We start from the raw sequence: 115343 nt of genomic DNA on the forward strand, positions 1-115343 counted from the left end.
GGGGTCAGGACCCGGGCGGGGAGGGCGGCCAGGGTGCGGCCGTGGAGGGGGCCGTGGGTGGCGAAGAAGCCCTGGGCGATCACCCACACGTCGGGGCCGTCGAAGTTGGCGCTGCGGGTGATGAAGCCGGCGGGGCCCCTTCCGGCGGGGGCGGCCGGGGTCGCCGCCCGGGGCGCCGGGGCCGGGGGTGGCGGGGAAGGCCGGATGCTGGGGGCGTGTTGGGACGGGGTGGCGGCCCAGGGTAGGGCGCAGGCCGGGATGCCCGGACGGGCCCGGGTTGCCGTGGTGGTGTCGCCCCCCGGATCCCGGTCCCCGGTGCCCGGGTGGGCCGCCGGGGTAGCGCCTCCGAGGGCGGCCGTCGTCGCCGGTTGGGCGGGCCGGGTGCGGGGCGGGTCGGGATGTGGCGGGACCAGAACCGACACCAGGGCCGTCGCCGCGGGCCGGGCGGCGGCCAGGAGGACCAGAAGCCCCAGGACCAGGGCCGCCAGCCGCCGGTTCGTCCAGGGGCGCCGGGCCTCGTCGACGAAAGCGGTGGCCACCAGGGCGTTGAGCAGAAAGCCCCGCTGGTAGAGGAGCAGCAGCAGCCCGGCCGCCAGCAGGGACCCGGCCGCCAGGGTGATGGGGGCGCCGGCCCGCCGGTCGCCGGGGGTCGGGGCGGTGGCCCGGGCCAGGGGCAGGCTGGCGGCCAGGGGGATCACCGCCAGGGGGAAGAGGATCTTCCCGAAGGGGACGGCGGCGGTGACGGTGGTACCGCCCCGGTGACCGGGAAGCCAACGCCCGCCGGAGAGGACGTGCATCGCCACCACGGCCCCCACCCCGACGGCCAGGGACAGCAGCCAGGCGATCTCCAGGTGGCGCCTGGCCCGGCTCCCGTCCTGCAGCCCGTCCTGGTTTCGGTCCGGGGTCTCCCCTTCCCAGGGGCGGAACCGCCCCCGGACGCCGGGCGCCCCCCGGCTCCCGGCACGGGACCACACCACCCCGTACACCGCCACCAGGGCGGCGGCGAAGGCCAGCTGCAGGGCCAGGCCCCGGTTGTAGGCCGCCCAGCCGGCCGGTTCCACCGGCGTGGGCGGCAGGAAGGAGACGGCGGCGCCTTCGGGAACCAGGGCGGCAGGCAAGCCGTAGAGCAGGTAGCCGCCCGTGAGGGCGTTCAGCAGGGGGCGCAGGCCGTAGGCCAGGGCGTGCAGGCCGAGGAAGACGTGAAACCCGCTGAGGCGCGGGCGCCGGGTGCGCCAGAGGGCCACGGCTACCAGGAGCAGGTGGGCCAGGGCCAGCAGCAGGGTCGTCACGGCCCCCGAAACCGCCCCCTCGGACAGTTGGACCAGGTGGGCCGGCTGTGGCGGCTCGGACAGCAACGCCAGTTGCGGGAGGGGCAGCGACTGCAACGGCTGCGACGGGTACAACGGCTGCCACGGCGCCGGGTGCGACGGGTGCAACGGCTGCAACGGCTGCGACGGCGACGGGTGCGGCCCGAGGGACATGGCATTCCTCCTTCCCCACCCGCGGGCGGGGGTTTCCCTTCCGGCGGGATGGACGCGGTTCCTTGCGGTTCCTCCTGTTCCAGTCATCGGTGGAACCGGAAAACGGATGAGGCTGCTCTATGGTGGCAATTGTTTCCGGTGCACCGGCGACGGGCGCGGGCGACGGGGAACGGCCGCGGCCGGTGGGGGCGCCATGGTGCCCGTCGTGCCGGGGGGCCGGGCCGGCCTGCCGGGCGACGGCCTGCCGGGCCACCGGCCCCGCAACCACTTCCCTCGCCGTGCGTATTACCGGATGAACCGGCTGTCGGCCGTAGACCGCAACCGGACGAACCGGCCGCAGGCCGCAGGAATGAACCGGTGGCGCCGGGGGACACCGGGGGGCTTGGTCGTGGCGGGGTTCGAACCGCAGCCTTACGGCGGGACCTGGGGGACAACCGAACCGTTCCATGGGCCCGGCCACGTGGCTGCGGGGGGATCCGCCCGGTCGCCGCGACTGACCCGCGACGGCGGGGAGGCGGCATCGGCCCGGTCGCCCCAGCCGGGCCACGACGGGGGTAACGCGGAATCGGCGCATTGGCCCCGAACGGGGCCCGCCAGCGGCGAGGCGGAATCCGCCCAATCGCCCCGGGCGCCCGACGACGGCGCCGACGCCGCCTGCATCCGGGCCGTTCGCGCCGGCGACCGGGAGGCCTTCGCGCCCCTGGTCGAGCGGTACCAGCGGCGGGTCTACAACCTCTGCCTCCGCTACACGGGTCACCCGGAGGACGCCGCCGACCTTACCCAGGAGGTCTTCCTGCGGGCGTTCCGCGGCCTGGGCCGGTTCGACCTCGAGCGGTCCTTCGCCACCTGGCTGATGCAGATCGCCGTCAACGCCTGCCGGGATGCATCCCGGCGCCGGGCGGTCCGGTCCCGGGAAGGGCTTCCTGCCAGCGGTGCGGGGGCCAGCTTGGGGCGCAGGGGCGAGGCCGGCACCGGGATGGCGAAAGGGGCCGGCACCGGGATGGCGGATGGGCCGGGCGGGACGCCGGGCGCCCGGGCGGGCGGAAGGCCGCAGGTCGGCTCGCCGGGTCCTCAGGGCCCCGGATGGGCCGGGACGGGACCGCTGGCTGGCGAGCCCGTGGCCTCCGGCCGGGACGACCCGGCCCAGGTGGTCGAGCGGCGCGAGGCGGTGCGACGGCTGGAGGCGGCGCTGCGGCAGCTGCCGCCCGGCGACCGGCTGCTGGTCCTTCTGGTCCACCACCAGGGGTACAGCCTGAAGGAGGCGGCGGCCATCATGGGTCGGACGACCGTGGCGGTGAAGGCCCGGCTCTTCCGAGCCCGCCGCAGGTTGCGGGAGTGGCTGCAAGGGCACGGACAAGAGCAGGGGCACGGCCAGGCGCAGGGGTACGGGCACGGGCAGGACCCCGCCGGTGTTCCCTCAAGGAGGCGATCCCCATGACCCGGCGTGCCGGAGAGCCCCGCCGCCCGGGGAGAGTCGACCACCCCGGGGCTCCTCCCCGCCCCGGTCCGGCCCGCGGGCCCGGCGTGCCCCGCCTTCCCCTCGAGTGGGCGGATCCGCCGGGCGACCTGAAGGACCGCATCATGGCGGCGGTGCGGGCCGAACCCGCGCCCTCCCCCGCCTTCGGTCCCGGCGGCGAAGCCGGCGGGGCGGCCGGCCCGGGCCACGTGCCCGGCGGGCCGGTGGCGGTGATCCCCTTGCGGCGGGCCCTGGCGGCCGTCGCGGGGGCCGAAGCCCTGGCCGTGGCGTTTTTGGTGGCGCTGGCCGCCGGGGGCGGCCTTGGGGATCTGGTTCAGGGCCTTGGCCGCACGGCCCGGTGGCTCGTGGAGGTGGGCGGGTTCGTCCGGGTCGGGTTGGAGGCGGCCCACGTCACCCTGACCCAGGCCTGGTGGCTGGGAGCGCTGCTCGGGGCGCCGCTGGCCGCGGCGGCGGTCGTCCTGGGCCGGTGGTGGATGAAGGGTCCCGGCGGCGAGGAGGGGGTCCCGTGCTGAGGACCGTTGGGGGCGTGGCGACCGGCGGCTTGGGGCCCAAGGCCGGGGGGACGGGAACCGGCGGGCGCTGGTGGAGCACTGGAGGTGCGGTGATGGCCGGGTTCCAGCGGGGAGTTGGAGGCACGGTGATGGCGAGGTTCCGGCGGGCCATTGGGGGTGCGGCGATGACCGGACGCCGGTGGCGGGTTGGGGATCCGGGCATGGGCGGGGTTGTGCCGGTGATGGCGCGGCTGGCGGCGGCCATGGTGCTAGTGGCGGCCCTCATGGGGGCGGCCGTCCCACCGCGGGCTGAAGCGGCCGGCCCCGGGGCGGCGGACGACACCCTGGTGATGAACGAACCGCTGACGGTTCCGGCCGGCCAGGTCTACCAGGGCGACGTGATCTCCATCGACGGCCCCGTCCGGGTCCTCGGCCGGGTAAGGGGCGACGTGTTCGCCATCGGCGGGGATGTGGAAGTGGACGGCACCGTCGACGGCGACGTGGTCGCCTTCGGGGGCCCCATCCGCCTGGGGCCGCAGGCCGTGGTCCGGGGCGACGTCGTCGCCCTGGGGGGCGCCGTCCACCGGGAACCGGGGGCCCAGGTGCTGGGCGAGGTCGTGACCGACGACATGGTCCTCAAAGGGGTCTTGCGCAGCCTGGACGGGTGGCGGTGGCTGGCGCCCGCGCCCCGGCCCCTCTCCTGGTTCTCGTCGGGGATGTACCTGCTCTACCTGGCCGGGCTGTTCGCCCTGGCCGTCATGGTGCAGGCCCTCTTCCCCCGCCCCGTGGCCCGGTGGAGCGCGGTCATCGAGAACGATCCGCTGCGCACGGGTCTCTACGGGCTGGCCGCCATGGTGCTGTTCTACCCCGCGGTGGTGCTGGTCGGGATCACCGTGATCGGCATCCCCGTGGCCCTGGCCCTGGGGGTGGCCTACGCCCTGGCGCGCCTGGGCGGGTACGTGGCCGTGGCCTCCCTGGTGGGACGGAAGGTGGTGCCGGGGCGGGATCCCCTTCTGATGCTGGCCGTGGGGGTGGCGCTGCTCGGCCTCCTGCGCTACGTGCCGGTGGTGGGCTGGGCGTCGGGCCTCGTGGTGGCGGCGCTGGCCGTGGGGGCGGTGATCCAGACCCGCTTCGGCACCGTGGACGGGCCCGCGGCGGGTCGGGGGCCGGTTCCTCCCGGGCGGCCGCCGGCGGGGGCGGGTACGCCAGGGGGAACCGGCGCGAGCGGGGACGAACCGGCGACTTCGCCCGTGGGGACAGGGACGCCTCACTAGCCGGTTCGTTCGGCCATTGCCGAAAGGCAAATTTTGGTGTAGCATCCTTACCACCGGGCGGTCCTGAGGCACGCGTTGCCGAGGAGGAGCGATGGCCTTGACGCGCACCGTGGAGGTCCCCGTCAATCCTGCGACATTGCGGTGGGCAATACGGCGGGCGCAGGTGGGACCAGAGGCCTTGGCCCGGGCCACCGGGGTTACGCCGGAGCGGGCGGCGGCTTGGCTGGAAGGGCGAGCCCGCCCTACCTACAACCAGACCCGGCTGATCGCCCGACGGTTGCACGTCTCCCTAGGCCAGCTCCTCCTCCCCCCTCCTGATCGGCTCACCCTACCCGTGGCCGACTTTCGCCGGCGACGGGAGATGGACGAACCCAGTCCGGCGCTGCTCGAGATTCTGTATGACGCCTTACGGAAACAGGACTGGTGGCGACAGCTGCACCGGGGAAGGCGACTCGACTTCATTGGGCGGTTCAACTGGCGACGGGTGCAGCCTGTTGAGGTCGCCGAGGCCATCCGCACCGTCATCCCGGTTCGACACGAGCAACAGCAAGCAGAGGATTGGCAGGACTTCCTCAATCGCCTGAGCGCGGCTGCAGAACGGGCCGGCATTCTGGTGCTGCGTCGCGGTATCGTGGGATACAATACCCATCGCCCATTGGATCCTGAGGATTTCGCCGGTTTTGCCCTGGCCGATCCGGCGGCGCCGCTGCTCTTCATCAACATGCGGGATTACGTACCGCGCCGCAACTTCACTTTCGCCCACGAACTGGTCCATCTTTGGTTAGGCCACAGCGTGATCGACGACAACCTAGAGCATGAGACGTCCCTTGAGATTGAGAGGTTCTGCGACCGTGCTGCCGCGGAGTTGCTCATTCCTGCCGATGTCTTCCTGAAAATGTGGCCAAACCTGCCCGGGGACCCGTACGATGTCGCCCAGCGGTGTGCCCGGCACTTCTGGGTCAGCCCATGGGTCGTGGCCCGGCGCGCCCTGGAGCTTGAACTGATCTCCCCGGCTGTGTACCGGAGCATCGTGGAACGTCATTCCAGCCTCGTTCCACCCCGGCCTGCCGACCGGACCGGGGGCGACTTCTACCGCAATATTGAAATCTATAACAGCCCCGCGTTTACCCGCGCCGTCATCGATGCGACGATGAGCGGAGATTTGGGGTACGGTGAAGCCGCATCCCTGTTAGGGCTAAAGATCTCTACATTCGTCGCGTATTTGGAGCGAAAGTTATGACCCCCTGTTTGGTCGATGCCAATGTTCTTATTACACCTTTTTCCACGCCCTCACTGTATACCCTTCGACTGGCGTGGGGTTGCTCTTCCATCGAACAGGCGGCCGAAAGGATGAAGAGTTGGTTTACAGGAGCCTTTATGGGTGGACATCTAATAACGTGTTCGGAAGTTGTCGATGAGGTGCTCCAAAGAAACGACCGGGCAAGCCAGTATCTTCGGGAGTGGATCAAGCAAGAAATCATTTCGATGGTCGGTCCCAAGCAAGAAACGTTCGTTCACCTTGCCGAGATTGAAACTTTCGTAAGGAGACATTACAAAGATCGATGGATTGACGAGTTCACCAAGGGGAATGACGCATTATTCATAGCCCTTGGGAGGACATATGATATCCCCCTGGTCACTTTTGAAGGGTTTACTCTACCGCAATATCATAAACACGTTGGGAAGATTGACGGCAAGGCACGAATTCCGTTTATCGCTTGGGTTTTTGGTGTGCAATGCGTTCCCTTCTATCAGCTTCACATGGAGATCTCGCGTTTTCACCTGTAACGGTTCTCTCCATTACGATCCCGAAACCGCTCACCAAACGGTGCCCCGGGGTCCCCCGGCTCCCGGCGACCGGCCTGCGCAGGCCGCCCGGTAGACGGCCAGGGTCGCGGCCACCATCCGGTCCACGGTGTAGTGGGCCTCGTACCGGGCCCGGGCGGCGGCCCCCATCCGCCGCCGCAGGGCCGGGTCGGCCAGCAGCGTGGCCAGGTAGCGGGCGACGGCCGCCGGGTCTCCAGGAGGGACAAGAAAGCCCGTGACGCCATGACGCACCGCTTCCGGCACGCCGCCCACCGCCGTCGCCACCACGGGCACGCCAGCCGCCATCGCCTCGAGAACGGCCAGGGGCAGCCCCTCCCGCCTGGTGCAGAGGACGGCCACGGCCGCGTCCTGGAACGCCCCGGCCCCGTGGGGGCAGGCGCCGCGGAAGCGGACCCGGTGGTCAATCCCCAGCCGGCGGGCCAGCGCCACGGCCTCCGGCAGGGCCGGCCCGTCGCCGGCCAGTTCCACCACCCAGTCGTGGTTGGGGTGGCCCCGGGGGCCGGGGCCGTCCACCAGGTGGCCGTGGCCGTCCAGGAGGGCGACGGCCCGCAGCAAGGTGGCGTGATCCTTCGGCGGCTCGAAGCGGGCGACCATGACGATCCGCAGGGTCGAGGAGCGTGGGCTTCCACCGCCGGGGCCCGGCCTCGTCTGGCGGGGATCTGCGACGCCGTTGGGGATCACCACGGCCCGCCGCGGGTCGAACAGGCCGTGGCGGAGGCCTTCCCCGTAGTCGTGGGCCGAGACGGTGATCACCGCCGCCGCCAGGGGCGAAAGGAGGCGCTCGCCCCACCGGGCTAGATGCTCCAGCCACCGGCCCGCGGGCTTGGGCTTGCGCCCCCCACCCCGGCCCTCACCGGCTCCGTCTCCCGCGCCCGGTCCCCCCTCCCGCCGGGCTCCACCCCCGGGCAGCGGTCCGGGCTGGCGGCACCCGGTGCTTGCCCGGGGCGGTCCGGCGGGTGGCAGGGGGTCCACCGCTCCGGCGGTCCAGGTCCAGCCGTGGACGGTGATGACGCAGGGGATGCCGAGGGAAGCGGCAGCCAGGCGGGCCAGCCACGTGGCCTTGGTGGAATGGGCGGCGACCAGGGCGGGATCCAGCCGCCGCAGGAGGGCACGCAAAGCGAGGAGGGCTCGCAAATCGGCCAGCGGCCGGATCGGACGAACCAGCCAGGGGAGGCACCGGTACGGGATGCCTTCCCCGGCCAGGGCGCCGGTGAAGGGCCCGGGCGGGCCCGTGATCACCACCACAGGGATCCCCCGGGCCCGGAGCCCGCGGGCCAGCTGGAACACATGAACCTGGGCCCCGCCGATGCGGTCGGCCCGGGTGACGACCAGGGCCACGCCCTGCCGGCGCAGGCGCCGCTCGGCCGGGTCCACCGGCGCGATGGCTTCCCGAGCCGGGGGCCATGGGGCCGCGGCGGTTGAAGGAGGCGGGGGACCGGGCCGGCCCCAACGGCCGCAGGGTGGAGGGACGGGACGTGCGGGGTCGTTGCCGGAGCGGACCATGGCGGGTTCCTCCCCCGCCCGCGATCCCCAGGGAAAGACCCGGGGCGGGCCACTTTTTGGAAGGCCCGCCCCGGATCGACCGGCCTGATCCCGTTGCTGGCGGGAGACGGGCCGTCTCCCGCCCCCATGCCCCCTGCCGGGTCCTCCGCCCCGCCTTCGGACCACGGCGCCCGGATGCCCTTGCCCCCTTGGGATCGGCCGGCTACGAAGAGAACTTCGCCATCGGGGAGAACCTTCCTTTCCCTGGTATCGAAAAAAGTGGCAGGTTTTTATAGATCAAGAGCGTGGGCCATATGCCGCCCCTCGTCACGGCCCCGCCGCCACCAGGGCGTCGTGGGCCCGCAGTGCCACCGCCGCCGCCTCGGCCCGGGTGATGGACCGCTGGGGGTAGAAGTAGATCACGGTCGCCCCGGAGCCGGCCACCTTCACCGGCACCCCCTTCATGACGCCGGCCTCGAAGACGGCCCCGGCCTCCGCCGCCCCAAAGCCCGTCACGTCGGCGAAGGGATTCGGGGCGCCCGCCGCAAGGCCCAGGGCGCGGAACACCATGAGGGCCGCTTCGATCCGCTTGATGGGCTGGTCGGGGCGGAAGGTGCCGTCGGCGTACCCGCGGATGAACCCGGCCACCGCCGCCTTGCGCACGTAGGGCCCCAGGTTGCCGTCGTCCTCGTTGACGTCGGGGAAGTCGGGCGGCGGGCTGCCGTCCGGCGGCCGGTCCGGCAGGGGCCGGCCCGTGGCCCGTTCCACCGCCCCGACCAGAAGCTTGGCGAACTGGTGCCGGGTGACCGGTTCGTTTGGGGCGAACCGCTCGGCGCTGTAGCCGTGGGTCAGGCCCAGCCGCGCCGACCGCAGGATCTCGCCGTAGAGGGCCATGCTGGCCGTCACGTCGGCGAAGGGGGGCGGTGCCACGGCTTCGGTCCAGACGGCGCCCCGGGCCGAGACGATGCCGCCCGTCGTGACCCACACCTCAAGGCCCGGCACCTTCTGCACCGTCGCCAGCACCTGCTGGGCGAGCTGGGCCGGCGTCAGCCACGGGTAGCGGCTGGCGACCAGGGCCGCCGTGGCGGTGACGAAGGGGGTGGCCATGGAGGTGCCGCTGAGCCAGCCGTAGCTTCCCTGCCCCAGGCCGGGCTCCAGGGGCGCCGGCCCGGGCTCGAGGCCGGGGGCGGCCGGGTCGTCCCGTTGGGGAACCGTGTTCAGGATGAACCAGCCCGGCGCCGCCAGGTCGACGGCCCCGGGACCGTAGTTGGAAAAGGCCGGCACGGCTCCCCGGTTGTCCGCCGCGGCGACGGCGATCAGGTTAGGGGCCTCGCAGGAGGCGGGATAGAAGGGCTGGACGTTCAGGTCCTGGGCCTCGTTGCCGGCGGCGGCGACGAAGAGCATGGGGGATTCGGCGATCAGGGCGCACAGTGCCGGGTCCGTGGGGCCGGGGGCTCCCCAGGACATGTTGACGATGCGGGCCCCCATGCGCCGGGCGTAGCGGATGGCCTCCATCACCAGGGCGGTGTCGCTCTGGCCCTGGCCGTCGAAGACCTTGAGGACCATGAGCCGGGCGCCGGGGGCCAGGCCAGCCACGCCCTCGCCGTTGCCGGGGCGGGCGGCCAGGATGCCGGCCACGTGGGTGCCGTGTTCCTCCCCGTCGGCGGGGTCGAAGAGGGTCCCGTCGCGGTGGACGAAATCGTAGCCGTGGACGTCGTCCTCGTAACCGTTGCCGTCGTCGTCGACGCCCGGGCGACCGGCGCCCTCGGCCGGGTTGACCCAGAAAGCACCCTGCAGGTCGGGATGATCCAGCTGAACCCCGGTGTCGATCAGGGCGATGCGGACGCCCTCGCCCCGGCTCAACACCCAGGCGGCTTCGGCCCCCACGTCGAGGCCCGGGGTGCCCGGCTGGCCGGCGATGACCTGGCCGTCGTTGCGCAGCCCCCACAGGAGGGGGAAGCCGGGATCGTTGCTGGCGAGGGCCGGGGTGGCCAGGCCCATGACATTCAGCACTACCAAGGCGAAGGCCAGCAGAGCTGCGGCGACACGCAGGAGGACGTAATGACCCACCTCTTGAGGACCGGGGGACGCGAGGGGTCCGCCCACCTGCTCGGATCCAGGGCTCCCGCGGCCGATTCGGACCCCGACGCCCTCGTCCGGTTCCGGCCCGCGCCGACCTATGGCCATCCATCGGTCCCCCTTGCTGATATCACTCGAATAAGGCCCCGATGCCGGAAACGTCGAGGCGTTCCGGGCGGACGGGTGGCCGCCACCATCCTGTTATTCGACAGGGACGGACAAAAACCTTAGCCCGAGGTGCCGCCGGCGGGACTTCCCGTCCTCGGGGCTGGGGCACCAGCCCGGTCAACGGCCGTCCCCCAAGAGCCCCGGGGAAACCCCGCTCCGTAAGTTCCTTCCATGTTTTGTGGGCCAAGGTGTCATACTATAATACCGAATCACGATGTGCGGCCATCCGTTTAGAAGAGCCAGGCAACGCCACGTTCAGGTGTACCGGTCGATCGGGTATCAGTGAGGTGTCAGCTGGTGGGCCGTTGGGACGAGTTGCTTTCTCTACTGCGATCTTCGATCCCCGCCGTTGGCGTCGTGGCTTATGGCTCTAACGCCTGGAATGGCTCTGGACAGGATTACGACCTTCTCGCCGTGGTTGAGGATCCGGAACTCCTGAAACAGCGGAAAACCGTTGAAGCCTATCTGCGGGGGCAAACAGGGTTACCCGTCGATCTGAACATTGCAACGGTCGGCGGGCTGCGTTACCGGGCTCTCTTAGACCCATATGTATGGCACGCCGTCACGACCGGCCGCCACATCGGATATGTCCCTCGCCCACCCAGGGTGATATCCAAGCGTGGCGCCGAATTAGCCCTCCTCCGTATCGAAATGTTGCTGGAAGAAGCCGATGCGTTGGAGTTAGAAGGAATAGAGCGGACAGAGTGGCTCGTCCCAGTGGCGAAAAGCGTAGCAGCCTTGGAACAAGCGATGGCGGGCCGGGCCGACCTGAAAGCATATTCCCGGCGGGTCCACGAACTGGCTGATGAAGCGGCTTTACGGCAAGCGGTGGCTTCACTCAAGAAATACTGTCGACGTATTGCTACCGAACGTGCGATAAAATACATCGACAAGGCCTATGCTGATCCCTCAAAAGTGGGTTTACCTGCGAATAAAGATACGACGATCCGCATGGCGATCGACAGCATTGCTCGTGCCTTGCGGGAACTCCAAGAGCGGTAGACTGTAAAGCACCGTACCCACAGCCGCCCACGGGCCGAGCCGGCGACGCGCTGGCGCCATCACCGACCCCTTTCTCTCTCGGGATTGCCGGTGCGCGGGTGGCCACCCTCGCCTCGCCCGCCCTCGGGCCGCCGGGCCGCCACCGCCGCCCGCCCTGCCCACCGGCCCAGGGGCCGCAGCATCCGCCCGGCCCGGCCGATCGCCCGGGCCACCAGGTCTTGCACCAGGGCCCATTCCTCCACGCCCATGGCCCGCAGGGCAGCGGCATACACCGCGGCGCCGATGGCCGTCAGGGCGGCGACCTCCACGGCCAGGGGCACGAACCCCACGGGCTCGCCGGTCAGGGCCGCCCGCGCCAGGTCGCCGAAGAGCAGCCGCCGGGCCAGTTCCACCGCTCCGGCCATGACCGCCGTGGCCGCCAGGGCCTGCAGGGCCCCCTTGCCGACGGCCCGGTAGCTGATCTGCCCTGCCCGGCGCCGGATCCGCACCATGAGCACCAGGGCCCCCCACCACATGGCCACCGAGGCCGCCAGGGCGATGCCGCCCTGGGCCAAAAACCGCACCAGGACCAGGTTCACCGCGATGTTGAGGCCCATGGCCACCGCGGCGGTGGAAGCCGGCGTCCAGGTGTCGCCCATGCTGTACATGGCCCGGCTCAGCAGCTCGCGCCAGGCGTAGCCCGTCAGGCCCAGCATGTAGAACAGCAGGGCGAAGGCCGTCATCTGGGTGTCGTGGAAGTCGAAGGCCCCCCGCTCGAAGACCAGCCGGGTGACCTCGACCCGCAGCAGGATGAGCCCGGCGCTGACGGGCGCCAGCACGAAGGTCAGCACCCGCAGGCCGCGGTTGAGGGCGGCGCCGAAGCCCTGCCGCTCGCCCCGGGCGATGCGGGTGGCCAGTTCGGGGTAGACCACGTTGATGATGGGGAAGGTGATGAGCCCCAGCGGCAGGCCCTGCAGCCGCTGGGCGAAGGTCAGGGCGGCGGCGCTGCCCGCCGGCAGGCCCGAGGCCAGGGCCTTGTCGACGATCTGGCTGAGCTGCACCGCCCCCGTGCCGAGCAGCACCGGCCCCGTGCGCTTCAGCACCAGGCGCAGGTCGGGGTGGCGCCAGTCCAGCACCGGGCGGTAGGTGAGCCCGAGGTGCCGCAAGCCCGGCCAGAGGACCAGCACCTGGGAGGCCATGGCCGCCAGGGAGGCCCAGGCCACCGCCTCGATGCCGTACCACCGGCCGAAGAAGTACGTCCCCGCCATCATGATGAAGTTCAGGGGGATCCCCACCGCGGCGGGGGCGGTGAAGCTGCGGGCGCTGTTGTGCACCGCCTGGAGCCAGCCGATGATCCCCATGAAGAGGATCCCGGGCAGGAGGATCAGCGCCAGCTCCCGGGCCAGCGCAAAGGTCTCGCCGCCGAACCCCGGCGCGAAGAGGCGCAGGACCACGTCGACGCCGGCCATCATCGCCGCCAGCACGACCAGCAGCAGGAGCAGCAAGGCGTGAAAGAGGGTCCACGCGACCCGCTCGAGGTCCTCCATCTGCCCCCGGGCCCGGTACTGGGCCAGGAGGGGCAGGATCACCGTGGTGATCGCCGAGCCGAAGGCGGCGAAGACCACGTAGGGGATGGACAGGGTGATGGTATAGGCGTCCGTCACCGGGCTGGCCCCGAACACCGCCGCCAGCACCATCTCCCGGAAGAACCCGAGGATCCGGCTGAGGACGCCGATGACGAAGATGATGGCGACGGATTTGGCTAGCCGCGACGACGACAAGGCCTCGCCCCCTAACACCTCCTTTTATACACCGAGCGCCGTCCGGTTGGTGGCCGCCCTCGCGCCATGCGGCACCCGCGCTTCCACCGTCGCGACCGGTTCCGTCACCGGATCCGTCACCGGTTCCGCGCTCGCCCCCGGGTTGCCCGATGTCCCTGCCGCGGCCGGGCCGGCCCCCTGCCGCGCCGCGGCCGTTCCTCCCCCCACCACCCGCAGGTTCGACCGGGGCTCGGCCAGGCGCCGCTGCCGGTCCCCCACCCGCAGCCAGACGTTCTCGTGGGCGAACCCGGCCCGGATCGTGCCGCCCTCCCCCACCGCCAGCACCGTGGCGGGCTGGGCCAGCGACCCGGCCTCCAGGACGTGGACGGCGCGACCGGCCTCCACGCTCCCGCCGACCACGGCGCCCTGGACCGTCGCCCGCTCCCCCGCCCACAGCCGGGCGTGGTAGGTGCCGCCGGGCCCCACCCGCACGGCGCCCGTGGCCTCGACGACGGCGTTGTGCACCGAGCCCACCGTCGCCGTCGCCGGCGCCGGCACCTCAAACCACTGGAGGAACGCGGCCGCCTCCCCCAGCGCCGCGATCAGCCCCGGCAGGTCGAACCGGTCGCCGACGGTGCCCGCCAGTTCGGCCACGGGCCGGCGCAAGGCTTCGACCGGTGGATCCAGCGGTCCCCGGTGGGCCGCCAGCAGCCGGTGCAGGTCCCGCGCCCGCTCCCGGACGTCGCGGAACTTCATGTCGACCAGCAGCCGGACCAGCCGGCCCGGCCCGAAGCGGGCGATGTCCCGGTTCTGGAAGGAGGCCGCCCCCTCCACCAGCCGCATGGCCGCCTCGATCCGCCGGCAGCCCTCCCGCAGGGGCTCGATGCCGCTCCGCAGCCGGGTGTAGAGCAAGGCCCGGGCTCCGGCCACCACCCGCGCCTGGACCACCGCCCCCTGGACCGTCACGTCCCCGGCTGCCTCCAGCACGCCGTGGTCCACCTCGCCGGCCACGTGGATCCGCCCGCCGGCGGCCACCACCCCGCCCTCCCGCACGCTGCCCGTGACGACCACGTCGCCGTCGAAGACGACGGGGCCCGTCGCCGCCGTGACGTCGCCGTCGCAGACCCGCAGGGGGACCACGTCGACGTACCAGGCCAGGCGCCCCACCCGCTGCACCACCGGCCGCCCCTGGCGCAAGGCGCGCAGTTCCCGCCGCCCGCCCGGCCCCCGCACCAGGGCGACACCGGCCCCACAGCGCACCTGGGCAGCCCGCCCCTCCCGCGCCGGAAGAACCCGGCCGTCTACGCCCCACCCCGGCTGCCCGGCCTGGGGCGGGACGATCCAGCCCACCAGGCTGCCTTCGGGGATGGAGATGGGCCAGGGCCCGCCGGGCCCGGCGGCCGGTGCGGAACGGGATAGCAGCCGGTCCGGGTCGGGATCCGGGTCCGAACCGGAGTCCCAAGAAGCGGTGTCGGCCCGGAGGGCGATGACCAGTTTTCCATCCTCGCCGTCCCGGGGCGCCCGGCCCCGGGCGATCGTCACGGGCCGGGGGGCTCCCTCGGCCGCCACCCGGGCCACGGCCCCGGTATCGATACCCCGGACGACGCCCGCCGCCGCCAGGGCCGACCGGATCGCCTCTGCCGTCAGGTCGGGTGGAGGCCCCTCCACGATGGTCGTTTCGAGATGGAGGACCCGGCCCGGCCCCGCCTCCTTCAGCACCCGGCGGCGCACCGGGGGGACCCGGACCTCGGCCTCAAGCCCGTCGGGGGTGATCCGAACGGCGACGGGGGATTTACAGCCGGGGCCCGATGGCGGGCGGACGGCCGCCGCCGGGTCCTGCCCTGGGGTGGGGATGCTCGAGGGGGCCGCGGCCGCTGGGGCATCAGGGCGAGGGCGTGGACGAGGATCAGGGTCGGGGCCAGGGCCAGGGTGAGGGCCAGAACCAGAGCCGGCGCCGGATCCAGGGCCCGGATCGAAGGCGGGGTCGGGGACGGGGCTCGGCTCAGGGCCCACCGGCGGGCCACCCGGCCGCGGCGAACCGCCCTGCGCCGGCAGGCCATCGGGCAGGGGCTCCACCCGGACCTCCACCCGGTCCGCCGCAGTAACCGCCACCGGCTCCGCCACCGCGGTGCCGTTGACCCGCAGGACGACGCCGGGCCCGGGCACCAGGATGGCCGGTTCGTCCGGAGAGCCGGGCAGGATCTGGACCTGGCCCTGGTGGACCCGGGCCAGGGTCGGCCGGAGACCGGTGGCGTCGCGGCCCGCTGCCGGGTCATGGCCGGAGGTTCCGGCGGGCTCCGCCAGGGGCCGGATGGCCAGGGTCACCCGCATCACGGGGAGCCGGATCCACCACCACGCCAGCCGCCGCCCGGGACGGATCACCTCCACCCGCCGGGGGACGAGGGCTTCGGGCGGGTGGCCCGCGCCCTCGATGGCCCGGGCGAAGGCCTCGACGGCGTTGCGGGCCGGGACCGTGAGGACCAGTTCCTCCGGATGGGAGCCGCCTTCCCCAGCCCCGGTGCGAGAACCGGTGCGTCCTGCGCCGGCGGCGGACCCGGCCTCGCCGGCCGCACCGGCAGGACGGCCGGCGAGGGGGCTGGGCTCATCCCCGGGGGCCGGACCGGGCCGGGCCGCCCGTTGACCGCCGCCTTCGCCTTGACCGTCCCCCTTCCCCCAGGGGCCCTTCACCGCACGACTCGACCCGACCGGCACGGGGTCTCCCTCCTCCCCGCCTGGACCTCCTGCGCAGCCCGGTGCGGAACCGGCGCAGAACCGTTGCCGAACCGGCCCGGAACTGGTACGGAACCGGCGCCAAGCCGGTGCGGAACCGGCGCAGAACCGGTGGCGAACCGGCGCGGAACCGGCCACGCCCTGCCGCAGGGGGCGCCTAGGCCTCCTCGGCCTCCTCGGGCACGATCTCGAAGAGGCCGCGGCCGAAGACGTCGACGGCCCCCACGATCTCCAGCACCTCGAACACGGCCGGCCGCACCCGCACCGCCGTAACCTCGATGCCCCGGGCGGCGTAGGACCGGAGGGCGTCGACCAGCACGCCGATGCCCGTGGAGTCGATGAACTGGCACCGGCTGAGATCCAGGATCACCGGGCCGCCGCTGTAGCGCCCGAGGGCGGCGGCGATCCGCTCGGCCCGCTCGAAGTCCAGGTCCCCGTTGAGCAGCAGGCAGTGGCCGGGACCGGCGGGCAGCTGCACCACGTCTTCCGCCACGTTCAACCCTCCCTCGGCTGGGGTGGGGGCTCGCCGGACCCACCCCGGTCGAAGACCAGCTCGACCCGGGTGCCCCGGGCCGACGAGGCCACCCGGCAGCGGCTGGCCATGGTCACCATGAGCCAGTAACCGTGACCGCGCCCCAGGTTCGCCTGGTTGCGGGGGCTCAGCAGCGACTGGGCCAGCTTGTCGAAGGCGATGCCCGGGCCCTTGTCGGTGATCACCGCCCGGACCCCCTCGCCGTCGAGCCACACCACCAGCTGGCCGCCGCCGGCATAGCGGACGGCGTTGATCATCGCCTCGGCCGTTGCGAGGACGACCCGCTGGATCAGGGCGGGCCCCAGGCCCCAGCGCACCAGCGCCTGCTGCAGCCGGCGGCGGGCGGTGGACACGCCCGACGGCCGGCGGAAGGTGGCGCGGTAGGCGGGTCCGGGCCGCCGGGGCCCGCGGGCCTCCCCGGCGGTCAGCGGCAGGTCGTCGATCTCGAGACGCCCCTGGCTGAGGAGGGAGAGGATCCGGCGCTGGGCCGGGGTGAGGGGCCGGCCGGCCGGTCCCCAGAGCAAGCCCAGACGGTGGCGGCTGCCGAGGACGATGAACTGCATGCCCTCCGCCTCGCCCGGGTCCCGGTGGGCAGGGCCGTCGTGGCCGTGCCCGTGCGGGCGAGCATGGTGGTGCTCTTCCCGGAGCCCTTCCACGCCGGGGGGCACCGGCGGCGCGGCGCCCCGGACCCCGAGGCCGCCGTCCCAACCCGCGACCGGCCAAGGGTAGGTTCTTCCCGGGCCCTGGTCACGGGAGGCAGCCACCGCCGCCGCCGTCGCCGCGGGTGGAACCGGCGGAACCGGCCAAGCCGCGGCCGCCCCCCGCGACCCGGGAGCCCCGCCGGCCTGAACCGGTGGAACCGGCCGCGCCGCCGAATCCGACGGGGCCGGTGCGGCCGCCGCCGGCACCACCCACGACCCCGCCGCCGGGGCCCCAGCCGGGGGCGGACCCGGGGGCCCTCCGCGGGGCGGCCCGGTCTCGCGCACCCGGTCAGCTAGGGGCAAGGGGGCGGGCGCGGTGGTATGGGCCGGCGCCGGGACCGGGGCAAGCGGCGATGCGCCGGAGGCGGGCGGCGCCGGGGTTGAGGCCAGCGGTGACGCGGCGGAGACGGGCCACCCCGGGGCTGAGGCCAGCGGTGACGAGGCCGGGGCAGGCGGCGCCGGGGCGGAGGCAGGCGGCGCCGCAGGGGCCGCTTCCCCGGCCGAAGCCGGTTCCTCCCGGAACGAGAACCAGTAGAGCCGGTCGCCGTCAAGCCAGCAACACGCCGTCAGGACAGCGTCGATCTGCGCGGGCAGCGCTGTGCGCGACACCGATCATCACCACCGTGACGTCGTCTTGCAGGGTGCAGGATTGGGCGTAGCTGCGAATCCTGCGCAAGAACTCCTGCAACCGGCCGGCTTGCGGCTCAAAGCCTTGCCGGTTCAAGGCCGCGGCCACGTCGTGGGCCCGGCCGCTGCCGCGGCGTCCCAGCAGCAGGTCCCCCAGGCCGTCGGAGTAGAAGAGGGCCACCTCCCCCGGCCGCAAGACCTCGCGGGCCTCGAGGATCGTCCCCGCCCCGGGCTGCAGGCCGAGGGCGGTGCCGCCGCCCCGGCTCAGGGGCGTCCAGGCCCCGCCGCGCCAGAGGAGGGGGCCGTCGTGCCCGGCCAGCCAGACCTGCAACAGCCCGCTGTCCGGGTCGAACAGGCCAAGGACCAGGGTGGCCAGGGCCCGGGCCCGCCGCAGGTCCGGGGCCAGCCGCAGGTCGAGCCGGCGGATCGCCTCGGGACCGGGGGTCGCGCACGACCAGATCTCGCGGATCCGGGAGAGGAACATGGACGCCAGCATCGCCGCGGCCAGCCCCTTGCCCATGACGTCGCCCAGGGCCACGCCCCAGGCCCCGCCCGGCAAGCGAAGGTAGTCGTAGAGATCGCCCCCGACGAACTTGGCCGGCAGGCTCACCCCGCCGGCCTGGACGTCCCCATGCCGCAGCACGGGGGCGGGGAGGAACGCCTCCTGCAGGCGCCGGGCCAGTTCCAGGTCGCGGGTCAGGGCGTCCAGGCGCTGGCTGAGGTCGTCGCGCAGGGCGGCGTTCTCCAGGGCGAGCCCGAACTGGCGGCTGATGAAGGTCACCAGCTCCAGGTCGGCCTCGGCGTACTCGGGTCCGGCCAGGCGCCCGGCCGCCAGGACGGCCGAGCAGCGGTCCTCCCCGAAGAAGACGGGGACCAGCAGGAGGGAGGCCAGGCCCAGCCGGCCGAGTTCCTCCCGGTCCCGGGGCCGGCGCAGGGAGAGCCGGCCGGGCCGGCCCGTGGCGGCCACCCGCCGCACCGCCCGGGTCCGCCAGAGGATCCGGCCGTCGAGGCCGTCGGCCCAGATCCCGCGGCTCCGCTCCGTGAACAGCAGGGCCACCCCGTCGGACCGGCTCAGCTGCTGGGTCAGGGCCAGCAAGCGGGCGATCAGCTCCGGGGTCGGCAAGGGGCCCCCCAGGGCCACGGCCGCCTGGTGGAAGGCCGTCAGCTTGGCCACGGCCTCTTCCTGCTCCTTCCGCTCCTGCTCGCGGACGGCGGCCTGGTGGAGCTGGACGGCCAGGGTGGCGATGGCCCGCGCTAGGGCGGCCTGGGGCGGCCACACGCACACCCAGGCGGCGGGATGAGGCGGCTCGGTGCATCCGGAGGTTTGCCCCGCGAGGGTGAGCGGGGCGAAGGGGGCGGGCAGGGCCGGGCCATCGCCGGCGATGGCGGCGCCACGGCTGGTGGCGCCGGGAGCAGTGGTGCTGGGGCCGCCGGCACCGAAGGTGGCGGCTCTAGAGGCGCCGGTGCCGGGGCTGCTGACGCCGGGGGCAGCAGGCCCCATGGTCGCGGCTCCGGGGGTGGCGGACCCGGGGGCCGTGGCTTCGGGTACGCCGCCATGGCCGCCCGTGGTCCCGTTGGCCGGGCCCTTCCGGCGGTAACCGCTAGGGTCGGTGCCACCAGATTCCGCCGTGCCACCCGGGTCCGCCGCGTCCCCACCGGCAGCGTCGCGGGTCCGGACCGGCCCCGGCGGTCCCGGCGGACCGCCCAGCCGCGCCCATCCCCACCGCCCCGCGACCCCGCCCGGGATAACCGCCGGGTGGGGTTCCACCATCCCCCCGCCACCGGGGACGAACCGGCCGCCCGGCCCGCGACCCGACCCCTCTGCGAGCTGGCGAACCTCGTCGACCCGCCCTCCGGCGTGGTAACCCCGCAGGGCCAGCTGGTCCAGCATCTCCCCGCCTCCCGCCCGGGTGAGGATGAGCCCGTCCTCCGCCACCAGCAGGGCGACCACCTGCTTCTCCTGGGGCAGGTCGAGCCGGCGACAAGCCTGGGTGAAGGCGGTGATCCAGGGCCGGCAGGCCCGGGCGTGGGCGATCAGGCGCTGGGTCTGCCGCTTGACGGCGTCGCAGCCGCCATAACGGGCGAAGGTCTGGGCCGCAGCGGCGATGTCCTCGGCGCTGAGGTCGCCGACGGCGGCGTCCAGGGAGCGGGCCGCCAGGGCCACCGCCTGCTGGCGGTCGCCTTTCTGGAAGGCCCAGTCGGCACAAAGCCGCCAGTACAGGCTGGCGTGCTCGGGCAGGATGGACCCCTTGAGGCGGGCGATGCCCCTGGCGGCCCGCTCCGTTTGGCCCAGGGCCAGTTGGGCGGCGATGAGCTGGAGGCTGGCGAACTGGCGGTGGGAACGGCCGGCCTGGCGGGCCTGCCAGACGGCCCGGGTGGCCCATTTGAGGGACCTGCCGGGGCGGCCCAACTCGAGATAAAGGGCCGCCAGGTTGCCCGCCACCTCCACGCGGAGCTCCGAGACGAACCGGCGGTGGCGCATCAGCCGCCAGGCGCGGAAAAAGGCATGGGCGGCGGCGCGATGGTCCCCTAGCGCCGACTGGAGGGCACCAAGGCTGTTCAGAACCATCGCGTGTTGCTCTTGAGAAAGGTCGCTCGCGAGGAGACGACGGAGCACGAGGACCGCGCTCTCGAAATCCCCAATCAGCTGGTAAGCCAGGGCTAGGTTAAAGGCAATCCCAGCCTGGGCGTCGGAGCCAAGACGGTGCTGATCCGCTATGTCCCTGGCTTTCTGGAAGCACTGCAGGGCGGTCACACCATCCCGGTCGGCGAGCGCCCTCAAACCGCGCTCCACAAGACGCCGCATCGAGGCGGTGTGTAAGGCAGCGTCGGCGTTCACCCGATCGGCCGTCCGGTTTCCTGCATGGTGCTCCACGTGGCCAACCTCCACATGGGCCGGTTCTCGTTGTGTGCGGCCCGCGTTGGCGCAGGGACGGTGTGGGCAACCGGGCTCGGGTTCCCGGTTGCCCACCTTCCCTGCTACTGCTGGGTTGTCACCGGCGGTAACACCCCAGCGGGCACGCTGTCCGGTGGTCTCCCGGTTGGGCCAGAGCCGCTTTTGTCAATCGGCCTGAATGTCGTATGAACCGGTGACGGACGAGGGCTCCCACGGGCTCACCATCATCTTCGCCTCGCTCGTCCCGCCCGTCCCCACCAGGAGGAACGCCGCCAGGCCGAGCCCGGCCAGCCACTTCACCAGCCGCTTCACCGCACTCCCCCCTTTCGCTCCCGCCGCCGTCCCGACCCAGCCCCGGACCACAGAGCTCCCCTGTTCAGGGCTCCTGCCCGGCGGCCGCATCGCGGGCGGTCTCCATCATCGCCACGAACACCTCGGCCAGGTAGGGGTCGAACTGGCGCCCGGCGTTCCGCTCGATCTCGGCCAGGGCCATGTCGACGGTGATCACCTGCCGGTGGTAGGGGCGTCCGCCCACCATGGCGTCGAAGGCGTCGGCCACCGCCAGGATGCGGGCGGCCGGCGGGATCGCAGGGCCTGCCAGGCCGTCGGGATAGCCGCCACCGTCCCAGCGCTCGTGGTGGGAGCGGACCCAGGCCGCCACCGTGGGGAGCCCGGCCACCCGGCGGGTCAGCTGCTCGCTGACCAGGGGGTGACGCCGGATCAACTCCCACTCCTCGGCGTTGAGCTTGCCGGGCTTGTGGAGGATCCGAGGATCCACCGCGAGCTTGCCGGTGTCGTGGAGGATCCCGGCCAGGTTGAGCAGGCGCAGGGCTTCCCCTTGCCAGCCCACCCGCCGGGCCAGGCGGCAAGCCAGGGCGGCCACCCGCCGGCTGTGCCGGTGGGTCAGGGGATCGTACAGGGCCAGGATGTTCAGGAGGTGGCGGATGGCGGTGGGACCGGCCCGCCGCAGGAAGCTGGTGCCGCCTGAGGCGGGCGCTGCCGTGGCGGCCGGTTCCACCCCCAGGTCGAAGGAGGCAGCCAGCCCCCCGAGGGCCTGGGCCGCCCCGGGCGGGGACGCGAACTCGCCCCGGACCGCCGCCTCGCGGACGGCCGCCACGTCGCCCTGAACCGCCGCGTCGCGGACCGCCGCCACCTCGTCCCGGGCCGTCGCCTCGCGGTCCGCCACCTCGCCCCGGACCGCCACATCAGCCAGCGGCGCCGGCTCGTAGGCGACCAGGGCTTCGGCCGCGAACAACCCCTCGGTGGATACCGCCTCGCCCTCGCCCAGGGCAGCGTCGCGCACGCTGGGGGCCTGGCCCGGCACCGCCGTCCCGCCCCGGGCCGGGGTCTGGGGGACTGCGGGCCCCTCCCCCGACGGGGCTCTCCCCGCCGGGGCCGAGCCTGGTTCCTCCCCGTGAGGGGTGGGATGCCCCAGGAGACCCGGCTCGTGCGGGTGTCGGCTGTCTCCGGGACCGCCTGCTGCGCGTGCCACCTCGTCCCCTCCCATCCCGGCGGGGCGCGGGTTGTGGGCGTTGCTGGCCCCGCCTGCCGGCTGCAGACCCATCATTTGACACACACATTAAGGACTGAACCTGGGAACATCAATGGAGATTGCCTAGGACCAGGGGCCCATTTCCCTGGGACGGGCCGCGTCAGGAGTCCTATTGTCGAAGGTTGTCGTCCGCCGTTTCGCCGGTCCGGGCGGTGGGATCCAGGCTCGGCCGCAGGAGGACGATCTCCACCCGCCGGTTCTTGGCCCGGTTCGCCTCGCTGGTGTTGGGGTAGCGAGGCCGCCACTCCCCGTAGCCGGCCGCCGCCAGGCGCCGCGGATCGAGGCCCGCCTGCTCGGCCAGGTACCGCACCACGGTGGTCGCCCGGGCGGTGGACAGCTCCCAGTTGGAGGGGTAGCGCCCGCTGCGGATGGGCAGGTTGTCGGTGTGGCCCTCCACCAGGATCGTGCCGGGAACCCGCGCCAGGATCGGCGCCAGCCGGCGCAGAAGGTTCCGGCCCTCCGGCCGCAGCTCCGCTCGGCCCAGGTCGAAGAAGACCTGGTCGTCGAAGATGATGGCCACGCCCCGCTCCGTTAGCCGGGCCGAAGCCCGCCCGCCGAGGCCCGCTTCCCGCAGGGCGGCGTTGACCCGCTCCACCAGGCCCTCCAGTTGTTCCCGTTCCTCCGGCGACATGGGCGGCAGGCGGGTGCCCGTGGGAAGCTCGGGCTCCGGGGCCCCCGGCGGGGGCGCCGGTTCGTCCGGTCCGGTGGAACCGGTGGAACCGGGGCCGGCCTGGGGGGGCGTCACAGGGGGCTCGGAGACGGGCGGGAAGGGCTGGCCGGTGTCCTGGTTCAGGCCGTCCAGCACCTTGCGGGCATCGGGGGAGACGCCCTCGGTGTCGATGACGGTCTCCCCGGCCGTGGCGAAGGCGGCCCGCAGGGACGCGGCCAGGGCCTGGTAGCGGGCGGCGTTGACCTCCGACATGGCGTACATGACGACGAAGAAGGCGAGCAGCAGGGTGATGAGGTCGGCGTAGGTCAAAAGCCAGCGCATGGAACCGGCCCCGTCGTGGCCCCCGCCGCCGTGGCCCCCGTGGCCGCCTTGGGAGTCGCCCGAACGGCGGGCCCGGACGGCGCCCCGCCGGGAGCCCCGGCCATCCCGGCCGTCCCGCTCCCGGCCGGCCGCCAGGCCGGTTCCACCGCCCGATCCGGCGCCGGAGCCGAAGCCGCCGCCCCCGAAGGGGCCGGACGCCCCACCGAAGGCAGCCCCCTCGCCGAAGGCGCCTCCCGCTCCCCCGCCGGATCCACCGAAGCCGCCGGGCCCCGGACCCGGTCCGGCCCCGGCCCGGCCGGACCACCCGCCGCCCCCGCTGCGCATCCCGGCCGTCCGCCGTCCGGTCGTGGCCATCAGTCACCCACCCCGGCCATCCGGGCCCCCGCCTGCCCGCGGGCCCCGCCGGCCCCGGCCCCTTCGCCGGCCGCCGCCCCTGCGCCGGAACCGGCGGCCTTGCCCCCCTTGGCCGCCCCGGCCGCCAGGAAGGCCTCCAGCTTTTCCCGGACGATCATCGGGTTGTCGCCGTTCTGGATGGCCAGGATCCCCTCGACGACCATCCGCCGGAGCTCGGTCTCGGCCTGGACGTTAGCCTTGATCTTGTTGGCCAGGGGGAGCCAGAGCAGGTTGGCGCTGGCGATGCCGTAGAAGGTCGCCATGAAGGCGACGGCGATGGCGGGGCCCAGGGAGGCGGTGTCCTGCAGGTTCCCGAGGACGTGGATCAGCCCCAGGACGGTGCCGATGATCCCCATGGTGGGGGCGTAGCCGCCGGCCGTCTCCAGGACGCCGGCGGCCACCAGGTGGTGCCGCTGCTCGGCCTGGATGGCGTTTTCCATCACCTCGGCGACCATCTCGGGGTCGGCGCCGTCGATGACGAACTGCAGCCCCTTGGCGAAGAAGGGGTCGTCCAGGTTCTTCCGCTCGTCTTCCAGCGACAGCAGGCCCTCCCGGCGCGCCTGCTGGGCCAGGGCGACCAGCTTCTCGATCAGGGCGCCGGGCTGGTGGCGGGGCGCCCGCAGGGCGTAGGCGATGGCGCCCGGCACCAGCAGGGTGTTCTGCAGGCCGGAGCTGGCCAGCGTGGCCCCCAGCGTGCCGCCGAAGACCAGCAGGCTGGCCGAGGGGTTGAGGAGCTGCTCCAGGTGGCCGCCCTCCATCACGTTGGCGATCAGGACGGCCGCGATGCCGACGACGAAACCGATGATGCTTCCCAGGTCCACAGGCCACTCCCCCGTTCGTCCGATCCTTCCGGGTTATCGGTAGGGGACGCCGGGTGTTGACCGCCGGGGGACGGCGGGAGTTGATCGTCCGTGGGGCACTGGAGGTTGGTCGCCCAGGGGGGCCGCCGGAGGGCGTCGAATTGGGCTATCGTAGAAGCCGTGGAAAGCCGTGGGGGCCCTTCCGCCAGGGCCCGCGGCCGCGGGGAGGGGACACGTTGGCCCGGCAGGAACGGAATCCGCGGGGGACAGGCCCTGCCGGTCGGGGGGCAACCCGGCCGCCCCAGGGGCGCGGCGAGCCGGTCGCGCCCCGGGGCGCTGCGCTGCAGACGGGTCCTGCGCCGCCGAACGCCCCGATGCCGCAGTACGGCGGCGGGGTGGCGAACGGCCCTGCGGCGCCCAAGGGCATGCCCCGCGCCCCCCGCCCGCCGCGAAACGGCCGCACCCTGGCCGCCCAGGGGGTGGCCACGGCCACCCTGCTGATCGCCCTTCTCACCGCCGGCAGCCGGGTCCTGGGCTTTTTGCGGGAGGCGATCTTCGCCTCGGTCTTCGGCGCCAGCCCCGAGCTGGACGCCTTCCTGGTCGCCCACGGGGTGCCGAACCTGATCCTGGGGCTCGTCTCCACCGCCATCGCCACCGCCGCCACGCCGGTGCTGGCGGGGTATGTGGCGGCCGGGCGCCGGGACCAGGCGGTGCGGACCTTCAACAGCCTGGCCCTCGGGGTGCTGGCCTTCGTCGTGCCGGGCCTGGCCCTGCTGGGCGTGGTGGCGGAGCCCCTGGTGCGGCTCATGGCGCCCGGGTTCGACCCCGGGCAGGTCCGCCTGGCCGCCGGGCTGACCCGGGTCCTCCTCATCGCTTCCTTATTTGTAACGCTGATGAACCTGCTGACGGGGCTGCTCCACGCCCACCGGCGCTTCACCGGGCCGGCCTTCACCGGCATCCCCTTCAACCTGGCGATGATCGCCGCCGCCCTGTTCTTCGGCAGCCTCTACGGGCCCTGGGCCCTGGCGGTGGGCTTCACGGTGGGGTCCCTGCTGCGGGTGCTGGTGCAGTTGCCGGAGGCCCGGGGCATCGGCTACCGCCCCGCCTGGGTGGTGGACCCGGCCGACCCCGGGCTGCGGGCCATCGTGGCCCTGCTCCCGCCCCTCTTCCTCAGCGCCGCCGTCAGCGAGGCCAACGTCTTCGTCGACCGGATGGTGGGGTCGACCCTGGGCGAGGGCATCATCTCGGCCTTGAACTACGCCTTCCGGGTCGTCACCCTGCCCCATGGCCTGCTGGCCATGGCCCTGGTCCAGGCCCTCTACCCCTCCCTGGCGGCGGTGGCGGGCGCGGCCGACGGCGCCGCCTTCCGCCGCCTCCTGCAGCGGGGTCTGGGCCTCCTGATGGCCGTGCTGGCGCCCATGACGGCGGCGCTGGTCGCCCTGCGCGACCCCATCGTGGCCTTCGTCTACGGCCGGGGCAGCTTCGATGCCCGGGACGCCGCCTTGACGGCGCTGGCCCTGGCGGCCTACGGCCTGGGCCTCGTCCCCATGGCCCTGCGGGACCTGGCCGGCCGCGCCCTCTACGCCCAGCGGGACAGCCGCACCCCCGCCCTGGCGGCGGTGGTGGCCATGGGCGTCAACGTGGTGGGCGACGTGGTGCTGGGCCGGTGGCTGGGGATCACGGGCCTGGCCCTGGCGACCAGCCTGTCGTTCACCGTGGGCCTGGTCCTGCTCTTGGGCCGGCTCCACCGGGGCCGCCGGGCGGTCGACCTGGCTGATCTGCTGGTGCGGGCCGGCCGGGTGGCGGCCGCGGCCGCGGTGGCCGGCCTGGTGATGGCCACAACCTACCGCGCCCTCCTCGACCGGTGGCAGATCCGGGCGGCGGCCCTGGGCGCGGGAACGGCGGGAGCCGTGGTGGAACTCGGCCTGGTGGGCCTGCCGGGCCTGGCGGGCTGCGCCGTCTACCTGCTGCTCCTGGTCCTGCTGCGGGCCCCCGAGGCCGGCGACCTCCTGGAGGTGGGGCTCGGGATGGCGGGCCGGCTGCGCCGGTTCGTCACGGGCCGCCGTCCCGCCCCCGAGGCGGCCGGAAGCCGCTAGCGGGGGCGGTGGCCAGGGCCCTCCCGGCGGGGCCATCCGACCCTCAGACGTAGTGGCACGCGGCCCAGTGGCCCGGGGCGTGCTCCACCCAGGCCGGTTCCTCCCGGCGGCAGCGGTCGGTGGCCAGGGGGCAGCGGGTGTGGAACCGGCACCCCCGGGGCGGGTTGACGGGGCTCGGCAGCTCGCCCCGCAGCTCGATGCGCTCCCGCGCCGGCGCCAGGGGGTGGGGCCGGGGGATGGCGGCCAGGAGGGCCCGGGTGTAGGGATGCAGGGGCCGGCGGAAGAGCTCGTCCGCGGGGGCCAGTTCCACCAGCTTGCCCAGGTACATCACCCCCACCCGGTCGCTGATGTGCCGCACCACGCCCAGGTCATGGGAGATGAACAGGTACGTCAGGCCCAGCCGCTGCTGCAGGTCGAGGAGCAGGTTCAGGATCTGCGCCCGCACCGACACGTCCAGGGCCGAGACGGCCTCGTCGCAGACCAGGAACTCGGGTCCCGAGGCCAGGGCGCGGGCGATGCCGATGCGCTGGCGCTGGCCCCCCGAGAAGTGGTGGGGATAGCGGGTCGCGTGCTGGGGGCTCAGGCCCACCTGCTCCAGGAGCTCGGCCACCCGGCGGCGCCGCTCGGCCCGGTCGCCCAGCCCGTGGATCAGCAGGGGCTCGCCGATCAGCTCGCCCACCGTGAGCCGCGGGTTCAGGGAGGCGAAGGGATCCTGGAAGACGATCTGCATCCGCCGCCGCAGGCGCCGCAGGGCCGGCCCGGTGAGGCGGGCCAGGTCCTGGCCGTCGAACCAGACCCGGCCGGCGGTGGGCTCTTGCAGCCGCAGCACGAGCCGCCCCGTGGTCGACTTGCCGCACCCGGACTCCCCGACCAGGCTGAAGACCTCGCCCCGGTGGATCGCAAAGCTCACGCCATCCACGGCGTGGACCTTGAGCCGCCGCCCGGGCAGCCCGCCGCCCAGGGGGAACTCCTTGCGCAGGCCTTCCACCCGTACCAGGGGCTCCGGCGCCTCCCGGGGCTCCCGGTGCCCCCCGGGGTCCTGGAGTTCCCTCTGCTGCAGCGCGTCGTGTCCCATCGGCTTCATCCGGCCGCCACCTCCGTGCCGCGTTCGACCCCTTGCAGGTGCAGCTCCTCCGCCCGGTGGCACGCCACCCCGCCGGCAAGGGGCGGCACCTCCCGGTGGCAGGCGCCGACCGCGTAGGGACAGCGCGGGGCGAAGGCGCAGCCCGGCGGCAGCTGGGCCGGATGGGGCACGGCGCCCGGCATCGCCCGCAAGGGCGCCTTGGGCGCGGCGGCCAGGGGCAGGGATTGCAACAGCCCCTCCGTGTAGGGATGCCGGGGCCGGTCGAACAGCTCCGGCGCCGTCGCCTTCTCCACGATCCGGCCGGCGTACATCACCGCCACCCGGTGGCACATCTCGGCCACGACCCCCAGGTCATGGGTGATCAGCAGGATGGCGGTGCCCGTCTCCTCCTGCAGGGTCTTCATCAGGTCGAGGATCTGGGCCTGAACCGTCACGTCCAGGGCCGTGGTGGGCTCGTCGGCGATCAGCACCCGCGGCCGGCAGGCCATGGCCATGGCGATCATCACCCGCTGGCGCATGCCGCCTGAAAGCTGGTGGGGGTACTGGCGGACCCGGCGCTCCGGCTCGGGGATGCCGACCCGCTCCAGCAGCTCCACCGCCCGGCGGCGGGCCTGCCGCGCCGGCGTGCCGTGCAGGATCAGGGCCTCGGCGATCTGGGCCCCCACGGTCATCACCGGGTTGAGGGACGTCATCGGCTCCTGGAAGATCATCGCCAGGTCACGGCCCCGCACCGCCCGCCACTGGGCCTCGCTCTGCTCCAGCAGGTTCGTCCCGTTGAACAGGACCTGGCCCCGCACCCGGGCGCCGGGTGGAAGCAGGCCCATCAAAGCCAGGGCGGTGACGCTCTTGCCGCTGCCCGACTCGCCGACCAGGCCCAGGATCTCGCCGGCGTACAGGTTGAAGTCGATGCCGCCGACGGCCCGGGCGGGACCGGCCGGCGTGGGGAAGGTCACCTCCAGACCGCGGACTTCGAGAACCACCATGGGGTCGTCCACCTCCCGGGCCCGGCGTCCCGGCCGCTCGCGGCCGCTCAGGCGTCCCGCGGATCCAGCACGTCCCGCAGCCCGTTGCCCAGCACGTTGAAGCAGAGCACGGTCAGGAGGATCGCGGCGCCGGGGTATACGGCCAGCATGGGCTGGGTCCACATGTAGGTCTGGGCGTTCTTGAGCATGTTGCCCCACGAGGCGTCGGGCGGCTGGATGCCCAGGCCCAGGTAGCTCAGGCCGCTTTCGGCCAGCACGGCCCAGCCCACGGTCAAGGAGAGCAGGGCCAGGAGCGAGGGGATCACCTGGGGGAACAGGTGGCGCCAGATGATGCGGGCGGGCGAGGCGCCCAGGGCCACCTCGGCCTCGATGAACTCCCGCTCGCGCCACTTGAGGAACTCGGCATACACCAGCCGCGCCACGGGCATCCAGTAGTTCAGCCCGATGACGGCCACCACCACGGCCGGCGAGTCGCCCAGCACCGCCAGCTCGGCCACGATCAAGAAGTAGGACGGGATGGCCATCACGGCGTCGACGAAACGCATCAGGACCGTCTCGACCCACCCGCGGTAGAACCCGGCCAGGGCCCCGACCAGCGTCCCCAAGCCCAGGGCGATGGCGGCGGCCAGGCCCGCCACCGTCAAGGTGATGCGCCCGCCGGCCAGCATGCGGGCCAGCATGTCGCGCCCCAGCTCGTCGGTGCCGAGCCAGTGGCCCGGGCCCGGCGGGGCCAGGCTGGCCAGGGGATTGGTGGCGTCGGGGTCGAGCCGCAGCAGGGCCGGCCCAAGCCACACCACGGCGTACAGGGCCAGCAGCACGGCGCCCGCCAGCAGCAGGGCCGGCCGGCGGCGGGCCCGCGCCCAGAAGCCTTCGGCGTCGGGCTGCAACGCCTCGGCCTGGGCCGGCGGGGTGCCGGCGCCGGGAGGGGTGCCCGGTGGATGCCCGCCACCGGGTCCGGGGACCGCCTCAGGTCCTCGGAGCGCACCGGGTCCGGCGACCGCACCGGGTCCGGGGACGGCGTCCGGTCCGGGGACGGCCCTGGCTTCCGGATTGGAGATCATCACGTCCTTCCCCCTTTCCCGGCGGCTTCACCCGGCGGCATGGCGGATCCGCGGGTCGACCAGGGAGTAGGCCAGGTCGACGACCAGGTTCGTCAGGACCACCACGACGCCCGCCACCACCGTCACCGCCATGATCACCGGGTAGTCCCGGCCCATGGCCGCCTCGACGGCCAGCCGGCCCATGCCAGGCCAGGCGAAGACGCTCTCGGCGATCACCGAGCCGCCTAAGAGGGCCGGGATCAGAAGGCCCAGCATGGTCAGCACGGGGATCAGGGCGTTGCGCAGGGCGTGGGCCAGGATGATGCGCGCCGGCCCGGCCCCCTTGGCCCGCGCCGTGCGGATGAAGTCCTGGTGCAACACCTCCAGCAGGGACGACCGCACGAAGCGCAGGATGTTGGGCAGGATCACCAGCATCAGCACGAAGGCCGGCATGACCAGGTGCCGGAGGCGATCCGCCAGGGAGAACTCGGCCCCCACGGTGGCCATGCCCCCGCTGGGCAGCAGGTTCCACCGCACCGAAAGGGCCATGATCAAGAGGATGCCGAACCAGAAGTCGGGCACCGACACCCCGAAGGTCGAGATCAAGGTCGCCAGGTGGTCGATCCACGACCCCCGCCGGAGGGCGGCGGCCATGCCCAGCGCCAGCCCCACCACCAGGGACAGGGCCAGGGTGGCGGCGGCCAGGACCGCCGTGTTGCCCAGCCGCTCCAGCACCAGGGGCATCACCGGCTCGCGGCTGTTCATCGACTGGCCGAAGTCGCCCTGCAGGGCGTCCCCCAGCCAGCGGGCGTAGCGCACGGGCAGCGGCTGGTCGAGCCCCAGCTGGCGGATCAGCGCCTCCCGCTGCTCGGCCGTGGTCTCCATGCGCATCACGGCGCCGGGGCCGCCCGGGGCCACGTTGACCAGCAGGAAGGTCACCACGGTGATGACCCAGAGGACCACCAGGCCCTGGAGCAACCGCCGCCCGGCAAAGCGAATGGCCGTCATGGCTTCCGTTGCACCTCCCCCGCCTAGGACCGGGTGGAACCGGCCGGGCCGCTGCCGCTGCGGGCCCGGGGCCCGGCCCGGCCACCTGCCCCCTCGGCCCTGGGACCGGCCGGGCTGCCCGCCACGACGGGCCCGGGGCCCGGCCGGTTCGCCCGCCGCCGGCCGGTTCGTCCGCCCATGGCGCCGGCCGGTTCATCCGGGCCGCGGCTCCCCGGGGCCGGGCCCCAGGGCCCGGTCGCGTCAGCGGGTCTTGTACCACTCGTCCACGTAGAGCCCCTTGACCGCGTAGCTGCCCGGCGGCACGTGGAGCGCCTTGTTGTAGACCACGATGCTCTCGGGCCACCACAGGTAGAGGTAGGGCAGCTCCTCCGCCATCAGCGCCTGGGCCTCGGCGTAGATCGCCTTGCGCTCCTCCTCGCTGGTCGCGGCGCGCCCGCGGCGGAGCAGGTCGTCCAGGGCGGGGTTGCGGTAGTTGGGGATGTTGTTGCCGCGGCCCGCCGCCTCCGAGGCGTAGTAGGGGTAGACGTCGGGGTCCGCCGGCGTCGACCACCAGGCCAGGGTCGCCTCGTAGTCCCGGTTGACGATGGCCTTCTCGATGTAGCTGTTCCAGTCGAGGACGTCCACGTCCACCTGGATGCCCAGGTCCTTCCACCACTGCTGGACCAGCAAGGTGGCGGGCACCAGCTGGCGCATCTGGGCCGCGGTCATCGTGATGTGGAAAGGCTTGCCGTCCTTCTGCAGGATGCCGTCGGGCCCCGGTGTCCAGCCGGCCTCGGCCAGCAAGGCCTTCGCCTTCTCAGGATCATAGGGGTAGCGGGCCACGTCGCCGTTGTAGTACTCGGCCTGCAGGGGCGGGATCGGCCCGGTGGCCACCTGCCCGTAACCCTTGAGCAGGTTCTGGATCATGGCCTCCTTGTCGATGGCGTAGGACAGGGCCTGGCGCACCCGCTTGTCCTGGAAGCGGGGGTCGTCCTGGTTGAGGGCGACGAAGTAGTAGACGTTGGTCAGCACCCGCTCCAGCTCCAGGTTGGGGTTGTTCTGGAGCTTGTCCAGCAACGTCGGGTCGTCGATGGACAGCATGTCCACCTCGCCGGCCAGCAGCTGGGCGATCTGGGCGTTGACGTCGGGGACGATGCGGATCACCACGTCCTTGACCTTGGGCTTCTCGCCCCAGTAGTTGGGGTTGGGCACCAGGCGCACGTGGGAGCCCGAGACGTACTCGGCCACCATGAAGGGCCCCGTGCCGATGGGGTTCTTCTTGTTGAAGTCGTTCAAGCTCCAGGGGTCCTTGACGCCCTCGAAGACGTGCTTGGGCAGGATCCCGGAGTAGTACGTCAGGTACGACGGCAGCGAGGCGAAGGGTTCCTTGAGGTGGAACTCGACGGTGTGGGGGTCGACGGCGACCACCTTCTCCACCGCCTTGTACTCGCTGCTGTGGTTGGCGCCGAGATCGGGGTTCAGCGCGATCTCGTTGAAGGTGAAGGCCACGTCGTCGGCGGTGAACGGCTGGCCGTCGGACCACTTGACCCCTTCCCGCAGCTTGAAGGTCCAGACGAGACCGTCGTCGGAGACGCTCCACTCGGTGGCCAGGTGGGGCACCGGCTTCATGTGCTCGTCCCACCGGGTCAGGCCGGGGAAGATCATCTCGTTGATGACGTTGGACTCCGCATAGGCGTTGGGATGCCACGGGTTGAAGGTCGGGTCGGCCGGCGTCACCAGGGTGACGGTGGCGTTGGGGTTGAACGCGGCCTGGCCGCCCGTGGTGCCGCCCGCCCCGCCGCTGCCGCCGGTTCCACCGCCGCTGTCGACGCCGGTTCCGCCCCCCGGGCCGCCGCACGCGGCCAGAAGGGCTGCTGCCGCCACCAGAAGGCCCGCGGCCCAGCGCCGCCAGGCCTTCCCTGGTCCTGCCGAAGGCGACGTCTGTCTTGTTGAATGCGATGCCCGGGGGCCGCCCTTGGGCTGCCCCCCATGCTGCACGTCCCATGCCCCCTGCACGGTCCCATGCCCCTTTCCAATGGCTCGTTCAGGCTTGTTCAGCCCTAAACCACCGGCTTGGCTCAGCCGGAACCCGCCGCGGCCCCCACCGCCCCGGCGTACCCCAGCTGGCGGGAGATGTCCCGGGCCGCCAGCCGCACCAGTTCGCCCAGGTGCTCGAGCCGCTCGCGGGGTATCCGGAGGGAAGGTCCCCCCGCGCTGACCCCCGCCACCACCCGGCCCCGGGCGTCGAAGATCGGTGCGCCGACCCCTCGCGCCCCGGTCTCGATGTCCTCGTCGCTGATCGCGTAGCCCCGCCGCCGGATCTCCGCCAGCTCCGCCCGCAGCTGCTGCGGGTCGACCACCGTCCGCTCGGTGTAGCGGGGCAGGAAGGGCAGCATGTCCAGGACCCGGTTCTGCTCGGCCTCCGGCATGAAGGCCAGCATCGCCTTGGGAACGGCCCCCGCGTGGAGCGGGCTACGGGCGCCCAAGGGCGTGGCCAGGCGCAGGCCCGCGGGCCCGTCCCGCCGGTCGATCACCACGGCCATGCCGTCGACCAGGGCGATCAGGTGGACCGTCTCCCCCGTCTCCGCCGCCAGCCGGTCCAGGATGGGCTGGGCGACCCGGATCAGGGAGCGTTCCTCCGCCGCCAGGACGGCCAGGCTGAGCAGCATCGGCGTCAGGACGTACCGGCCGTGGTCCCCAAGGCGGACGAGCCCGTAGGCCTCCAGGGTCTTGAGGCAGCGGAAGCACTGGTTCTTCCCCAGACCGGTGATCCGGGCCACGTCGGCCAGGCTGTGCTCGTGGGGCGGCTCGCGGAAGGCGAAGAGGACGTCCAGCGCCTTGACGACCGCGTGGATCACGTAGCCCTCCCGCGCCCCGCCCTTCCCCTGGCGGGCGCTCCCGGACCGTGCCGGGCCCGTCCCGGCCCGGCCGGCCCGGTGGCCGGGCGCCAGGCCCCCCGCGCCCCCTGGGTTCTGGCCCGCGTTTTCAAGGTCCCCGCCGGCCACCTTGCCCCGGCCGGCGGTCCCGGGGTGCCCGTCGTCCGGCGGGCCGTTCCTCCCCGTCACGGTCCTCCCCCCTTTCCACCGGCCCCCGGCGCCGGGCGGAAGGATGGAACGCCGGGCGCTGCCGAACGCCGGGGGCTGGGATATTTGACTAGATAAACCATAGCGGCGTGTTCAACCGCCGGATTAGTCCCTACCGATTCGCCCCGGGGGCGCCGGTTCCTGCTGCGTCCCCGGAGGATTTCGAAAAATTTTTGCCTGCAATCGACGGCGGGCAGGAGGAGCAGCCTGCGCGATGCCGAATCCACGGCACATCGCTAGGTCAAATTGGTTGATCTAGTAAAACCATCGTGGAGGTGAGACCATGCCCGAAGGTCCCCTGCGTGCCCGGATCAACGGGGTCGAACTGGTCTACGAGGTCTTCGGCGAGGGCGTGCCCCTGCTGACCCTGCACGGCGGCCCGGGCCTGGGCAGCCGCGCCGGCGATCGGGAGACCTTCCTCCCCTTCACCGAACTGGGGATGAAGCTGGTCTGCTTCGATCAGCGGGGCTCCGGCGAGTCGGAGGGGGCGCCCCCCTACAGCCACGAGCAATGGGTCGCCGACATCGAGGGGCTCCGGCAGCATCTGGGCCTCGGCAAGATGGTCCTGGCCGGCGGGTCCTACGGAGGGCACCTGGCGCTGGAGTACGCCCTGCGGTACCCGGAGAACCTGTACGCCCTGATCCTGCGGGACACGGCGGCCAGCAACCGCTACCAGGAGAAGGCGATCCAGACGGCCCTGGCCCGCAACCTGCCGGGGGTCGACCGGGAGATGCTCGCCCGCCTCTTCGCCGGCCAGGTCCGGGACGACGAGGACTTCCGCGCCTGCTACGCGGCGATCCTGCCCCTTTACGACTACGACCACGACCCGGAGCGGGCCCGGGCCAAGCTGGAGCGGATCCGCTTCCGGCACGAGACCCACAACTGGGCCTTCTCCCGCAACCAGCCCCAGTTCGACCTGACGAACCGGCTCCCCGAGATCCAGGTGCCGACCCTGGTGATCTGCGGCCGGCACGACTGGATCACCCCCCTGGAGGCTTCGGAGGAGATCGCCCGGCTGATCCCCAAGGCCCGCCTGGTGGTCTTCGAGCGCAGCGGCCATTCCCCCCAGGTGGAGGAACCGGAGACCTTCCGCCAGGTGGTGCGCGAGTTTCTCCTGGAGTTCGTGATGCGACGCAAATAGGGAACCCGCAAAAGGCAAGCGAGAAAGGAAGCGGTCTTGTGAGCAACCCCACTCCCCAAGGTCCCCTGGCGAAGAAGAAGCGCTACGACGGTTACCGCTCCTTCCAGTTCCTCGAGCCGGGCGTGGATTACCGGCCCTTCGTCCTGGCCAAGGAGATCGACCGGGTCTCGCCCTACGTGGTCGAGGTCTCGGACACCCAGGAGCAGCGGGTCCAGCGGCTGCTGGCTGAGAACGTGGTGATCTCCCTCCACGAGCACCTGATGGTGATCCCCGACGATGTCTCCCAGGTGTTCGACTACATCCGCGAGGGCCGGATCTTCACCGGGTACGAAGGCCTGGCGGCGTCGGGGCTCGATGCCGTGTGCGAGAACTTCCTCAACGGCGCCGCCACCATCACCTCCAAGATGGGCTGGAAGTGGACCGACATCATCCACGACATCGGCATGCGCTTTGCCGACCTGGCCCACCAGGACTTCGTGATCCGGGCCGAGCGGGTCGACGACATCCTGCGCGCCCACGCCGAGGGCCGGGTGGCCTTGATCCCCAGCCTGGAGGCGGCCACGCCCATCGAGAACGAGCTGGACCGGCTGGACGTGCTGTACGGGCTGGGCATCCGCATGATGGGCATCGCCTACAGCGAAGGGAACGCCCTGGGGTGCGGCCTGCGGGAGCCGCGGGACGGCGGGCTGACGGTCTTCGGCCGGCAGGCTGTCGAGCGGATGAACAAGCTGGGCATCGCCATCGACGTCTCCCACTCGGGCGACCAGACGGCCCTGGATACGATCCAGCACAGCAAGAAGCCGGTGTTCATCACCCACGCCGGCGCCCGGGCCCTCTGGCCCAGCCGGCGGCTCAAGCCCGACGAGGTGATCAAGGCCTGCGCCGAGCGGGGCGGGGTCATCGGCATCGAGGCGGCTCCCCACACCACCTTGACCCGCAACCACCCCGAGCACAGCATCGAGTCGGTGATGGAGCACTTCGAGTACTGCGTGGAGCTGGTGGGCATCGACCACGTGACCTTCGGGCCCGACCTGCTCTTCGGCGATCACGTGGCGCTGCACAAGGCCTTCGCCGCCCACCTGTCCATCGGCGCCAGCAAGGCGGCGGGCGAGGACCATCCCCATGTGCCCTACGTGCGGGGTCTTGAGAACATCGCCGAGGCGTGGCCCAACATCGTACGCTGGCTCGTCAAGCACAACTACTCCGACGACGAGATCAAAAAGGTGATCGGCGGCAACACCCTGCGGGTCCTGCGCGAGGTGTGGCACGGGTAGAACGTACAAGCGCCCGGGCGGCACGCAGGTCGGGACGGAGGCCGGAGGTCGGAGCCATGGGCTCTCCCCCGGCGAGGATGGGACGGCAGGGGGGCGTAGCGGGCATCGGGGCGGTGACGGAGGCCGGGGACGGAGGCCGTTACGAGGTAATTACGCGGAGCGCGGGGCGCGGGGTTGGGGTGCGGGGTGTGGGGCCGGTCGGGGGGACGGGCCCGCTCCCGCACCAGCCCCACCCTTCCATTCACGAATCACTGTCGCCGGGCAGCAGTTCCTCGCACCGGTTCAGCCACTGCGTGACGCGGTCCATGCCGTGCCCGAGGAACCAGCGGATGCCGTCCCACTTGTAGTCCAGGTACCGGTGTGCCAGGGTGTTCCGCAATCCGGCAAGGGTTGCCAGGTCCTGCGCCAGATCCTCCGGCGCCAGCTCGGCCGCCGCGAGGGCGAGCATGATCTCCCGGTACGTTCCGGGCGTAGGCTGACCCAGCGACGACAGCAGAATCTTACTGATGTCAAGCAACGCATTGGCCACGTTTTCGATGATGCGCTCCACGATGCGGCGGGCGTCCCGGTCAGACTGGTACTGCAGCCATGTGAGTTCTCTGTACCGCTGTAAGTCATCAAGTTCTTGCCGTGCAAAATCAATACGGACCCTGATTCCGTGCTGCTGCGAAGGAGTGAGGTTCACCGCCGTGCCTCCTTCGCGGCCCGCCGCCGCTCCTCCCAGAACGACTCCAGAAAAAGCCGGAAATCCTCGGCTTGGCGGTCCACATCCAGGACGAATTCCAGTTCGCCATATGCGTCCCGGGTAAGGAGCGGGATGCCGCGGACAGCGTCCTGCGCCACGAGGGGGTTGCCGTCGTTGAGGACCACCAGGTCAACCGGGCGGTGGACGGCCTGCTCGAGGCGCAGCTGAAGGGCCGCAAAGCGCTCGAAGTCGGGACGGGCCCGCATCCAGACGGCCACGTCGACGTCCGAATCGCTGCGGTCCTGGCCCCGGGCGACCGACCCAAAGAGCCAGGCCGAGCGCACATCTTCTGCCTGGATCAGAACGGCGCGCAGCCGCCGGATGAGGTCCTCAAGATGCTCCGGCCGCGCCATGCCCACTCCCCGCCTTTCCGTTGCACCGTTCCACCGGAACGGTCGATGGAGGAAGCCGTCAATCCCCGGACCAAGTCGCTTACTTCCAGCATACCACCACGAACGGCCGGACTACGGCCTGACCGGCTTGTTCGTTATCCGGCGGCCCGGGCGGCCGCGATGACGGCCGCGGCCAAGCCGTCGCGCGACGGCCTGACCGGCTTGTTCGTTGTCACCGCGGACCCGGTACCCGTTGACCGACGGTTCCGCCTTCGACCGCCGGCGTCCCGCCCGCGCCGGTGCGGCGGGCCATCGTGCCGGTGCCGATTGACGTCCCGGTGCAGCCCAGGTAGCCTGGCGAGGGATCGACCGACCCAGGTCAGCCAGGTCACCTAGCAGCGACTCGCCATTGGCATCTCGAAGGAGCGCACTGATCCAGGGGCTCATTGATACAAACGAAGTCAGCCGAGGAGGCCGGCCCATGTCCCTGACGAACCAGCCGCCTTTGGGCGTGCCCGCCGGCGGCACGAACCCGGGGGCCCCATCCCCTAGGGATGCGAACCCGGAGGCGCCCAACCAGGGCGCCCCGGACCCGGAGCGCCAGCACCTGGCGGATGACCCGGCCTGGCGCGAGGAACTCCTCGCCGCCCGGGCCCGCATCGCCGGCATCGCCGTCCGCACTCCCCTGATCCCCTCCCCCGCGCTGTCGGAGCGGCTCGGAGCGGAGGTCTACCTCAAGCTCGAGACCCTTCAGCCCACGGGCTCCTTCAAGCTCCGCGGCGCGGCCAGCAAGGTGGTGCGCCTGGCGGTATCGGATCGTCCCGGCCACGGCAGGCCGGCGGGTGCCCCGGCGTCGGACCCGGCGCCCCGTCGCCCTGTCCCCGGCGTCGTGACCTTCTCCACCGGCAACCACGGCCGGGCGGTGGCTTACGTGGCCCGGCGGCTGGGCCTGCGGGCCGTGGTGTGCGTCTCCCAGGGCGTCCCGCCCCTCAAGCTGGAGGCCATCCGCCGCCTGGGCGCGGAACTGGTCTTCGCCCCCACCCAGGACGACGCCGAGGCCCTCTGCGCCCGCCTGGCCGCCGAGCAGGGGCTGGTGCCGGTTCATCCCTTCGACGATCCCGACGTCATCGCCGGCCAGGGCACCGTGGGTCTGGAGATCCTGGACGACTTGCCGGATGTGGACGCGGTCATCGTTCCGCTGTCGGGGGGCGGGCTATTGTCGGGCGTGGGGCTCGCCCTGCGGCACGTCGGGCGAGGCGGGACCGGTGACCCGCCGGGCGTCGCGGTCACGCAACCCGCCGGCACCACAAGCCCACGGCCGGCGGCTGCCGCGGGCCTGAGGCGGCCCGTTACGGCCCCCCAGCTGATCGGCGTCTCCATGGAACGGGGGCCGGTCATGTTCCACAGCCTCCGCGCCGGCCAGCCCATCACCCTGCCGGAAGAACCCAGCCTGGCCGACAGCCTGGTGGGCGGCATCGGCCTGGACAACCGCTGGACCTTCAGATTGGTCAGCGAACTGGCCACCGATGCCGTGCTGGTCTCCGAAGAAGCCATCGCTCGGGCCATGGCCTTCATGCTGGAGGAGCACGGCCTGCTGGTGGAAGGCGGTGCCGCCACGGCCGTGGCGGCCCTTCTCGAGGCGGGTCGCGAGATGGGCCCGCATCGCGAGGCGGTTCGGGAGACTGCCGGCGGCATCAGTTGCGAGGGTGGCAACGGTGCGGGCGGCGCAGCCGCCGGTGGTCGTCGCAGCCCCGCCACGCTGCACGGCGTCTTCCCGTGGGCTCTAGGCAGCCCCCTCCCCAAACCGCGACAGATGGTCGTGGTGGTGACGGGCCGCAACGTCGACCCGCGGAAGGCGGCCGCGTTCGTCCGGGATGACCCGGCGCGCCGATGAGCCCGCGACGCGACCGGCGTGCCTACACCACCGCCGGTTCGAGCAGGAAGAGCCGCGGACGGTCCGGCGCCGCTTCCAACCTTGCCCGCACCCCCAGCGGCAAGGACAACATCGGGTCGGTGTGCCCGAAGTCGAAGTCCACCACCACGGGGATGTCGTGGCCGCGCACGGCCCGGAGCACTACCTCGTCTAGCGGGTCGTCCTCCCGGAACCCGACCCGTGGGTGGAACCGGCCCAAAACCAGCCCGGCAATGCGCCGGAACGCGCCCATGGGGCGGCTGAATGGCCAGTCCGGCTGTTACCGGCGTTGGGGCCCCGCCGGGACCGGCTGGCTACCGCTCCCGGCGGGCCGCCGCCCGGCCGAGGGCGTACCCGCCCCATGCAACTAGGAATACGATCAGGCCCATGGGCACGACCCACCCGAAGAGCCGGGCGGAGGTGCTCACCCCGGGTAAAACAACAGCCGCCGGTCCGTCTTCCGCCAGGTAGCGGATCAGCAAGAAGGCGACCAGCCACAGGGCGTTGACGGCACCGGCGACTTGGATCCGCTCCATCGGATCGCCCCCGCCTTCCCCCGTTCCCGCGCTGCTGCGCCCCACCGCTCGGGCCCCCCTACCAGCGATCTGGCGTCCCCGACCGCGATGCCTTCACCGTACTCGGCGGACTCGGCCGCCGGATGGACCATTCTTCCCAAGGGGGACGCTACCGCGGCCGCCGGAGCGGCGCCGGCCCGGCCTGCCGCGTGGCCGCGGCCTGTTCGACCCCCGGCCAGCGGCCCGCCTTAAGCTCCTCCACCAGCCCCACCAGGTAGTCGCGGAAGTCGGGCGCCAGCTCGGGCCGCATCAGGGCGAACTCCACCGTCGCCTGCAAAAAGCCCAGCTTCTCCCCCACGTCGTACCGGCGCGACTGGACCTGATAGGCGTAGACGGCCTGGCTCTGGGCCAGCAGCCGCAGGGCATCGGTCAACTGGATCTCGTCGTTCTTGCCGCGCCCCACCCGCTCCAGCAGGTCGAAGATCTCCGGCTCGATGATGTACCGGCCGACGATGGCCAGGTTCGAGGGGGCCTCGGCGGGGTCGGGCTTCTCCACCATGTCCCGGACCCGGAACAGCCGCTCGCCCACCGGCTCCCCGTCCACCACGCCGTAGCGGCGCACCTGCTCCCGGGGCACCTCCCGCACCGCCACCACGCTGGCCCCCGTCTCCCGGTGGCGGGCGATGAGCTCGGACAGGGCCGGTTCTTCCCCGATGAAGATCTCGTCGCCAAGGAGGACGGCAAAGGGCTCATCGCCCACGTGGCGACGGGCCTGCAGGACGGCGTGGCCCAGTCCCAGCGGCTCCTTCTGGCGCACGAAGTGCACGTCGGCCAGGTCCGCGATATACCGCACCCACTCCAGCATCTCGTCCTTGTTGCCGCGCTCCAGGTGCCACTCCAGCTCGACGGAGCGGTCGAAGTGGTCTTCGATGGCGCGTTTGCCGCGGCCCGTGACGATCAGGATGTCGTCGATCCCGGCGGCCACCGCCTCTTCCACCACGTACTGGATGATGGGCTTGTCGACGACGGGCAGCATCTCCTTGGGCTGGGCCTTGGTGGCCGGCAGGAAGCGGGTGCCGAGACCCGCCGCCGGGATCACGGCCTTGCGGACGGTTTGCGGCAAGGGACGACCCTCCCTTTGATTCACAGGCACATCCGACGACCCCGGTGGATCCCAATTCAACCCGTTCAATCCATTCGGACAAGGCGCCGGGGGCATTCGGGGTCAAGGTTCGACGCGGGTGGCCGGGCGCCTCAGCGGGGCTCCCGGCCGGCCGCCACGGGAGCCGGTTCCACCACCGGCAACCCGCCGGCCCGCGCCAGGTGCCGCAGCCTCTGCTCCAGGGTGGTCAAGGCCTGGCGCAGCCCCTCGATGCTGTCCTTCCCCGCCACCAGGACGCCGTCCCGGGTCGCCGCCAGCACCAGGTCCCGCACCCCCAGGACCACCGCGGGCAGTTCTTCGGTCAGGACGGTGACGCCAGACGATCCCTCCACCACCGCCGGCCCGGCGCCCATCACCACGTTGCCGTGTTCGTCGGGGGTCCCGTGGCGCTCGATAGCCAGCCAGGAACCCAAATCGTCCCAGGCAAACTCCCCGCGGATGCACAGGATCTGCCGGGCCCGCTCCAGCACGGCGTAGTCGACGGAAATGGAGGGGAGGGCATGCCAGCCGGCCTCCCAGAGCCGCTGGGGCTCTCCGGCCGCGATACGGGCGGCCAGCCGCGCCAGATCGGGCGCCAGGCGCGCCAGCTCTGCCCCGAAGACGCTGTTGCGCCAGGCGAACATCCCGCTGTTCCAGAGGTAGCGCCCCGCGGCCAGGAAGGCCGCCGCCTGTTCGGGGCCGGGTTTCTCGACGAACCGGCGAACGGGCACGGCGGCCGTCACCCCGTCGCTCCCACCGCCGCCCCCGGCTCCCGGGTCGTTCGCCGCCGCGACGCCGCCCCTGTTGCGGAGGCCGCCGGGTCCCTCGGGATCGAGGGCCGACGCCGACGCCGGGGCCGCGGCCGCGGCCTCGGCTTCGCCCCGGTCCCCGGTGCCGGGTTCCTCCAATTCGATGTAGCCGTACTGCGTCTCCGGGCGGGTGGGCTGGATGCCGAAGGTCACGAGCCCCTCGGCGGCTTCCGCGGCGTCCAGGGCGCGGGCGGCGGCGCGAGCAAAGGCCTCTACGTCCGGGATGTAGTGATCTGCCGGAAGAACCAGCACCGTGGCGTCGCCATACCGGCGCGCCACATGGCCCGCCACCAGGGCCAGGGCGGGCGCCGTGTTCTTCCCCGACGGCTCGATCACCAGGTGCTCGGGCGCCAGCGACGGCAGCACCTGGCGGGTCAGGCCGGCGTAGGCGGCGCCGGTGACGACCCAGACGTCCTCGATCCCCGGGACGGCGCGGGCCCGCTCCCACGTGGCTTCGAGCAGGGTCTTCCCGCCAAAGAGCCGGAGGAACTGCTTGGGACGCTGGGGCGTGCTGGCGGGCCACAGCCGGCGGCCTTCACCGCCCGCCAGGATGACGGCGATCCGTGGCAACGGGGGCATCATGCCTCTCCCTTCTGGCAATCCAGCAATTGCCGTATCCATCTTTCACAAGGGTAACATGCTGGGGGATGACAAACAACGTCATTGCAACCGCCTGGGGTGGCGGCCGACCCATTCCGCTACGGCGTCTGATCGATACCATGGCCGAATCCGTAAGCTTCATGGATACAATAGTTACATGTGGCTGCCCATTGAGTGACCTACCGTTCCATACCAAACCCATAGCCACTATGGAGGTCACCGGCTGTGAACCGGGCCCGAGACTGGTTTGAACAGGCGCGCATGAACCTGCGCCATGCCGAAAACAGCGTTGAGATGGGCGATTACGCCTGGGCGTGTTTTGCTGCGCACCAGGCAGCCGAGGCGGCTCTCAAGGCTCTTCACCTCTTCAAGGGCCAAGTCGCCTGGGGGCACTCCGTTCGTGTCCTCTTGGAGAACCTGCCCTATACGGCCCGGCCTAGTAGGGGCTTCATCGAGAGCGTAAGCCTCTTGGATCGGCTCTTCATACCGACGCGGTACCCTGAAGCTCACCTGCCGGACCCGCAGCCGTGCACTATTCCTTGAGGGATGCCAAGGAAGCCGTTCGATTGGCTCGTAAGGTGGTGGAACACTGTGCAGGTCAAGGTCTGGAAACTTGACCGCAACGCCGTCCTCGGCCAGCTACGGAGCTGGGCCGCCGGACTGCTGGAGCAGGACCGGACGGTGCAGGCCGTTGTCCTGTTCGGCTCCATGGCACGAGGCGACGCCACGGCGCACAGCGACGTCGACGTGTTGATCGTCCTTGATCGATCCAATCTTCCGTTTCACCGTCGCATGCCGATCCCCTACCCGCCATTGGACCGGCCCGTGGAGCTTTTTCCCTACACCATGGCCGAAGTCGCGACGATGCTGCGCGAAGGCTGGGGTATGGCCGTGCCGGCCGCCCGGGAGGGGTTGGTCCTGGCGGATCGGGACGGGGTATGGCAAACGTCGCGGGCGCGGTATGCCGTCGATCCAGCGTAACACGAGTGCCAGCTGCCAGCGGTGGGCCTCACATCGGCGCAGCGGCCAATGTGGCATCGTCACTGGCTCGGCTGCGCCTCCGGGCCCTGGGCCTCCGGGTTCGCGTCCCCCACCCCGGACGCGGTGTTCCCAGCACCTTCAAGGTCACGGACGGATACCGGTGCCCCCTGGACAATGGGGGGCGCACCTTTGATGTAAAGACTACCGCGGATGCGCATCTGGTAAAGCTCCCCGTCCGGCTGCTCGCTGGCCGCCCAGGCCTGGACCCTGAGGCCCGGGTCGCGGCCCAGGGACCCAAGCAAGTCGGCCAGCTGGCTCCAGGTCCCGGTTGCCGTGACCTCCATGACCACCCGACCGTATTGGCTTGCCTCGGGGGAACGGGGAACCTGACTCCGGTCATGACCGGAAGCCACCTGCTCCGCCCGCCCAGCCGAAGTCCCTTGCTGGGCCGGGCCGCCCGCTTGGGATGCCGCCTCCTCCTGGTCACCAGGCTCGACGTTGGGTGTAATCGCCTGATAGGGTTCAAACACCACCGAGACCAGCTGGGTACCAGTGGCCCCGGCCTGGCGAGCAATTCGCGTCACAACCCCCGGCAACTGGTCGACGGGTATCAACGTTGCCTCTGCCTCAGCCACCTGGGCCTCCAGCTGCGGTAGTTCCCTCGCTAATTTTGCCAGCGATGCGGCGGCCGTTTCTGCGTCGGCAACTTCCCGCATGGCGAGGGCGTATTCGTCGCGCAACGCTGACCACCGCTGAATCTCCGGCAACACCATGAAAGGGACGAATATCAAAGCGAAGGCGACCGCGATCAGCAATAGCCAGGGCGCCAAACGGATCAGCATCGAAGAATTCGCGGTAATTCCCGTCAATCCCACCGGTACAGCCGCCCCATGTTCCCCACGCGGCCGGTTAGCCGGATCGGGGATGGGGCCTTTAAATTCCACCGCCATGGCCTGCCGCCTCCCCGAGCCACCCCTCCACCTGGAACGTCACTGGCCCGCTCTCCATCTCCGAGGACCCGCCGCTGGCTTCGGACTGCCCAGCGGTGGCCACGCGGACGTAACGGAACATCCCTCCCGCCTCGAGCGCCCGGGCAAAGCGCTCGACGCTCTCATAATCCGTTGCTGTACCCGTGATTAGGACGAATCCGCCGTCAGCCACGTTGGCCGTCAGAAGGCGCGCCCCGTCGGGTAAAGCCGCTGCCAGGCCATCGGCAAATTCTTCCATGCCAGTATAACCCGGCGGGAGGGCACGCAACACCTCTAACTGTTGCAGGAGTCGGGCGCGGGCCTGAACCGTTCCGGCGTACCGAACTGCGTCAGCCTGCCAACGGGTTTGCTCGGCCTTAGCTGTAGCGATCTGTTGCTGAAGCTGGGTATTCTTCAGTGACAGCCCGAGCCACCCCATGACCAGACCCACGTCAAGGGCAGCCCCGAGGGTAAGCGCACCGACCAACAGGGTGGCTACCCTTGCACGGCGGGCTGGTAGGGCGGGACGCAACAGGTTCATGGCAGGTACTGGCACATGACCCCGTCGCCTAATTCGCTTCGATGTCCTGTGCGGGATCTGCACCGGCGCATCGGCCTCCCTCACCGGCCCACCTCCCGTACCCCTGGTGCATGAGAGCCAGGTGTAGCGGTTTGGCTTCGGTCACCGCTCAGCGGCTCCAACCAGTCGAGGCCTTGAGCTGCTGCCCAACGGTTCGCGTGCCATAGAGCAAGCCCCGCGGCCACCACCGAAGGCGCCGGACAACGGGTGAGCGCGACCGCCGTATCAGTGGCCCATTGAGTGGCCCACCGCCCCCTTTGGCCACCAGTGCCCGGCACCGTCCTATCGTGAAAACGGGATGCCTTTTCTTGCGCACTGCCGGTACCCGGCACCAGGATCTCAATGTCCGCTGCCTCGGAAAGCGCCTTGACCAAGGCCGGCCAAGCCGCTCCGCCTCCGATGGCCCAGACCCCGGTAGACGTCATCCCCGTTTCTCGCCGCGCCCGCCGTAGCAACCGGGTCACATCCCCGATTAGCTCTGTGACCGCCGCCGTCCCACTTAACGTTACGGAGTCGTCGCGCAGCTCGCCGAGTCGTAACGTATGTAGTTGCGCGGTAGTCACACCCAGTTGCCCGGCTAGTTCGGTTTCAATACGTTGCCCGCCGGAAGCCGAGCGATGGAAGGCTGCCGGTATCCCGTCGGCGCCAAGTACCAAAAACCGCGCCGAGGTGTGGCCTAAGTCGATCACGGCACAAGCGGCCGGAGACTCGTCCAAGAGTTGAAAAAACCGGGCGATGCGCCACAGCGTCACCCATTCCGGTTCCAGAGCCGCCGGCCGGACCCCGTGTTGGACCAACTGGCGGGTCCGTGCCTCGAGCACCTCGACCGGGGCTCCGGAGACCACCACATACCCCGCCACCCCCTCCAGACTCGGCAAATCGTCCGAAGGATGATCGGGCCCGTCCATCTGATAGTTACCCGGACCGGGCAAGGTGACGAAGTCGAAGGCGGCCTCTTCCACCGGGTATGGCAAGATCCGTTGAAGCTCCCAGCGCAACGCCGCAGGCAATTCCCGCCGGGGCACCGGCGGGGTGGGCATCACTCGGAGGATCGTTTCCTCGGCCGGTACGCTGGCGACGACGGGGCCCCGTTGCCGGCCGGATACCACCTGTAAGCCGTCCCGAGGCGACCAGCGGGCCCAGCGGACACCCGTGGTTCCGAAATCCACCCCAAGCCCTGTCCGGGCCCGAAACGTCAACCGGCTCACGATCCTCCCCCCTCCTCTTCAACCCAGTCAAGAACAAGCAACACTCCTGAAGCGGGAAGCTGGCCAGCCAACCGGAACAGCGGTTGAGCCGCACCAGGGTTGGCGGTGATCGTCCACGGCGCCTTGATGAGGCCCAACCCTTCCAACCGCACGTCGCCTGCTGAGACCAGCGAACCCTCGATGGAGGCCTCGCCTACGCTTCCCAACGTGCCACCCATGGCCAAATGGATCTCCGGCACCGGATTTCTTTCGGGTGGGACACGATATGGTGCCGCGAACACGGTCATCGAGCGCGAAACGGGTCCCCGAAGGATCAGACTAAAGTCCGTGATCTCCACATTGTTGGATGGGTCGCTAGCTGAATTCGGTGAACGCGGGTTATATGTACAGCCCGGGAGATTAGAGAGACAATCCGGCGTATTGGTATCCAGAGCTAGGAGAGCCGTCCTGCTCCGGTCATTCCAACTCACGAAGTCCACACTGGTTAGACGGATCGCCTTCCCAGCAACCACGATCCCGTCCCCCGTGGTCCCACCATCGGCATTGATGAATCGCAACTGATCAACATCAATGTTACCTGCGACAACGAGGACGGAGCCGGCACGCACATCGAGTGACGCTGCCTCGACGTCACCATCGATGCCGACCCACGGTGCGGTAACGGTAACGTTGCTGCACCGGCTCCTTGAGCGGATTTGATACCACCCGGATATGGTCATTTGACAGTTCGACCCGCTTACCTCAAGCCGGGTGGACGGATTGGGTACTCGTTGTGCAACCGCGGCGTAGGACAGCTGGGGGAGGGGAACGGTTCCGCGACGCACCCCGACTATGCTTTGAATTCTCGGCGAATCGAGGTTGCGCCCGTAAACGGCTTCAGGGGCAAACGTTATATTGGCACAGTACCAGGTCACGAGGAAGTCAAAGCAATTGTCGATTTGGAGGTCCCTTACCGCAACCGTCGGGTAGAAAAAGGGAGAACTGACGGTAAGCTGAACTGTTCGCTGAATGCTCGGCTGTGCCAAGGACCAGCCAGTACTTTCTAGAACATACGTGGTCTCGCCGCCTGTCACCCGTGATTTCAATGTGACCCGATAGGCACCCCGATCCACCGTTTCCGTCACGGGCTTCCCGGACCAGAAGTTGGCGTCCCCTTGCATGAGTCGCGCAAGGCCCGCAGCCACGCCGGCCTCGGCCGAATAATGGGCCGTTTGCTCGTGGGCCCGGCGTGCAGCCGTCGCAGCCTGCCGCGCCCATAACATCAGATTGACAGAGACAATCACACTGAGCACGACGAGAAGAACTGCAACGAGAATCAGGGCCTGTCCCTCTTGCCCCGCCCTGTTCCGGCTCAAACCCTTTTTCACGTTCCACTCCCCCCTTTCCCCGTGAGGTCGAATCCTCAGCCCACCTTTTCTTTAAAACCTTCCGGGCGTGCCGTGTTTAGTTCCTCAGGGTAACGAGGCGCGAAACCGGAGGTGGAACCACCCGCAGGGCCACCTGGTGGGCTCCGGCTGGAGCAGCGGGAGTTAGGGTGAATTGTACGGACCTTACGGCTCTGCACGGAGGCAAACTGCCGGAACCGTTTCCGATCGTCGTGCATCCTGGTGCCGAGTCGGTAGCGCCATCGGTGAAGTACGCAAAGCGCAAGCTTTGGATCCGAATCCCAGAAACCAATACCTGCACGGACTGAGGATCGTTCCCCTGACACCCCGCAACGGGTGACGTAAGGGGGCGTAGGACGAGCCGTCCCGCATCGTCAACCTCCACTACCCCCCGCCAGGCGAGATGATTCTCCCGGATCCCGCACACAACCAGGGATCCTTGGGTCCCTCCGCCTAGCGCTACGTCACCAGCCGCACCTGCCTGGCGGATTATACGAACCACGGCGTCCGCCGCCACGTGGGAAGCTGCTGCATAATCGGCAGCAACATTAGCACGGCTCTGAACCGTGGCGGTCCAAGCCAACAATGCACTCACACCGGCCACCATGACGCCGGCGAGGACGAGGGCCACACCCAGTTCAACCATAAGGAAACCACCCATATGACTTCTTCGTTCAAACAAGGCCCACCGCCCCCACCACCCTTCCCCGCCGGCTCGCAGCACGTAAGGGTGATTAGACCACGGGACCGGCGATACCGGCCCCTTGGGACTGCTATCATCTCAGCGCGTGGGCAGCGACGCCGCCGTCGTTAGCTGATAGATGGCGACACCTTGTTGGCCGTGCTGTGTTGCCGGGAAGACCATAACCCGGATGGCATCCCACGTCTCGCCAGAATTTCCGCTGCCAGAACCCCTCGGCAGCAACTCCACTCGGTATGTAAGGTTCGGCCACCCTGCAGCGGCACAGTTTCCGTCCACGACCCCATACGGGATCGGGGCCAGACCCCCGCGGATCCGTTCCACGACGCCCGTTGCACAGTCGACGGCGCCTTGGAGCACCTCTGCCCGGACCGATCCCTCCCGAAACTTGGTCATGACCACCAGAAAAGAAGTGGTGACCAGGATCGTTAGAAAAAGGGCGACTAACACTTCGACGAGAATCATACCGTCCTGGTCACCAATATGACAGAAGGGCGGGACCGGCCGCCGATGCTTTTGTCGACGCAACACGGTTCCCGCCCCCTTTGCCACCTCATTTTAATTCTGACAATCCGCCCCGCGTTCAGATGTAACTTCGCCGTCGGAGTCGAGCGTCCAACAGAGCGTGGTTCCGCCACTGTTTTGGGAAGTGGGTGTCGCAACCACCGTCACAGCATTTTGACCCTCGCTATAGGTGAAGCTCCAGTTCGCTGTGGTAGGCTGATCGATTTCACCCGGCCATCCGCCCGAACCATCGGGGAACTGGCCGCGCTCCAGGAAGTGGCTCCACAATTCGGCTTTCACCATACTCCAGGCCTGCTGGGCCTCGGACTCCCTGGCCCGTGCGACCATCCGCAAGTACGTGGGCACGGCAATGGCCACCAGGATCGCCAAGACCGCCAGTACAACGCCCAGCTCAATCAGGGTAAAGCCCCGCTGCCGCTGGCGCCGTTCCGGCTTTCGGTCACCACCAGAGCAGGTATACAGCAGCCCCCTAGTCCCCACCATGGCTACTCCCTCCCCATAGGTCTCCCCATTCCCGTCCACTCGGCCGTACCAACAGTCCGTCCATTGAGGCAATGATTTCGACATGCGGCCGGCCAAAGGGACGATTTACGGAACCCCAATTCGGCGCGCCGAGCCGGGTTCCTCCTGCGATCGAGGGCCTTCGCCCAAAGTATACTGGCGTTCCACTCACGGCCCTATTTGAGTCACGCTGGACATTAGCGAGAACAGAGGAAGAAAGACGGACAGAGCAATGAAGCCCACCACCCCGCCCATCAGCACGACCAACACTGGTTCAAGCAGTGAGGTCAGGGCCGCTAGTCTGTTGTCGGTCTCCTCTTCCGCAACGGTGGCCGCCCGTTCTAGCAGTTCGTCCAAGGCGCCGCTCCGCTCGCCAATGGCCACCAGGTCAACGACGAGGGCCGGGAACACCCCACCCACCCGCAACGCCGCGGACAAACCGCCGCCGCGTTCCACCCCCTTTCGTGTCTCCTCCAGGGCAACCCGAAACACGTGGTTCCCCGCAAGGCGCGCTGCGGCATCCAGGGCATCCAACAGGGGGAAGCCGCTACGCACCATAGAGGCCAGACCTCGTGTGACCCGGGCCACCACCAATGAACGGACCACAGGGCCGAACACCGGTGCCCGGAGGAGCCAGGCATCCACGTACCGCCGCCCTGTAGCACTTCGGGCCCACAGCCAGACAGCTGTGATCAGCAGCCCTGTCACCACGAGAACGAGGTACATTAAGCCTGGGTGTGTCATGAGCGCCACCCAAAAACGGGTGGGCCAGGGCAAGGGCACATCGAACTGTTCAAAGATGCCAACAAAGGTGGGCACGATAAAGGTAACCATCACTGCCACCACGGCTAGGGCGACAACCAGCACAAAGGCAGGATAGGCCAGTGCGGAGCGGACCTTACCTTCCACCCTCAAGCGGCGTTCTTCATCGGATGCCAGGCGACTCAAGACCTCATCGAGGCGGCCGGCCAGCTCCGCCGCCCGCACGAGGGCCACATGGACCTCGTCAAAGGCGCCGCCCTGCCGGGCCAGGGCCTCATGCAACAACTGTCCTGAGCGGATATCCCGCAGAACTCCGGCCGAGACCTGGCGGAGGCGGCCTCTGCTCTGCTCGATCAACGATTCCATGGCCGCACTGAGGGGCAACCCGGCCCGCACCATCGTCGCCAACTGCCGGAAGAACGCGGCCCGTTCCCGAGTGGCCAGGCTGGAACGCCGCAGTCCGAGCAGTTCGCGGATGTCGGCGTCCCGCCAGCGGCTTTCACGCCGAATGGCAAGGGGAGTATAACCCGAAGCGTGAAGAAGACCCAGAACCTGGGAAATCGATTCGGCCTCGATGCGGCCCTGTACCTTGCGCCCACTGGCCCCATGGCGGGCCACATAATAAAACCCCACAGCTAATCCCCCCCCTTTCGGCCAACCTTTTTGGTTTACGGAGCCGATCCACCCGCGGGAATGGTGGCCGCCTGACCCCAACCCGGTGCCTCGGTGACACGAAGCACCTCCTCTACCGACGTGACGCCGTTGAGAGCCAGGTCCAGCCCATTCTGACGCAGAGTCCGCAGGCCGCCGGCCACCGCCCGCCGACCCAGTTCGGCCGCGGTCGCTCCCCCGACGATCAATTCGCGTAACTCGGGTGTTACCACCAGCAATTCGGCCACGGCCCGCCGGCCGGCGTAACCGGCACGGCACTCGCTGCAACCGACGGGCCTGAACAACACAGCCTCGTCCGGCAGCGCGACACCGGAGCTGGCGAACACAGCACGAACCCCCTGGTCCGGGTCATAGACCTGGCGGCAATGAGGGCACAGCACCCGGACCAGCCGCTGGGCAAGGACCGCCAGCAATGACGAGCCGAGCAAGAAGGGTTCTATCCCCATATCCACCAGGCGCGTAATGCTTGAAGGTGAGTCGTTGGTATGGAGGGTACTGAGGATCAAGTGGCCCGTGAGGGCTGCCCGTACCGCTGTATCGGCCGTCTCCCGGTCGCGGATCTCGCCGACCATGATCACATCGGGATCCTGCCGGAGGAAGTGGCGCAACGCTACTTCAAAGGTCAAGCCAGCCTTGGGATTCACTTGGCTCTGGTTTGCCCCAGGAATCTCGTACTCAACGGGATCTTCCACGGTGACTACGTTTAGGCGCGAGCGATCGATCTCCCGAAGGAGAGCCGCGAGGGTCGTCGACTTACCACTGCCCGTCGGCCCGGTCACCAACAGGAGGCCGTAGGGCCTTCTCACCAGATCCCGCAACTGTTGCACCATGAAATCTGGAAGCCCCAGCCGGTCAAGCTGCGCTCCCCCCATGGCCCGATCCAACAGGCGGATGACAACCTTCTCCCCGTTGACCGTCGGCATCGTTGAACAACGGCAATCGAACTCCCGCCCATCGACCGTAATGCGAAAGCGCCCGTCCTGGGGAAGCCGGCGTTCGGCAATGTCCATCCCGGCCAGTACCTTGATACGGGTCGTCACCGCCGGATGCAGGGCCGCAGGAGGCTGCATCGCCCTGTGGAGCACCCCATCGATGCGGAAACGAATGGTAAATACACCCTCACCTGGCTCCAGATGAACGTCGGACGCCTTTTGCCTGACAGCTTGTTCCAGCAGATTATGAACAAACTCCACCACGGGCGCTTGCGCTTCAGCGAACGAATCGCGCTCCGTCGTCAGTACCGGCCCCGGCTCGCGGTTCCCCACGCGGGTGGCCGCCTCAAGAGTAGTAGTCGCAGCGGGGTTGCGGTGACTGGTGAAATCCACCGCAGAAATACGCCGGTCCGGCGCCATGGTTCGTAGCAAGGGGAAGGATGCCGCCTGCTGGTCGGGACCGCTACCGGCCGCGCCTTCTACAGACAATTCTACCGGGGTGTGCGGGGACTGTTGGGGTGCTGTTTCGTCCCCTTTAAACTCACCTGCCCGCGGGGGACGCTCCCCCTCCCCCCGGGCCGCCCGCAGGGCCCGCTCCGCCACCTCCAGCAGGCCGAAGATCCGGCCCACCGCGGCCTTGAGGTCGTCCTCGTCGGCGAGGACCGGTTCGACCTCGCGGCCGGTCACCAGCCGCACCTGGTCCAGCGCCTCCAGATCGGTAGGATCGGCCATGGCGACCACCAGGCGCCGGCCGTCGTCATCGACGGGAAGCACCTGGTACCGCCGGGCGACCCAGTCGGGCACCCGCCGCGCCACCGCCGGATTGGGCGGGTTGCGGCGCAGGTCCCACACCCGGACCGCCAGCTGGGCCGCCAGGGCCTCCTGCAACTGGGCCCGGGTGATCCAGCCGTGGCGCAGCAGGATCTGCCCCAGCCGCCGGCCCGTCCGGCGCTGCTCCTCCAGGGCGGCCCGCAACTGGTCCCCCGTGATCCACCCCTGTTCCACCAGGTAGTCGCCCAGCTGGCCGCGAAACAGCCATCGGGCCATGGTCCTCCCCCCAAACCCCCGGTCTCCAGGACTCCCCATCCCCCGGTCCCGTCGCACGCCTGGCTTTGGTCCACTGGCTTTGGTCCACCTAGCTTTTGGGCCCACCTGGTTTTGGCCGCTCATCCCGGGCTAGCCCGCCCCCCAGCGGAGGTAGGCGTCCAGGACCGCTTCACCGGCGAACCAGCCCACCAGCCCCCCAAGGGCCAGGAAGGGCCCGAAGGGGATGACGTCCCGCCGTCCCCGCCGGCCCGTTGCCAGCAGGACCGTCGCCACCACCCCCCCGGCGATGGCCGCGGCAAAGAGGGCCGCCGGCAACGCCCGCGGCCCCAGATAGAGCCCCAGCCAGGCGGCCAGCTTCACGTCGCCGAATCCCAACCCGCCCCGGGACGCCCACCGCAGGACCTGGAACACGGCGCCGCCCGCCAGGGCCGCCAGCAGGCGACCGGTCCACGGGCCCAGCGCCCCCGCATCCAGCGCCCCCGCACCCAGCACCCCCGCAAGGGCCAGGCCCACCAGCCCCGCCCAGGCCAGGCCGGCCAGCAGGGCCACGTTGGGGATCAGCTGGCACTTGAGGTCGACCCCAGTGACCGCCACCAGCACCGCGGTGAACCCGAGCCCCAGCAGGAGCTCCGCCGGGCTGCGGGCATGGATGGCCACCGCCGCCCACAAAAGGCCCGTCGCCGCCTCCACCAGCGGCGCCTGCCAGCCGATGGGGGCCTGGCACGTCCGGCACCGCCCCCGCAGGACGATCCAGCTCAACACGGGGATCAGCTCGAGGGGCCGCAGCTGCCGCCCGCAGTGCTCGCAGCGGGACGGCGGGGCGGTCACCGGTTCCTCCCGCGGCCACCGGTCGATGAAGGTGTTGACGAAGCTGCCCACCGCCAGGCCGGCCACCCCGGCCAGAACGGCCACCGTCGGCCCCACCCGGTCCCCTCCCCCCACCATGAACCAGCGGGCTCGGCCGCTCAGGCCGGCGCCCTCCCCACCTGGGCCGGCGGCTCACCGCACCCCCGCCCGCAGCAACGCCTCCCGGGTCACCAGCCCCCGGTTCAACAGCTGGCCCGCACTCTCCCGCATGGTGACCATGCCCTGCTGGCGCGAGGTCTCCATCACCGCCACCAGCTGGGCCGTCTTCCCCTCCCGGATCAGGTTGCGGACCGCTGCCGTGCCGATCAGCACCTCGGCCAGGACGAACCGGCCCCGCCCGTCGGCGGCCGGCACCAGCCGCTGGGCGATGACGCCCTCCAGCACCCCCGCCAGCTGGACCCGAACCTGGTTCTGCTGCTCTGCGGGGAAGACGTCGATGATCCGGTCCACCGCCTGGGGGGCGCTGGGCGTATGCAGGGTGGCCAGCACCAGGTGCCCCGTCTCCGCGGCCGTCAGGGCCGTGGCGATGGTCTCCAGGTCCCGCATCTCCCCGACCATGATCACGTCGGGGTCCTCCCGCAAGGCGGCCCGCAGGCCGCTGGCGAAGGAGGCGACGTCCAGGCCCACCTCCCGCTGGTTCACCAGGCTCAGGCGGTGGCGGTGCAGGTACTCGATGGGGTCTTCCAGGGTCACGATGTGGACCCGGCGGGTGCGGTTGATCCGGTCGATCATGGCCGCCAGGGTCGTCGACTTGCCGCTGCCCGTGGGCCCCGTGACCAGGACGAGCCCCTGGGACAGCTCGCAGAGGCCGGCGACCGCGGGCGGGAGGCCGAGTTCGTCCAGATCGGGGACGGTCATGGGGATCAGGCGGAAGGCCGCGGCCAGGCTCCCCCGCTGCCGGTAGACGTTGGCCCGGAACCGGCCCACGCCGGGCAGGCTGTAGGCGAAGTCGACCTGGCCGTCCCGCTCCAGCCGCTGCCGCAGCCCCTCATCCAGGATGGGACGAACCAGCGCCTCGATCTCCTCCGGGCGCAGCCGCGGCCCCTGCAGGTCGGCCAGCTCCCCGTTGACCCGCACGACGGGGGGTGATTCCACGGTCAGGTGGAGGTCCGAGGCGCCGTACTCGGCGGCGGTGCGGAGCCACAGGGCCAGCTCGGGTGCGTCCACGTCTCGTCCCCCCAGGTCAAGGCCGGATGGGCCGGTTGCCGCGGATTGGCCGGCTGATGCGGTTGGGCGGGCCACCGCGGTTGGGCAGGCCGCCGCGGTTGCCGCGGGTGTCGGGTCGAACCGGCGTCCCCGCCTTGTCATCTCGCTTGCCGGCTCGCTTGCCCGCCGGGACCACTTGTCGTACGGGGCCGCTTGCATGGGGCGCCTTGCGGCGATGATGGCCGCCTCGCGGCCCCATCGCCTTGCGCGCCCTCGGCTGGTGGGCCCGCCGGCGTGGCCCCTCCGGGAGGCCACGTGCCCGGTAAGAAACACGTGCCGGGTAACGATGGAGAAAACTGACGTCAAAGATTCGCCGGGGCCAAGGGGGATTCCTGTCGAAACCAGGATGTAGCCAGGTGGGGCACCGGGCACAGCTCCGCAAGGGACGGGTCAACGGCGAGCGGACGGCACCCCGAGGCGCCGTCCGCTCGCTGGGCACCCGGCCTGGAGCGCCCCGCAGACCGGGGCCCTGCAGACCGGGATGCTGGCTTACACCGTGATCCCATCCCTCAGACCTTGATCCCGTACTGGGCTTCGATGTAGGGGCCGAGCCCGATGCGAGCCAGCCGGTCGACGGGCGCCAGGAAGGTCACCTGGACCACGCCGGGATGGCGGGCGATCTCGATGGCTCCCGTGATGGTGGCCCGGTTCTTCACCTCCGGCACCGTCATGTCCAGGAGCCGGGCCGCCCGCTGGAGGCCGTTGTCCGTGGCGGCGTTCAGGTCCGGCCCCGTGCCGATCACCGAGATGGGCGCCGTCCGCTCCAGTTCCCGCAGGCCCCACTGCTCGGCCACGGCCCGGGCGCGGGCCAGTTCCTCCTCGGTGAAGGGCCGGGCCAGATAGGGCAGATCTTCAGGGAGCGGCAGCAGGATCGGCCCGTCGATATTGAGCCCCTTGATGACCTCGACCTGCAAGGTCACCGTCCCCGAGACGTCGCAGGTGTGGCCGGCGATCTCGCCGTCGCCCTGCAGGGCATGCATGTCCCCGAGGTAGACCCCGGCTCCCGGCACCTTCACCGGCGCGATGACGATCGCCCCGGCCCGCACCGCGTCGCAGTCCATGTGGCCGTCGGTACGGTGAGCCAGTTCCTCCGGCGTCAGGGCGAATTCATGGTGCTTGCCAATGAGGGCCGAGCCGAAGTCCCCGGCGTTGTGGGAATCGGGCATGCGGATGGCCGGCACCGTGCCCAGCTGGCCCAGGAAGGGCCGCAACCGCGCCACTACCCCCACCAGATCATGGGGCGCAAAGCGCAGGATGGGGTTCTGGGTCGAACGGGCCGGCAGGGCGGCGTAGCGGGCCGCGTCACGGGCAATGGCCTCCGCCGCCTCGCGGTGGACGGTCACCCCCACCCGCCGCGTGGCGTCGAAGACGATGGTATAGCCGTTGGTGAAGGTGAAGGGGGTCGCGTCCGCACCGCAGTTGGCGCACCGCACCGACCCCGGTCCGATGCCCTCAAGGCGGGTTGACGGGTACATGGTCCCGCAGTTGGGACACCGAGCGGCGCAATACGGGTCGTCAAGGAAGCGCCCCTCCATGGGGCGGTCGTTGCCCGAGGCCGTGGCGATGGAGGTCACGGTGATGTCCTTGATGCGGATGGCGACGGCGTCGCCGACCTCCGCCCCCTCGACGGCCACGGGCACCGTCACCTCGTGGCCGCCCTTGAGGTGGGGCGTGATCATCGGACCCCAGCAACCGGGTGCGGTGTTGGCGACGATGTGCCCGCCGTCCCGGACGGGCCCCAGCATGGGTTGCTCGGGGTCGAGCACCCCGTCGGTGAAGCGGTCGACGAAGACGGTCTCGTCCGCGGTCCGCAAGGGCAGTGCCACCCAAATCGCCCCCTTTTGATGTTGGTCAGGCCGAACCGCCTTCTTCGCTGGCTGCCCCTCCGCCGCCCGCCATGGGTTGCAACAGGGCCAGGTCGGCATCGGGTGGAACCGGGTCCTGCCGCCCCAGGACGCGCCCGCCGGCGACCAGCAGCGCCGTCGATAGCGCCTCCCGGAGGGCCGGATAGGTCTGTGCCAGCCGCTCGAGCAACTCGTCCACGCGAACCTCATCGGGCGTCTCGACCACCGCCGCGGGGACCCCTGCGGCTCGGGCCAGGTCGGGGCCCAGGCGCACCCGGATCTGCATGGCATCCCTCCTTCGACCTGTCCGCGGGAAGGTTCGCCGTGAAAGGATGGATTCCCTTGACCGGAAGAGGCCGGTAGAGACTGGCCAGGCGATGGAGCCCCTGATATACGGGTGCAGGCGAGGGGGCACCTCCCTCGCCTGCACCGGACGGCATACCTTCACTACCGTTTTGCTGCTATCCGATGGCCCTTCAGGCCGCCATCATTCTTCGTCCTCACGCAGCCATGCTTCGAGGAAGCGTACGGCAATCGTGGCCGTTTCGGCACGGGTTGCCGTGCGGTTCAGCACCAGCTCGTCACGCCGTACGCCTCGGACGACCCCGGCGTCTACCGCCAGTGCCACGGCCTCACGGGCCCATGCCGGCACAGCGGCACCGTCCTTGAACTGTGCGAGGACGTTGGAGACCTGTTCCTCCGTCAGGCTGAACCCGTGGGCCTTCAGGGCACGTCCGATCATCACCGCGAGCTCCAGGCGGTTGAGCTGCCGATTCGGTTCGAACCGGGATGCCGAGACACCTCGCACGAGCCCCGCCTGGTAAGCGGCGCCGGCGACGCCCTCCCACGCAGGGGTCAGGTCTTCGAACCGCTGCGCGGCACTGGCGTCCGGTTCGAGACCCAGGGCCCTTGTCAACATCGCCACGAATTCGATGCGCTTCACCGGCCGATCGGGGGCGAAGGTCGCCGCGTCAAATCCGTTGGCGATGCCGTGCGCATAAGCCGCTTCGACATCTCGCTGGGCCCAGTGGCCCTTGACGTCCGTGAAGGACGGCTGACGGGCCGCGACCACATACCGGCTAAAGTGCCTAAGAGCGGCCGTCAGCGCTCCGTCCCCAGCGGGCCATGAGGGCACCGGGACCAGGGAACCGTCGTCCTGCTGGTACCACAGGCCAACGAGCATCGGATTGCCCGTCCAGATCACCGGAACCGTAATCTCGACTGGTTCGGGCAACTTGTTAACTGCCACCGGTTCCGCGTCGGGAGCGACCGCCTCCAGGTTGATCTCGTATAGACCCCCAGCCGCCGTATAGCCGGCAGGCAAGCTGGCCGGTTCAGCCTCCTTGACCGTGAACCGCAGCTGCACATCCGACTTGCCGGCAACTGTTCCGAGGTCCGGATTCACCGTCGCGAGCCGGCTCAGATCCAGGTTGGCTACGGGCAGGCTGACTTCAACCGCACCGTAGTCGAACCGGACCGCATCCTTACCCGCAGCCACCAGCTGTTGCACGGCGCTCGCCGGGATCGCTACCGGTTGACCCGTGGGGACCGTAAACGACACCTCCGTCCCGGGAGCCTCAACGACCTCGGCAATCCGGTCCGGATCCAGCTGCGTCACGGTATCCGAACCACTCTCCGGAGCCGGTGCCGGTGCCGGGGCGGGAGCGGGGGCGGGAGGGGGTACCGGTTGCGGTTCGGGTTCCGTGGAACCATCACCGACTGGCATCACGTCCCCCAGTGCCACTTCCCCGTGCCATTCCACATCGAAAACGCCACTGTCCAGCGTGCGGCCGCCGACTAGTAGGACAAACTGTTCCGGATCACAACCCGACAGCGAAAGATAAAACTGTCCAGGCATGCTGTAAAATGTGAATTCGCCATTCTCATCTGTAACCGTCGATTGACATCTTACCCATTCTTCCTCGTTACTCGGCCAGAGCGACACTTCCACCGCCTTTTGCGGTAATCCATCCCGAACCACCCGTCCGGTAATCCTACCTGGCTCCTCCAACTCGAGGTTCACGTCGCCACGAGATTCAACAAGGTCGAGATACTCGAAGTAGGTATAGCTAATACTACTCCCGTCATCTAGTACCTGATAGGGATCCGTAAAAACCATGTAATGCCCCGGCGGGAGTCCGTTTAAGGCCCAACTGTCCGCACCTTCACTCTCCGGCAAAAGCGGACCAACCCAGAACGGCTCGTCAAACGTATCCACGATCCAACCGCAAGTTGTATCCTGTCCTTCATACCCATCCACGCTCTTTACATATTCCATCCGAACCCAATCCGACAGCCATACATTTCTTTCATAATCAGCGTGGTACCCCTCTATGCCGTAGCCACTTGTCTTCGCGCCATTGACATAGCCCCTTGCCGACAAGCACTGCTGGTCCCACAGGTTCATTGACGGTAAGGTAATAACGTCGTCCACAACAAGCTTTCCACCTACTGATTCGATCCAATTGCCATCAGCATCCCACCCAGCCACCTCAACCAAATACGTTCCATTGGGCAACAACACGGAATAGTTCCAACGGGGAAATCCATCGGGCGATTCAATTGACCATCTCCGATAAGCGGGGTGTCCCTGTTCGTCAAGAAGGTCAAAGGTGATGACAGCTTTGTACAGAGGCCCATCAAAGTTCAGGATACCCTTGACACCCTTTTCCCCTTGCGGAATGTCGGTGTCTGCCACAACGACCAGGTCCTCATCATTTTCTTCGACCAAGGTTTCCTGTTCAACCCACAATGACCCTGTAGCACTGTTTCGCTCAACGGTTACCCAGTAACGACCCTGAGGAAGACGGCTAAAGTCGACACGACCTTGTTCATCTGTCTCTCCTTGCTCAATAGGAAGCCAATCTTCGAGCCCCTCCGACCAGTATTCGATCTCGACACTTGCGCCAGCGACTGGATTTTTAAAGCCATCTTTTACCGTAACTGTCAAACTGCTATTCCCTACCGGCCGAAGTTCGTGTCCATCATCACCGAAATCGATGGCACCTACATCTAATACTTTTCCACTCGGGATGTATCGATCCCAACAATTGCTTCCGTCGCTACCAATGCAAACTTGAACGTAACCCTCTGGAACCAATACTTCAAAAGCTCCCTCTTCGTCGGTTTGACCGGATGAAACCCAAACGGCCCAAATAGGCAACTGCTGATCGTCTTCGGATTCAAATGATGTATATTCATGAACCGATATTCTGTCATTGATTACCGGCTCATTCTTAATCGTCGCCACACCTTTAATGACGGTAGGACTGGAGACCGCAAGACTCAACTGGTTTTGGCCGCCCTTCAGCACCTCTTCTGTTGCTACTATATCCTTCCACTCGTGACCTTCCCCATCACGAAAAGTAACTTCGACGAAGTAAGTACCGGGAGAAAGGCCTGTAAGACTAATATCGCTAGTCGAAGCAATAGGGCTTGACCACTCAATGTCATCATTATTATTGTATTTTTCATCACTACCATCATTGTTTATGGAGGTTCCAGGCTCCCGACAATTCGAGCCGGCATCAACCATAAGTGGTACAAACTCAATATTTACGGGTTTGTACTCAAATCCGTTCGGTGTTGCTAGTGAAACCTGCACGTCACTACAACCGTCATATGCTGGGTCTACTATCACAGTAGGAAGGTTTATGGGTTTCTCCTCGGAAAGTTCAAAGTTTCGTTGATAAATGGTCGTTCCATACTGCATTTCGAAACCATATAGATAACTTTGAGGCAACGTAGGCAACTCAATGGAATAGGAAGCGTCCTTACCCAAATTCGTTTTCCACCAGCGCGATCCGTCCGAAACCGTCAGTGTAGCCGCTGATCCAACGATTCGACCCGTGATTCCCGCTCTTTTAGCTGTGTCCATAACGAGTTGAACCTCATTTTGTTCCCCCGCCCTCAGGCTCTGCCCAGCTGTTAAGGCCAGAGTCGCATCATGGGCTGAAACCCAGTAATGATCCCTCGGCGTGAGACCTTCGAAAGTAACTTCGCCGTTTTCGTCCGTAATTCCCTGGCCAATCGACGGAGCCTCATCCGTATCGCCGTCACCAACCCAACCCAAACCAAGGGTTACGTTGACTCCTGGACGGCCGTTGCCTTCGGCGTCCACGACCCGGACCACGAGGGTTGTAGTTGGGCTTGCCTCCTCTGCGAAGGCTGTTGGGACGGTAATGTTGAGGACCACCAAGAGGATGGCCAATACCGAGATGGCGGCCATCCCTTTGCGCAAAGGCAACACCGTATGGGTCCCCCTCCCTGGGTGGATGTTGTGGGACATTATTCCACGTGATTCGATATCCTCCTTCCGGTATGCCTGCGAGTTACTGGTGCGACCTGAAAATATTTTTAAATGAATTGAACAGAATGGACCATTATGTCATTCTTTAACTCTGGTCGTTGAGCCGCCTGCCGTGCCCCTGTAGATGCCGGCCCGGCTAATCCTCGAGGCACCATTGCCCACGCGTCAGCCCTTGCCGAAACAACACGACCCGGGGTGCGACCCCCCGGGTCGTGCTCCACTCCTCGATGTCAAACGTACTCCGACCGCTTCGGGAAGGGTTGAACCCCACCCCTCCCCCCTCTCGGCCCCAGCACAAGGGCGCCAGGCCAGCACAAGGTCATTTGGTTAACCGAATAACACCGTTCGCCGAATAACACCGGATATCGGTTCGCTTGGGCATTCGGTTCACTTGGGCGGGCTGATCCTCCCGCCCCTCGACCGGTTTAGACCGAACCCAAAGGGTTCTGACCGAATCCCAAGGCCATCGCCTCGATGGCCAGCCGGGCCGCCAGCAGGGCCGTGACACCACCCGGGTCGAGGTAGGGGTTAACCTCCACCACGTCGATCCCCACGATCCGGCCACGAGCCGCGGCCCGGCGCAGAATCTCCCGGACCTCCTCGTAGCTGAGCCCGCCGGGTTCGGGGCTCGACGTGCCGGGCGCCACCGCCGGGTCGAGGCCGTCGATGTCAAGGCTGATATACAGAGGGGCGCCCGGGGGGATCGCTGAGAAGAACTCACCGAGGAAATCGGCGGGATCCTGGGCAGCCTCCTGCTCCAACCCGGCGTCGGGCATTGCCGCGCCTTCCGGGAAGCACCCTTCCGGCACGGCCCGCCAGTCCGGGCCCCCAGCCCGGGGCCGGGCCCGGCCCCGGCCCAATCCGCCATCCCGGCGGCCCCGACTCTCCCCAACGGCCTCGCCGTCGCCGCCGGCTCCGCCCCTCCGGACCGGTGGCTCGTCCCCGACGGCTGCACCGCCCGGACCGCCCCCACCGGGGCTGCCCCCATGCGCCCCAACGCCTGCCATCCGAGCAGCGGTCGGAGTGGCACTTCGAGCGGTAGCCCACGCCTGCCGCCACTCCCGCATGGTCACGATGCGGTTTCCCCGCCGAACGGCGGCGGCGTACGCCTCTGGGCTCGTGCGGATGCCGCGGACGCCGATCACCGTGATGGACCCAATGAAGGGCAGCTCGGCCGCCCGCCGGAAGGGGCTCGAATTGGACCGGAGGAACCCGGCCACATCGGCGGAGAAATCCAGGTGGGCATCAATCTGCAGGATGTGCAGCCGTCCCCCGCCGCTCCCCCGGCTGCTCGCATGGCCAGTCCCCTGGCTGCTCCCTTCGCCGCTCTCCTGGCCGCTCACCCGGCCGCCGCCATATCCCCCGGACCGGGCGGCCGGTCCCGGACCGGCCACGGCCTGCACCAGTCCCGGACCGGCCACGGCCTGCACCGGTCCCGGACCGTCCACGGCCTGCAGCAGCTCGCCGTATGCCTTCAACACCGGGAAGGTAATCGAATGGTCGCCCCCCAGCACCACCGGCACGGCCCCGGCCCGCAACGCCGCTCCCACCATCGCGGCCACGCTGCGGTCCAGGTGCTCCAGGTCGGTGTAGAGCGGATCGGCGTCGCCCAGGTCGACCAGCCGGCAGCCCTTGAGATACCAGCGATCGTCCTGGATGTCCCAGTAACCGGGGTTGTCCGGCCCCCAGGGGAGAGCGTAACGGGTGGAGAGATCGCGAATCGCCCGCGGCGCCAGGCGCTGGCCCGGCCGGAAGCCGACGGCCGCATCAAAGGGCACGCCGATGACGGCAAAATCGGCCTGCCCGGGCTGCAGCGCCTCTGGGGGCACGTAGGGCGCCCGGGCAAAGGTGGCGATGCCGGTGAAGGGCATTCCGGCCCTCGGCGGTTTCGGCGCCTGCATCCATTGCTCCCCTTTCCCTTACCCGCCTACCGGCGCTGCCCCCAGAGATGCTCCAGCAGCAGGCCGGCACCCAGGCCGATGAGGACACCGGCCGCTTTAGTCATTGAGCCCCTTGCCCTCCAGGATCCGCGGGATCGACCGCTCGATCCGGTTCAACCGCGTGGCGGGCTGCTTGGCCCGGGTGAAATACAATATGTAAGCCCGCCGGCGCCCCGGGGTCAGGGCCTCCCAGGCCGCCTTCAATTCCGGCATGGCGGCCAGCTTCTCCTCCAGCTCCCCAGGAACCGGCAAGTCCCGCCCCTCGCTGAAGTCGACCCGCAGCCCCGCCTCCTCCACGGCGATGGCCCGGCCAACGTACTCGCGGATGACCGGCTCCTGCGCCTCGATCTCCGCCAGGCTGGCGAACCGCATCTGCCGGGCCGCCCGCACCGCCTCCGTCTGACGAACCAGCAGCCCGTGGGGGTCGTCCAGCAGGGCGCCCTTGAAGAAGAGCAGGGCGCAGTAGTCCTTGAAGCCGTGGATCAGCACCACGTTCTTGCTGCCGTGGGTATAGCAGGGCTGGCCCCACTTGACGGTCTCCTCCAGGGGCAGGTCCAGGAGGATGGAACGCAGCCGGCCGAATTCATCCCGCCAGCGGGTCTCCCGCTGGAGCAGGGCGTCGACGCGGGGATCCTTGCCGCCCGCGCTGCTGCCCGGGCGGCCGCCCGGGTGGCCACCGGCGTTCGTACCCGGGTCGCCCGTCCGGTTCGCGGCCGGGCCGGCACCCGGCTGGTTGCCGTTGAACTTCCGCGGCGGAGGTACCATGGACACGCCTTCCTTAAATTCCGGCCGCCCGCACCGCGGCCCTGTTCACGACACCGTCCACGATACCCGGCCCATCAGGCCGCGACAACCCGGCCCCTCTTCACCACCGCCACCACCGGCACGGTGCCCAGCCGGTAGGCGAGGTGCTGGTACGAGGGGGCCTCGATCACCACCAGGTCGGCCTGCTTGCCCGGCTCCAGGCTGCCCACCCGGTCTGCCCGTTCCACCGCCCAGGCGCCGCCCAGGGTCACCGCCACCAGGGCCTCGGCCGGGGTCATCCCCATGCCCACGCAGGCGATGGCCATCACCAGGGGCATGCTGCCGGCCGGGTGGCTGCCGGGGTTGTAATCCGTGGCCAGGGCCACGGGAACGCCCGCCTCGATGAGCTTCCGGGCGGGGGCGTACCGTTCCCGCAGAAAGAAGGCCGTACCCGGCAGCAGGGTGGCGATGGTGCCCGCCTCCCGCAGGCGGGGGATGTCCTCGTCCCGGACGTGGAGCAGGTGGTCGGCCGACACCGCGCCCACCTGGGCCGCCAGCCCGGCGCCGCCCAGGGGGGCCAGTTCGTCCACGTGGAGGCGGATGCGAAAGCCCAGGCCCTGGGCGGCCTCCACGATACGGCGGGTCTGCTCAAGGTCGAACACGCCCCGCTCGCAGAAGACATCGGCGTACTCCGCCAGGCCCTCCCGCGCCACCGCGGGCAGCATCTCCTCCACCATGAGGTCGACGTACTCGTCCGGCCGGCCCCGGTACTCGGGAGGCACCGCGTGGGCGCCGAGAAAGGTCGCCACCACCTCGGGAAGAACCAGCCCCCCGGCGGGGATGGCGTCTCCGGGCCCCCCGGGGGCCGCCTTGCCGGCGGCACCAGGAGCGCCGGGGGCAGCAGCCCCGGGCCGGTTCGTCCGCAGCCTGGGGCGGGGGGCAGGCTCCCCCGCCCCAGGCCCCAGCGGCCAGGTGCCGTCCAGGTCGTCGGCCGGGTCGGCCGCCCGGCGGATGGCCCGGAGCATCTTCAGCTCGGCGGCCGTGGTCAGACCGTAGCCGCTCTTGACCTCGACCGTGGTGGTGCCCAGGCGCAGCACCTCGATAAGCCGCCGGCGCACGGCGGCGGCCAGTTCGACCTCCGACGCCTCCCGGGTCCGGCGCACCGTGTCGAGGATCCCGCCCCCCGCCGCCAGGATCTCCTGGTAGGTCGCGCCCGCCAGGCGCCGCTCGAACTCCTCCGCCCGCCAGCCGGCGAAGCAGAGGTGGGTGTGGGGGTCGACGAAGCCCGGCACCACGGTGCAGCCCGTGGCGTCCAGCACCTGCGCCGGGTCATAGCGCCGGGCCAGTTCGTCATAGGGCCCGACGGCCACGATGCGCCCGTCCCGCACGGCGACGGCGCCGCCGGGGATCACCTCGAGCCGCCCCTGGCCGGCCCCTGCCGGGGGCCCGTGGCGCCCCCGCCCCACCGGCGTCGCCACCTGGGCCGCCGGGCCCACCAGCAGATCGACGGGCTCGCGGACTGGCTGCATCATCCACGCTCCTTCGCTGTCGTCACGTCCGGCCCGTTGCTTCACCCTCGTCACGCCCCGCCGCGCTCCTTTTGCTGCCGTTAGGCCCCACCGCGCCCCCCCGCGCCCCTCAGGCCTCGCCCATCCCGATCCCCAAGGAAGGCATCTTGATGCCCCGCTCCCGGGCCACCTGCTGCGCCCGCTCGTAGCCGGCGTCGGCGTGCCGGACGACGCCCATGCCCGGGTCCGTCCGCAGCACATGGGCCAGCCGCCACTCGGCATTGTCGCTGCCATCGGCCACCACGACCTGGCCGGCATGGATCGAATACCCGATCCCCACCCCGCCGCCGTGGTGGACCGATACCCACGAGGCCCCCGCCGCCGTGTTCAAGAGCGCGTTGAGGATCGGCCAGTCGGCGATGGCGTCGGAACCGTCCTTCATCCCTTCGGTCTCCCGGTAGGGCGAGGCCACCGACCCCGCGTCCAGGTGGTCGCGGCCGATGACGATGGGCGCCTTGAGCTCCCCCTTCTTCACCATGTGGTTGAAGAGCAGCCCCGCCCGGTCCCGCTCGCCGTAGCCCAGCCAGCAGATCCGCGCCGGCAGGCCCTGGAAGGGGATCTTTTCCCCCGCCAGCCGCAGCCACCGTGCCAGGCCCTCGTTGTCCTTGCCGAATTCCTCCAAGATCACCCGGTCCGTCTTGTAGATGTCCTCGGGATCGCCCGAAAGGGCCACCCAGCGGAAGGGCCCCTTGCCCTCCTCGAACAGCGGCCGGATGTAGGCCGGGACGAACCCCGGATAGCTGAAGGCCTCCTCGTACCCGGCGGCCTTGGCCTGGCCGCGCAGGTTGTTGCCGTAGTCGAAGACCACGGCCCCCGCCTTTTGGAACGCCACCATGGCCTCGCAGTGGACCGCCATGCTGGCCATGGACCGCCGCACGTACTCTTCCGGATCGGACGAACGCAGCCGCTCCGCCTCGGCCACGCCGAGCCCCGCGGGCACGTAGCCGCCCAGCGGGTCGTGGGCCGAGGTCTGGTCCGTCACCACGTCGGGGATCCACCCGCGCCGCACCAGCTCCGGTTCCACCTCGGCGCAGTTGCCCAAAAGGGCGACGGACAGGGGCTCCTTCTTGCGCCGGGCCTCTTCGACCCAGCGCAGAGCCTCGTCCAGGTCCGCCGTCCAGCGGTCGCAGTAGCCCATGTCGACCCGCCGGCGGATGCGCCGCTCGTCGACCTCGATGATCAGGCCCACGCCGCCGTTCATCGTGATGGCCAGGGGCTGGGCGCCGCCCATCCCGCCCAGGCCGCCCGTCAGGACGACCCGGCCCTCCAGCGACCCGCCGAAGTGCTGCCGGGCCACGGCGGCCAGGGTCTCGTACGTGCCCTGGGTGATGCCCTGGGAGCCGATGTAGATCCACGAGCCGGCGGTCATCTGCCCGAACATGATCAGGCCCTTGCCCTCCAGCTCCCAGAAGTGCTCCCAGGTCGCCCACTTGGGCACCAGCAGCGAATTCGCGATCAGCACCCGGGGCGCCCTCTCGTGGGTCTCGAAGACGGCCACGGGCTTTCCGGACTGGACCAGCAGCGTCTCGTCGTCCCGGAGGGTCTTGAGGGTTTCGACGATGCGCTCGAAGGCCTCCCAGTTGCGGGCGGCCTTGCCCGTTCCACCGTAGACGATCAGCTGGTCGGGGTTCTCCGCCACCTCGGGGTCGAGGTTGTTCATCAGCATGCGCAGGGCGGCCTCTTGCTGCCAGCCCCGGCAGGACAGCGCCGTGCCGCGGGGGGCACGGACGGTGCGGACGGCGGACATGGTGGCACCTCCCCAGGGGCTTGCCAGGGGGCTCGCCCGAAGGCTCCCCAGCGGGCTCGTCAAGGGGCCCCAACCGGCAGGCTCAGCCGGAAGACCCCACCGGAGGGCCCGGCTGCAGGCCCGGCCGGACGGGGCCGCCCCCAGCATGGGTTTTGCCCCGCCCAGAGGCTTCGGAAACGGCCGGGATCCCTCCTTCCGAAAAGTCTGGTCACCCCATTTCGATCCGCCCATTCTTCCTGCGGGCGGATTCCCCCACCCGCCTCCGGGGTCCATGGGCCGCGGCCTTCGGGAGCCACCGGTCCCGGCGCATCGCGGCAAACAGGTCCAGCGCCCTCACGGCGCCCTCTTCCTCCCAACGACGCCCAGAATGGAAGGCGACATGATATGGTATCCGGCGCCTATCTTCCATACCCGTACGAATTTTTCTACACACGGCCAGCGGACTGCTGGACATCCCCAAACTAGGCGCTAAAATAGGAGCTACCTGGCGCATTCAGCCAGGATCGCAAGAGGAGGTATGGGTGTGTATCGCTCAAAATCAGTTTTTGCTTCCCTTCTTCTGATTCTCGGCTTGGTGCTGTCCGCGTGCGGGCCCGCCGGAACCGGCTCGGGCGCCGGCTCCGGCGCCGGGGGCGGTGACGGCGGGGTCATCAAGGTGGGCATCAACGCCGAGCTGTCGGGCAGCGTAGCCTCCTACGGCCAGTCCTTCGTCCAGGGCGCCGAGCTGGCGGCCGCCCAGATCAACGAGCAGGGCGGCCTGCTGGACGGCCGGAAGATCGAGTTCGTCAAGGCGGACAACAAGTCCGACGCCGCCGAGTCGACCAACGCGGCCCTCAAGCTGATGACCCAGGACCAGGTCGTCGCCATCATCGGCGCCGCCACCTCCGGCAACACCCTGGCCATGGTCGACCTGGCCAACGAGAACCAGGTCCCCGTCATCGCGCCCACGGCCACCAGCCCCATCGTGACCGTCGACCCCGACACCGGGGAAACCCACGAGTTCGTCTTCCGCGTGTGCTTCATCGACCCGTTCCAGGGCCAGGTGGCGGCCAAGTTCGCCCTGGAGGAACTGGGCGTCAAGCGGGCGGCCATCTTCAGCGACTCTTCCAGCGACTACGCCAAGGGCCTGGCGGAGGCCTTCAAGCAGGCCTTCATCGCCGGCGGCGGCCAGATCGTGGCGGAGGAGTCCTACGTCCAGGACGACACCGACTTCAAGGCCCAGCTGACCCGGATCAAGGCGGCGGACCCCGACTTCCTGTTCGTCCCCGGCTACTATGAGGAAACCGGCCTGATCGTCAAGCAGGCGCGGGAGGACGCCGGCCTCGACATCCCGATCATGGGCGGCGACGGCTGGGATTCGCCCACCATGGTCGAACTGGCCGGCGCCGAGAACCTGAACAATACCTTCTTCACGAACCACTACTCGGCGGGCGACCCCGATCCCCGCATCCAGGACTTCATCAAGGCCTTCCAGGCCGAGTACGACAAGGTGCCCGACGGCTTCGCCGCCCTGGGCTACGACGCGGTGATGCTGCTGGCCGACGCCATCAAGCGGGCCGGTTCGGCCGACCCGGTGGCGATCAAGGACGCCCTGGAGCAGGCCAAGGACGTGCAGCTGGTCACCGGCACCATCTCCATCAATGAAGAGCACAACCCGGTGAAGGCGGCCGTGGTCATCGAGTACAAGGACGGCCAGCAGACCTTCCGGACGAAGGTCAACCCGTAACCCGATCCCGGGCCGGCTGCCGGACCCGGCTACGACCGGTCGCCGGACCCGGTCACGACCGGCCACGACGAAACCATCCGGCTCGAGCAGGAGGGGGCCCGCCCCCTCCTGCCGCCGGCCGGTGCACCACGGCGGCGCCCGGGGTCCAGACAGGCCGGACCGGCGCCAGCCGCCGCCTGTTCCACCGGTATGCCGCCACCTGTTCCACCGGTATAAGGGGATGCCGCCTGTATGGACATCTGGCTCCAGCAGCTTTTGATCGGCCTTTCCGTCGGCACCATCTACGCCCTGATCGCCCTGGGCTACACCATGGTCTACGGCATCATCAAGCTGATCAACTTCGCCCACGGCGAGGTCTTCATGATCGGGGCCTTCACCGGCTATTACGCCCTGACCGCATGGGGGCTGGGGTTCATCCCCGCCCTGCTGCTGGCCATGGCGGTGTCGGCCCTGCTGGGCGTCACCATCGAGCGGGTCGCCTACCGGCGCCTGCGCAACTTCCCCCGCCTGGCCGCCCTGACCACCGCCATCGGCGTGTCCCTGTTCCTCCAGTACACGACGATCTACCTGCGCGGGGCCCAATCGGAGGCCTACCCGAGCCCCTTCGCCAACCGGCGCCTGGAGATCCTGGGGGCCAGCATCAACGTCGACGCCCTGGTCATCCTGGCCGTGTGCGTCGCGCTGATGGCGATCCTGCAGTTCGTCGTCCAGAAGACCCGGATCGGCAAGGCGATGCGGGCCGTCAGCTTCGACCTGGAGGCGGCCCGGCTGATGGGCATCTCGGTCAACCGCACCATCTCCGTCACCTTCGCCATCGGCTCGGCCCTGGGCGGGGCCGCCGGGGTCGTCTACGGGCTCTACTACACCCGCATCGACCCCCTGATGGGCGTCCTGCCGGGCCTCAAGGCCTTCGTCGCGGCGGTGGTGGGCGGGATCGGCTCGATCCCCGGCGCCATGGTGGGGGGCCTGGTCATCGGCATGGTGGAGACCCTGGTCAGCGCCGCCGGCCTGTCCCTCTTCCGGGACGCCACCGCCTTCCTGATCCTGATCCTCATCCTGCTCTTCCGGCCGGAGGGGCTGTTCGGGCGGCGCACCGCGGAGAAGGTCTGAGGCGTCCGAGCAAGGACGGAGAAGCCGGATCGCGAGGAGTGGCAGCATGGTGAAACCCCAACCCCGGCGGGCCGCGGCGGTGGGCGCAGGGCTGATCCTGGTCTACGCCGTGGTGCAGTTTTCCCTGGCGACCCGCCTGCTGGATCGCTTCTACGAGAATGTGCTGATGAACATCGGCATCAACGTGCTGGCCGCCGTCAGCCTGCACATCGTGCTGGGGCTGGCCGGGCAGTTCTCCATCGGCCACGCCGGCTTCCTGGCCGTGGGCGCCTACACCTCGGCGGTGCTCACCCAGAAGCTGGACATGCCCTTCGCCGTCGCCCTGCTGGCGGGGGCGCTGGCCGCGCTGGTGGTCGGCCTGGTGGTGGGCATCCCCTCCCTGCGGCTGCGGGGGGACTATTTGGCCATCGTCACCCTGGGCTTCGGGGAGATCGTCCGGATCATCCTGCTCAACGTGGAGTACGTGGGCGGCGCCGCGGGGATGCGGGTCGACCACCTGACCAGCTGGACCGCCCTGTACCTGTGCGTGGTGGCGGCGATCCTGGTCACCGTCCACTTCACCCACTCGGCCCACGGCCGGGCGACCCTGGCCCTGCGGGAAGACGAGGTGGCCGCCGCGGCCATGGGCGTCCCGACCACGACCTACAAGGTCATGGCCTTTGCCCTGAGCGCCTTCTTCGCGGGGCTGGCGGGCGGGCTCCACGCCCACAACTTCTACGTGATCCAGCCCCAGAACTTCGGCTTCCTCAAGTCCTTCGAGATCCTGGTCTTCGTCGTCCTGGGCGGGATCGGCAGCCTGCCCGGCGCCATCCTGGCTGCCACCTTCCTCACCCTGGTGTCGACGGGCCTGCAGGCCTATCCGGAGGTACGGATGATCCTCTACAGCCTGGTGCTGATCCTGGTCATGCTGTTCCGGCCCCAGGGCCTGCTGGGCACCCGGACCCTGACCGGGTTCTTCCCCGGCTTCCGCTCCGAAGAGGCTGCCGGCGATGCCGCCACCGGCCAGGGAGGTGCCCGCTGATGCCCTTGCTGCAGATGGAGAAGGTGGGGATCCGCTTTGGCGGCCTCAAGGCCCTGGACGGGGTCGATCTCCACCTGGACGCCGGCGAGCTGGTCGGCCTGATCGGCCCCAACGGCGCCGGCAAGACCACCGTGTTCAACCTGCTGACGGGCGTCTACCGGCCCACCGAGGGGACCATCACCTTCGACGGGCGCCGGATCAACGACCTCAAGCCCCACGCCCTGGCCCGGCTGGGGATCGCCCGGACGTTTCAGAACATCCGCCTCTTCCCCCACCTCACCGTGTTCGACAACGTGCGGGTGGCGTACCAGGTGAACACCCGCCACACGGTGCTCGATTCGATCCTGCGGCTGCCCCGCTTCTTCGCCGAGGAGGGGCGGATGGCGGAGGAGAGCCTGGCCCTGCTGGACCGCCTGGGCCTGCTGGCCCACAAGGACGACCTGGCCCGCAACCTGCCATACGGCCTCCAGCGCCGGCTGGAGATCGCCCGGGCCCTGGCCCTGAAGCCCCGCCTGCTCCTCCTGGACGAACCGGCCGCGGGGATGAACCCCCAGGAGTCGCGGGAGCTGATGGAGCTGATCGCCCGGGTCCGGCAGGACTTCGGCCTCACGGTGCTGCTCATCGAGCACGACATGTCGGTGGTCATGGGGATCTGCGAGCGGATCTACGTCCTCGACCACGGCGTGCTGATCGCCACCGGCACCCCGGCGGAGATCCGCAGCAACCCGCGGGTGATCGAAGCCTACCTCGGGGAGGAGGCGTCCTGATGCTGGAGGTCCGCGACCTGCACGTCTACTATGGGCCCATCCACGCCCTGAAGGGGGTCTCGCTGTCCGTCGCCGAAGGCGAGATCGTCACCCTGATCGGCGCCAACGGCGCGGGCAAGACGACCCTGCTGCGGGCCATCTCGGGGCTGACCCCGCCCCGGCGCGGCACCATCGCCTTCGAGGGGCGGTCCCTGCTGCGGCGCCTGCCCGAAGACATCGTGCGGCTGGGCGTCTCCCACGTCCCCGAGGGCCGGCGGATCTTCGCCAACCTCACCGTCCAGGAGAACCTGGAGCTGGGCGCCTTCCTGCGCCGGGACCGGGCCGAGCTGGCCCGCGACCGGGAACGGGTCTTCACCCTGTTCCCGCGCCTCAAGGAGCGGCTCCACCAGGTGGCCGGCACCCTCTCCGGCGGCGAGCAGCAGATGCTGGCCATCGGCCGTGCCCTGATGGCCCGGCCGCGGCTGCTCCTTCTGGACGAACCGTCGCTGGGCCTGGCCCCGCTGCTGGTGCGGACGATCTTCGACGTCATCAAGGAGATCAACGGCCAGGGGACCACGATCCTCCTGGTGGAGCAGAACGCCCATATGGCCCTGTCCATCGCCCACCGCGCCTACGTGCTGGAGACGGGCCGGATCGTCCTGGAAGGGCCGGCCGAGGCCCTGCGCCAGAGCGAGCAGATCCGGGCGGCGTACCTGGGGGGCCGGGCGGGGTAAAGGGGAACACTCCGCCGGCGCACGTCATCGATTTGGCCGTGGATCCGGTCCTGATCCCGCTTGATGTCGTCCAGCCGCTGCAGGATCTAGTCTTCCGGCCCTTCGCGCAGCCCCCCGCCCCGCGCCAGCTCCCGCAAAACCGTCCGGAGCCCGGTCACGGACAGGAACGCGAAGGCCGCCGCACCCAGCCAGAAGCCCCATAGGGGCCGCCCGGCCAGCGGGAACACCGTGAAGGTCACGAGGAAGATCTCGATGTTGCTGGGCACCGGATAGAGCCGGTGGCGCCGGCAGAACTCGATCCAGCGGCGGGCCAGGCCGCGCCGGCCCACGGTGCGCCGCACCGAGGTCGCGGGCTCACGCCCGAAGCCCAGCAGCACGTGGCGCCGCTGCACCATCAGGTAGCGGATGCAGAACAGCCCGAGCCAGACGAGGCCGGCGATCAGCACCTGGGGATCGCCGCTTCGCCGCCAGGCGCCGGCGGCCAGGGTGATCGCGGCGTAGACGTCCATCGACCGGTCCAGCATCCAGTCCAGGAAGGCGCCGACGGGCGAGCTCATCCGCTTGTAGCGGGCCAGCTTGCCGTCGATGCAGTCGAACAGGAAGGCCAGCTGGTAGAGGACGGCCCCCAGCCACAGCCAGCCGCCGAGGAAGGCCAGGCCCGCCCCGAAGCCGATGACGTTGGCGATGGCGGTGACCATGTTCGCGGCGTCAGCCGGGTGTGGTGGGCGATCCAGAGGGTCATCGGCACCGCCAGGGGGTCGATGGCCAGCACCGTCCACCAGGCGTCCTGGGCTTTGACCATGCGGCGGCGGTCCTCCCGGGCCCCCGCCGGGCCGGCCATGGTGCGCGCCGGTTCGTCCAAGTTGCAGTCCCTCCTTCGGCATCGGCGGCGGCCGCCCCGGGCCCACCGCCCGCCCCTAAACCCACCGTCCCGCCGTCCCGCCGCCGCAACCGGCCCCGGCCGCCGCCCGGGCCCGTACCCGCGTCACTGCGTCCCTTCCACCGGTCCGCCGCGGGCCCGGCGAGGCCCCCGGCGGCGGACCAGGTCGGCCAGGTAATGGCGCTCTTCCACCTGGAGAAGAACCAGCATCAGGGCGTACGCCGCGGCGCCGGCGGCAGCCAGCAGGCCGGTGCCCACCAGCCGGGGCCAGAACCCGGAGCCGAAGCCAGAGCCGGCCAGGAGCCGGCCCACCCCGCCCATCACCGGGCCGTGGAGCACCTCCACCACCGCAGCCATGGCCGCCGTGGCCAGCGCCGCCTGCACCACCCCCACGGCCAGGGACCGGAACCGCAGCTCCCGGTAGCGGCGGCGCAGCCGCAGGATCAGCACGAGAGCCGCCCACCAGGTCGACAGGGACGTGGCCAGGGCAATGCCCCCGTGGTCCAGGAACCGCACCAGCACCAGCGCCAGCACGATGCTGAGCCCCATGGACATCATGCCGTTGGTGGCCGGCGTGCGGGTGTCGCCCAGGCTGTACATCGCCCGCGCCAGAAGCTCCCGCCAGGCGAAGGGCACCATGCCCAGGGCGTAAAAGAGCAGGGCGGTGGCGGTCATCACCGTGTCGTGGGCATCGAAGGCGCCCCGCTGGTAGATCAGGGCGGTGACCTCTTCCCGCAGCAGCAGGGTGCCCACCGTCAGCGGCGCCATGATGAAGGTCAGCAGCCGCAGGGCCCGGTTCAGGGTGGCCGAGAGGGCCTTCATCCGCTGCTGGGACCCCTGCTCCGCCATCTCGGGATACAGCACCGTCACCAGGGGGATCGCCAACAGGCCCAGGGGCAGCTGGTAAACCCGGTAGGCGAAGGACAGGGCCGCGGCGCTGCCGGCGGGCAGGCCCGACGCCAGGGCCCGGTTCACCACCTGGCTCGCCTGGCGGGTCACCGTCGCCAGAAGAACCGGCACCGTCCGCCGCGCCGCCACCGCCAGCTCGGGGTCCCCCAGCTCCAGCACCGGCAGGTAGCCCACCCCCGCGCGCCGCAGGGCGCCCCACTGCAGCAGCACCTGGGAGGCGAAGCCCGCCAGGGTCGCCCAGGCCACGGCCTCGACGCCGTAGCGGCTGCCGAGGAACCAGGTGCCGGCGATCAGCACCAGGTTCATCGGGATGGAGGCGGCCGCCGGCGCCGTGAACCGCTTGCTGGCGTTCAGGACCCCCTCCATCCACCCCTCCATGCCCATGAAGACGATCCCGGGCAGCATGATCAGGGTGAGCCGCCGGGCCAGCTCGAACTGCTCGCCCGCGAAGCCCGGGGCGAACAGGCGCACCAGGCCCCCCGCGCCGGCCATGGCCACCGCCAGCAGGACCAGCAGGAGCAGCAGCAGGGTGTGGAACAGGGTCCACGCCAGGCGCCGGAAGCGGTCCAGGTCGCCCCGGCCCCGGTGGGCCGCCAGCATCGGCACCATCACCGTGGTGATGGCGGTGCCGAAGGCGACGAACAGCACCCCCGGGATGGAGAAGCTGATGGTGTAGGCGTCGCTGACGTCGCTGGCACCAAAGACCGCGGCCAGCGCCATCTCCCGCCCGAACCCCAGGATGCGCCCGATGGTGGTGAGCAGGACGAACAGGCCCACCGAGCGAGCCAGCCGTTGTCGCGACAAAGACGCCGTCCTCCCGTCAACCCGCCAGCGCCCGCGCCACCGCCGCCGGTTCCACCACGTCGAGGATGGTGAAGCGGCCCGGGCGCATGGCCGGCGCCTGCCGGGCCGCCGCGGCGATGGCGTCGGGCCCAAGGCCCAGGGCCGCCAGGTGGCAGGGGATCCCCAGCTTCCGGAAGACCCCCTCCACCTCGCGGGCCAGCTCGTCCTGGCCCTGCAGGCGTAGCATGGGCACCGTGGCGGCGGCGACCTGCAGGCCGTGGGCCGCCACCCCGCCGTAGAGATAGTCGATGGCGTGGCTGAGAAGGTGCTCGCTGCCGCTGCAGGGCCGGCTCGTCCCGGCGATGGCCATGGCCAGGCCGCTGAGCATCAGGCCCTCCAGCAGTTCGACGACGAAGGCCGGGTCCTCCAGGAAGGCCGGGTCATCGGCCCCCCCGGCCGCCAGGACCCGCAGCACCGACCGGGCGGCGTGGCGGGCCAGGAAGGCGGAGAAGTCGTCGAACCGGTCGCGGCCATGGTCCGCGGCGAGCCGCCAGTCCTCCACCGCCGACAGGTTGGAGAGCAGATCCCCGATCCCCGCCAGGATCATGGACCGGGGCGCCTCGGCGATCCAGTGCAGGGGGGCGATGACCGCGGCCGGCATGGAGGCCGCCAGGCTGTGCTTGCGCTGGTCCGGCCCGCGCAGCACCGCCACCGGGGAGACGATGCCGTCGTGGGAGATCTGGGTCGGCACGACCACCAGGGGCAGGTCGAGCCGGGCCGCCACGTGCTTGCCCGTATCGAGCACGCTGCCGCCGCCCACGGCGATGATCCCGTCGGCTCCGGCCGCGGCCGCCAGCTCCGCCAGCCGGTCGCTCTCGGCCAGGGTCGGGGCGTGGACGATCCAGGGCCCCGGGGGGACGTTCCCCTTCCCTTGCCCCGGTTCCCCGGGGCCGCCGGGCTCGCCCGGAACCGGCCGGCTTCCGCCGGCGCCCGCGGTCTTTTGTTCCCGGCCGGCCACCCTCCCCCGTTCCCCCAGGCCCAGGTCCCCGGCGCCGGCCATCAGGTCGGCCGCCAGCTGGCGGGTTCGTCCCGGTCCGGAGAGGACGGCGGGCCGGCCCACCTCCAAGAGCTCCAGGGCCTCGGCCAGCCGGCGGGCGCCCTCGGCGGTCGACTCGACCACCTTGAGGACCCGGCTAACCTCAATGCGCCGTGCCGGCCGCACCGCCCGGTCCCCCGCCTTCGCCGGTCCCCGCCCCGCCGCCGAGGGCCGCATAGATCGCCCGGGCCCGCCGGTAGTCGTCGGGCGTGTCCACCTCGGTCCAGGGCAGGCCGTCGATGAACAGCGCCCGCAGCCGCAGGTCGCCCAGGCACCGGTGGATGGCGTCTTCGTAGTACAGGTGGGTCGTGCCGGCGGCCAGGACCCGGGCCGTCAGGTCCAGCACCCGGGCGGCGTCGGCCGGCGTCAGGTACAGGATGCCGATGTACTCGCCCGCCGCCTCGGCCGGCGCCAGCTGCTTGCTCACCGCCCGGACGAACCCGGCCCCGTCCAGGGCGACCTTCATCTCCTCCTCCGCCAGGTCGACCGAGCCGTCGACCACCAGGAAGGACTGGCCGGGATCGGCCGCCACCTGTTCCACCGCCCGGGCCAGCACCGCCGGATGGTAGACGATGTCGGAGTTGAGCAAGAGGCAGGGCTCCGTGAAGGCCTCCCGGGCGAAGTAGACGGTGCCCGCGTTGTTCACCGTGCGGTAGCCGGGGAAGCGGCGCAGGACGAGCCGGCCCGACTCCAGCCAGGGCCGCCAGCGGGCCGCCACGTGCCGCTCCAGGGCCTCGAAGGCATGGCCGCCGACCACGTAGACGCGGGTCACCGGGGTGCCCGCCAGGCACTGGAGGCTGTGGTCGAGGAAGGTGGTGCCGCCCCCGCCGTCCGCCTCCCCCACCGGGTTCCCGGGGTCCCCCGGCCCGTTCCCGGCCCCTGCCTCCCCCCTTCCGGCCTCCCCGTCCAGGGGGAGCAAGGCCTTGGGCCGGTGCCGGGTGAGATCGCCGAGCCGGCTCCCCACGCCGGCGGCCAGGATGACCGCGTGCAACGCGGAGGACCGGCCGCGGGCGCGGCCGCGTTCGTCCTGTCCGTTCAAGCCGAGGTCCTGGGGGGCCATCGCCGGTTCATCAGCTCCTCGATCCGCGCCGTCAGCCGGGCGCACGCCTGCCCGGGCGGCTGGGCGAAGTAACGGGGAAACAGGTTCTCCTGGCGCCGCGCCCCGGCCTCCGTCAGGCGGCCCGTGCGGAGCACGTGGCCGAGGACGGCGGCCAGTTCGTCCATGTCCGTGGCCACGTCGCCGGGGAACTCGTCGGGGAAGCGCCAGTGGACGCCCCGGGCGGCGTCGTACGCCTCCAGGTCGGGCACGTAGAACACGATGGGCCGGCGCAGCACCAGGACGTCGACGGCCAGGCTGGAGTAGTCGGTGAGGAGGACGTCGACCCCCGCCAGGTGCTCGTAGATGTCCGGCGCCACATCCCGCCCGAAGGGGACGAGCCGCTCCCCCACCCGGTGGGGGCGCCAGCGGGAGTACAGCGGGTGGGTCCGCAGCAGGACCAGGGCGTCGGCCTCCTCCAGAAGGCCCTCCAGCCGGGTCCAGTCGGGCTCCGCCTCGACGCCCTGCTCCCGCCAGGTGGGGGCGTAGAGCAGGATCTGCGCCGGCAGCGCCTCCGGCGGCCGGCCGAGGGCGCCGGCGATGCGCCGGCGGGCGGCCTCCCGGTCGTCCCGCAGCAGCACGTCGTGGCGCGGGTAGCCGTCCAGGACCAGGGCCCCGGGCTTGAGGGGGATGGAGGTCCCCCACTCGGGCGCCACCTCCCGCGACGGGGTGGTGAACAGGTCGTAACGGGCGAAGAACTGGCGCTGCTTCTCCACCACCCGGCGCGGCGCCGTCCGGGCCGGTTCCCGCTTGGGCCCCACGCCGTGCCAGAGCTGGACGGTGATCCGGCGCCGGGCATCCCAGACGGGCAGCAGGGGCCCGTGATCCATCACCCACACGCCGCTACGCAGAGCGGTCCAGAGCCCGGCCAGGCTGCGGGCGAAGACCGCTTCCATCCCCCGCTGCCGCGCCCAGCCCACCCAATGGGGGTCGTGGAACCACCAGATCAGCCGCTCCCGGGTGTGGGCGGCCATGTATTCATACAAATACCGGGCGTTGTCCGAATAGGTCCAGCCGTTGCTGGCAGAAAACAGCACCTGGCGCTTCTTGGGCACCAGGGCATCCACCAGCAGGAGGAGCTTCTCGGCCACCCCCGCCAGGCGCCGGCCGGCCTGCCAGATCCACCCCATGTCGTGGCGATCGTCTCCCCAAGACCCCTGTCCCGAACGATGCCTACGAAAGATGCAAAGGCGAGATGCCAACGTGCGATGCCAACGCGTCGTGCCCGGGCCCGGCTGGACCGCACCGAGGGCGCGCCTGCGGGCGATCCGCTTCCGGTTCGGGTTTCAGGCCCCCGGCGCCCGCTCCCGCTGCCGCTGCAGCATCCAGGCCGCCCCCAGGACGAGCCAGTACACGGCCGCAAGGGGCTGATTCTCCCAGGAATTCTGACCCAACCCAAAGCTTACCATAGCGACCACCACGGCGGTGACCGCCGCCCCCAGCAGCCGGTCGACCCCCACGGCCCGATAGGCCAGGGCCAGGGTGGCCAGGATGATGGCGCCCAGGCCCAGCAGCCCCAGGCCCCCGAGCTCCATGGCCGTGCGCACGTACTGGTTGTCGGCGTAGGCGTAATCGGGCATCTGGTAGCGCTCGCGGATCTCCGGGTCGGGCCGCAGGGCGCCCGCGCCGCCCACCCGGCCCGGCCCCACGCCGAAGACCGGGTGATCCCGCAGCATGGCCATGGCATAGCGCACCATGGCCAGCCGGCCCGAGGCGCGGCTCAGCTCCACGGTCTCCTCGTCGAAGGTCTCCCGGATGCGCTGGATCTGCAGGCCGCGGGTGGCGCTGGCGCCGCCGTCCTCCCCCCGGAAGAGGACGCTCCACACGGGCACGGGCAGCATGGTGGCGACCAGGGTGACGATCAAGGTGACCGCCAGCAGCGCCGCCGTCACCCGCAGGGGGATGACCCGGCGCGCCAGCCACCCGGCCGCCACCAGGGCCAGGGCCAGCGCCAGCCACCCCTGCCGGGAGTAGGTCAGGGCCAGGCCCACGATGAGCAGGAGGGCGATGGCCCAGGCGCCCCGGTCCCGCCGCCGCTCGGCCACGGCCGTCGCCCAGCGGGGCCAGTGGAGGATCAGGGCCAGCACCAGAAAGCAGCCCAGGGTGTTGGGGTTCTTCATCAGGCCGACGGCGCGGCCCACGTTGGAGCCCGTCAGGGTGGCGACCCACTTCCAGGGCCCGAACCAGCCGAAGAGCAGCACGCCGATGGTCTCCACCGCGGCCATGAAGACGCCCAGGCCGATCACCCAGCGCCAGAGCCCGTTCATCCATGCGCCGGACGAACCGGCCAGCGCCGCCACCCCCTGGGCGGTGGCGGCGTCCGCCGCGCCCGGCCCGGCGGCACCGGCACCCCGCGGGGGGCGGCCCGCAGCCTCCCCGAGGGCCGGGGCGCGCCGGGCCGAACGGTCCGCCCCGGCGGCCCGGCCCGCCGGGCCGGCTTCGCCCCGGTGGGCCTTCCGGTCCTTCCGGCCCGCCCGGTTCGTCCGGTTCGTCCGGTGACCGGCGCCGGCGGCGCGCCGCCCGCCAGCCGCGCCGGCTCCGGGCAAGGGCAGGGGCCCGTAGGCCGCCTCCCACGCCTCCACGGTGGCCGCGCCCAGCAGCAGGGTCGCCCAGAGGACCAGGCTGCGGATCCCCGTGGCCAGATCCATCAGCCCGCGCCCGTTGACCGCGGCCGAGAGAACCACGGCCAGCACCGCCAGGCCGATGGCGCCCAGCATCGCCCAGAGCAGCCGGTTCGTCCCGCCGCGCTGCGGCCAGAAGGCGGCCCGCAGGCCGGGGTCGACGGCCAGGGCCCCCACGGCCAGGGCTCCGAGCCCGGCGGAGGTCAGGTCGCTCAGCCACCGCAGCGGCGACCAGACGAAGTCCACCAGGAGGAAGCGGAAGGCCAGGTAGGGCACGGTGAAGAGCATCAGCAGGGCGATGAGCTGGACGGCGAGCCGGGCCGGTCCCCGGGGGCCGGCCAGGCCGGCGCGCAGGCCACCGCCGGGTCCCACGCGGCCCGCCCGCCCCTGGCCAGGCCCTGCGCCGGCCGGTTGCCCGCCGCGGGCACCCTTGCCGCCCGGCGCCTTCGCCGGCATCGCCCGGGCGGCCGGCCCGCCGCCAGGCCCCCCGCCGGCCCCGGTGGGGCGCCCGGGGTCCCGCCCCTGCCGGGGGTCAAGGCGGGGGTCCCTGCCGGCGGCGCTGGCGTGACGATGCTGGGCCATGGTTCACCTCTCCTCCCCAAAGTGGTCAAGCAATTCGACCCGCCCGCGGCCGGCCCCTGCGGACGGTCCCCCGATCTCCGGCTCCCGCCCCGCCGCGACCCGGTTCAGCAGGACCTCTTCATAGATGGTGACGAACCGGCGCGCCGCCGCCAGGTGGGAGTGGTGCTCGAGGACGTACCGCCGGGCCGCGGCGCCCAGCCGCGCCGCCTCTTCCGGGCGGGCCGCCAGGTCCGCCAGCGCGCGGGCCAGGGCCACCGCATCCCGGTCGGGCACCAGCCGCCCTGTCTCCCCGTCCCGGACGATCTCCCGCAGCCCGCCCACGGCCGAGGCCACCACCGGCTTGCCGAAGACCATGGCCTCCAGGGCGCTGATGGAGGTGGCCTCCTCCACCCCGGCCTCATGGACCGACGGGATCACCACGGCGTCGGCCGCGGCGAAGTAGGTGGGCATCAGCGGGTGGGGGCGCCCGCCTTCCAGCCGGCAATAGGGTTCGAGCCGGCCCCCTTCCACGGCCGCCCGCAGCTCGGCCCACTGGGGCCCGTGCCCCACCACCACCAGCAGCGGCGGTTCATCCCCGGGCCAGGGCACGCGCCCGTCCCGCACCGCCGCCATGGCCTGGACGGCGTAGGCCACGCCGTTCTTCGGCGTCAGCCGGCGCGGGCAGAGGATGACGAACCGGCCGGCGGGCAGGCCGAGGCGCCGCCGGGCCTCGCCGGGCGCGGGCGCGCGGTCCGGCCAGGTGCCGTCGACGAAGTTGGGGATCACCGTCACCCGGCCCGCGGCGCCCAGCTGCTCCGCGTGGCGCCGCAGGCGGGCGTCGACGGTGATCACGTGGGAGGCGCCGGCCAGGGCCTTCTTCTCCAGCTCCAGGTGCCAGCGCTCGGGCGGCGTCCCCGCCCGGATCCGCCGGGCCGCCACGTGCTCACCCGTGGCGTAGCCGTGGACGGTGTAGACGTAGGGCAGCCCGGCCCGCTGGGCCGCCACGGCGGCCATGGGGTCCTCCACGTTGAGGGCGTCGAGCCAGCCCGCCTCCCGCCGCAAGAGCCCCGCCACGAAGCGGGCGCGCATGGCGCTGCTCCAGGTGGTGCCCCAGCCCCGCCCCAGGCGGTTGAACAGCCACGACGGGCCGCGGGTGGCCGCCCACTGCCACGCGGGGAGGTCGTTGAAGGCCCGGATCCGGACCTCATGGCCCAGCTCGCGCAGGCCCCGGGCCAAAAGGTCCACATGGGTCGAGAGCCCGCCCTGGTGGGGGAACTGGTAGCTCGTCGCCAGCACGACCCGCAACCTTGCTCGCTCCCATTGCTGGCACAGTTGGCTATTTCCCACTTGGCCGCTCCGCAAAACCGTTGCCTGTGCAATCATTTTTTCATTTTCATGCTCACGAGGTCCTAGGTCAAGGCGCACATAGAAGAAACTACCATACTGAATCTGGCCTCTGCCCCAGGGTACCCGAGTTGTCGACATGGGGGCCGTGAAACGGGCGGCTCGCTACTGGACCTGCTGCGGACCAACACCGACCTCGACCCGGAGGCCGTGGTGTTAGCCTGTGAGAACCTCTGGCGGATCAAACGGCCCTTCCGAGCCTGTTTCACGAACCCAGTTATTGCCGCAGGATTGTGCCCACGCGGGGTTAAGTGAAGGTATCGGTTGGATTTCGCCATCGCCTGAGGTGTTCCTATGGCCTACCACTTCCGCCCGGTGAACCGCGACCAACTGTACCTGCTCCCACCGAGTCTCCGCGACTGGCTGCCCGAGGACCATCTGACCTGGTTTCTGATCGACGCGGTCGAGCAGAGGGACCTGCGAGCCTTTTACGAGAAGTACCGCGCCGACGGATGGGGCGGGGAGAGCTACGACCCCGCTATGATGGTCACGCTGTTGCTGTATGCCTATTGCGTCGGCGAGCGGTCCAGCCGGCGGATCGAGCGGCTGTGCATGCAGGATGTGGCCTTCCGGGTGATTGCCGCCAACCAGCCTCCCGATCACGCGACTATCGCCCGCTTCCGCCAGCGCCATGAGCGGGAGCTGGCCGAGCTTTTCACCCAGGTGCTGCGGCTGTGCCGCGCGGCGGGGCTCGGGACGGTGGGTGTGGTGACGCTGGACGGGACGAAAGTCAAGGCCAGCGCCCCGCTGGCGGCCAACCGCACCTACGAAGCGATTCGTGAGGAAGTCGAGAAGATGCTCCGGGAGGCGGAGGCGACCGATCGGGAAGAGGATGAGCGGTACGGCCCCGGCCGCCGGGGGGACGCGATGCCGGAAGAACTGCGTCGCCGCCAGAGCCGGCGGGAGCGGCTGAAGGCATGCAAGCGGCGGCTGGAGGACGAGGCGGCCCGGGAAGCGACCCAGCAGCAGGCCCGCATCGACGAACGGAAGGCGCAGGAGCAGGCGACCGGCAAGAAGCGGCGGGGGCGGAAGCCAAAGGCGCCGGATCCTTCGGTGGATCCAGCGGCGAAGGCCAACATCACGGATCCGGACAGCCGGATCATGAAGACCCGGCAGGGCTTTGTGCAAGGGTACAACGCTCAGGCGGTGGTGAGCGAAGACCAACTCATCGTGGCCGCGGCGGTGACGCAAGACGCCAACGACGTGAGCCAACTGCATCCGATGCTCCAGCAGGCGCAAGCCAAACTGCGGGCCGCGGGCGTGGACGAGCCCATCCGGGCCGTCGTGGCCGACGCGGGGTACTGGAGCGAGGCGAACGTGAGGCAGGCACCGAGCGAGGGACCGGAGCTGTTCCTGGCGACGAGCAAAGAGTGGAAGCAGCGCCGAGCCTGGAAGGACGACCCGCCTCCGCGGGGCCGGATCCCCATGGGGCTGAGCCTGCGGGAGCGGATGGAACGCAAGCTGCGGACCCGGCGAGGGCAGGCGATCTACGCGAAGCGCAGCCAGACCGTGGAGCCGGTGTTCGGGCAGATCAAGGCCGTGCGAGGGGCCGACCGGTTCCTGCGTCGGGGTCTGGCGGCGTGTGACAGCGAGTGGAAGCTGCTTTGCTTGACCCACAACTTGCTGAAGCTCTGGCGGAGGGTGAGGGAGCGATCCGCCACCTTGCCCTTTAGATGCACGGTGGCGGGGTTGGCATAGAAGGGGAACGACCGGGCCGTCAGCCTACATAGTCCTGACCGTCAGCCCATGAAGAATTGTCGAATCGACCCGGTACGTTCCCCTACTTCTGATTCGTCAGATTCGTCAGAGTCAGTGCAACAGGCTCTTCCGCACCCTCAAATCCGTCTAAGCGGTTAACATGCTGACCCACCTACGCCAGGCCCACGCCATCCTCCGGCTCGCGCAAACCGACGGCGCCGAGCGCCTCAACGCCACCTGCTAGGCGGCGATGGTCTTCGGCGACCCCCGCCAACGGACCGATAAGACCATCCTGGCCCGCGGCCTAGACCAGGCCCCTCTGCCCGATCCTCCGTCGCCGGCCAGGGCGGGCGCCTACCTGCGGGGCCAGGGCCCCTCACGTTCTCCACGGCCGGGAGGTGACCCAGTATGCAGGTCCATCACCTGGAACAGACGCTCAAGCGGCTCAAGCTCAGCGGCACCCTTGCCAACGTGGAGGCGCGGCCAGAGCAGGCCCAGCGCCAACAGCTCGGCAACCCGGAGTTCCTCACACTCCTGCTGGAGGACGAGGTGGCCCGGCGCGGGCAGAAGGCCCTGGCGCTCGGGGCCTCCCGGGCACGGTTCGAGGAGGTCAAGACGCTGGCCGATTTCGGCTTCAAGGCCAACCCCAAGATCCCGGCGGGGCAGATCCGCGACCTCGCCACGTTGCGCTTCCTGGAGCGCCAGGAGTCGGTGCTCATCTGTGGGCCGGTGGGCGTTGGCAAGTCGCACATCGCCCAGGCCTTGGGCTACGCCGCTTGCGAGAAAGGGTACCGTGTCCGCTACGTCAAGACACCCAGGCTCCTGGGGGACCTCGGCGGCGGCGGCGTCGACGGCAGCTACGAGCAGCGTTTCCGCGGCTACCTCGCACCCGACCTGCTGATCCTCGACGACTTCGGGCTCCAGGCCTTCTCCGCCCCGCAGTCCGAGGACCTCCACCAGCTGATCTGGGACCGCTACCTGCGGCGCTAGACCATCGGGTCTCCAACGAGAACTCTGAAAAAGCGGCGGAAAGCTGATCCCATGGGGCCGAAGATAGTTGCCAGAGGCTGGATGGTATGCGTGGCACTACAGGGGAGCGGATCTGCAGGGTTGCCGGGCTTTCTACGGGTGCCCGTCCGCTCAAGCGGCCGCCCGCTCCATGGTCCGAGACCTCTTCCTACGTCCACGTGCGTCTTGCAAGCGCCGAGCCATCTTCTTGGCGTTGAGCACCAGGCAGGTCAGCCGCACCTGAATCGCCGTCCGTTCCCGGCCTTGGTAACGGCTCCACCCGAGGCCGTGCCACTGCTTGGCCTCCCCAAAGGTGCGCTCGATGACCGTCCGCACCCGCAAGGCCCGTTTCAGCCCCCGCGGCCGGTTCGCTTTCCGTGCCCGGATGCCAGTACAACACTTTCCGCGTCTGGCTCCGGCTCAGACAACGCCCCGCCCGCGGGCAGCCGCGGCAGGCTCGCTCCGAAAAGTACACCAGCCACCCCCCGCGCTGGTGCGGGCTCTGGCCGATGGAGCGGTGGCCCTCGGGACAGATCCACTGCCGGCGGCGCTTGTCGTACGTGAACCCTTGCTTCGGAAGCCTTTGCCTTTGCGTCCGCTGGGGGATGTACGGGCGGATGCCCTGCCGAACGAGATCCGGCCTCAGGCCACTGGCGTCATAGGCCTTGTCAGCCACCATCCGCCGCGGCCGGAGGCCCTGGACGCGCGCTTGTTCCACCAGCGCCGGCGCCCCTTCGAGGTCGCTCGCGTTCCCCGCTGTCACCGCCGCCGCCAGCACGAAGCCGGTCTCATCCGTCGCCAGGTGCATCTTGTAGCCGAAAAAAGGTTTCTCCCGGCGCTGGTGCCCCCAACGCGCCTCCGGGTCGGCATAGCTCGCCACCCGTTCGTCCTTCAGCACCTGCTCCACTTGCTTCCGCACGCGCCGGACCGCCGGCGCCCGGGCGGCGGTCCGGGACGTAATCGCCGCCAACAAGGCCTCCGTCCCTTCCTGTTCTGCCTGCAGCAGTTGATCCTGATCTTCGCAAGTCTCGTCCGGCACCGGCTCGGCCAGCGCCTCCAGTTCCTTCGCCACCTGCGGCGCCGCCTGCCGAACGGCCTGGACCAGCCTCTGCCGCCCCTCGCGCAAAAGCTGCAGCCGGCTGCAGACGGCCGCGTGGGCCACCACCGGGCTGGAGTCCATCACCAGCCAGCGGCCTCTCAGGCACCCCTTCGCCCGCGCCTGGTCCACCAGCCGGTGCAACAGCCGCTGCCACCGTGCCTCCCCAACCGCTGCCGAAACCGCACCAGCGTCGTGTCGTCGGGAATCGCATCCTCCCAGCCAAGGCGGCAGAAGTAGCGATAGAGGACGTTGTAGCGAAGCTGCTGGCAGACCTGCACGTCCGACAGGTTGGCCCACACGGCCAGGAAGAGGACGCGCACCAGCTGCTCCGGCGGATACGAAGGCCGGCCTTGATCGGCGCTGTACAGATCGGCCGTTTCTTCCTCGACGAACGAGAAATCGACGGCCCGGTCGATGTCCAGGAGGGGATGTTCCGCGGGCAGCATGTGCCCAAAGAGGATCTCATCGAAGAAGTTCCGCCGTCGATCCAACCTTCCCAGCATGGTGCATCGGCCCCGGTTTCGGTACCGTCTCCATATGGGGATTCTTCGCTTTGCGTCCTGGCCGTCCTTGCCGAAAAAGCCAAGGGTTTTTTCAGACTCGAGTTTGACACCGTGATCCTTGAGAACCCTTGAAACACAAGGCTTTCTTGGGCACACGGGGGCCGCGTACCACTACACTACCCGGCAGGGGTCGTCTCGGGACGTGGCATCGGCTGCACCCGCGCCGGCGGCCGCAGACCGACGGCCTTGAAGGCCTCGTAGGCTTGGCCCACCAGCTCGGTCCGGGTGAGGTAGGCCTCGCCGTCCAGCTCCACGGCCACGGCGTGCAGCTGAGCGAGATCGTGGAGCACGTCCTCGGAGCTCGCCTCGGGGTTTTGCTGGCGGAGCTTGCGCAACAACAGGCTCTCCAGGACCAGCGCCAGGAAACAGACCATGACGTGCCCCCGGACCCGCCGCTCCGTCCAGTGGAACATGGGCCGCAAGTCCAGGGCGGACTTGAGGGTGCGGAAGGCACGCTCGACCCGCCAGAGGTCCTGGTAGGCCCGCACCACGGCCTCCGGGTCGAGGTTGGTGTTGGTGCGGAGCAGGTACTTCCCATCGTAGCGGGCCGCCCGCTTCACGGCATCGGTGTCGACCACCAACGCGCCCTGGGGCAGGGCCTTGAGGTAACGGGCCACGAGGCGGTTGCGCAGCAGCTGCTTGGCCTCCCCGCGCTCGATCCGCTGCTTCAGGTGCGCGAGGGCCGCCTCCCGGGCCTGGCGGTCGTGCTCAGCCTGGAGGGGGTTGTAGCAGAGGATGTAGCGTTGGCCTTGGTGGATCACCTGCTTGATCTGGAGCCGGTCGTTCACCTTGCGATACCGTCCCGGCTGGCTTAAGACCGCCTCGGCCGCCCGGTGCCGACGCAGGGGCATGCCGACGATGTACTCCATCCCGGCCTCTTCAATGGCCCGCAGGATCTGGCGACTGACCATGCCCCGGTCGGCGACGAAGATCACCCGGCGCAGGTGAAAGCGCCGCTGGAGGGCATCCAGCACGGTTTCCACGGTCGCCTTGTCCGCAGTATCGCCCGGGGAAGACCTCGTGGGCGATGGGGTAGCCGTCCCGGGTTATGAGCACACCCACCACCAGCTGGGGCCGGTCCGGGCGCTCGTAGCCGTAGGCGGCCAGGCCCTCGGGTCCGCGGCCTTCGAAGTAGCTAGATGTGCGTCCCACATCACCACGTCGACATCGGTCCACAACAGGTCGTGAGCCCGGGCAAAGACGCGATTTTCGATGGTCTCCTTGTGCTTGGCCAGCACATCCAAGGCCCGGTAGTAGTGGTACAACTCGAGCTCTTCCGCCTCGGGCCGGTAGACGCACTGCAGCCAATGGCGCACTGTGCCGCGCTTGGAGCAGGGGTAGTGGAGCTGTCTTTGTTCTTGAAGGTCTTCCGGCGGACGAAAATGGCACAACATCATAGTATGACCGTGCTTACTACATAAGTGTTTCACGAATACACGGGGCACTACACTTTTGACCCAAAACAGCCGCCGCCCCATGGAAACCCCTTGGTTCATGCGGGTTCTTGGGGCGGCGTGGCACCAAGAAGGACTGTTAACTGTCAAACCCGAGCATAAACCACTCGCCTTCTCTCCGCCCGAATTCTCTTCGCAATATCACCTATACAATTTGATAACCTTCTTATCCTCTGAAGGTGAATGAATGTGCCTCGAATTTGGTGGCCGCCTCGTATATCAAATTGTCGACGCGCCGCATGTGAATGATGACCTCCCCCTATAGATTTAGTACACTCCTTACAAAGATGGCGAGGAGTAGACATATTTCAACCCGTACCTCAACCATTGTTCCGCAAATCGTCGTGCTTGCTCATAAGTCGAAACCCGTCCAGATCTGACCCAAAACCCATTCAATTCGGGGTGCGGTGCAACGTACATTTTGTAGCCCGTGAGCTTGGACAGTCGGGCTGCGGCATCGGCCGCATCATCCTGACTTTGGAATAAACCTCCTCCAACATAGTACACCAACTCAACCTTATAAACACCATCCGGTCCTAAAACGTATTTCAAGCCGAGCGGCGACCACTTCGCCGCAAATTCCTTTGCTTTTTCAAAGGCGGTGATCCTTCCGGAACGAACCCAAAACCCGGAACTTGATGGATGGGGTGCAGTATAGATTTTGTAACCAGTTAATCTAGTAAACTTCTGTGCAGCAACATTAGCTTCATCCTCCGACATATATAGTCCGCCTCCAACGTAAAACCAATCTACTTCGGGCTCATCTTCACCGTATATGTTAGAAATTTGAGTACCCGGGTAATAAAATGCAAGGATTTCTTCATACGACTGCCCTTGCCGCGCCCTATAGTACGCACCCCACTGACTCATACCGACGCCATGGCCATACCGTCTTGTTCCAATAAGGTGATAAGAATCGACGTCTTCTTTAATCTCTTGAAGGTTGACCAATGAAGACCGTAAATATGGCTCCAGAACGTTATCAATGAACGTTTCTCGTTGTAATTTTACTCCCATTCGAACATAAGCGGATGAAACATATCCGTAGTTAATTCCATTGGAATCGCCATAGGCAATTTTATACCAGCCTGTTTCCTCACCAAGAATTACGATGGTTTTACCTTTAGCCAACGAAGCCAACTTTTTCCCGTTTGGCTTATCGCGTACATTTAAAGGCTTTTCTTTGGTGTCCACCATACCGACTTTCGCTTGTACGTTCGGTTCCTCTCTTAGAATTAGGGTGACATTAATATCAATGGTTCCATCAGTGTTTAAATTAACGTTATCAAATGATATAATTCGGATGTCGTAATTAGGAGCAACAAGCTTCTTCAAATATGTCACAAAGTTTCTATCTACCTCTACCAAGTGATCCCAAGAAGAGGTTTCGTCGACGCGCTTTATCTGGAATTTGTTTAGCTGGATGCTCCATTCCAAACCGGGATCATAAGGATCTTTCCTGGCAATAAAATATGGAAGCGGATCTCCACCCCATACAGCGGAATTGGACTCGGTTTGTCCACCGTTATAAGCAGAATATAGAGCTTCAATCAACTTCCCTTTATAGGTAAGTACCTGCCCTCGTGTCTGATCTACAGCTTGGTCACTCTTGATGAGACCATTCTTGTATCCGCCATACACCTGAAATCGATCACTATCGTCGATAACTTTTCCAATTAGCCTTAATGCATACGTTCTTGCGGCGACAGCTTGGGCCTTCAGAGCCTCTATGGGCCAGTTAGGATACATTTCTTCCGGTACTACTCCCTTAATATATTCTTCAAGCGGAACTAAATTGACCGGTCTTATATGGCCATTTTCTATTTCGAATATAATTGTGCCAATATACGATCTTCCATTAATGGATATTATGCCAGAATCCTTTGCCGGTGTAGCCCTAAACGAGGTTGCCACTGCAATAATATTTTGCCCTTTCTTTAAATTGAGATTCTTGCCATCATCATCAATTTTTATTTCGTATTCAGTTCCTGGGCTAAGGTCGATATTATTGTTAATTTGGTACGGAACAGAAACTGTTATTCTAACAGCAGGTTTATTTCCAAGAAAATGTTTCAATTTGACAGAGACAATTGGTTCGTTAGACGCCGCTTTTACTACAGTTTGAAAGCACAGCAGGATAGGGATCACTGCAGTGAAAACCTTAACAAATATGCTAACCAGCCCTCCATGCGATTTTGTCATGACCACTCCTCCTCAGTTCGTTATGCAAATTTTTCTGAAAGGCTGCTTCCACCTGACGTCGACCTACCGGGCCTGCTCCACAGCGCCAAGCAGGGTTCAGTAAACGTCGTCAAAGGGTGGCCGGCGACCACAGTGGACGGTGCCGCCGCGGTTAGGGTCGACCACGATCCCCGTCGAGCCAGGTGGTCAGGTACTCCCTCCCACCGGACTGGTACGGCCGCCTGGCGGTCGGACCTTAAACCAGCTGCTCCACTTGGCGCGCAAGGTGACCACCAAATCTAAATCCCAGGGGGATGCGGTGGGATCACCCAGAGTTCCGGCGAGAGTCGCGCCACTGGTACCGCTGCGAGTATCGCGGCTGTCTCCGTATTGGTACGGGTGCTGCCCGGGTTCCCTACCCTCCTCTCCGTCCTGGGTGTGGGCCGGGATCCGTTCCCCTTTCACCAACCCTTGCGCTACGGCCCCCTTCGGACCGACGGCAGTCGCGCCGTCCGCCGCCTCCGGCGCATCGCCGCCGTCCGACAAGGAGCGGGGTGCTTCCCCGCAACCCCCTGTGAAACCCCATGGGAATGGCTCCGGTCCCATCCTCTCCCCTCACCTCCGCACGAACCAACCCCAGCCGGGCGGGGTCCGGTGTCACAACTTGGACAGATTTGTCACATGGTTGGGTTGGTTCGTCCCCGGCACGGCATGTCCTGCCCGCGTTGGGTCCCAATTCCGCCGGGAGGAGGTGGTAATCGGTGGAACCGGGTTGGAAGGGGCCGGACGATGGCGCCCGGCGGCGGAAGGCGGCGATAAGATGGGATCGCTGGGCGGAGGCGACAGGATGACCGGATTTCGGAAGCGACCGGATTGCGGAGGCGACGGCTCACCGGCCGGGCGGCCGGGCCGCCGATGTGGGATGGCCCGCCGATCGGGACGAACCTGCCGCACCCGCCGAACCCGACGATCCTGCCGGTCCCGGGGGCCCCGAACCGCCGGGCCGCTGGGAACCGGCGCCCCGCCGGCGGGCCGCCCGCAGCACCATGGCAACGAAGCGGGCGTTGTCGACCACCACGCGGCGCCAGCGCTTGCGGGGTTCCAGCATCATCCGGTAGACGCCCTCCAGCCCGGCCTGCTGGATCCAGCGGGGCGCCCGGCGGGCCATGCCGGCCAGCACGTCGAAGCCGCCCCCCACCCCCTGGGCGTAGAGGACACCGGTCTTGGCGAACCACCGCTCGAGGAACCGCTCCTGGCGGGGGCTGCCCAGGGCGACGAAGAGCATGGTCGCCCCGCTGGCCCGCACCCGCTCCGCCACCGCCCCCTCCTCGTCGGGGCGGAAGTAGCCGTGGTGGGTGCCGGCCACTTGGAGGCCCGGCCAGCGGCGGGCGGCCTCGGCGGCGGCCCGTTCCACCACCTCGGGGCGGGCACCCAGCAGGAAGACCGGCCAGCCGTGGCGGGCGGCCTCGGGCAACAGGGCCATCATCAGGTCGACCCCGGGCACCCGCTCGGGCACCCGCAGGCCGAAGCGGCGGGCGGCCCAGAGGGGGCCGGCGCCGTCGGGGCTGACCAGGTGGGCCCGGCGGATGAAGGCCCGCAGCAGGGGATCCTCCGCCGCCCGCACGTACTTGGCGGCGTTCATGGAGACCTGCAGGGTGGGTTCGCCCCGGCGAACCCGCTCGACGATGGTCTGCACCGTCTCGTCGAAGGTCAGGGCATCCAGGGGCAGTCCCAGCAGTTCGATGCGCAGGGAAGGCACCCTCCCTCAGGACGAAAGCTCGCGTCAGCGTCACGATGACTTCGGCCCCGCGATTCGCCGGCCCCAAGGTCCGCCCCTACGGCGCCTCCTGCCCCCGCCCCGCCCCACCGGGGCCCGTGGCCTGGCCCAGGGACCGGTACAGCACCACCAGCTCCGCCGCCTGGCGCCAGCGGTCGTGGCGGGCGGCCAGGGTGGGCCCGTAGCGCCGGGCCCGCTCGCGGAAGCGGGGTTCGTCCAGCACCCGGCGGATGGCGCCGGCCAGGGCGGTGACGTCGCCCGGGGGCACCAGCAGGCCGTAGTCGCCGTCCTGGACGATCTCCGGGATGCCCCCCGTCCGGCTCGCCACCACGGGGGTCCCGCAGGCCAGGGCCTCCAGGACCACCAGCCCCAGTCCCTCCTCCAGGGACGGCAGGACGAAGACGTCGGCGGCGGCCATGGCGGCGGCCACCTGCTCGGGCGGCTGGGGGCCGGCAAAGGTGACGTGCGCGCCGATCCCCAGGGCCGCGGCCCGGGCCTCCAGGAGCTCCCGGTAGGCCGGGTCCACCGCGGGCCCCACCAGCAACAGGTGCCCGCTCCCCCGCCGCTCCCGCACCCGGGCGAAGGCCTGCACCAGGGCATCGACGCCCTTCAAGGGGATCAGGTTCCCGGCGTACACCACCAGAGGCCGGTCGCCGTAACGGGCGCGGACCGCCTCGGCCCCCGGCGCGTCCGGATGGAAGACCCGGGTGTCGATGCCGGCGCTCTGCACGGTGATGCGGCCGGGCGGCACGCCGAACCGCTCCACCACCCGGTCCCGGAGGAACCGGCTGACGGCGATGACGTGGTCGGCGCCCCGCAGCACCCGGCCCACGGCGCCCGCCAGCCGCGGGTAGCGGTCGGGCAGGACCAGCACGTCGGAACCGTGGACCGTCACCACCAGGGGCCGGCGGGCCCAGCGGCGGAACCAGAGCCCCACCACCCCGCTGGGGACGGCGTAGTGGGCGTGGACAGCGTCGTAGCGGCGCGGCAGCCGGGCCAGCCCGCGCAGGGCCCAGGCGGCGTAGGCCAGCCGGCCCCGCCAGCCCCGGCCACGGCGGGGCATGGCCAGCACGTCCACCTGGGCCCCGGCGGCCCGCAGCGCCTCCACCTGGCCCCGGACGAACAGGCCGAAGGCCGGTTCGTCCGCGTTGGGATACATGTTGGTGATGACCAGGACCCGCAGGGGCCGGGGCGCCTCGCCCGAACCGGCAGGGGGCGGCGCCGGGGTCCCGGGGCGGTCGTCGGGCTCCACGTCGGTTCCTCCGCTTCCGGTGTTCCGGTGGCCACCGCCGGGCCGTCAGCGGCTGGCCCGGGCGGGGTCGCCGGGGCCCCCGGCCGGGTCCACGGCGGGGCCCACGGCTGGGTCCACGGCGGGGCCCACCGCCGCGGCGGCGTGGGGCCCCAGGCCGTCCTGGACGAGCCCGTTCTTCCCGTCCCCCAGCACGAAGACCTCGAAGCCCGCGGCCCGCCAGCGGTCATGGTCCAGGTGGTTGCGGGTGTCCAGCAGCACCGGCTGGGCCACCAGGGGCCGCAGGGCCTGGGGGTCGATCTCCCGGAACCGGTCGTGGTCGGTGACCAGCACCAGGATGTGGGCGCCGCGGGCCGTCTCCTCCAGGGTCGCGTTGGGCAGGGCGCCCCGGCGGACCAGGGGATCGTAGGCGGCCACGTCGAAGCCGCGGCTCTTGAGGATGCGGGCCAGCACGTAGGCCGGCGACTCGCGGCTGTCGTCGGAGTTGCCCTTGTAGGCCAGGCCCAGCAGGCCCACCTTGATGGTGCCCGCGGCCGCCCCGGTGGACGTCCCAGCCAGGGCGTCACCGGCCCGGCCCGCCGCGGCGCCGGTGGCGGCACCCGCCGCGGTGCCGTTGGCCGCCCCCGCCGGGTCCACGGCCGGGCCCACGGGCAGGCGCCCGCCCAGCAGGCGCCCCACGGTGAGCTGCTCGACCCGCTCCGCCACCACCACGGGCATGCGGTCGTTGGTCGTCCGGGCCTGGCGGATCAGGGCGGTGGCCAGGGGCGCCCGTTCCACGATGAACCAGGGGTCGACGGCGATGCAGTGGCCGCCCACCCCGGGCCCCGGCCGGTGGATGTTGACCCGCGGGTGCAGGTTGGCCAGCTCGATGGCCTCCCACACGTTGACCCCGACCCGCTCCGCCGCCATGGCGAACTCGTTGGCCAGGGCGATGTTGACATCCCGGTAGGTGTTCTCCATCAGCTTGACCAGCTCGGCGGTGGTGGGGTCGGTGATCCGGATCTCGCCCCGGACGAAGGTGGCGTACAGGGCCCGGGCCCGCTCGGCGGCGCGGGGCGAGTCGGCCCCGATCAGCCGCGGGTTGCCCGGCAGCTCGATCAGGATCCGGCCGGGCAGCACCCGCTCGGGCGAGAAGACGTAGTCCAGCCCCGGCACCCGGCTCTCGATGATGGGACGAACCAGCCGGTTCAGCGTGCCCGGCGGCACCGTGGACTCCAGGATGACCATCTGGCCCGGCCGGGCCACCTGGGCCACGGCCTCGGCCGCCTTGCGCACGGCGGTCAGGTCGGCCCCGCCCGTCTCCCGGTCCAGGGGCGTGGGCACGGTGATGATGTAGACGTCCCGGCTCTCCAGCCGCTGGGTCACCCGGAAGCGGCCCGTCGCCCGGACCTCCTTCAGGAGCTCGGGCAGGCCGGGTTCTTCCACCGGGCACTGGCCGGCTTCCAGGGCGGCCACCAGCTCGGGGTTGATGTCGACCCCCAGCACGTCGACGCCGGCGCCGGCGAAGAGCAGCGCCGTGGGCAGCCCCACGTACCCCAGGCCGACGACGGCAACCTTCTCGGGCATGGGATCGTCCTCCCTGGGCATCGGGTTGCGGCGGCGCGGCTGGGCGGCGCGGCGCCCGGTGGCCGGTCGCCCGCTGCCCGCGCCAGAACGTCCGCACGGTCCAAACCTTATTAATTCCTTGCACACGGGCGAGCCGCGGGCAAGGGGTCGGCCCTCAGTGGCCGTCGCCCGCCGGGGTGTCCGCCTCGCCGCTCCGCACCCGCAGGAGGCACCAGGTCCCCAGCGCCAGGAACGCCACCCCGACCGGGAAGAAGGCGGCCCACCCCAGCCCGTCCACCAGGGCGCCGTAGACGGGCGGGGAGATCAGGCCCGCCACGGCGATGGCCAGGTTCCACAGCCCGGTGTAGGTGCCCAGGGTGCCCGGCGGCGCCAGGTTGACCAGGATCGGGTAGGAGTTGGTCATCAGCAGCGCCCAGCACACCCCGGCAAAGCCGAAGAGGCCCGGGAGCAGGGCCGCGGGCGGGTTGGCGGCGAGAGCCAGGAAGGCCGCCAGGATGCCCGTGCTGCCGATCCGCGTCGCCCGCAACCGGCCGATCCGGTCGCCCAGCACGCCCGCGGGGATGGACAGCAGGATGAAGGGCCCGGCGAAGTAGCCCAGCATGTAGGTGGCCTCCACCTGGCTCAGGCCCAGGGCCTCGGTGCCGAAGCGGGTGAACATGTTCTGGGCGCCGTTGACGGCGGCCACCCAGGCCAGGGCCGCCAGCAGCAGCCAGAAGGCGCGGCGGTCGGGGGCGCGGGCCACGGCCTTGAGGGCGACCAGCAGGTGGCCCCGCTGGGCCAGGGCGTCGGAGGAACCCGCCGCGCCGGCCGGTTCGTCCCCCTCGATCCCCGCGTAGCGGGCCAGCCGGCGCTCGGGGATCGCCAGGGCGACCAGGGCCAGGGAGGCCAGGACGACCACGGCCGCCTGGTCGAAGGGCAGGGTGCGGGCGCGGTCGAAGCTGGGCGAGAGCACGAAGATGGCGAGCATCGCCCCCACTCCGCCCATCAGCAGGATGATGCCGTTGGCCCGGGCCCGTTTCTCCGGCGGGGTGACGTCGGGCATCAGGGCGGTGGCGGGGCTGGAGTAGATGCTGATGCCCACGTTCATGAGGACGGTCGCCAAAAGCAGCGAGCCCAGGCCGGTCTCCCGGGGGATCAGCCACAGCCCCAGGGCCGTCACGGGCACGCCTATATATAGGAAAGGCATTCGCCGGCCCAGCGGGGTCGCGACCCGGTCGCTGAGGGCGCCGAAATAGGGCTGGACCGTCGCGGCGGCGATGTTGTCCAGGGTCATGATCACGCCGATCAGGAAGTTGCTGGCCAGGTACTGGCCGTAGAGGTTGGGCAGGTAGGCGTTGTACAGGGTCCAGACCACCTGGATGCCCAGGTAGCCGGTGCCCAGGATCAGGATCCGCCACCAGCCGGCCCAGGGTTCGCCGGGCGGGCCAGCGGCCCCTCCACCTGCCAACGCTTCACCGGCGACCCCTCCACCGGCCTCCCCCCTGCGACCGGCCTCGCCACCGGCCGCCCCGTCGCGGCCGGAGCCTCCGCCGGCCGCCCCACGACCGCCGGCCCCTCCGCCGCTGCCGGCCTCCCCCCAGGCCGGCCCGCCGGCGCCGGCCCCTCCACGGGCCGCCCCGCCGGCCGGTCGACCGCTTCTCCACAGGGCGCTCACGGGACCCTCTCCCCTCCTGGACCTGGAACGATGATGGGACTATTTCCCCGGCAATGCGCCCGTTCCCCCTGGGTTCCAGAAACTGCTATCCTAACCGTTCGCGGCCGCGAACAGGCTTCCTCTTGAGTGGCATCATGTCGCGCCGCCGGGGAGCGGCGGGCAAGGAGGGGGAAGGGTGCAGCGCACGGTCCACGAGGTCCTGGAACTGCGGGACCTGATCGTCGCCTGTGACGCGGTGGCGAACAAGCTGCTCCATGCCGCCAGCACGGCCCGCGACGCCGACGTGGTCCAGATGCTGGGGGCCCACGAGCGGACCTTCCGCCAGCAGTGTCACCAGCTGAAGCAGGCCCTGGCGGGCGAGGGCGGGCTGTACGGGCTGGGGGCCTCCTGGGACGGTGGAACCGGCGCCGCCGCGCCAGGCGCCGGCCTGGCGGGCACGGCCATCGGCGCGGGCGGCCCGCTGGCGCCGGGTGGGCCCGGCGGGTTGGCCGGACCGGGCGGCCGGCCCGGGGACGGCTGGGGGCCCAGCATGGGGCCCGGTGTGGTGCCGGCCCACGGTCCGGGGGCCGGCGCGGCGACCGGCCGGGGTCCGGCCTGGGGCACCGGTCCGGCGGGCGCGGCCGGGACCGGGTGGAGCCCCGGGGCAGCGGGTCCGGCCGGTGCGGCCGGGGCCGGCTGGGGTGCGGGGGCGGCGGGTGGAACCGCCGGCGCCGGGACCGGATGGGGCCCCGGAGCGCCCGGTGCAGCGGGGGCCGGGTGGAACCCGTCTCCCGCCGGCCGGGGCGGGCCCGTCCATCCCGCCGAGGCCGGCGGGGCGCCGGGGTACCCGCCCACCGGTCCGGGGACCTATAGTTACCGGCCGTCGGCGGCGGCCCAGGACCACCGCTACCCGGCGGGCGCCGGCGCCGAGGGCCGGGGAGCCGCGGCACCGGGCGGCCACCCCGGCGGCCCGGCCCGGGCCGGCGATCCCGCCGGCGACGGCTGGCGGCCCATCCGCGGGGGCAGCCCGGAACTGGGCCCCCGGGGCGATGGTGCCGACGCCACCCGGGACGCCCTGCGCCACCGGCCGGAGCTGGTGGGCTGGGAGCCGGGCGCGGGCAACAACGAGGGCTGGCAAGCCGGCGCCCGGCGGGAGCCAGCGGGCCTGGAGGCCCGCTGGGAGGGCGGCCTGGGCACGGCTGGCCCGGCCGGCGCCGGACGGGCCGGAGCCCTGGACCGGGCCGCCTACTGGCGGGCCGGGCTGGCCGGCGCCCGGGAGCCGGAGGTAGCAGGGTACGGGGCGGTGGCTGGCAGCAGCCGCATGGAGGCCGCCGCGGAGTGGCGGCGGGCCGAGGAAGGCCCGGCGGCCCGGGCCGGGGCGGCGCGGGGCATGGCTGCCCGGGCCGGCCGTCCCGGCGGCGGGGACCTGTCCGCCCAGGCCAGCGGCCGGGAGGCGGTCCGGCCGGAGGGCGCGCCCGGCGCCGAGGCCTTCACCGCCGTGCGCCCGGTCGGCTATGGGCCGGGGGCCGCAGCCCAGGTGGCCGGCAGCCCCGTGCCGGTGGCTGAGGCCGGTCCCGGCTTCCGCGGCCACTGGACCGCCCAGGGCGGGCCCGAAGGCGGCCCCGGGACCAGCGGCATCCGCTTCGACTCGCCCCGGGTGGGCTTCGGTCCCGAGTGGGCGCCCAACCCCTGGACGGGCCCCGCGGCCGGTTCGCGGCCGGGGACGGGCCTGCAGGGCGACGCCTTCGGCCGGGGCGGCGCCCCCCAGACGGCCGGGTACACCGCCCCGGCGTCCGCCTGGCGGCCCGAAGCGGCCCAAAGCGGTCCCGTGGAAGCGGGCGCCGTCCGGCTGGCCGACCCCGACGCCCTGGCCATCGCCGACTGCCTGCAGGATTGCAAGCACATGGCCCTGCGGATGATGGTGGCGGCGACGGAGGCGGCGGACCGGCACCTGCGGCGGACCCTGTACCAGATGGCCGGCCAGCACCTGGAGATGGCGGGCCAGCACTACGAGTGGCTGCGCCGGCGCGGTCTCTACACCGTGCCCCCCGCCCCGGCCGATCTGGTCCGTCACCTGGAGGACGACGTCCGGCGCATGGAGCAGGCCCTCAAGGTCCTGCCGGCGACCGAGGGCGCCGCCACCGGGGCTGCGGCCGTCAACACCAGCCTGGCCGGCTACCCCTCCGGCGGCCTGAAGGGCGCCTTCGGCGGCCAGCAGATCCGCAACTAGCCGGCGACCCGCCCGCAGAGCAAGCGGGCCGGGAGGCGGGCCGGGAAGGAACCGGCCGTCCCACCGGGGGACCGGGCACCCCGGGCGGCGGCCGGGTTCCTCCCGGTCCGTGTCTTTTCGCGCCCCTGGCCCGCCAAGCCTCGGCCGGCGGCCGTGTGATCACCCGTGCGACGGCAACCGTTGGCACCCTTCTGGCGCCCTGCATGCCGTTCACCGGCCTGGAATGCCACTCATCCCGCCCGGGCGACCGCTGGCCGGCACGGGGCAACTCTTCCACCACTTGGCGGGGCCCTTTGCAAGTTGACCATCATAAACTTTCTTAACGATCCCTTGACGGGGTTCCCGCACCCCGTATAATCATGCCTAAATATGCGCTGCCAATCTCCACCGAACGAACTGTTGCGCAGACCTGTCCCAAGTTCGCAAGCCTATAGCACAGACCATCACCGCCTGTCCGGTCGAAACGTGCGCGAAAACCTGAACGATTGACCACACCCGCTGCGCCGGGTTCATACAATGGACTGCATAACCGGCCGCCACCGGCGAGGAACGCAGCCGCCCTGGGGCCGGTTCTTCCGCAGGAACACGAATGGGCGACTTGCACAGGGGCGGTCCGCGAGCCGGCCCCACCCGGCCCACCTGGACCGGCCGGCCCGGCCGGCCAGCGGGCCCCGCCGGCTCAGCCGGCCCCGCCGGCCCCGCCGGCCCGCCCATGACCCGGCGCCGCCCATCACCGCCGCCAAAGGAGGGAGATCCCGTGATGCAGCGCACCCACCTGGACCCCCAGCAGCCCTGGAATCCCCCCGGTGGCCGCGGGAACCGCCTGCCCGAACACGACGCCTGCGGGGTGGGCTTCGTCGCCACCCTCTCGGGACGGCCCGATCCGGCCCTGGTGCGGCTGGGGCTCGAGGCCCTGCACCGCCTGCGCCACCGCGGCGGGGTGGCCGCCGACGGCATCACCGGCGACGGCGCCGGCGTCATGACCGAGATCCCCCGGCGCCTTCTGGTCCGGGAGCTGGCGGCCCAGGGGGTGCGCCTGCCGGCGGGAGACCTCTTCGCCGTGGCGGCGTGCTTCTTCCCCGCCGAGGAAGAGGCGGCCGCCCGGGCCCAGGCGCTTTTGGCGGAATGCTGCCGGGAGCAGGGGCTCGACCTGGTGGCCTGGCGCCCGGTGCCCGTGGATCCCGGCGTGCTGGGCCCCATCGCCGCGGCGAGCCGGCCCTCCATCTGGCACGCGGTGATCGTGCCGGGGCCGCGGCTGAACCCCGGTCTCCCCTTCGACCGGGCCCTCTACCTGGCCCGGCGGGCCTTCGAGCGCCGGGCGGCCGCGTTCGTCCCGGGCGGGGAGCCGGGCGGCCCGGCCGCGGCCGCGGGCCACGGGGAGCCGGGCGGCTCGGCCGCGCCCGCGGGCCACGGGGATCAAGGCGATCCGGCCGCTGCCACGGGCCAAGGAATCCCGGCGGGCCGGGCCCGGCCCTACATCGCCTCCATGTCGTCCCGGACCGTGGTGTACAAGGGGCTCCTGCGGGCCGGGGACCTGGACCGGTTCTACCTGGACCTGCAGGACCCGGACTTCGCCACCCGGTTCGTCCTCTTCCACCAGCGCTACAGCACCAACACCACGCCCACCTGGGAGCGGGCCCAGCCCTTCCGGCTGCTGGGGCACAACGGGGAGATCAACACCCTTCAAGGCAACGTCAACGGCATCGCCGCCCGGGAGCCGTGGCTGGCCGTGCCCGGCTGGCCCGAGCTCACGCCCGGCGCCGTGGCCCCGGTGATCGACCCGTCGGGGTCCGACTCGGCCATGCTGGACAACGTGCTGGAGCTCCTCGTGCTGGCCGGCCGCGACGCCCGCCACGCCCTGATGATGCTGGTCCCCGAGGCGTGGGAGAAGGTGGCGGACCTCCCTCCCGTCCTGCGGGACTTCTACCGGTTCCACGCCTGCCTGACCGAGCCGTGGGACGGCCCCGCGGCCCTGGTCTTCAGCGACGGGCGCTGGGTGGGTGCCCGCCTGGACCGCAACGGGCTGCGGCCGATGCGCTACACGGTGCTCAAGAGCGGCATCGTGGTGGCCGCCTCCGAAGTGGGGGTGCTGGACGCGGATCCGGCCGACGTGGACGAACGGGGCAAGCTGGGGCCGGGCCAGATCATCGCCGTCGACCTGATCACCGGCCGGTTCCTCCGGGATGAGGAGGTCAAGGCGGAGGTGGCCACCCGCCGCCCCTACGGCCGCTGGGCCGAGGCCATCGTCACGGGGCCGCCGGCCACCGCCGGAACGCCCGGGAGCCAGGCGGGCGCCGGGACCGGGGACGAACCGGCCGCGGCCGGCGGGCCGCCGGGCGGCACCGCCGCCACGGCGGGGACGGGCGCGCCGGCGAGCCCGGCTCCCACCCTCCCCCTGGCCGCCTTCGGCTGGACCCGGGAGGAGCTGACGGTGATCGTCCGGCCCATGGTGGAGACGGGCAAGGAGCCCGACGGGTCCATGGGCGACGACACGCCCCACGCCGTCCTCTCCCTGGTCCACCGGCCGGTCCACCACTACTTCCGGCAGCGGTTCGCCCAGGTGACGAACCCGCCCATCGACCACCTGCGGGAGGAGCTGGTCTTCTCCCTGACCGTGCGGCTGGGCCGCCACCCCAACCTCCTGGTGGAGGACCCCTCCCAGGCCCGGGTGATCGAGCTGCCGGGGCCCGTCCTGACCGGGGCCCAGATGGCCTGGCTGCGGCAGGTGGCGTCCGGGGCCCCCGGCGGCGCCGGGTTCCGGGTGGCCGAGCTGCCCATGCGGTTCCCCGCCACCGGCCCGGACGCCCTGCAGCCGGCCCTGGAGGACCTCTGCCGCCAGGCCGAGGCGGCCGTGGACGCCGGTTCGTCCATCCTGGTCCTGACCGACCGCGGCGTCGGGCCGGGCCACGCCCCGATCCCGGCCCTGCTGGCGACCAGCGCCGTCCACCACCACCTGCTGCGGGCGGGCAAGCGGGCCCTGGCGTCCATCGTGGTGGAGAGTGGCGAGCCGCGGGACGTCCACCACTTCGCCACCCTGGTGGGCTACGGGGCATCGGCCGTCCACCCCTACCTGGCGCTGGCCGTGGCCCGGGAGATGGCCGGCGACGAGGGGGTCCTCCGGTTCATCCAGGCGGTGGAGGGCGGCCTCAAGAAGGTCATGTCGAAGATGGGCATCTCCACCCTGGACGCCTACCAGGGCGCCCAGATCTTCGAGGCCATCGGGCTCGATCCGGCGGTGGTGGAGCGGTACTTCACCGGTACGCCCTGCGCCGTGGGCGGCAACGGGCTGCGGGAGCTGGCGGAGGACGTCCTCTACTGGCACCGCCAGGCCTACCCGGTCCCGCCTGCGGCGGCCCATGGCCCGGAGCGGGTGGAACCGGCAGCGGCGGAGGGGAACGGCCATGCCGCGGGGGCCGGCGCGCGGGCCGGTGGGAGGACGGACGAACCGGCGGCGGGGGCGGGCGGAGGCTCGCTCGCTGCGGCGGGGCCCGCGGGCCCTGCCGGCGCTGGGGACGACAAGCCCGCCGAGCCAGGTCGACCGGGCCGGTCCGCCGGCCCAAGCGGCACCACCGAGCTCACCGCCACCGCCGCCGACGGGTACGGGTTCTTCAAGTTCAAGAAGGACGGCGAGCTCCACGAGTTTAGCCCCGAGGTGGTCCGGGCCCTGCACGAGGCGGTGCGGGCGGCGGCCAAGCCCCGCCCGGGGGTGCTGGACGGCGACTTCCTCGCCACCTACGAGCACTACCGCCGCTTCAGCCGGCTCGTCCACGACCGGCCGCCGAGCCAGCTCCGGGACCTCCTGGACTTCCGCTCCGACCGGCCGCCGGTTCCCCTGGACGAGGTGGAGCCGGTGGAGACCATCGTCCGCCGCTTCTCCACCGGGGCCATGTCGGTGGGCGCCCTCTCCCCCGAGGCCCACGAGAACCTGGCCGTGGCGATGAACCGGCTGGGCGCCCGCTCCAACTCCGGCGAGGGCGGCGAGGACCCCGCCCGCTACGGGACCGAGCGCAATAGCGCCGTCAAGCAGGTGGCCTCGGGCCGCTTCGGCGTCACGCCGGCCTACCTGGCCTCGGCGGTGGAACTGCAGATCAAGATGGCCCAGGGCTCCAAGCCCGGCGAGGGCGGCCAGATCCCCGGGCACAAGGTGACGGAGCTGATCGCCCGGCTGCGCCACACGGTGCCGGGGGTGCCCCTGATCTCGCCGCCGCCGCACCACGACATCTACTCCATCGAAGACCTGGCCCAGCTGATCTACGACCTCAAGCAGGCCAACCCCGAGGCGCTGGTCTCCGTCAAGCTGGTGGCCGAAACGGGGGTCGGGATCATCGCCGCCGGGGTCGCCAAGGGGTACGCGGACATCGTGGTGATCAGCGGGCACAGCGGCGGCACCGGCTCGTCGCCCCTGAGCTCCATCAAGCACGCGGGCCTGCCCTGGGAACTGGGCCTGGCCGAGACCCAGGCGATGCTGGTGGCCACGGGCCTGCGCGGCCGGGTGACGGTGCGGGTGGACGGGGGCCTGAAAACCGGGCGGGACGTGCTGGTGGCGGCCTTGCTCGGGGCCGACGAGTACTCCTTTGGCACCTCGGCCCTGGTCGCCGAGGGCTGCGTCATGGCCCGGGCCTGCCACACCAACACCTGCCCCGTCGGCATCGCCACCCAGGCCGAGCGGCTGCGGCAGCGGTTCCCCGGCACGCCGGAGCACGTGATGAACTACTTCCTCTACATGGCCCAGGAGGTGCGGGAGCTGCTGGCCCAGCTGGGCTACCGCTCCCTGGATGAGGTGATCGGGCGGGCGGACCTGCTGGTCCAGAAGCCGCCGTCCCTGCCCCGGGCGGAGCGGGTCGATCTCGGCCGGCTCCTGGTGCCGGCGGCGCCGGTCGAAGAGGGCTCGGCCGGTGGGGCCGGTGGCGCGTCTCCCCTGCCCACCCTTCCCCTGCGCCGCTTACAGCTGCGCAACCCCCTGCCGGAGGAGGACAACCTCGGCCGGCGCATCGCTGCGGAGCTCGAGCCCTACATCCAGCGGCGGCGGCCCGTGCGGCGCAGCTACACCATCCGCAACACGGACCGGACCGTGGGGGCCACGGTGGCCTGGGCCATCGCCCGGCGCTACGGCGACCAGGGCCTGCCCCCCGGGACGATCCAGCTGGCCTTCCGCGGCACCGCCGGCCAGTCCTTCGGCGCCTGCTGCATCGCCGGCCTGCACCTGGAGCTGACCGGTGCGGCCAACGACTACGTGGGCAAGGGCATGGCGGGGGGCGAGATCGTCATCCGGCCCGAGCCCGGCGCGCCCACCGACCCGGCCCGGAACGTGCTGGCCGGCAACACGGTGCTCTACGGCGCCACCGGCGGGACCCTGCTCTGCGCCGGGGCGGCCGGCGAGCGGCTGGCGGTGCGCAATAGCGGCGCCGTGGCGGTGGTGGAGGGCGCCGGCGACCACGCCTGCGAGTACATGACGGGCGGGACGGTGGTGATCCTGGGGGCCACGGGCCGGAACCTGGGCGCCGGCATGACCGGCGGCACGGCCTTCGTCTACGATCCCCAGGGGGCCCTGGCGGTGCGCCACCACGCGCCGTCGGTGGAGCTCTACCGCCTGCCCGACGTGCCCAGCCCCGCGGCCCAGGAGGCCGCCCGGGAGACCCTCTACGGGCTGCTGGTCCTCCACGCCCGGCGGACGGGGAGCCCCCGGGCCCGGGACCTGCTGGCCCACTGGGAGCGGGTCCTCCCCCACTTCTGGTGGGTGATCCCGCGGGCATCCCGGGAGCGCATCCTGGCGGAGACGGCGTCGGTCCTGCCGGCGGTGGCGGCGGGCCTGGACTGAGGTCGCGGCCACGTCCCGCCCGCCGCCCCAACCCCGGACATGGCCCCGGCCCTGCGACGGGCGACCCCTGGTCTGCAACGGGTGGCTCCGGTTTGGGGGACTTGCCGGGCCTTGCCGCCGCGGTCGCTCGTCCTACTTGCCCCAGATCAAGAGGATCCCCGCCGCCACCGCCAGCAGGTTGGCCACGGTCTCCCCGGCCGACAGGCTGACGTTGAGCAGCGGGAGCAGCCCGATGAGCAAAAGCCAGATCCCCAGGATGAGGAAGCCGGTCTCCCTGGACAGCTTCATGGCCGGTGCCCCTTTCCGAGGACGGGACCCGTCCTCCCGAAGTGCCGCGGGTCCGGGTCCGGGACCGGAGAATGGCCTCGCCGTGGTGCCGCGGGCCCGGGCCCGCGGCACCACGCTATGCGGGGCACGGGGAAGACAGAACGGGCTTCGCCGGTCGATACCGGTCGATCAAGCCACGGCGCTGTCCAGGACAGCGCCCTACGACGCCGGCGCCGCCTCCGCCCAGAGGGCCCGCTCGTCCCGCCAGGGATCCCGCTCCACCCGCGGCTCCACGTCGAAGACCATGACGGCCCGTTCGTCCAGATCGTAACGGGGCCACGGCGGCAGGCCGTCGTGCTGGGGATCGCCGTGGCGGGCGAAGGCAATCCAGGCCCGGTGCATCGCCCGGGCGACGGCGGCCCGCTCGGGCGCGGTCCCGGTGAACCGGTCGGCCCCGGCCCGGTCCAGGTTGTCGAAGACGAAGGGAATCTCCAGAGCATGGCAGGCGCCCAGCACGCCGCCCAGCACCGGGGTCTCGAAGTCGAACCGGTAGGCCCACACCGCGCCCCCGGCCCGGACCTGGGCGTCGGCGGTGGCCAGCATGCCCCGGACGAACACGGCGTAGCTCATCAGCGGCAGGAGCCGCCGGCCCAGGGGCCCCTGCCCCCGGTCCCGGTAGGCGGCGATCAGCCGCTCCGCCGCGGGACCCACCACCGCTTCCACCTGGCGGCGCAGGGCGGCTTCGTCGTCCCCCAGCCAGGCGGGATCGGCCAGGGCGAAGAGGTTGTACTCGTCCTTGTTCACGCCGGTCAGCACGGCCACGTCCCGGGCCGCCCCCCGGGCCAGGGCGGCCATGGGGTGTTCAGGCAGCACGGTGCCGTCCACCACCGGCCCGACCGGCAGGCCCAGGCCCAGGGTCGCCAGGGCGTCGACCCAGGCCCGGGCGGGCAGGGCGTAGAGAGCCTGGCGGTCGCCGGGTTCCACCCCCGCCTGTTGCAGGACCCGGGCCGTCACCCAGGCGGCCGACTCGGGGCTGCGCACGCCCAGGGCGCCCGAGCCGCTCTGGAGGATGGCGCGCCGGAAGAGGCCGCGGGCCGCCGGCGCGGCCAGCAGCACGCCCACGCTGCCCGCCCCCGCCGACTCGCCGAAGATGGTCATCTGGTCGGGGTCCCCGCCGAAGGCGGCGATGTTCTCCCGCACCCAGCGCAGGGCGGCGATCTGGTCGAGGATCCCCAGGTTGCCCGAGCCGGCGAAGTCGGGCCCGAAGGCCTCCTCCAGGTAGAGGAAGCCCAGGGCGCCCAGGCGGTAGTTGATGGTGACGACCACCACGTCGCCGTTGCGGGCGAAGGCGGTGCCGTCGTACCAGGGGATGAACCCGGCCCCGGTGATGTAGGCGCCGCCATGGATCCACACCATCACCGGGCGCCGGCCCTCGGGCGAAGGCGACCAGATGTTGAGGTAGAGGCAGTCCTCATCCTGGGGCAAGGCGGCGCCGCCAGTCAGGTTGCTGATCAGCCGGTCGTCGGGCTGGACGGAGGCGGGGCCGAAGCGGGTGGCGTCCCGCACCCCCGGCCAGGGCTCCGGCGGTTCCGGCGGCCGGAAACGCAGGGGGCCGACGGGGGGCCGCGCGAAGGGGATGCCCTTCCAGACGCAGACGTCGCCGAGGCGCTGGCCGCGCAGGGCGCCGTACTGGGTCTCGACGATCACTTCTACAGGCTCGCGGCTGGCCATGGGTCCTCTCCCCCTTTTCTTGACCGGGCGCGGCGCGGGAGAAGGACCGGGCCCGCGCTTCGGCCCTTCCCCCGCAGACCCCCGGTGCGCAGGCGTGCACGGCGGCTGGCCCGGGCGGCCGGCGGCGCCGCCCGGCAACATCTGTCAGGCATTTCGGCAGCGGGGGCATGGGACCTTCTTGGCCGCGAGGCCGCGGGGTTCGACCGAAAAGGTGGGAACAACCGGCTCGCCCCCGGTGTCCCCCTCGGGTTAATCTGTCCCATGGGAATGCCTTTGGGATCCCTGCGAACCCTGCGTGAGGAGTCGACCCCTTTGATGGACGCCACGAAAGGATCCAAGTCCGTCGCCATCGCCTTCCTGGCGGTCACCGCCCTGGCGCTCGCGCTGCGGGTCGGCCTGGCCGTCTATCTCCAGCCCGTGCCCATCTCCGATTTCCGGGCGTACTGGAACATCGCCGTCGACCTGGCCCACGGCAAGGGGTACGTGACCGAGGCCGGCACACCCAGCGCCTACCGCCCCATCGGCTATCCCCTCTTGCTGAGCGTCGTGGTCCGCATCTTCGGCGAGGACTGGTTTTACGCCATCGTGGTGCAGGCCCTGATGGGAACGGGCATCGTCGTCGCGACCGCCTGGCTGGCGACCCGGCTGTTCGGGGCCGGCACCGGTCTGGCGGCTGGGCTTTTGACGGCCATCCTGCCGGACCACCTTCTCTGGAGCACGGTCCTGGACTCCGAGATCCCGTTCATGCTCTTCATGTTGCTGGGCGTGGGGCTCTGGGTTCCGGCCCGGGGGCCCGCCGGCTTCATCCCCTCCCCGAAACGGCTTGTCCTCAGCGGGCTCTGCCTGGGGTTCGCCGCTTTGATTCGCCCTGTGATGTTGCCGGCGGCCGGTCTGTTCTTGCTCTACGTCGCCTTGTCGACCCTGGGTGCCTGGCGAACGCCCGGCACCTGGCGCCGGATCCTGGCCGGTACGGCCGCCGTGACCCTGGGCACGGTCCTGGTCGTGGCGCCGTGGACGATCCGGAACTACGTGGCCCTCGGGGCCTTCATCCCCGTGTCCACCAACGGGGGCGTAAACCTCTGGCAGGGGAACAATCCGGCCGCCAACGGGGCCTTCTTCTGGCCCACCGATCCCGCCGAGAATCCATTGTTGACGGTCGAGAGTCAGGTCGAACGGGACCGGCTCGGCCGGCGCCTCGCCTTGCAGTGGATCCGGGAGAACCCGGGGGATTTCGTCCGCCTGGGTTTCGTGAAATGGCGGCACTTGTTGACGGACGTACGGACCGCCCCCAACTTTGCTATCCGCAAGGCGTCGCGTCCCGTGCCGCCGGCCGTCCGGGAGCACATCGTCCCGGTGCTGCGGTGGGCGCTCTACGTCCTTCTGACCTTGACGGCCCTGGGGTTGTTGGGCTGGCTGGCGCGGGGCCGGGCAGGATCCGCCGCGGAGCTAGGCCGCACGTCGCTCCCGGCCTTGTTCCTCCTCTACATGCTCGCCTTGCACTTCGTCTTCCCCGCCTGGGACCGCTTCCGCTTCCCGTTCACGCCGTTCATGGCCATCCTGGCGGGCCTTGCGCTCAGCGCACCCGTCGAGGCCATGCGGAGGCGAAGGGGCCGGGCGTAGTGGGGTACGGATGCGCAGCCCAGGTGGCCAGGGAGCCGATGTGCAGCCGGCAAGGCCCTCTCACGGGCGCGCCGGAGGGCGCGACCACCGCACCGGCTCGCCCTCCGCCGGGCGACGAGAGGAGGACGCTGCTTCCTCGCGTGGATCCGGGCGGGTCACCCCGGCCCACGTCCAGCGATTGTTCAGGGTGAAGTTCCACCAGACGGCCGCCCCGCTGGCGACCAGGTTGGCCAGCAGGTAATGCACAACGCGATGGATCAGCTCGAGGACCCCCGCGCTGATCAGGACCCCCGTGGCCGAGACGAGGAGGAAGCGGACGGCGCGCACCGGCAGGCGGCGCTCGCTGCGGGCATCCCGCCAGGTAAAGCGGTCGTTCAGCAGGAAGTTGGACATCATGGCGCACGCCGCGGCCAGCGCCCCGGCGAAGGGCACGTACAGGTGGGCCAGATTGACCAGCACCCCGTAGACGGCGAAGTTGACGACGACGCCGGAGGCGCCCACCAGGCAGTAGAGCCAGAAGCGACGATCCTCCGGCGACGAGGCGATGAGCCGCACGAGATGGACCAGATACTCCCACTGCTCCCGCCAGCCCATCTTGGACTCGCCCGCAGCCCGCGCCTTGAAGGCGTAGGGGATCTCGACCACCCGCCGGTACCGGCCCTTCACCAGCACCTCGATGAGGATCTTCCAGCCGACGGGGTTCAGCTCGACGCCTTCGATCACAGACCGGCGGAGCAGGAAGAAACCGCTGGTCGGGTCGGTGATGGGACGAACGCGGCGGAGAAGCAGCCGGGCCAACCACCGGGCGGACCAGGACACCAGCTTCCGGAACGGGCTGAGGCCGCCGTCGCTCCCGCCGGGGACGAACCGGCTGGGGACGACGACGTCCGCACCCCGCTCCGCCTCCCGGACGAGATCCATCAGCTTTTCCGGGGGATGCTGGAGGTCGGCGTCCATCACGGCCAGCAGATCGCCCCGGGCCAGGCGGAAACCGGTCACCACGGCCGTCCCCAAGCCCCGGTCGTCTTCGCGGTGGACGAACCGGACCTCCGGATACCGGGCGGCGAGCCGGGCGAGGATTTGGGGCGTGTCGTCCCGGCTGTCGTCGACGAAGACGATCTCGAAGGGAATAGACACGGCCGCCCGGATGCGCTCGACGAGACGCTCCACGTTGTCGCGCTCGTTGTAGGTCGGCACGATGATGCTCAGCATCGCTGCACCCACTTCTTCGCCGCCGGCGCGCTGGGGCGGAAACGGTCCCTGGGTGAATGACATACGAGGGAAGTATATCAGGATCTCCGGCGGGTGACGTGGTGGGCCTTGCCATGCCCGGCCCTCAACGATGCCGATGGATCCCGGGCCGCCGGCATTCTGCTGCGATGCCTGAAGGCCGCGTTGGGCGATGGATCAAGGCCGCGCGGCCGAGCCGCCGCCCGGCTCGCGGCCAGCCGGTTCGTCCGCCAAGTCCAGGTTGCCGTCGCACCACTGGTCGGCCCAGTGCTGGATGGCGGCCACCACGGGCTCCAGGGCGCGGCCCTTGTCCGTCAGCTCGTATTCGATCAGCACCGGGCGGGTATCCCGCACGCGCCGGACCAGGATGCCGGCATCTTCCAGCTCCTTGAGGCGCTCGGAGAGGATCCGGTCGCTCATCTCCGGCAGGCTCGCCTTGAAGTCGCAAAAGCGCTTCTTGCCGGTCATCAGGACGCGCAGGATCAGGCCCGTCCACTTCTTGCCGAGGATCTGCACGGCCTGCTCGTAGCGGGGGCACACTTTCACCGGATCCAAGGGCGGTGGCCACCTCCTTTCGCCGCGGGCCCGGCCGGCGACCGGGATGCCGTCACCCCCATGGTACCACGGCCGTTGACAACGGGGGAAGTGACACTATAGGATGTAGTTACTCACTAATAGTAAGTTGTGGGCGGTTTGGTTCGTTGCTTCCCATGGACGCCAGCCGCCCGAGGAACAGGAGGTCGGGATCGTGGCCGAGACCGCGACCACCGCAACGCGGTGGAACATCGACGCCTCCCACAGCACCGTGGAGTTCGCCGTGCGCCACATGATGATCTCCACGGTCAAGGGGCACTTCGGCAAGATCGAGGGCTACCTGGAGGCGCCGGACATCAACGACCTGAGCCAGGGCGCCCGCCTGGAGGTGCGCATTGACGCCTCCACCGTGGACACCCGGGAGCCCCAGCGCGACGAGCACCTGCGCTCGGCGGAGTTCTTCGACGTGGCCAACTACCCCCACATCGAGTTCCGCAGCACCCGCATCGAGAAGACCGGCGAGAACCGGTACAAGGTCACGGGCGACCTCTCCATCCGCGGCATCACCAAGGAAGTCACCTGGGACATGACCTACGAGGGCGGCGGCAAGGACCCGTGGGGTCAGGAGCGGGCCGCCTTCCACGCCGAGACCAAGGTCAACCGCAAGGACTTCGGCCTGAAGTGGAACATGCTGCTGGAGTCGGGCGGCGTGCTGGTGGGCGACGAGGTCCGGGTGTCCGTCGACGTCCAGCTGGTCAAGCAGGCGGCCAACCAGGGCTGACCCGCCGGGCGGAGTCCCGGATCGGAGTCCCGGGGCAATGTCCCGGGGTGGAGTCCCGCGGCAGAGTCCCGGGTGGAGTCCCGGTGACGGGGCCGGAAGCCGGCCCTGAGGCCGGGGCGGAAGCCGTGCGACGAGCCGGGAAAGCCGGGACAGGGAGAACGCAAGCCCGGGCGGCCGGCGAGGGGTCTCGCCGGCCGCCCGGGCTCTTTCTCTCGCCACTGCGGCGTCAACCGCGTCAAACCGCGATGCGCACCTTGTACTTCCGCAGCCACAGGTCCACCTGGGCCAGGTAGGCCAGCATCTGGGGCCGGCGCATCAGCTGGCCGAACCAGGGGATGTCGAACTCCTCCTCCGCCTCCACCAGCCGGCGCACGGCCGCCTCGTCGATCAGCGGGCGCAGCGGCGAGGCCGGATCGTCCAGGATCGAGCGCATCCAGGCCTGCATGGCGGCCAGGTAGGCCGGGTTGAAGGTCTTGGGATAGGGGCTCTTCTTCCGCCAGAGCACCTCCTCCGGCAGGACTCCCGCCAGGGCGTGGCGCAGCAGGCCCTTTTCCCGCCCGCTCATGGTCTTGAGGTCCCAGGGCACGTTCCACACATACTCCACCAGCCGGGGGTCGCAGAAGGGCACCCGGACCTCGAGCCCCACGGCCATGCTCATCCGGTCGTTGCGATCCAGCAGCACCGGCATCCACCGGGTCAGGGTCAGGTAGGCGATCTCCCGCCGCCGGGCGGCGGCCGGTTCCTCCCCGTCGAGGCGCGGCACCTCGGCCAGGGCCTGGCGGTAGCGCTCGGCCAGGTACTCCACCGGCCGCAGCTTGGCCCGCAGCTCGGGGCTGAGCACGGCCAGGCGGGTATCGACCTTCAGCGACCAGGGGAAGGTCTCGGCCCGCAGCGCGTCCTCGCGGTAGAACCAGGGATAGCCGCAGAACACCTCGTCGGCGCACTCGCCGGACAGGGCCACGGTGACGTCCTGCCGGATCGCCTGGCAGAAGAGCAACAGGGAGGCGTCGATGTCGGCCATGCCGGGCAGGTCCCGGGCGGCCATGGCCGCGGGCAGGGCTTCGACCAGGGCCGCCGTCGACAGGCGGACCACCCGGTGGCGGGTGCCCAGGGTCCGGGCCATCAGCTCAACGTAGGGCGCGTCGGCCTCCGGCTGGAAGTCGTTGGGCCGGAAGAACCGGTCGTTGCCCTCATAGTCGACGGAGAAGGTGTGCAGGGGGTCCCGCTGGCCCGCCTCGGCCCGGGCCTGCACGGCCAGCGCGGTGACGGCGCTGGAGTCGAGCCCGCCCGAGAGCAGGGAGCCCAAGGGCACGTCGGACACCAGCTGGCGCCGCACGGCGTCGGCCAGGAGGTCGCGCACCGTCGCCACCGTCTCCGCCGGGCCGTCGGTATGGGGCCGGCTCTCCAGCTGCCAGTACCGGCCCTGGCGCAGGCCGCGGCGGTCGAACACGACGAAGTGGCCGGGCAAGACCTCCCGGACGCCCCGGAAGATGCCGTGGCCCGGCGTCCGGGCGGGGCCGACGGCGAAGATCTCGGCCAGGCCTTCGGCGTCCACCACCGGTTCCACCGCCGGATGGGCCAGGAGGGCCTTGAGTTCCGACCCGAACACCAGGGTCCCGCCCCGCGCGAAGAAGAACAGCGGCTTGATGCCGAAGTGATCCCGGGCCAGGAAGAGCCGCTGGGCGCCCTCATCCCACACGGCGAAGGCGAAGATGCCGTTGAGCCTGGCCGGCGCCCGCTCGCCCCAGGCCAGGTAGGCCGCCAGCACCACCTCGGTGTCAGAGCGGGTCGTGAAGGTGTGGCCCAGGGCCGCCAGCTCCTGGCGCAGCTCGGCCGTGTTGTAGAGCTCGCCGTTGTACGTCAGGACCACGGGGCCGCCGCCCCGCTCCCGCACCATGGGCTGTGCGCCGCCGGCCGGGTCGATGACGATCAGGCGCCGGTGACCGATGGCGGCGTGGCGGGAGACCCAGTACCCGTCGTCGTCCGGGCCACGGCATGCAAGGGTGCCGGTCATGGCTTTCAGCACGGCCCCCTCCCGGGTGAGATCCCGCTCCCAGTCGATCCAGCCCGCGATACCGCACATGGGGTTTCGACCTCCTCTGGCAGGCGGCAGGCCCGGCCGGAAACCGCAGACTGGCCGGCAGGGCCCTTCCTGGGCGAGGCCGGGCAGGTGCCCATCCTGCCTGGGCCATGGTACGCGGGCTTCCCCGGGCCGTGCCTGTCCCTCCGGCCGGCCCGCCCGAGGCGTCAGCGGTCCAGGCGCGGGCACGGCAGCGGCCGGCCCGTAGGGGTGGCGCCCGGCGGCGCTCCTCCAGGCTTCTCCGACCGTCATCTTCTGGTCAGGGGATGGTCAGGGCGCGGGTCAGGGCGGGATCGTTGACGGCCCCGCAGGAGGTCCCTACCTTCGGAAGTGAGGTCGACCTGGGCGTCCCGCCGCAGGCGGGGGTGCGCGCAGGCAGGGCCGGGACAGGACAGCGGCGTCCGCCACGGGCAACGGAGCCCACCTGCAGCCGTAGCGCTGCGGGTGGGCTTTGCCTGTTGTTGCGGTCCCTGCTGCTGTGCTCGGCTTACAGCTCGTGGGAGGGAGTGAGGATCATGCCCGAGGCCGTCAGTGCCGACGCGGTGGCGGTTGCCCTCAACACGGCGTGGACGTTGTTGGCCGCCTTTCTGGTCTTTTTCATGCAGGCGGGTTTTGCACTGGTCGAAGCGGGCTTCACGCGCGCCAAGAACGCGGCCAACATCGTCCTGAAGAACCTGATGGACTTCGCCGTCGCCTCGCTGGCTTACTGGGCCGTCGGTTTCGCCCTGATGTTCGGAGCCGACGCCGCCGGGCTGGTCGGGACGACGGGCTGGTTCAGCCAGGAGGCCGGCTTCGGCCACCTCGACTTGTCGTTGCCGTTCCTGGCGTTCCTCATGTTCCAGACGGTCTTTGCCGGTACTTCGGCCACCATCGTCTCGGGCGCCATGGCCGAACGGACGAAGTTCGCCTCCTACCTGGTCTTCAGCGCGGTCATGTCCATGCTGATCTACCCGGTGGTCGGGCACTGGATCTGGGGCGGGGGATGGCTCGCCCAACTGGGCATGCTGGACTTCGCGGGCTCGACGGTGGTGCATTCCGTCGGTGCGTGGGCGGCGCTGGCCGGCCTCATCCTGCTGGGTCCCCGGTTGGGGCGCTTCGGCCCTGACGGGCGGCCCCACAAGATTCGCGGTCACAGCGTCACCCTCGCGGCCCTGGGCGTCTTCATCCTCTGGTTCGGCTGGTTCGGCTTCAACCCCGGCAGCACCCTGGCTGCCACCGATGCCAACATCGCCCGCATCGCCGTGACCACCAACCTGGGGGCGGCGGCCGGTGCCCTGGCGGCCTTGCTGGCGGCGTGGCTCAAGCAGGGCAAGCCCGACGTGGAGGCCGCCCTCAACGGCGCCCTGGGCGGGCTGGTGGCCATCACCGCCGGAACGGCCTGGGTGAGCCCTGCCAGCTCGATCGTCATCGGCGGCGTGGGCGGCCTCGCCGTCCTCGCAGGAACGGCCCTTCTGGAGCGGTGGCACGTGGACGATGCGGTCGGCGCCATCCCCGTCCATGGTGCCGCCGGCGTCTGGGGCACCCTGGCGGTCGGCCTCTTCCATGAGGAACAGGGCCTGCTCTTCGGTGGCGGCAGCCAGCTGCTGGTCGCCCAGTTCATCGGGGTGGTCGCGGTGGCCGTGTGGACCTTCGCCGCCTCCTACGTCACATTCGCCCTGATCAAGGCCACCATGGGCCTGCGGGTGACGCCCCAGGAAGAAGAGCACGGCCTCGACCTGGGCGAGCACGACACCGTGGCGTATCCCGAGTTTGTCGCCGCCGCCGCGACGGCGCAAGAGGTGGCGCCCCTGCCGAGCACACCCGTGATGGCACCGGCTCCGGCGTCCGCCCGTGGCGGCGGCGACTGAATCCAGGGGACATTCCCCACGGCCCCGCACCGGCCCGCAAGGCCACCGGCCTTGCGGGTCGGTGCGTTCTCCCTACCGCCGCCCGCGTCCGGAGCGGCGGGACCCGGTCTCGTCCAGGGCGGTGAACTCGATGATGCTCTGGGCGATCTCGCGCAAGGGCTTGCGCTGGCGCATGGCCGTGTCGCGCAGCCGCTTGTACGCCTCGGATTCCGCCAGGTCGAACCGGTCCATGAGGATGCCCTTGGCCCGTTCGATGATCTTCCGGTCCTCCAACTTCCGCATCGCTTCGTCCACCATCTGCCGGGCCTGCTGCAGTCGCCCGGCGCCGGCCATCAGCGCCCGGCAGACGGCCACCAGCTGCCACTTGGGAGCGTCGGCGGGGAGCAACGCCCAGACCGGCCAATCCTCGGAAGCCAGATGCTGCCACAATCCCTCGGGCTCCGGATCCCCAGGATCCACCATCCACAGCACGGGCCTGCCCGTCACCCGGCCCAGGGTCCGGGTGCGCTCGGCGGCGCGCTCGATGCCCGCGGGACGCATGACGAACAGGTCGGCTTGCCGGCGGGCAAGCCACTGTTCCGACGGCCACCCCACCTGCACCAGGATGGGCCACCCCGTATCCAGGAGGGCCCCGGGTAAGCGGCCCCCGGGGCCTGCGGGGTCGAAGCCGAAGACGATGACTTCCGGCTTGTTCATCCCTTGCCTCCCGCCTTCTGCCGGCTCCACCAGCGCCCCGGCCGGGGACCTCGCCCCCGAAAGGGACCGGCCGCCCTGCCGGAGCGCCATGCCCGCCCTGGTGCGACCAGGGCGGGGGCCCGCGTCTCTCTCGCCCGCGTCGCCTCCGTCCCGGCGGCGCGGGGTCCCGCTCCGCCGGGACGCCGCGCCTCCCCGCTATCATACGGCGCCGGCCGGCCGTTGAGGATGCCCCCCGGCCTGCCGGGCCCCGCCCGCCGCCCTCCGCCCATCCAGGGAACCGGGAACCGCGGGAACCCCAGCAACGTCCCCGTCCACCAGCCAAGGGACCACCGCCCGGCGCCGGTCCGCTTCGGTGCGGCCGGGCGCACAGGCGCTCCCGTGGGTGGGCCTGGAACCAATGCGGCCGGGACCGTGCTGCAGGGGCACGGTCCCGGCCGGCGCTGGCGACAGGGCCCTCCTCCCCGGCGTGGCCGGCGGAGGAAGCCGCTGGTATCAAGAACCCGTCAACCGGTCAATACTTCGCCAGATACTCCTGGAGCTCCCACGGCGAGATCTGGGTGCGGTAGACGTCCCATTCGATCTTCTTCGCCTCCAGGTAGCGGGAGGCCACGTGGCTGCCCAGCGCCTCCAGGATCAGCGGATCCTGCTCCAGGGCCTGGATGGCTTCGGCCAGCGACCCGGGCAGGCTGGCGATGCCCAGTTCGTCCCGCTCGGCCTGGGGCATGTGGTAGATGTTGCCCTCCACGGGATCGGGCGGGGTCAGGCGCCGCTTGATGCCATCCAGACCCGCCTTGAGGATCACCGCCAGCGCCAGGTACGGGTTGCAAGCCGGGTCGGGCGAGCGCAGCTCGATCCGCGTGCTGAGCCCGCGCTTGGCGGGAATGCGGATCATCGGGCTGCGGTTGCGGTAGGACCAGGCCACGTAGACCGGCGCCTCATAACCCGGCACCAGGCGCTTGTAGGAGTTGACCAGCGGGTTCGTCACCGCGGTGATGGCCCGGGCGTGCTCCACGATCCCGGCGATGTAGTGCTTGCACACGTCGCTCAGCCGGTCGGGCGTGTTGGGGTCGTAGAAGGCGTTCTCGTCACCCCGGAAGAGGGACTGGTGCAGGTGCATGCCCGAG

86 protein-coding genes and 2 pseudogenes (2 of these 88 cut by a window edge) are annotated in these 115343 nt (G+C 70.5%); 25 read left to right on the forward strand and 63 right to left on the reverse strand.

The annotated features are described in order from the left end of the window. On the reverse strand, window positions 1-1481 hold the start of the coding sequence (locus ACYQ02_RS04560; RefSeq protein ID WP_460039259.1) for a sugar transferase. Its footprint begins 3007 nt before the window's first position; only the first 1481 of its 4488 coding nucleotides appear in the window; the start codon lies at window positions 1479-1481; its stop codon lies beyond the left edge, outside the window. Between the two features lie 388 nt (window positions 1482-1869). Between ACYQ02_RS04560 and ACYQ02_RS04565 the strand changes: the two genes are divergently transcribed. The 5 genes from ACYQ02_RS04565 to ACYQ02_RS04585 all read left to right on the forward strand — a co-directional run bounded on the left by ACYQ02_RS04565 (window position 1870) and on the right by ACYQ02_RS04585 (window position 6511). Then, window positions 1870-2919 (forward strand): RNA polymerase sigma factor, encoded by a 1050-nt coding sequence (locus ACYQ02_RS04565; protein ID WP_460039260.1) that lies wholly within the window; start codon window positions 1870-1872, stop codon window positions 2917-2919. Beyond that, window positions 2916-3470 carry a hypothetical protein gene (locus ACYQ02_RS04570; protein WP_460039261.1) on the forward strand — a complete coding sequence of 185 codons (555 nt, stop codon included), beginning with the start codon at window positions 2916-2918 and terminating at the stop codon, window positions 3468-3470. The genes ACYQ02_RS04565 and ACYQ02_RS04570 overlap by 4 nt, the downstream gene beginning before the upstream one ends. Next, complete coding sequence (locus ACYQ02_RS04575; RefSeq protein WP_460039262.1) at window positions 3464-4723, forward strand: bactofilin family protein; 1260 nt, start codon at window positions 3464-3466, stop codon at window positions 4721-4723. The genes ACYQ02_RS04570 and ACYQ02_RS04575 overlap by 7 nt, the downstream gene beginning before the upstream one ends. Before the next feature lie 97 nt (window positions 4724-4820). Further along, window positions 4821-5963, forward strand: coding sequence for a helix-turn-helix domain-containing protein (locus tag ACYQ02_RS04580; protein ID WP_460039263.1), 1143 nt, complete (start codon window positions 4821-4823; stop codon window positions 5961-5963). 110 nt (window positions 5964-6073) lie between these two features. After that, window positions 6074-6511 carry a DUF4411 family protein gene (locus ACYQ02_RS04585; RefSeq protein ID WP_460039264.1) on the forward strand — a complete coding sequence of 146 codons (438 nt, stop codon included), beginning with the start codon at window positions 6074-6076 and terminating at the stop codon, window positions 6509-6511. 30 nt (window positions 6512-6541) lie between these two features. Here ACYQ02_RS04585 and ACYQ02_RS04590 read toward each other — a convergent pair whose 3' ends face one another. Together ACYQ02_RS04590 and ACYQ02_RS04595 are read right to left on the reverse strand one after the other, a co-directional pair. After that, a complete protein-coding gene (locus ACYQ02_RS04590) occupies window positions 6542-7924 on the reverse strand; it encodes a glycosyltransferase (RefSeq protein ID WP_460039265.1) in 1383 nt (460 codons plus the stop codon). A gap of 435 nt (window positions 7925-8359) precedes the next feature. Further along, entirely contained in the window at window positions 8360-10219 is a 1860-nt protein-coding gene (locus ACYQ02_RS04595) for a S8 family serine peptidase (RefSeq protein WP_460039266.1), read from the reverse strand. 357 nt (window positions 10220-10576) lie between these two features. On the opposite strand from ACYQ02_RS04595, the gene ACYQ02_RS04600 reads away from it, so the two are divergent. Continuing rightward, window positions 10577-11281 carry a hypothetical protein gene (locus ACYQ02_RS04600; protein ID WP_460039267.1) on the forward strand — a complete coding sequence of 235 codons (705 nt, stop codon included), beginning with the start codon at window positions 10577-10579 and terminating at the stop codon, window positions 11279-11281. 59 nt (window positions 11282-11340) lie between these two features. On the opposite strand, the gene murJ (ACYQ02_RS04605) is transcribed toward ACYQ02_RS04600, so the two are convergent. The 4 genes from murJ (ACYQ02_RS04605) to ACYQ02_RS04620 all read right to left on the reverse strand — a co-directional run bounded on the left by murJ (ACYQ02_RS04605) (window position 11341) and on the right by ACYQ02_RS04620 (window position 16938). Then, window positions 11341-13041, reverse strand: coding sequence for a murein biosynthesis integral membrane protein MurJ (murJ, locus tag ACYQ02_RS04605; protein ID WP_460039268.1), 1701 nt, complete (start codon window positions 13039-13041; stop codon window positions 11341-11343). 24 nt (window positions 13042-13065) lie between these two features. After that, complete coding sequence (locus tag ACYQ02_RS04610) at window positions 13066-15732, reverse strand: flagellar assembly protein A (protein ID WP_460039269.1); 2667 nt, start codon at window positions 15730-15732, stop codon at window positions 13066-13068. 175 nt (window positions 15733-15907) lie between these two features. Beyond that, the gene (locus ACYQ02_RS04615) at window positions 15908-16243 is read right to left on the reverse strand and encodes an STAS domain-containing protein (RefSeq protein ID WP_460039270.1); all 336 of its coding nucleotides are present in this window, start codon (window positions 16241-16243) and stop codon (window positions 15908-15910) included. A 2-nt stretch (window positions 16244-16245) separates the two neighbouring features. Next, complete coding sequence (locus tag ACYQ02_RS04620) at window positions 16246-16938, reverse strand: ATP-binding protein (protein WP_460039271.1); 693 nt, start codon at window positions 16936-16938, stop codon at window positions 16246-16248. A gap of 361 nt (window positions 16939-17299) precedes the next feature. Here ACYQ02_RS04620 and ACYQ02_RS04625 point away from each other — a divergent pair, with 361 nt between their 5' ends. After that, window positions 17300-17518: a hypothetical protein gene (locus ACYQ02_RS04625; protein WP_460039272.1), complete on the forward strand. Its 219-nt coding sequence runs from the start codon at window positions 17300-17302 to the stop codon at window positions 17516-17518. Window positions 17519-17530: 12 nt separating this feature from the next. On the opposite strand, the gene ACYQ02_RS04630 is transcribed toward ACYQ02_RS04625, so the two are convergent. From ACYQ02_RS04630 to ACYQ02_RS04650, 5 genes are all read right to left on the reverse strand, one after another. Then, on the reverse strand, window positions 17531-20179 hold the full coding sequence (locus ACYQ02_RS04630) for a PP2C family protein-serine/threonine phosphatase (RefSeq protein ID WP_460039273.1): 2649 nt from the start codon (window positions 20177-20179) through the stop codon (window positions 17531-17533). Window positions 20180-20671: 492 nt separating this feature from the next. Continuing rightward, window positions 20672-20818 (reverse strand): hypothetical protein, encoded by a 147-nt coding sequence (locus ACYQ02_RS04635; RefSeq protein ID WP_460039274.1) that lies wholly within the window; start codon window positions 20816-20818, stop codon window positions 20672-20674. Between the two features lie 64 nt (window positions 20819-20882). Next, on the reverse strand, window positions 20883-21830 hold the full coding sequence (locus tag ACYQ02_RS04640) for an HD-GYP domain-containing protein (protein WP_460039275.1): 948 nt from the start codon (window positions 21828-21830) through the stop codon (window positions 20883-20885). 337 nt (window positions 21831-22167) lie between these two features. Continuing rightward, the gene (locus tag ACYQ02_RS04645; RefSeq protein ID WP_460039276.1) at window positions 22168-23403 is read right to left on the reverse strand and encodes a flagellar motor protein MotB; all 1236 of its coding nucleotides are present in this window, start codon (window positions 23401-23403) and stop codon (window positions 22168-22170) included. Next, the gene (locus ACYQ02_RS04650) at window positions 23403-24263 is read right to left on the reverse strand and encodes a flagellar motor protein (protein WP_460039277.1); all 861 of its coding nucleotides are present in this window, start codon (window positions 24261-24263) and stop codon (window positions 23403-23405) included. Before ACYQ02_RS04650 ends, ACYQ02_RS04645 begins: the two co-directional genes overlap by 1 nt. 374 nt (window positions 24264-24637) lie before the next feature. Between ACYQ02_RS04650 and murJ (ACYQ02_RS04655) the strand changes: the two genes are divergently transcribed. After that, on the forward strand, window positions 24638-26338 hold the full coding sequence (gene murJ, locus ACYQ02_RS04655; protein ID WP_460039278.1) for a murein biosynthesis integral membrane protein MurJ: 1701 nt from the start codon (window positions 24638-24640) through the stop codon (window positions 26336-26338). Window positions 26339-26381: 43 nt separating this feature from the next. Here murJ (ACYQ02_RS04655) and ACYQ02_RS04660 read toward each other — a convergent pair whose 3' ends face one another. The 6 genes from ACYQ02_RS04660 to ACYQ02_RS04685 all read right to left on the reverse strand — a co-directional run bounded on the left by ACYQ02_RS04660 (window position 26382) and on the right by ACYQ02_RS04685 (window position 33497). Then, on the reverse strand, window positions 26382-27413 hold the full coding sequence (locus ACYQ02_RS04660) for an ABC transporter ATP-binding protein (protein WP_460039402.1): 1032 nt from the start codon (window positions 27411-27413) through the stop codon (window positions 26382-26384). Window positions 27414-27418: 5 nt separating this feature from the next. Further along, the gene (locus ACYQ02_RS04665) at window positions 27419-28405 is read right to left on the reverse strand and encodes an ABC transporter ATP-binding protein (RefSeq protein ID WP_460039279.1); all 987 of its coding nucleotides are present in this window, start codon (window positions 28403-28405) and stop codon (window positions 27419-27421) included. A gap of 47 nt (window positions 28406-28452) precedes the next feature. After that, window positions 28453-29466 carry an ABC transporter permease gene (locus ACYQ02_RS04670; RefSeq protein ID WP_460039280.1) on the reverse strand — a complete coding sequence of 338 codons (1014 nt, stop codon included), beginning with the start codon at window positions 29464-29466 and terminating at the stop codon, window positions 28453-28455. A 27-nt stretch (window positions 29467-29493) separates the two neighbouring features. Next, window positions 29494-30453, reverse strand: coding sequence for an ABC transporter permease (locus ACYQ02_RS04675; protein ID WP_460039281.1), 960 nt, complete (start codon window positions 30451-30453; stop codon window positions 29494-29496). Window positions 30454-30693: 240 nt separating this feature from the next. Then, window positions 30694-32316 (reverse strand): ABC transporter substrate-binding protein, encoded by a 1623-nt coding sequence (locus ACYQ02_RS04680; protein ID WP_460039282.1) that lies wholly within the window; start codon window positions 32314-32316, stop codon window positions 30694-30696. Between the two features lie 194 nt (window positions 32317-32510). Further along, complete coding sequence (locus tag ACYQ02_RS04685; protein WP_460039283.1) at window positions 32511-33497, reverse strand: IclR family transcriptional regulator; 987 nt, start codon at window positions 33495-33497, stop codon at window positions 32511-32513. A 301-nt stretch (window positions 33498-33798) separates the two neighbouring features. Here ACYQ02_RS04685 and ACYQ02_RS04690 point away from each other — a divergent pair, with 301 nt between their 5' ends. Next, the gene (locus tag ACYQ02_RS04690) at window positions 33799-34656 is read left to right on the forward strand and encodes an alpha/beta fold hydrolase (RefSeq protein WP_460039284.1); all 858 of its coding nucleotides are present in this window, start codon (window positions 33799-33801) and stop codon (window positions 34654-34656) included. A gap of 38 nt (window positions 34657-34694) precedes the next feature. Further along, window positions 34695-35930, forward strand: coding sequence for a dipeptidase (locus tag ACYQ02_RS04695; protein WP_460039285.1), 1236 nt, complete (start codon window positions 34695-34697; stop codon window positions 35928-35930). Between the two features lie 241 nt (window positions 35931-36171). On the opposite strand, the gene hepT is transcribed toward ACYQ02_RS04695, so the two are convergent. Beyond that, the gene (gene hepT, locus ACYQ02_RS04700) at window positions 36172-36615 is read right to left on the reverse strand and encodes a type VII toxin-antitoxin system HepT family RNase toxin (protein WP_460039286.1); all 444 of its coding nucleotides are present in this window, start codon (window positions 36613-36615) and stop codon (window positions 36172-36174) included. Then, window positions 36612-37028, reverse strand: coding sequence for a type VII toxin-antitoxin system MntA family adenylyltransferase antitoxin (gene mntA / locus ACYQ02_RS04705; protein ID WP_460039287.1), 417 nt, complete (start codon window positions 37026-37028; stop codon window positions 36612-36614). The genes hepT and mntA overlap by 4 nt, the downstream gene beginning before the upstream one ends. A 460-nt stretch (window positions 37029-37488) precedes the next feature. Between mntA and ACYQ02_RS04710 the strand changes: the two genes are divergently transcribed. Further along, window positions 37489-38901, forward strand: coding sequence for a pyridoxal-phosphate dependent enzyme (locus ACYQ02_RS04710; RefSeq protein ID WP_460039288.1), 1413 nt, complete (start codon window positions 37489-37491; stop codon window positions 38899-38901). 22 nt (window positions 38902-38923) lie between these two features. On the opposite strand, the gene ACYQ02_RS04715 is transcribed toward ACYQ02_RS04710, so the two are convergent. The 4 genes from ACYQ02_RS04715 to ACYQ02_RS04730 form a co-directional block, all read right to left on the reverse strand. Beyond that, on the reverse strand, window positions 38924-39172 hold the full coding sequence (locus tag ACYQ02_RS04715; protein ID WP_460039289.1) for a hypothetical protein: 249 nt from the start codon (window positions 39170-39172) through the stop codon (window positions 38924-38926). A gap of 61 nt (window positions 39173-39233) precedes the next feature. Continuing rightward, window positions 39234-39500: a hypothetical protein gene (locus tag ACYQ02_RS04720; RefSeq protein ID WP_460039290.1), complete on the reverse strand. Its 267-nt coding sequence runs from the start codon at window positions 39498-39500 to the stop codon at window positions 39234-39236. A 103-nt stretch (window positions 39501-39603) separates the two neighbouring features. Next, the gene (gene galU, locus ACYQ02_RS04725) at window positions 39604-40557 is read right to left on the reverse strand and encodes a UTP--glucose-1-phosphate uridylyltransferase GalU (RefSeq protein WP_460039291.1); all 954 of its coding nucleotides are present in this window, start codon (window positions 40555-40557) and stop codon (window positions 39604-39606) included. Window positions 40558-40688: 131 nt separating this feature from the next. Then, window positions 40689-41966 (reverse strand): mannose-1-phosphate guanylyltransferase, encoded by a 1278-nt coding sequence (locus ACYQ02_RS04730; protein WP_460039292.1) that lies wholly within the window; start codon window positions 41964-41966, stop codon window positions 40689-40691. A gap of 312 nt (window positions 41967-42278) precedes the next feature. Here ACYQ02_RS04730 and ACYQ02_RS04735 point away from each other — a divergent pair, with 312 nt between their 5' ends. Both ACYQ02_RS04735 and ACYQ02_RS04740 read left to right on the forward strand, forming a co-directional pair. Beyond that, window positions 42279-42527 carry a HEPN domain-containing protein gene (locus tag ACYQ02_RS04735; RefSeq protein WP_460039403.1) on the forward strand — a complete coding sequence of 83 codons (249 nt, stop codon included), beginning with the start codon at window positions 42279-42281 and terminating at the stop codon, window positions 42525-42527. Between the two features lie 48 nt (window positions 42528-42575). Next, complete coding sequence (locus ACYQ02_RS04740; RefSeq protein ID WP_460039293.1) at window positions 42576-42965, forward strand: nucleotidyltransferase domain-containing protein; 390 nt, start codon at window positions 42576-42578, stop codon at window positions 42963-42965. Between the two features lie 59 nt (window positions 42966-43024). Here the strand turns inward: ACYQ02_RS04740 and ACYQ02_RS04745 are convergent, their stop codons facing one another. The 16 genes from ACYQ02_RS04745 to hutU form a co-directional block, all read right to left on the reverse strand. Beyond that, on the reverse strand, window positions 43025-43915 hold the full coding sequence (locus tag ACYQ02_RS04745; protein ID WP_460039294.1) for a hypothetical protein: 891 nt from the start codon (window positions 43913-43915) through the stop codon (window positions 43025-43027). Then, window positions 43899-44384: a PilN domain-containing protein gene (locus ACYQ02_RS04750; RefSeq protein WP_460039295.1), complete on the reverse strand. Its 486-nt coding sequence runs from the start codon at window positions 44382-44384 to the stop codon at window positions 43899-43901. The genes ACYQ02_RS04745 and ACYQ02_RS04750 overlap by 17 nt, the downstream gene beginning before the upstream one ends. A 170-nt stretch (window positions 44385-44554) precedes the next feature. After that, a complete protein-coding gene (locus ACYQ02_RS04755; protein ID WP_460039296.1) occupies window positions 44555-45721 on the reverse strand; it encodes a hypothetical protein in 1167 nt (388 codons plus the stop codon). Continuing rightward, window positions 45718-47088, reverse strand: a complete 1371-nt coding sequence (locus tag ACYQ02_RS04760; RefSeq protein WP_460039297.1) for a hypothetical protein — start codon at window positions 47086-47088, stop codon at window positions 45718-45720. Before ACYQ02_RS04760 ends, ACYQ02_RS04755 begins: the two co-directional genes overlap by 4 nt. A gap of 1276 nt (window positions 47089-48364) precedes the next feature. After that, window positions 48365-48814, reverse strand: coding sequence for a type IV pilin protein (locus ACYQ02_RS04765; protein ID WP_460039298.1), 450 nt, complete (start codon window positions 48812-48814; stop codon window positions 48365-48367). 186 nt (window positions 48815-49000) lie between these two features. Continuing rightward, window positions 49001-50227: a type II secretion system F family protein gene (locus ACYQ02_RS04770; RefSeq protein WP_460039299.1), complete on the reverse strand. Its 1227-nt coding sequence runs from the start codon at window positions 50225-50227 to the stop codon at window positions 49001-49003. Window positions 50228-50262: 35 nt separating this feature from the next. Then, window positions 50263-52245: a GspE/PulE family protein gene (locus tag ACYQ02_RS04775; RefSeq protein ID WP_460039300.1), complete on the reverse strand. Its 1983-nt coding sequence runs from the start codon at window positions 52243-52245 to the stop codon at window positions 50263-50265. A gap of 129 nt (window positions 52246-52374) precedes the next feature. Continuing rightward, window positions 52375-53169 (reverse strand): prepilin peptidase, encoded by a 795-nt coding sequence (locus ACYQ02_RS04780; protein ID WP_460039301.1) that lies wholly within the window; start codon window positions 53167-53169, stop codon window positions 52375-52377. Window positions 53170-53244: 75 nt separating this feature from the next. Further along, the gene (locus ACYQ02_RS04785; protein WP_460039302.1) at window positions 53245-54279 is read right to left on the reverse strand and encodes a type IV pilus twitching motility protein PilT; all 1035 of its coding nucleotides are present in this window, start codon (window positions 54277-54279) and stop codon (window positions 53245-53247) included. A gap of 548 nt (window positions 54280-54827) precedes the next feature. Then, the gene (locus tag ACYQ02_RS04790) at window positions 54828-56144 is read right to left on the reverse strand and encodes an acetamidase/formamidase family protein (RefSeq protein ID WP_460039303.1); all 1317 of its coding nucleotides are present in this window, start codon (window positions 56142-56144) and stop codon (window positions 54828-54830) included. Window positions 56145-56169: 25 nt separating this feature from the next. Then, entirely contained in the window at window positions 56170-56448 is a 279-nt protein-coding gene (locus ACYQ02_RS04795; RefSeq protein ID WP_460039304.1) for a MoaD/ThiS family protein, read from the reverse strand. A gap of 201 nt (window positions 56449-56649) precedes the next feature. Next, window positions 56650-60411, reverse strand: coding sequence for an S-layer homology domain-containing protein (locus tag ACYQ02_RS04800; protein ID WP_460039305.1), 3762 nt, complete (start codon window positions 60409-60411; stop codon window positions 56650-56652). Window positions 60412-60896: 485 nt separating this feature from the next. Continuing rightward, on the reverse strand, window positions 60897-62372 hold the full coding sequence (locus tag ACYQ02_RS04805) for an arginase family protein (protein ID WP_460039306.1): 1476 nt from the start codon (window positions 62370-62372) through the stop codon (window positions 60897-60899). A 96-nt stretch (window positions 62373-62468) separates the two neighbouring features. Then, window positions 62469-63176: a YdeI/OmpD-associated family protein gene (locus ACYQ02_RS04810; RefSeq protein ID WP_460039404.1), complete on the reverse strand. Its 708-nt coding sequence runs from the start codon at window positions 63174-63176 to the stop codon at window positions 62469-62471. 74 nt (window positions 63177-63250) lie between these two features. Beyond that, on the reverse strand, window positions 63251-64684 hold the full coding sequence (locus ACYQ02_RS04815) for an imidazolonepropionase (RefSeq protein WP_460039307.1): 1434 nt from the start codon (window positions 64682-64684) through the stop codon (window positions 63251-63253). A gap of 109 nt (window positions 64685-64793) precedes the next feature. Continuing rightward, window positions 64794-66470, reverse strand: coding sequence for a urocanate hydratase (gene hutU, locus ACYQ02_RS04820; RefSeq protein WP_460039308.1), 1677 nt, complete (start codon window positions 66468-66470; stop codon window positions 64794-64796). A gap of 523 nt (window positions 66471-66993) precedes the next feature. On the opposite strand from hutU, the gene ACYQ02_RS04825 reads away from it, so the two are divergent. The 5 genes from ACYQ02_RS04825 to ACYQ02_RS04845 all read left to right on the forward strand — a co-directional run bounded on the left by ACYQ02_RS04825 (window position 66994) and on the right by ACYQ02_RS04845 (window position 71807). Further along, window positions 66994-68196 carry an ABC transporter substrate-binding protein gene (locus ACYQ02_RS04825; protein WP_460039309.1) on the forward strand — a complete coding sequence of 401 codons (1203 nt, stop codon included), beginning with the start codon at window positions 66994-66996 and terminating at the stop codon, window positions 68194-68196. Window positions 68197-68427: 231 nt separating this feature from the next. Next, on the forward strand, window positions 68428-69306 hold the full coding sequence (locus ACYQ02_RS04830; protein WP_460039310.1) for a branched-chain amino acid ABC transporter permease: 879 nt from the start codon (window positions 68428-68430) through the stop codon (window positions 69304-69306). Window positions 69307-69352: 46 nt separating this feature from the next. Beyond that, on the forward strand, window positions 69353-70327 hold the full coding sequence (locus ACYQ02_RS04835) for a branched-chain amino acid ABC transporter permease (RefSeq protein ID WP_460039311.1): 975 nt from the start codon (window positions 69353-69355) through the stop codon (window positions 70325-70327). Beyond that, a complete protein-coding gene (locus ACYQ02_RS04840) occupies window positions 70327-71094 on the forward strand; it encodes an ABC transporter ATP-binding protein (protein WP_460039312.1) in 768 nt (255 codons plus the stop codon). Before ACYQ02_RS04835 ends, ACYQ02_RS04840 begins: the two co-directional genes overlap by 1 nt. Beyond that, entirely contained in the window at window positions 71094-71807 is a 714-nt protein-coding gene (locus ACYQ02_RS04845; protein ID WP_460039313.1) for an ABC transporter ATP-binding protein, read from the forward strand. Before ACYQ02_RS04840 ends, ACYQ02_RS04845 begins: the two co-directional genes overlap by 1 nt. Window positions 71808-71893: 86 nt before the next feature. Here the strand turns inward: ACYQ02_RS04845 and ACYQ02_RS04850 are convergent, their stop codons facing one another. The 7 genes from ACYQ02_RS04850 to ACYQ02_RS04880 all read right to left on the reverse strand — a co-directional run bounded on the left by ACYQ02_RS04850 (window position 71894) and on the right by ACYQ02_RS04880 (window position 81049). Beyond that, window positions 71894-72505 (reverse strand): CDP-alcohol phosphatidyltransferase family protein, encoded by a 612-nt coding sequence (locus ACYQ02_RS04850; RefSeq protein WP_460039314.1) that lies wholly within the window; start codon window positions 72503-72505, stop codon window positions 71894-71896. A gap of 287 nt (window positions 72506-72792) precedes the next feature. Beyond that, the gene (murJ, locus tag ACYQ02_RS04855; protein WP_460039315.1) at window positions 72793-74400 is read right to left on the reverse strand and encodes a murein biosynthesis integral membrane protein MurJ; all 1608 of its coding nucleotides are present in this window, start codon (window positions 74398-74400) and stop codon (window positions 72793-72795) included. A 16-nt stretch (window positions 74401-74416) separates the two neighbouring features. Beyond that, the gene (locus tag ACYQ02_RS04860) at window positions 74417-75601 is read right to left on the reverse strand and encodes an iron-containing alcohol dehydrogenase (protein ID WP_460039316.1); all 1185 of its coding nucleotides are present in this window, start codon (window positions 75599-75601) and stop codon (window positions 74417-74419) included. Beyond that, window positions 75579-76535 (reverse strand): phosphocholine cytidylyltransferase family protein, encoded by a 957-nt coding sequence (locus ACYQ02_RS04865; RefSeq protein WP_460039317.1) that lies wholly within the window; start codon window positions 76533-76535, stop codon window positions 75579-75581. The genes ACYQ02_RS04860 and ACYQ02_RS04865 overlap by 23 nt, the downstream gene beginning before the upstream one ends. Continuing rightward, on the reverse strand, window positions 76511-77701 hold the full coding sequence (locus tag ACYQ02_RS04870) for a CDP-glycerol glycerophosphotransferase family protein (RefSeq protein WP_460039318.1): 1191 nt from the start codon (window positions 77699-77701) through the stop codon (window positions 76511-76513). The genes ACYQ02_RS04865 and ACYQ02_RS04870 overlap by 25 nt, the downstream gene beginning before the upstream one ends. Before the next feature lie 156 nt (window positions 77702-77857). Continuing rightward, on the reverse strand, window positions 77858-79774 hold the full coding sequence (locus ACYQ02_RS04875) for an O-antigen ligase family protein (protein ID WP_460039319.1): 1917 nt from the start codon (window positions 79772-79774) through the stop codon (window positions 77858-77860). Between the two features lie 3 nt (window positions 79775-79777). After that, window positions 79778-81049 carry a glycosyltransferase family 4 protein gene (locus ACYQ02_RS04880; protein WP_460039405.1) on the reverse strand — a complete coding sequence of 424 codons (1272 nt, stop codon included), beginning with the start codon at window positions 81047-81049 and terminating at the stop codon, window positions 79778-79780. A 402-nt stretch (window positions 81050-81451) separates the two neighbouring features. Between ACYQ02_RS04880 and ACYQ02_RS04885 the strand changes: the two genes are divergently transcribed. Together ACYQ02_RS04885 and ACYQ02_RS04890 are read left to right on the forward strand one after the other, a co-directional pair. Continuing rightward, the gene (locus tag ACYQ02_RS04885; protein ID WP_460039320.1) at window positions 81452-82855 is read left to right on the forward strand and encodes a transposase; all 1404 of its coding nucleotides are present in this window, start codon (window positions 81452-81454) and stop codon (window positions 82853-82855) included. A gap of 408 nt (window positions 82856-83263) precedes the next feature. Next, window positions 83264-83845, forward strand: coding sequence for an ATP-binding protein (locus ACYQ02_RS04890; protein ID WP_460039321.1), 582 nt, complete (start codon window positions 83264-83266; stop codon window positions 83843-83845). A gap of 150 nt (window positions 83846-83995) precedes the next feature. On the opposite strand, the gene ACYQ02_RS04895 is transcribed toward ACYQ02_RS04890, so the two are convergent. From ACYQ02_RS04895 to ACYQ02_RS04935, 9 genes and pseudogenes are all read right to left on the reverse strand, one after another. Further along, window positions 83996-84199: a transposase gene (locus ACYQ02_RS04895; RefSeq protein ID WP_460039322.1), complete on the reverse strand. Its 204-nt coding sequence runs from the start codon at window positions 84197-84199 to the stop codon at window positions 83996-83998. Window positions 84200-84419: 220 nt separating this feature from the next. Then, window positions 84420-85043 (reverse strand): annotated as a pseudogene (locus tag ACYQ02_RS04900) (transposase); the annotation flags it as partial. A gap of 17 nt (window positions 85044-85060) precedes the next feature. Then, window positions 85061-85453, reverse strand: a complete 393-nt coding sequence (locus ACYQ02_RS04905) for a transposase (RefSeq protein ID WP_460039323.1) — start codon at window positions 85451-85453, stop codon at window positions 85061-85063. Between the two features lie 188 nt (window positions 85454-85641). Next, window positions 85642-86862, reverse strand: a pseudogene (locus ACYQ02_RS04910) (IS1634 family transposase); the annotation flags it as partial. Window positions 86863-87258: 396 nt separating this feature from the next. Next, complete coding sequence (locus tag ACYQ02_RS04915) at window positions 87259-89181, reverse strand: SpoIID/LytB domain-containing protein (RefSeq protein ID WP_460039324.1); 1923 nt, start codon at window positions 89179-89181, stop codon at window positions 87259-87261. 868 nt (window positions 89182-90049) lie between these two features. Then, window positions 90050-90919: a WecB/TagA/CpsF family glycosyltransferase gene (locus ACYQ02_RS04920; RefSeq protein ID WP_460039325.1), complete on the reverse strand. Its 870-nt coding sequence runs from the start codon at window positions 90917-90919 to the stop codon at window positions 90050-90052. 76 nt (window positions 90920-90995) lie between these two features. Beyond that, window positions 90996-92189 carry a glycosyltransferase gene (locus tag ACYQ02_RS04925; protein ID WP_460039326.1) on the reverse strand — a complete coding sequence of 398 codons (1194 nt, stop codon included), beginning with the start codon at window positions 92187-92189 and terminating at the stop codon, window positions 90996-90998. Window positions 92190-92234: 45 nt separating this feature from the next. Next, entirely contained in the window at window positions 92235-93752 is a 1518-nt protein-coding gene (locus tag ACYQ02_RS04930) for a nucleotide sugar dehydrogenase (protein WP_460039327.1), read from the reverse strand. A gap of 154 nt (window positions 93753-93906) precedes the next feature. Further along, window positions 93907-95406 (reverse strand): MFS transporter, encoded by a 1500-nt coding sequence (locus ACYQ02_RS04935; RefSeq protein ID WP_460039328.1) that lies wholly within the window; start codon window positions 95404-95406, stop codon window positions 93907-93909. A 175-nt stretch (window positions 95407-95581) separates the two neighbouring features. Here ACYQ02_RS04935 and ACYQ02_RS04940 point away from each other — a divergent pair, with 175 nt between their 5' ends. Together ACYQ02_RS04940 and ACYQ02_RS04945 are read left to right on the forward strand one after the other, a co-directional pair. Next, window positions 95582-97615 (forward strand): spore coat protein, encoded by a 2034-nt coding sequence (locus tag ACYQ02_RS04940; protein WP_460039329.1) that lies wholly within the window; start codon window positions 95582-95584, stop codon window positions 97613-97615. A 760-nt stretch (window positions 97616-98375) separates the two neighbouring features. Then, window positions 98376-103433 (forward strand): glutamate synthase-related protein, encoded by a 5058-nt coding sequence (locus ACYQ02_RS04945; protein ID WP_460039406.1) that lies wholly within the window; start codon window positions 98376-98378, stop codon window positions 103431-103433. A 132-nt stretch (window positions 103434-103565) separates the two neighbouring features. Here ACYQ02_RS04945 and ACYQ02_RS04950 read toward each other — a convergent pair whose 3' ends face one another. Both ACYQ02_RS04950 and ACYQ02_RS04955 read right to left on the reverse strand, forming a co-directional pair. After that, a complete protein-coding gene (locus ACYQ02_RS04950; protein ID WP_460039330.1) occupies window positions 103566-103721 on the reverse strand; it encodes a hypothetical protein in 156 nt (51 codons plus the stop codon). Between the two features lie 198 nt (window positions 103722-103919). Next, window positions 103920-105431 (reverse strand): carboxylesterase/lipase family protein, encoded by a 1512-nt coding sequence (locus ACYQ02_RS04955; RefSeq protein WP_460039331.1) that lies wholly within the window; start codon window positions 105429-105431, stop codon window positions 103920-103922. Between the two features lie 315 nt (window positions 105432-105746). Between ACYQ02_RS04955 and ACYQ02_RS04960 the strand changes: the two genes are divergently transcribed. Beyond that, on the forward strand, window positions 105747-107051 hold the full coding sequence (locus tag ACYQ02_RS04960) for an ArnT family glycosyltransferase (protein WP_460039332.1): 1305 nt from the start codon (window positions 105747-105749) through the stop codon (window positions 107049-107051). Between the two features lie 60 nt (window positions 107052-107111). Here the strand turns inward: ACYQ02_RS04960 and ACYQ02_RS04965 are convergent, their stop codons facing one another. Next, entirely contained in the window at window positions 107112-108263 is a 1152-nt protein-coding gene (locus tag ACYQ02_RS04965) for a glycosyltransferase (protein WP_460039333.1), read from the reverse strand. A gap of 195 nt (window positions 108264-108458) precedes the next feature. Further along, window positions 108459-108827: a winged helix-turn-helix transcriptional regulator gene (locus tag ACYQ02_RS04970; RefSeq protein WP_460039407.1), complete on the reverse strand. Its 369-nt coding sequence runs from the start codon at window positions 108825-108827 to the stop codon at window positions 108459-108461. Window positions 108828-109029: 202 nt separating this feature from the next. Between ACYQ02_RS04970 and ACYQ02_RS04975 the strand changes: the two genes are divergently transcribed. Then, entirely contained in the window at window positions 109030-109596 is a 567-nt protein-coding gene (locus ACYQ02_RS04975; RefSeq protein ID WP_460039334.1) for a YceI family protein, read from the forward strand. Between the two features lie 235 nt (window positions 109597-109831). Here ACYQ02_RS04975 and asnB read toward each other — a convergent pair whose 3' ends face one another. Further along, window positions 109832-111679, reverse strand: coding sequence for an asparagine synthase (glutamine-hydrolyzing) (asnB, locus tag ACYQ02_RS04980; RefSeq protein WP_460039335.1), 1848 nt, complete (start codon window positions 111677-111679; stop codon window positions 109832-109834). 512 nt (window positions 111680-112191) lie between these two features. On the opposite strand from asnB, the gene ACYQ02_RS04985 reads away from it, so the two are divergent. After that, window positions 112192-113523 (forward strand): ammonium transporter, encoded by a 1332-nt coding sequence (locus ACYQ02_RS04985; protein ID WP_460039336.1) that lies wholly within the window; start codon window positions 112192-112194, stop codon window positions 113521-113523. A gap of 72 nt (window positions 113524-113595) precedes the next feature. On the opposite strand, the gene ACYQ02_RS04990 is transcribed toward ACYQ02_RS04985, so the two are convergent. Both ACYQ02_RS04990 and glnA read right to left on the reverse strand, forming a co-directional pair. Continuing rightward, entirely contained in the window at window positions 113596-114219 is a 624-nt protein-coding gene (locus tag ACYQ02_RS04990; protein WP_460039337.1) for an ANTAR domain-containing response regulator, read from the reverse strand. Between the two features lie 511 nt (window positions 114220-114730). After that, on the reverse strand, window positions 114731-115343 hold the 3' end of the coding sequence (glnA, locus tag ACYQ02_RS04995) for a type I glutamate--ammonia ligase (protein WP_460039338.1). Its footprint extends 722 nt past the window's final position; only the last 613 of its 1335 coding nucleotides appear in the window; its start codon lies off the right edge, out of view — the gene reads right to left on this strand; the stop codon is at window positions 114731-114733.

The sequence above is a fragment of the Thermaerobacter litoralis genome (assembly GCF_054654595.1).

Excerpts from the sequence above, each read along its gene's own strand:
- ACYQ02_RS04885 (WP_460039320.1), top strand. The coding sequence starts at position 81,452 with ATGGCCTACCACTTCCGCCCGGTGAACCGCGACCAACTGTACCTGCTC.
- ACYQ02_RS04765 (WP_460039298.1), bottom strand. The coding sequence starts at position 48,814 with ATGGTGGGGACTAGGGGGCTGCTGTATACCTGCTCTGGTGGTGACCGA.
- ACYQ02_RS04710 (WP_460039288.1), top strand. The coding sequence starts at position 37,489 with ATGTCCCTGACGAACCAGCCGCCTTTGGGCGTGCCCGCCGGCGGCACG.
- ACYQ02_RS04850 (WP_460039314.1), bottom strand. The coding sequence starts at position 72,505 with ATGGTCACCGCCATCGCCAACGTCATCGGCTTCGGGGCGGGCCTGGCC.
- asnB (WP_460039335.1), bottom strand. The coding sequence starts at position 111,679 with ATGTGCGGTATCGCGGGCTGGATCGACTGGGAGCGGGATCTCACCCGG.
- ACYQ02_RS04915 (WP_460039324.1), bottom strand. The coding sequence starts at position 89,181 with ATGACAAAATCGCATGGAGGGCTGGTTAGCATATTTGTTAAGGTTTTC.
- ACYQ02_RS04930 (WP_460039327.1), bottom strand. The coding sequence starts at position 93,752 with ATGCCCGAGAAGGTTGCCGTCGTCGGCCTGGGGTACGTGGGGCTGCCC.
- ACYQ02_RS04660 (WP_460039402.1), bottom strand. The coding sequence starts at position 27,413 with ATGGGACACGACGCGCTGCAGCAGAGGGAACTCCAGGACCCCGGGGGG.
- ACYQ02_RS04690 (WP_460039284.1), top strand. The coding sequence starts at position 33,799 with ATGCCCGAAGGTCCCCTGCGTGCCCGGATCAACGGGGTCGAACTGGTC.
- ACYQ02_RS04835 (WP_460039311.1), top strand. The coding sequence starts at position 69,353 with ATGGTGAAACCCCAACCCCGGCGGGCCGCGGCGGTGGGCGCAGGGCTG.
- ACYQ02_RS04865 (WP_460039317.1), bottom strand. The coding sequence starts at position 76,535 with ATGGCCCCCCAGGACCTCGGCTTGAACGGACAGGACGAACGCGGCCGC.
- ACYQ02_RS04570 (WP_460039261.1), top strand. The coding sequence starts at position 2,916 with ATGACCCGGCGTGCCGGAGAGCCCCGCCGCCCGGGGAGAGTCGACCAC.
- ACYQ02_RS04990 (WP_460039337.1), bottom strand. The coding sequence starts at position 114,219 with ATGAACAAGCCGGAAGTCATCGTCTTCGGCTTCGACCCCGCAGGCCCC.
- ACYQ02_RS04730 (WP_460039292.1), bottom strand. The coding sequence starts at position 41,966 with ATGATGCCCCCGTTGCCACGGATCGCCGTCATCCTGGCGGGCGGTGAA.
- ACYQ02_RS04960 (WP_460039332.1), top strand. The coding sequence starts at position 105,747 with ATGGACGCCACGAAAGGATCCAAGTCCGTCGCCATCGCCTTCCTGGCG.
- ACYQ02_RS04890 (WP_460039321.1), top strand. The coding sequence starts at position 83,264 with ATGCAGGTCCATCACCTGGAACAGACGCTCAAGCGGCTCAAGCTCAGC.
- ACYQ02_RS04955 (WP_460039331.1), bottom strand. The coding sequence starts at position 105,431 with ATGGCCAGCCGCGAGCCTGTAGAAGTGATCGTCGAGACCCAGTACGGC.
- ACYQ02_RS04795 (WP_460039304.1), bottom strand. The coding sequence starts at position 56,448 with ATGCAGATCCGGGTGCGCCTGGGCCCCGACCTGGCCCGAGCCGCAGGG.
- ACYQ02_RS04630 (WP_460039273.1), bottom strand. The coding sequence starts at position 20,179 with ATGGTTCTGAACAGCCTTGGTGCCCTCCAGTCGGCGCTAGGGGACCAT.
- ACYQ02_RS04840 (WP_460039312.1), top strand. The coding sequence starts at position 70,327 with ATGCCCTTGCTGCAGATGGAGAAGGTGGGGATCCGCTTTGGCGGCCTC.
- mntA (WP_460039287.1), bottom strand. The coding sequence starts at position 37,028 with ATGGCGCGGCCGGAGCATCTTGAGGACCTCATCCGGCGGCTGCGCGCC.
- ACYQ02_RS04585 (WP_460039264.1), top strand. The coding sequence starts at position 6,074 with ATGAAGAGTTGGTTTACAGGAGCCTTTATGGGTGGACATCTAATAACG.
- ACYQ02_RS04645 (WP_460039276.1), bottom strand. The coding sequence starts at position 23,403 with ATGGCCACGACCGGACGGCGGACGGCCGGGATGCGCAGCGGGGGCGGC.
- ACYQ02_RS04595 (WP_460039266.1), bottom strand. The coding sequence starts at position 10,219 with ATGGCCATAGGTCGGCGCGGGCCGGAACCGGACGAGGGCGTCGGGGTC.
- ACYQ02_RS04830 (WP_460039310.1), top strand. The coding sequence starts at position 68,428 with ATGGACATCTGGCTCCAGCAGCTTTTGATCGGCCTTTCCGTCGGCACC.
- ACYQ02_RS04845 (WP_460039313.1), top strand. The coding sequence starts at position 71,094 with ATGCTGGAGGTCCGCGACCTGCACGTCTACTATGGGCCCATCCACGCC.
- ACYQ02_RS04870 (WP_460039318.1), bottom strand. The coding sequence starts at position 77,701 with ATGGGGTGGATCTGGCAGGCCGGCCGGCGCCTGGCGGGGGTGGCCGAG.
- ACYQ02_RS04665 (WP_460039279.1), bottom strand. The coding sequence starts at position 28,405 with ATGGTGGTTCTCGAAGTCCGCGGTCTGGAGGTGACCTTCCCCACGCCG.
- ACYQ02_RS04815 (WP_460039307.1), bottom strand. The coding sequence starts at position 64,684 with ATGCAGCCAGTCCGCGAGCCCGTCGATCTGCTGGTGGGCCCGGCGGCC.
- ACYQ02_RS04810 (WP_460039404.1), bottom strand. The coding sequence starts at position 63,176 with ATGGTACCTCCGCCGCGGAAGTTCAACGGCAACCAGCCGGGTGCCGGC.
- ACYQ02_RS04875 (WP_460039319.1), bottom strand. The coding sequence starts at position 79,774 with ATGGCCCAGCATCGTCACGCCAGCGCCGCCGGCAGGGACCCCCGCCTT.
- ACYQ02_RS04805 (WP_460039306.1), bottom strand. The coding sequence starts at position 62,372 with ATGCAGGCGCCGAAACCGCCGAGGGCCGGAATGCCCTTCACCGGCATC.
- ACYQ02_RS04775 (WP_460039300.1), bottom strand. The coding sequence starts at position 52,245 with ATGGCCCGATGGCTGTTTCGCGGCCAGCTGGGCGACTACCTGGTGGAA.
- ACYQ02_RS04715 (WP_460039289.1), bottom strand. The coding sequence starts at position 39,172 with ATGGGCGCGTTCCGGCGCATTGCCGGGCTGGTTTTGGGCCGGTTCCAC.
- ACYQ02_RS04745 (WP_460039294.1), bottom strand. The coding sequence starts at position 43,915 with ATGGCGGTGGAATTTAAAGGCCCCATCCCCGATCCGGCTAACCGGCCG.
- ACYQ02_RS04945 (WP_460039406.1), top strand. The coding sequence starts at position 98,376 with ATGCAGCGCACCCACCTGGACCCCCAGCAGCCCTGGAATCCCCCCGGT.
- hutU (WP_460039308.1), bottom strand. The coding sequence starts at position 66,470 with ATGTCCGCCGTCCGCACCGTCCGTGCCCCCCGCGGCACGGCGCTGTCC.
- ACYQ02_RS04735 (WP_460039403.1), top strand. The coding sequence starts at position 42,279 with ATGGGCGATTACGCCTGGGCGTGTTTTGCTGCGCACCAGGCAGCCGAG.
- ACYQ02_RS04670 (WP_460039280.1), bottom strand. The coding sequence starts at position 29,466 with ATGATCTCCAATCCGGAAGCCAGGGCCGTCCCCGGACCGGACGCCGTC.
- ACYQ02_RS04675 (WP_460039281.1), bottom strand. The coding sequence starts at position 30,453 with ATGACGGCCATTCGCTTTGCCGGGCGGCGGTTGCTCCAGGGCCTGGTG.
- ACYQ02_RS04985 (WP_460039336.1), top strand. The coding sequence starts at position 112,192 with ATGCCCGAGGCCGTCAGTGCCGACGCGGTGGCGGTTGCCCTCAACACG.
- ACYQ02_RS04950 (WP_460039330.1), bottom strand. The coding sequence starts at position 103,721 with ATGAAGCTGTCCAGGGAGACCGGCTTCCTCATCCTGGGGATCTGGCTT.
- ACYQ02_RS04965 (WP_460039333.1), bottom strand. The coding sequence starts at position 108,263 with ATGCTGAGCATCATCGTGCCGACCTACAACGAGCGCGACAACGTGGAG.